Raw genomic sequence first — 115,343 nt, 5'->3', positions numbered from 1 at the left:
TGTACTCATGCAAGTTCGCATTTATCAGCCACTGACGCAAATGGAGTTAGCGGAGAAAGTGACGGTTACGCAAGGTGGTATTTCGCGTATGCTTGTACGGCTTGAGAACGAAGGGTATATCGTACGTAAGCAAGATTGGAAGACAAAAACGATTAGTCTCACAGCGAAAGCGGATGCTATTCTAGAACAAGCAATGCCTGAACAGTTAGCATTTCAAACGTCATTTTTTGATGATGTATTAAATGAAGAAGAACAAACAACACTATACACATTGATGACACGTGTTCATAAACATAGCCAAAAGAAAGAATTACCGACTGAGTAATTTTTTTTGCACAATCAATTGATTAGTCAAGTTATAAAAGGGAGGAAACACAATGTATATCATTCCTGGACATCACCATATTTCGATGATAACTAAAAATGCTCAAATCAATAATCAATTTTATCAAAAAGTACTAGGATTACGCAGAGTCAAAAAGACAGTAAATCAAGATTCCCCTACGATGTATCACCTATTTTACGGAGATTTAACAGGTAGTGCAGGAACGGAGTTGTCATTCTTTGAAATACCAAATGTAGGAAGTACAGTTCGTGGCACGAATACAATTACGCAAATCGGCTTACTTGTTCCGTCATTTGAAAGTCTAGTATTTTGGAAACAACGTTTTGAACAAATGGATGTAAAGCATGGCGAAATTACAAGTTATGCTGGCAGAGATGCTTTACATTTTGAAGATACAGAAGGTTTACGAATGATCATATTAAATAATAACGGCGAAGAGGTTCCTGAAAGATGGTCAGCATGGGAAGACTCCATTGCCCCGCAACAGCATCGTATATTAGGAATGGGAACGATCGAAATAACTGTTCGTCACTTAGAACGTTTAGCGCAAACATTAACGGACATGTTTGGTTATATAGAAGTATCTCGATCTGATGACGAAGCCATTTATCAATCCGTTGCTGGGAAGTCATTTGGTGAAATTGTCATTAAACAGCAAGAAGGACCAAGTGAGAAACCGGGAAAAGGAAGTATTCATCATTTAGCCATTCGTGTTAAGAACGAAGAAGAGTTGCGCTATTGGGATGCAGTTGTTAAAGAACGTGGCTTCCATTCATCTGGGATTGTGGATCGTTACTACTTCCAAAGCTTATATTTCCGTGAATCAAACGGTATTTTATTTGAAATTGCAACAGATGGTCCGGGATTCACCAAAGATTCAACGGTCGAAGCGCTTGGATTGGGATTAGATTTACCACCATTTTTAGAAGAACGACGTGCAGAAATAGAAGGAATACTAACACCATTGGATTAAATCAAAAGGAGAGAGTAAGCATGGAGAAATATCGTATTGATACAACTAAAGGGCTAGAATTCGGCTTATATTCGATTGGAGATTATTTAGCTAATCCACATACCGGTACAATGATTAGTCCTGAACAGCGTATTCAAGAGTTAATTGAGGCCAGTAAGCTAGCTGATCAGGCTGGACTTGATGTATTTGCTGTAGGTGAAAGTCATCAAGCACATTTTACAACACAGGCACACACGGTCATTTTAGGTGCAATTGCACAAGCCACAAAAAGCATTAAAATAGCTAGTTCAGCAACGGTGTTAAGTACATCTGATCCTGTTCGTGTGTATGAAGATTTCGCCACATTAGATTTGATCTCCAAAGGTCGTGCTGAAATTGTCGCAGGTCGAGGATCACGTATAGGGGCTTATAGTCTGCTAGGATATGATGTGCATGATTATGAAGAGTTATTTGAAGAAAAGATGGAGCTTCTGTTGAAGTTGAATAACGAGAAAACCGTAACATGGGAAGGTCAATTCCGTGCACCGTTGAACAATGCTTCCATCTTGCCGCAACCTCTCCATGGGCATATGCCAATTTGGCGTGCTGTCGGTGGTCCACCTTCTAGTGCGATTAAGGCTGGGTTTGCAGGGGTACCGATGATGCTGACAACGCTTGGAGGACCTGCTATCAATTTCAAGGGTTCCGTTGAGGCGTATCGTGAGACAGCCGCGCAACGTGGGTTTGATCCAGCAACGCTTCCTATTGCAACAACAAGCTTATTTTATACAGCAGCAAATTCACAGGATGCACTTCGTGAGTACTATCCACATATTAATTCAGGTATGCAGGCATTACGTGGTGGCGGCTATCCCAAACAACAATTTGCGCAATCTACAGACTATAGGGATGCGTTAATGATCGGTAGTCCACAACAAATGATCGAGAAAATGCTCTACCAATATGAATTGTATGGTCAACAGCGCTTTATGGCACAAATTGATTTCGGTGGCGTACCGTTCGATAAGATTGCGAAAAACATTGAGTTGATTGCAACAGAAATTATGCCTGCAATTAAGAAACATACAGCCAAGTAGAAACGGCTTCGCCGTCCTTTTTCAAGGACGGCACCCGTTTTAGCAGAAATATAAGGAAAAGAGTATTAAGTGAAACTTATACTATCTTATATTTTAAGAAATAAGGAGTGAGTAGGATGAAGATTGTTGCGATTGCAGGTTCTATTGTAGGGTCTAAAACAAGAACAGCGATAGATTATACCCTCAGAATAGTACGTGAAAAATACCCAGATGCCGAGATTACATTACTAGACCTTGCTGAGTATAAAGTGGTGTTTAGTGATGGACGGAATTATATGGAATATGAAGGGGATACGAAGGTTGTAACGGAAACCATCATGGCAGCAGATGCTATTATTATCGGCACTCCAACATTCCAAGCCTCTATTCCAGCAACTTTAAAAAATATATTCGATCTATTACCCGTCAACGCGTTCCGAGATAAAGTGGTGAGTATGATTGTTACAGCTGGAACAACGAGGCATTATCTAATGGTGGAACAACAGTTGAAGCCGATTTTAGCCTATATGAAAGCACATATTGTACCAACGTACGTATTTATCGAAGAGAAGGATTTCCACCGAAAAGAAATTATCAATGATGATGTGCTTTTCCGTATGGAGCGATTAGTTGAAGATACTGTGTTATTAGTGGAAGCATACACAGGTATTCGTAAAGCGAAAGATACAGAGTATGATTTCTAATGAGGAATAATCATATCAGATCGTCAAACAACATAAGGCAGTTAGAATCTATTTCTTAGGTTCTGGCTGCTTTTTGTTGTTTAATTCTTAAATAGTTGTTATCAAGTAATGGCGCACTTCTAGTAGTACAAAGATCAGATCCCATCGATAAGTTTATTACCCCAGGCGTAATGATCTCCGCGACGGGTAAGAAGCGGTTAGTAGCAATTTTTCTCTAAAATAAAAAAACACCTCTTATTAAAGAGGTGTTGGAAGTTGATATTAGCGCAACGTTTTCAATGCACCGCTCCAAGCGAGTACTTGATCAAGCATACCGTTAACGTTGGTAAGATGTAGATCTGCTGGTTTGAAAACAGATCCGTTCTCAAAATCAGTGAATAGTGACAAGGCTGGGTGTACACGAACGTCCGCTACGGACAATTCACCCAAGATTCCACGCAGATGTTCAGCTGCACGAGCACCACCTACAGAACCATAACTTACGATACCTGCTGCTTTATTGTTCCAAGCATCGCGAGCATAATCAAGTGCATTTTTCAAGGATGCTGATATGCTATGGTTATATTCTTGAACGATAAATACGAAGCCGTCCAAGCTAGCAAGCTTTGTATTCCAAGCTGTTGCTTGTTCTGTAGCATCACTTTCTCCTAAGAGTGGAAGCTTGAAATCTGCGATATCTACGATTTCATAATTAGCATCTCCACGTTGATCAGCGATACGTTTTACCCATTCACCAACTTGCGGACTAACACGACCTTGACGAGTACTTCCTAAGATAATTCCGATATTTAATTTTGACATTGTTGTTTCCTCCTTAGTAGTTGTACTTCCAAATATTTTTCCCCAAAAACTCATTTACCACACCACCAATACTTTATTACTTCACTTGAAGTATCTTTGTCTTGAGATAATAATATCGAAATACCTGTATATTGTCAAGTAACTATATTTATGTTAGTTATTGTCGAATAGTGGTCATTAAATTGAAGAAAGAGGAAGAATATTTTCTTCACCATTGAGTTTTAACTTAATCCTGCTTATAATATAACGATAAAAATATATGAAAAAGGTGTCTATACATGAGCATATTAAATGTTGAAGGATTAAGTCATGGCTTTGGAGATCGCGCAATCTTCAAGGATGTGGCGTTCCGTCTTCTTAAAGGCGAGCATATCGGATTATTCGGTGCGAACGGCGAAGGTAAATCTACTTTTATGAACATTGTTACAGGTAAGTTACAACCCGATGAAGGTAAGGTAGAATGGTCCAAACGGGTGCGTGTCGGCTATCTTGATCAACACGCTGTTCTGACGAAAGGGTTAACGATTCAAGATGTATTGCGAAGTGCATTCCAATACTTGTTCGACCTTGAGCAAGAGATGAACGAAATGTATGGCAGAATGGGTGATGTTACACCAGATGAACTAGAAAAACTTCTTGAAGAAGTAGGTACAATTCAAGATACGCTAACGAGTCAAGATTTCTACATGATCGATGCGAAAGTGCAAGAGACGGCACGTGGACTCGGGATCACTGACATTGGACTAGATCGCGACGTGAACGACCTCAGTGGAGGACAACGTACCAAAATTTTACTTGCGAAGTTGCTGCTAGAGAAACCAGACATTTTGCTCCTTGATGAGCCGACGAACTATCTGGATGAGCAACATATTGAATGGCTGAGACGTTATCTGCAAGAGTATGAGAATGCCTTTATTCTAATTTCACATGATATGCCATTCCTGAATAGTGTCATCAACCTGATTTATCATATGGAAAATCAAAAGCTGACTCGTTATGTTGGTGATTATGAACAATTCCAGCAGGTCTATGAAATGAGAAAACAGCAGCTTGAATCTGCATTTAACCGTCAACAACAAGAAATTTCAGAGCTGAAAGATTTCGTTGCTCGTAACAAAGCGAGTGTGGCTACCCGTAATATGGCTATGTCCAGACAAAAGAAACTCGACAAGATGGATGTCATTGAGCTTTCGAAGGACAAACCGAAGCCGCAATTTAATTTCAAGGATGGCAAAACAGCCGGAAAAGTTATTTTTGAAGCCAAAGGTCTTGTTATCGGTTATGAGGAGCCATTATCTCGTCCATTGGATTTGATCATGGAACGTGGACAAAAGATTGCGCTTGTTGGTGCTAACGGGATTGGGAAAACGACTTTGTTGCGTAGTATTCTCGGTGAAATTCCTGCATTGTCTGGTTCAATAGAGCTTGGCTATAACCAGGAGATTGGTTATTTTGAGCAAGAGATGAAAGAAGGCAATTATAATACCTGTATCGAGGAGATATGGGAAACGTTCCCGTCTCTTTCACAATATGAAGTACGTGCTGCCCTTGCGAAATGCGGGCTGACTACGAAACATATTGAGAGTAAGATCGCAGTTCTGAGTGGTGGAGAAAAAGCAAAAGTGCGTCTATGTAAACTCATTAATACGGAGACGAATATACTTGTATTAGATGAACCTACGAACCACTTGGATATAGATGCGAAGGAAGAACTTAAGCGTGCTCTTAAAGCATACAAGGGAACTATCCTGATGATTTCTCACGAACCTGAATTTTATCAAGATATTGCAACAGATATCTGGAACTGCGAATCTTGGACGACGAAAGTATTTTAAATAACAATGAACAAGCCTATGGGGTACTAACGAATATGTTAGAAGTCCATGGGCTTTTTTTATTGTTTTTCAAAAACATTAAATGGAGGGATTTGGGGGAAATATCTACGATATTAAATGAATAGTATACTAAGTTATTCTACTACGAGGGAAATCCAAATAAACAACATATATATCATAATAGGAAGTGAAATACCTATCATAAGAGCTACATAAAGCCAAGGTGATCTTACAGTATTTCTTAATTCCTGATATGACTTCTTTTTAATATGTAATAACTTAACTTGACCTAAGAAACGATTGAGCAATTTTTCGGATTCACTTTCATCTAGCGAGGATAATTCATTCCACAAATCGGTATGTATTTGTTTGATTTCTTCGTATTTCCCACTTTGTTTTAATGCAGTCACTATACACACTTCCCTTCAGCATATAAAACACCATATATTTGAAAAGGTTGTAACGAAATTGTGACACATGGTAAAATTTTCATGTTATAGTGTCATTATGCATAAAAACAAGCTAGAGCTATGCCTGTACGACATGTACACACAACGGATAACAAGGAATAATCGCAAGCGATCAGTACAAAAGAAGCATTAATAGGTCTTAAAGCAAAACTTTTACATCAACTTGAGAATCACCTATTTATCAATTGCGTATTGATAATGGAGGTAGAGGAGGTTCAGGTATTGACTGTTACAAAATACATAAAACTATTCGGAATTATTATTGGTGTAGTGGTTGTGAATATCCTAGTGCTCTCACCCGGATTTTTAGGGGTTAAGATAGGCGGCAGTCCTCTTACAACTGCGATTGGAGTTACATTGTTGTTCGCAAGTGCGCTTGTGTTGCTTTACGGGAGTTATGCCCTGTTGTTTAAGCAGCCCGTTGTTTTGCCTGTCAAACAGATCAAAACACATGAGGACTACGTGGAGGCTTTGAATCACTACCGTCGGGTAAAGACACTAGGAAATGATATTTCTCTTGCCTTAGAACAGTTGGATCGAATCACAAAGAGGAAGGATACCTTATTAATTGTCCTCAATCAGAGATTTGAACCAACTGAGTTAAGTTACAAGAAGTTTGCTTCCGTCGTTCAGGAGGTAGAAAAGCTATTTTACCTTAATGTCAGGAGTATCCTCAATAGGCTCAATGTTTTTGACGAGTCGGAGTTCCTGAGAGTCATGAGTAACAAATCAACTCGGTTTTCTCAGGAACTTCTTCAAGAAAAGACAACCATGTACAACGAGTATCTGTCTTTCTTGAAAAGTTCTCTAGACAGTAACGAGGAAATATTGTTGAAGCTAGATAAATTACTGCTAGAAATATCTCGCTTAGATAGTTTTGAGCCGGGGGATATTGAGAATATGCCTTGTATGCAGGAAATAGATTCATTGATCAAGCAAACCAAATATTATAAACAGTGAGAGGTGCAAAGTATGGCAAAGAAGAGTAAATTTTTCCTAATTTCAGGTTTTCTCGTGGTATTAGTATTCGCCCTAGTGTATTTCGGGGTGAATCTGACCTCAGATTTGGGTAAGACCAATACACAGATCACTTCGGAAGATGCAGGTAAGCAATTAAGCAAGCTTTACTCCAATATCTCAATTAATACGGAGACACCGGTAAAAGGTCAAATCGACCTTAACCCTGCTGATGTTGCTGAGTCATTGCCGGATATTTCAAAATTCCCGATAACGGTAGATAACGCGACTGATCATTTTGTAGAAATTTTCTCTTCTACAGAGAAATCGGGTACGGGTATCGATGGTTGGTTGACTGAGGTTGCGACTGAGTTCAACAAAGCTAATATCGTTGTAAACGGTGAACCAGCTTCCGTTAAGATTCGGAATATTGCTTCCGGTACAGCCGCTGATTATATTAAATCCGGTAAGTATGTACCAGACGCTTTCACACCTTCTAACGAGCTATGGGGTGAGATGGTAAATGCGAATGGTGTTAAGACTCAGGTTGTATCTAAGCGTCTCGTTGGGAATGTTCCTGGGATTGTTATAGCAAAGGCTAAGCACGATGCCCTAGTAGATAAGTACGGGTCCGTAAATGTCAAAACAGTTACCGAAGCGATTGCTAATAACGAGTTCTCTATGGGGTATACGGATCCATTCGCTAGTTCCACGGGCTTAAACTTTCTTGTAACAGCCCTCAGTACGTTCGATAGCACTAATATTTTAGGAGATAAGGCCGTTCAGGGGTTTGAAAAGTTTCAAGCCAATGTCCCTTTTATTGCATCTACAACGATACAAATGCGTGATGCGGCGAAGTCTGGAATGCTAGACGGGTTCGTATTAGAGTACCAAACCTATATAAATGCTGCAGACTTAAAGGATGCTTATGTTTTTACGCCTTTTGGTGTAAGGCATGACAGTCCGTTATATGCATTAGGTGATGTACCTCAAGATAAGTTAGACATCATAGTCAAGTTTGCTGAGTTCGTCGAGCAAGCACAATACCAGAACCTAGCGAAAGAAAAAGGCTTCAATCATCTCGATGATTATAAGTCGGAAGTTGGCGTCGTCGATGGTAGTCTTCTACCTGCGGCACAAAAGTTATGGAAAGAAAAGAAGAACGGAAGTAAACCAATTGCGGCTGTGTTCGTAACCGATGTTTCGGGTAGCATGGCAGGTGAACCCCTTAATCGCTTGAAAGAATCCTTGTTAAAGGGTCAAAAGTACCTAGGGAAAGATAACAGTATCGGCCTTGTTTCCTATTCGAGTGGTGTAACCATTAATCTCCCTATTGGGAGGTACGACACGAACCAGCAGTCCATGTTTGTTGGTGCGGTGAACAGCCTTCAGGCCACTGGAGGAACGGCTACTTTTGATGGTATCGTTGTCGCTCTGAAATTACTTCAAGATGAGTTAGTACGTAACCCGAATAGTAAGCCTATCATCTTTGTATTAAGCGATGGCGAAACGAATGAGGGTTATTCACTCAAGGACATCAAGGGATTAATTGAGACCTACAAGATTCCAATTTATACGATCGGATATAATGCCAATATTAAGGCGCTTCAAAGTATTTCGAGTATCAATGAGGCCGCTAGTATTAACGCAGATACAGATGATGTTGTCTACAAGATTGGTAACTTGTTTAACGTTCAAATGTAACGTATACCAGGGAGGGTTAACATGTCATTCACAATGGAAATACCAAGTAAAGAAGAGATTCAGGTTGCTATCGAAGAACAGGTTAAGCCCGTTCCCGAGGAAGTGGCACAACTTAAAGAAGTAGCAGAATCCAATGTCGCAACGATCATGGCACTCGATTTCGAGTCGCTTGAGAAACGGAAAGAAATACTGCAATCCATTGACACGTTCGGTATAAATACAATGAAATCATCCTCAGATAAGAATACTTTGCTTCAAGTTTCCGTTGGGAATCTTTCCAAGACGGGAGATGAGGGTGGTCAAGTAGCAAAGGGGCTATCTGAACTACACATTCAACTGAAAGATTTAGACCCGAGCGCTATAGACTTTGCTAAAAGAGGATTCCTTGGCAAGCTATTCAATCCGCTAAGAGCGTACTTTCTTAAGTATCAAAAGGCTGATGTTGTGATTGCGGATATTGTTGTTTCTTTAGATAAGGGTAAGTCTACCCTTAAGAACGACAACACCACATTGGAGATTGAGCAACAGAATCTTCGAGATTTAACTAAAAAGCTCCAAAAGGAAATTCAACTTGGTGTATTGATGGACGAATCCATCGAGTCGCAGATTGAAGCAGCCAAACTTCGTAATGAAGACCCTGATAAGATCCGTTTCATCACCGAAGAAGTATTATTCCCTCTGCGTCAGCGAGTGATGGACCTACAGCAGATGTTAGTAGTCAACCAACAGGGGATTATGGCCATCGAAGTGGTAATTAGAAACAACAAAGAACTGATTCGTGGGGTAGATAGAGCTAAGAATGTTACCATTTCGGCGTTGAAGATTTCCGTAACTGTAGCAAGTGCGCTCTACAATCAAAAGATTGTCTTGAAAAAGATCGAACTCTTAAACCAGACCACGAATGATCTAATCGCTGGCACCTCCAAAATGTTGAAAAATCAAGGCGTTGAGATCCAAAAGCAATCTCTTGAAGCTAGTATTTCGGTTGACACCATGAAACAAGCATTTACTGATGTATTGTCAGCACTGGATTCTATTAGCACCTATAAGCAGGAAGCCCTTCCTAGAATGCGTGACACAATCAATCAGTTCAAGGAATTGGCTGATAGTGGTGAGAAGCAGATTCAACGTCTGGAGAAAGGTCATAAGTTGGGACTGTAATCAGATTCTTGGGAATGCAAATTTCAAGTCTACAGTTTGGCAATTAATAGGAATAACATTAGAGAAAAGCTGCCGGATTAATCCGAGTGGCTTTTCTTTATTTCTTAATACTCGTTCTTAAGGGAGGGTTTCGACAATATATAAATTATAAATCGCATAAAAATACAAAATAGTCTTTTTTATCCTAAAATTTTCAATAAAATTTTAAATGATAAATATATTGTATCCCTTTTTTGTTGATATATTTATCCCTTTCTGAATGTTTGGTATAAATATACAATGTATTTAATTGATTCCAGCGTTACCAATCTAATAGTTTATTGTATTAAAAAGTAGATTTGGAGACGAATAGCCAAAGAGGGAGCTAAATATGAGCGGTTTTAACTTGGATCAGCCTGTGGAAACATTTTCTTTATCGCATCCTCAAAAACGAATTTGGGTGGTAGAGAAAATTCATCCAGGCACTTCTTTATATCATTTAACGGCTGTTTCTTTTAAAAAGAAAACAGTTCATTTTGATGCGTTGGAGAAAGCCATTCTTACCTATATTCGTGAACAAGATAGCACTCGTACTCGTTTTATTGAGCATCAGAACGAAGTCTATCAATATATCAGAAAATTTGAACCTTTTTCAGTGGAAATGATTGATTTTAGCGAAAGTGCGCAACCACAAGAAGCGTTCAATACTTGGTACGAACAATGTGCACAACAAACATTTGATTTTGAGAACAGCCCTTTGTTTTATTTTGCTCTTGTGAAACTGAGTATAAATGAGTCAGGATATATGTTTAAGTTCCACCATTTGATAGCGGATGGTTGGTCGATTGGGAGCATGATTAATTCAATTTGGGATTTGTATGCACATATCATTCAAACCAAAGATTTGCCGCCAATAAAGTCGAATTCTTATGTGGATTTTATTACTAGTGAGCAGAAGTATTTGGAATCAGCCCGGTTTTTGAAAAACAAAACGTTTTGGCTCGATAAATTTCGTACATTGCCTGAAAACAATTTAGAAGGATCGAGTAATGAAATAGAAGGGAAGCGAACTACCTATTGGTTGGATCCTGCATTAAGCCAAACGATAAAGACATTTGTAGGAGAAATGGGCTGTTCTCTAAATACTTTTTTTGTTTCTGTGGTTGTTCTTTATTTACATAAAGTCGAGCGTCAGAAGGATATCGTCATCGGAACACCTGTATTGAATAGATCGGGGAAGAAAGAAAAAGAAATGTTCGGCATGTTTACGTCTACGATGCCCTATCGGATACAGATAGAAGATCAAATGACGATAATAGACTTGTTGAAATATGTAAATGAAGATCTGTCGAAATGCTATTATCATCAAAAATATCCATATGACCTTCTAGTGCGAGATCTTGAGATGAAAAAGGCTAGTAGCCAAAATCTATTCGATTTTTGTGTTAATTATTATAATACGAAGCTAGTTACGGAAATTGAAGGAGATTCGATTGAAACGACAGAGCTCTATGCCGGAAGTCAATTGTATGCATTGCAAATGGTTATTAAAGATTGGGCTGCCGATGGCTCTTTAATGATCAATTGTGATTATAAGATTAGTGCATATACAAATGAGCAGATCGAGCGGATGTTCAGTAGACTCTACCATGTCATCGAATTAATCATCGCGGACCCGTTGCAGAAGATTACTGATATTTCGGTTGTGTCCTCGCTAGAAAAAGATCGCCTGTTAAATGAATGGAATGCTACTTCAGCAAACTACCCTACAAACAAACTCATTCATCAATTAATTGAGGATCAGGTAGAACGAACGCCAGACCATATCGCCATTTGCTTTGAATCTAAGCAGCTTACTTATAGGGAGCTGAACCAACAGAGTAATCGATTGGCCAGAAAGTTGAGAGAACTTGGCGTAGGTCGTAATACGATTGTTGCCATGATGGTCTCTCATTCTCCGGAAGTTATCATCGGCATATTAGCCGTTCTAAAAGCAGGAGGCGCTTATGTTCCTGTTGATCCAGATTATCCTATGGAACGAATTCAGTACATTTTGGAGGATTCTGGAGCGCATTTGTTGTTGACCAACGTGTCCGTTCCTGAAGAGAGTCTATTTAATGGTAAGATCATCGACCTAAGAGACTTAAGGCTTTATGAGGGTGATGTAACCAATTTGCAAGCAATTAATGCAACGGATGATCTTGTTTACCTCATTTACACCTCTGGTTCAACTGGGAAGCCGAAAGGTGTCATGATCGAACAACAAGGTCTTGTCAATTACATATGGTGGGCACGAAAGATGTATATTCGCGAACAGTCTGAAGCTTTTGCACTGTATTCATCGCTTTCATTCGATCTGACAGTGACATCTGTGTTCATACCACTGATCAACGGAAATCGAATTAATATTTATGCAAGTGAACAATCGGAATTTGTACTATATCGGATTTTAGAGGAGAACAACTCGCATATTATTAAATTGACGCCTTCTCATCTGACATTATTGAAGGATCTGGATCTTAAAGAGAGTGTCGTTAGACGCTTCATTGTGGGCGGAGAAGATTTAAAGGCGAGCTTAGCCCGAAGCACATATAACAGTTTTGGTGGGAACATTGAAATTTATAATGAATATGGTCCGACGGAGACCGTTGTCGGATGCATGATTTATCGGTATGACACGAATCAAGATCTTTCGGGATCGGTACCCATCGGTAAACCTGCGGATAATGTTCAACTCTATATATTGGATGAACAGTTGAACCTGCTGCCAGAAGGGGCTATAGGGGAGTTATACATTTCAGGAGATGGGGTGGCTAGAGGCTACCGCAACCGACAAGATATGACTCAGGATCGATTTTTGCCGAATCCGTTTGTAACGGATACTCGATTGTATAGAACCGGCGATTTGGTTCGCTATAACTCTAGTGGACAGATGGATTATCTAGGCCGAATAGATAATCAGGTCAAGATAAGGGGATTTCGAATTGAGCTTGGAGAAATAGAAAGCCAAATCATTGACGAAATGGGGGTGTATGATGCTGTAGTAATTGATCGAACGCAAGAAGACGGTTCGACCTATTTATGCGCTTATTATATCGCTGACCGGGAGATAAGCGAAGGCGAACTGCGAGGATCTTTACTAAGTAGGTTGCCTGGCTATATGGTACCTACATATTTTGTGAGGGTTGATCAGATCCCTTTGACGCCGAACGGGAAGGTAGATAGAACCAAGCTCCCAGAGGTTATTAAAAAAGATGTTCTTCCTGAGACCGCTGATCAACCTATCAATGTTATAGAAGAAGTGCTTATCCAAACGTACCAAACGATTCTGAATGTAAATAGAATCGGACGCAGACATAATTTCTATCACATGGGTGGCGATTCCATTAAAGCGATCCAAATTGCTGCTAAATTAAATGAAGCAGGTCTGAAAGTGAAGGTCAAAGACATACTAGCTCTTCCGGTTTTATTCGAGCTGGCAGCTGTGTTGAGTTTTCACGATAAGTCAAGTCAAATGCAGATTCAGCAAAAACCTGCAGAAGGTGACATATCAGCATTGCCCATTACTTCATGGTTTTTTGAACAAGCATTTACTAAAGAGGATCATTGGCATCAATCCGTACTTCTTAAGCTCAAGCAGCCTATGCATTTGCGAGAAGTTAAATTAATTGTAAATGAGTTAATAGCTCATCATGATTCGTTACGGATCAATTATCGACGTGAGTCAAGAACCCTATTTTATAATTCGAGTCATCTGCAGGCTCTTGATCTAGTGGAAGAGATAGATTTGACAGGCTTTACGAATAAGCAGCAACAAGAAAAAATGATCGAGCATGGATATCGGATCAAATCACAATTCAATATAGAAAATGATCCTTTGTTCCGTGCCTGCTTATTTGTGACCGATACGTTAGGTGGCAGAACACTTCTTTTAACAGCGCATCATCTCGTCATCGATGCCGTTTCATGGCGGATTTTACTGGACGATTTCACACTGCTTGCAGACCAGTTTAGACACACTGGAAAGCTCCAGCTACCACAGAAAACCCATTCTTATCAGGTATGGGCGGAGTTCCTGCAAGCGTATGGTAAGGAAGAGGGCTTGAAGGAGCTATCCTACTGGAGAAAGGTCATAGAGAACGGGAATGAATTTACGGCTATGTATAAGGACAATTCCATATCGAATAGTCTACCGTCTCAGCAGCATATGATTCATGCTCAACTGGAAGTGGAAGAGACACGGTTACTGCTCACTGAGGCCAATACAGCATATCGAACAGAGGCTAATGATTTATTAGTGCTAACGCTAGGACTTGCTGTAAGAAACCTGACGCAAAGAGAAAATATCGTTCTTGAGTTAGAAGGGCATGGGCGAGAAGAGCTAAGTGACGACATTGATCTTACGCGAACTTTAGGATGGTTTACGAGTCTATATCCTGTTCTCTTGCACCTTACTGGACACGATTATGCAGACTTGATTAAGAGTGTTAAAGAGCAGCTTCGAACGATTCCCCATAAGGGAATTGGCTATGGAATCTTACGATATATCAGCCAGTCTCTGCCACAATCGCAAGGGAGATCGGCGATTCGTTTTAATTACTTGGGCCAAATGGATAACGGATTTGACAATCATCTATTCCAATTGCTACAAGATGATTCGGGTGCGGATCATGCGCCTGAGAATAGACTCTCCTGTGCTTTGGATATTATCGCTGCTGTCATCGACGGAAGTTTACAAATTACAGTGACATACGATGCAGCTTCACACGAGATGAACGAAATTGAGAGATTTTTGACGCATTTTACAAAGACGCTTAGCGAATTGATCCATTACTGCGTTTACGATGCTAAAAAGCAATTCACGCCATCCGATTTTGACACTGCATCTTTGCTACAGTCGGAGATCGAAATGCTTTTTGAATAACAAGGAAGAGGTAGTGAATATGAAAAAAATTACAAATACGCTAGTAATTATCTTTCTCAGCCTCTTGTGCTTTACTGTCTCTTTTGTACCATACAGACAAGCTGATGCATCATCGTCTGCAGAGACGGAGAGTGAAAAAATTGATACGGTTATTCAGAAAAATATGGATCGAAGCAAAATCCCCGGGGTTTCCGTTGTTGTTGTAAAAGGTAGCGAGATCGTGTACAACAAAGCCTTTGGTTATGCGGATGTGCAGTCCAAAAAACCAGCGAGTCCAAACACACTTTATGAGCTAGGCTCCACGAGTAAAACTTATACCGCGTTAGGTATTCTTTATTTACGGGATCAGGGTCTTATTGATTTGGATGATCCGGTCACTACTTATTTACCTTGGCTCAAGCTGAACTATAAAGGAAAAGAAGCTGTCATCACCTTACGAAATCTGTTACACCACACCAGTGAAATTCCGACTAGTATTCTCGGGGAGCTCCCAGAGATTAGCGGTGAAAGAGCAATAGAAGACACGGTTCGCATTTTAGTAGACAGAGAATTGAAATATCCACCTGGAGATCGCTTTATATATTCAACCATTAATTACGATGTACTTGCATTGATTATTCAACAAGTTACTGGGCAGAGTTATGAAGAATTTATGAAAGCAAAAATCTTGAGCCCACTCGGTTTAAAACAAACGTATATCGGTCGAAACGAGGTTCCACCAGCGTTATTTTCAACAGGGTATAAGTTTTGGTTAGGCTCTACGAAGAGTTACGATGCTCCAATGTTCGGAGGCAACATACCTGCTGGTTATATCATTACAAGCAGCACGGATATGGGGCAATGGCTCAAAGTTCAATTAGGGACCGCTCAAGTCGATTCGAAATATATGCAACTGACGAAAGAATCGCAAATAGCTAACCGAACAGTTGCCCCGTTTGTAGATGGTACTTCCTATGCCATGGGTTGGAATGTGGTGCAGCAGGGCGGAGGAGAACTATTCCATGATGGAAGTAATCCTAACTATTTCTCCAGTGTCGTCATTCGCCCAGGTGAACAGTACGGAGTAGCCGTGCTGGCCAATCTGAATTCGTATACACCGCAAAAAATAAGTAGAGAAATCATGAATATCCTCATGAACACGGAAGATGTCATTATCCCTTACTCTGACAATTATCAACGTTTGGATAGAGTAAGTACGTTCATCTTGAGTTTATTCGTTCCATTGGTCGCTGTTCTGCTCTATTTGAATATCGCCTTAGTGGTGCAGACTTTACGTAAAACAAGGAGATATGCCAAGCTATCCATTAAAAATGTTATGGGATTACTACTGCTTCTACCCGTCATCGCAGGATTTTATTTATGCATTTATTATGTTCCCTACATTTATATTTTCGGATATAACTGGCAAGCTGTTAAGGTTTATGGGCCGGATACGATTATGCTAGCTACCTATGCAGTGATCGCAGCCGGAGGATTATTTTTAGTGTATTACGTACTGAACTTCATATTCCCCAAGCATGAAAAGACTTCTTATTTTAATTTGGCAATTTTAAGTATACTCAGCGGTTTCGGTAATGCGCTTGTGGTATTCACTGTAAATGATGTCGTGAGTCGAACGTCCACGCTTGGCTTTAATCGTGCAGATAACAGTACCAATATTTTGTTTATTTACTTTGTAATGGGGCTTGTACTGTATGTGGCGGGACAACGAATCATTCGACCGCAGTTAATTAAGCTTTCCAACAATATTATCTATAAGAAACGGACGGAATTGATTTCTAATATTTTACGGACGAGCTATCAGGATTTGGAAAAAATCAAGCATGAAAATATTCAATCCTGTCTCAATAATGATACGGAAATGATCAGCCGGATCGTGAATTTGATTGTTGGCGGTGTAACAAGCGCGATCACGTTAATTTTCTGCTTTATATATCTAGGTACGATGAATATTTATGGGGCCTTGGTTACATTTGGTATCGTAGTGTTGGCAGCCGGTGTCTTCTTTTTAATTGGAAAAAGTGCCAACAAACTTTGGGAGCAGACACGTGATATTCAAAATGTCTTTTTTAAATATATCACTGATCTGATGTATGGGTTTAAGGAACTCTCGCTGAATCGCAGTAAAAGACGCGCATTTCAATCAGACATTGTGGAAAGCTGCGATGAATACAGAGTGAAACGAGCTCAAGGCGATATTAAATTTGCTGGCGTTTTTATTGCAGGAGAATTAATTTTTGTATTGGTTCTCGGACTTATTGCATTCATGTTCCCCTTGATTTTTCCAGATAACTATTCGTTTATTCGCGACTACGTATTTGTATTCATTTATATGGCAGGGCCAATCATGATCCTTTTGCAAGCCATTCCTGAGTTCACAATGGTACGCATCAGTTGGAAGCGTATTGACGCGATGTCGGAGACCTTACAGTCGGTAGCTAGGAAAAGTGATGATAGCTTAGCTGCTACCAGTGAAGAGGAAGAAATTCAATTGGAATTACGCAACGTTGAGTATCATTACAAAAATGAACATGGTGAATTTTTCTTCGGACCGTTCTCAAATACGTTTAAATCAGGTGAAATTGTATTTATTACAGGGGGGAATGGTAGCGGAAAGTCAACGCTCGCTAAGTTAATGACGACGTTATATCGGCCGGATGCAGGCCAGATTTTACTCAATAGCCAAGTCATAGAAGCCGAAGAGTTAAGCGAATACTATTCTACCGTGTTTGCCGATTTCCATTTGTTTGACCGATTGTATGGTATTGATTATAAGAACAAGGAACAAGACATTCAGACGTATCTAAAACTATTAAAGTTGGATGAGAAAATAAAGATTGAGGATGGCGTACTCAAAGGGGCTCAATTGTCCACAGGCCAAAGAAAACGGTTAGCCTTGCTCATCAGTTATTTGGAGGATCGTCCGATTTGTCTGTTCGATGAATGGGCTGCAGACCAAGATCCGGAATTCCGTAAATTTTTCTACCATGATTTGCTTCCCGAAATGCGAAAACGCGGCAAGCTAGTCATTGCGATAACGCATGATGATATGTATTTTTCACTTGCAGATAAAATGATTAAATTGGATCTGGGCCATCTTGTTGACTCGGACGAATCTAAGAAAGCGTCTGAATAGCTCAATAAGGGTACTAATAGAAATACGAGAGGATGTTTGAAGATGAAAGAATTAGTTAAAGAACACATGGTTTTGAAAGGTTTCGAACCTGCTTTTCATTTACGTGAGACAGAGGTAGCTATTTTTCATTTGAAACGATTCTTCGAACAACAGTTGGCAGAACGATTACATTTAACCCATGTCTCTACACCACTGTTTGTGAAGGCGGGTACAGGTATTAACGATAATTTGAACGGTGAGGAGCAGCCGGTCACCTTCAGTGCACGAAGTATTCCCGAGGTAGCTATTGAAATTGTTCATTCCCTTGCCAAATGGAAGCGTATGGCCTTGGCCCGGTACGGTTGTGAACCACATACAGGCTTGTATACGATAATGCAAGCGATTCGCAAGGACGAAGAACTGGATAATCTGCATTCCATATATGTGGATCAGTGGGATTGGGAGCAAGTGATCCTGAAATCAGAGCGCACTATAGCTACTTTACAGCAAGTGGTTACAGACATATATGAAGTTCTAAAAGATACAGAACTATATGCAGCGACTTTACTTCCAAACTATATAACTGAGCTGCCTAAAGAGATAAGCTTTATCACATCCCAGGAACTAGAAGATCAATATCCGAACCTTTCGGGCAAGGAACGTGAGGATGTTATCGCTAAGGAAAAAGGCGCAGTATTCATAATGCAAATTGGACATGCATTGAAATCAGGCGTTAAGCACGATGGCCGTTCCCCTGATTACGATGACTGGCAATTAAACGGGGATATTATCGTGTGGAATCCTATCTTAGAGCGAGCGTTCGAAGTTTCTTCCATGGGCATTCGTGTCGATGAAACTGCGCTACTTGATCAGTTAAAGATTGCTGGTTGTGAGGAACGTGAACAGTTACTATTCCATCAGGCAGTGCTTCAAGGAAAGCTGCCTTATAGCATAGGCGGCGGTATTGGGCAGTCTCGTGTGTGCATGCTCTTGTTACGCAAGGCGCATATTGGCGAAGTTCAAGCTTCGGTATGGCCTACAGAAATGGAAAAAGAATTTTCAAGCGCAGATATACATTTTCTATAAAATCGATTGTGGTGATCTTGGCATCTACCTCAAAGGAGTCCATGTAAAATGACAATTAAAAAAATTGATAAAGAGAATGTGGAGGACATATTGTCACTTTCTCCTTTGCAGGAAGGCCTACTGTTTCACTATTTGACAGAGCCAGATAGCGAACAGTATTTTGAGCAATTAGTGCTACATCTAGAAGGTGAATGGCATGAAGCTACATTTCGCAACGTTTTGCAAAATGTGGTACAGGCTAATGAAATGCTGCGTTCCATTTTTCGCTGGGAGAAGCTCGAAAAGCCTATTCAGATCATTTTGAAGCAAGTGGAGCCTACGATTAATCTCGTGGACTTGTCTGGATACAGCGACACGATGCAGTCCATGAAAGTAGAGGAGCTCATCGCATCAGACCGGGCAGAAAAGATCGATATTAGTGTTGCTCCTTGGCGTGTCCATTTGTACCGTTTAAGTGGTAACAAATCCGTGTTGGTCTTAAGTAACCATCACCTTATATTGGATGGTTGGAGCACGGGTCTACTTTTGAAGGAATTGATAGAAGGTTACAATTCCCTGCTTTCAGGGCGCAGCTGGCAAGCGTCAACAAAGCCCAAATACAAGCAATTTATCAGGTACATTGAAGCGGACGATAAACACAAACAACAGCAATTTTGGAGTTCTTATCTAAATGGATTTGAGGTCAAAACACCTCTGCCGACAGATAAAAAAGTGAAGAGCGAATATACAAAAACCAAGCATGTGAATGTGCAAGTGCCTAAATTGCTATCCGATCGTATGCAATTGCTGGTCGCAGAAGAAGGGGTTACGGTAGCGAGCGTATTTTACACAGCTTGGGGGATCCTCCTTCAAAAGTATGGAAACATGGATGATGTATTGTTCGGCACAACGGTCTCGGGAAGAAACCCTGATATTCTAGGCATTGAACAAATGGTCGGTTTATTTATTAATACAATTCCACTCCGGTTCAAGACGAATAGTGATGAGACGATTGCTCAAATTCTGAAGCGAACCAGCAGGATGCTGAGAGACCGAGGGGAGTTCGATGCATCGCCACTTACTGAAATTAAAGCGCACAGTGAATTTAAAAGCAAAGAGAGCTTGTTCGATTCCATCGTTGTGATAGAAAACTATCCGCTTGACCAAGCCTTCAAAGGATTAGATCAGCGTCTGCGCGTTACGCATGTTAGTCTATTGGAATCGACGCATTATCCATTAGCGCTTGCTATTACAATGGATGAACCATTCAATCTACAGTTTCAATACAAAGCAGAAATGTTTGAAGAAGCAACGATTCAGCGACTTGCGGATCACTTTGTTCGAATTCTTACTAGCTGTGTAAAGAATCCACATGTTCGGACCAGCCAGATTGTAATGCTGGGTGAGAATGAAATTGAACAGCTTTGCAAGCAATACAATCAAACAGAAACGAAATATCCTGTTCACTTGTCTATCCATGAAATGTTTGAGTCTCAAGCTGAACTACATCCTGATACCGTCGCCCTTATTTGTAATCAACAAAAGATGACGTATAGGGAACTTAACGAAAAGGCAAACCGACTAGCCTGGTTTCTGAAGGCGCGAGGGATCGGCGAAGAATCCATTGTCGGCGTTATGATCGAACGTTCTTTTGAAATGATCATTGGAATTCTTGGTATTTTAAAAGCAGGGGCTGCATACGTTCCAATCGATCCCGACTATCCGAGCGAACGGATTACGTATTTGCTCAATCATTCTCGGACAAGCGTACTGCTTGTCGATGCTGTAACTGAAAGGAATTTTACTGATAACAACCAAACATCTGTGTTCAGTGTAAATGACATTATTAACGATCATTCTCTTCCTCAGCATAATGTTCATGGTGACTATCATCCAGACCGACTTATTTACGTGTTATATACATCCGGCTCAACAGGAAATCCCAAAGGTGTCATGGTCAAAATGCATGCTTTCGTGAATTTATTGCATTGGTTCACTAGAGAGTTCTGTATAGACGATCAAGATGTCATGCTTTTGATAGCACCGTCAAGTTTCGATCTCGCACAAAAAAATATGTTTTGCACGCTCATTCAGGGAGGAAAGCTCTGCTTGTTTGAGCCCGGTCTTTATGATTATAACCGTATGTCGGATCTGATTTTTAGGGAAAATGTCTCTTTGATCAACTGCGCCCCAAGTGCGGTGTATCCACTGATCGACTTTAATGAAGGAACGGATTTCTTGCGCATCGCCTCTCTACGGTTGGTCTTCCTCGGAGGAGAGCCGATTAATCTGAACAGATTGATGCCTTGGATGAAATCCGCTCGCTTTCATGCAGAGATCGCCAATACTTACGGACCTACCGAATGTACGGATATTGCTGCATTTCTTCGTCTTACGCCCGAGGAGGCAGTACATGCTCAGGGGGTTCCTATGGGTAAACCGATAGACAATACGAAGCTTTATGTATTGGATCGGGAAATGAATGTACTACCTGAAGGCAGAATCGGTGAGTTGTATATTGGAGGCGTTGGCCTTGCCAGAGGATACTTCCATGCGCCTGAGTTAACGAGCGAGCGTTTTGTGGACAACCCCTTCGATGGCGGACAAAAGCTGTATAGAACGGGAGATTTAGTACGATATCTTCCAGACGGCAACCTTGATTACATCGGACGAACCGATTATCAAGTCAAAATAAGAGGCATGCGCGTAGAATTGGCTGAAATTGAAGCGTTGCTACTCAATCATTCTGACGTCCAAGAGGTCGTAGTGATTGATTGGCAGGGAGTTAACGGCATTAAATATCTATGCGCTTACATAGTTGGAGCGACGGAACAAGCTCTAGCTTCTATAAAAGCCTATGCCGTACTTCATTTACCCGATTATATGGTGCCGACTGCTTTTATGCGAATGGAACAACTGCCATTGACACCAAATAGCAAAATAGATAAAAAAGCACTTCCCGAACCGCAGTTTTCCACTGGAGGAGATCGTGATCTTGCATGCAACGGAAGTGAAACCGAACTTCAAGTGCTTGCTATTTGGCAAAAAGTTCTTGGAGCTGAGGAAATTGGTCTGTATGACCAATTTTTCGACATAGGCGGAAATTCGATTTTACTGATTCAAATGCACAGTCAACTTGAGAAAATACTCCCAGGGAAAATAACGATTATTGAATTGTTTTCAAGTCCTACGATTGCGCAAATCGCGCAGTTTATAGAGAAGAAAGATTCGTCGACGTCATCTTTGCAGTCTCTGGAATACGTCACACTACCGGCAGTGTTTTTTAGGGAAATGCTAGAGCGGCAAGGAGCATCGGTACATTCACATCACTTTGAGGGTCGTATCCCAGAGGAGATTTGGGACATTTGCAGCGTTGAGCAAATCGAGATGCAGGACCTGATGCTCGCCCTATTTATTTACTTGTTAGCGGAGTTTAGCGAACAACAAACGATTGTGGTTCAGATTCATACAAATCAGGTGCAATTCATCCCCTTTGTGACGAAGATGGATAGTTTTGAGCATTTTTCGGCCTTGTTTCAACATGTGAGGAATCATCGACTGGGGACATTTAACGAGAGTATAGAACTGGACCATTTACGGTTGCTGGGACGAGATAAAGCTCCTTATGATGTACTGCCTTTGTATAGCAAAAAAAAGGACTTAAAAGAGCCTGCTCCTTTGAACGTGTTTGATCTTATATGGGAAGTTGACATCGACGAAATTCATCTTAATGCTGTCTATTCCTGTACATGTAACGCTAATAGATTTAATAGAGAGCAGATGAACGATCTAGTAGACGGATATTCCGAACTCATTGGATTGCTAGCTCATCAATATGAGAAATCAGGGGGGAAATCATGACAAAACTTGCCTTTCTTTTTCCGGGTCAGGGTTCTCAATATGTGGGGATGGGTAAAGCCCTGTACGAGCTTTTTCCTATTGCAAAAGAGACGTTTCAAGAAGCGAACGAAACGCTAGGTTTTGATTTGACTCACCTTATATTTGAAGGTAGTAAAGAGGACTTAACGCTGACAGCGAATGCACAACCCGCTATTTTAACAGCGAGTGTAGCAGCCTATCGCGTGATGAGGCAAACATTTGATTTACAACCAAGCATATTGACTGGACATAGTCTAGGCGAAATTACGGCATTAACCTGTGCGGAGGCGATTTCCTTTAGCGATGCCGTTGCAATTGTACGTAAAAGAGGATTGTACATGCAGGAAGCGGCCGGAGTCGATGCAGGCAAAATGGCGGCCATCAGCGGAGTTTCGATCGAAACTATCGAACAAGCATGTCGATCAGCCATGATTAATGGTGGTTCCGTGGTCATCTCCAATTACAACGCGCCAGATCAAATTGTGATTTCGGGGGATAGCGTGTCTGTAACAGAAGTAAGTGAGTTTTTAGGGAAGAATGGGGCGATCGTTGTACCACTGCGTGTAAGTGCGCCCTTCCACAGTCCACTCATGCACCCGGCTGCTGAGAAGTTGAGAGCTGAACTTTCCCAGTATACCTATAGTCCTTTGAAATTTCCGGTTATTTCTAATGTGACTGCAACAACGTACACAGATCATTCCGAGATCATTGAAACCCTATCGGCTCAGATGACCTCACCGGTTCGATGGGTTGAATCGATGAACTATCTCGTGGATCAAGGGATTGATACGGTTGTGGAGATTGGCCCGCAAGCAGTATTACGTAATTTAATGGGGAGAATCGATAAAAACGTGTTTGCATTTGCCTATGACAAGCAGGAGGATGTTGAGAAACTTAGAACTCGGTTTGCTTCTAAAGAGGCAGCGGTTCCTACTCTTTCCTCCAAATATACCGTTCTAACCCGCTGTTTAGCGATTGCCGTTTGCACTAAAAACCATAATACTAGCATTGATGCCTATGAGAAGGGGGTAGTAGTACCCTACCGTAGTATCATGCAGCTTCAGCTAGAACTGGAAAGCGTAGGAGCACAGCCAACTTTGGCACAGTGCAAAGAAGCGCTGACCATGCTTCACTCCGTTTTCGTAACAAAGCTGACCACTGTGGATGAACAGAAGGAAAGATTTGAGCAAGTTTTGATAGAAACATCGACACAATTGTTGTTGGGTGATTTCATTACGGAGCTATTGCAGTTGGAAGGGATTGAGGTTCATGGTTAAGTTTAGTGAAGTGAAATTAAACCGTTCCAGAACGCCTCTTACTAATCTGAAAGTTGAACACACACGTGAATATGCCGACAAGGATATTGCGATCATCGGAATTTCAGTAAAACTTCCAACGGCCAACCATCTTGATGAATATTGGCAACTGCTTCAACAGGGCAAAGATTGTATCGGTCCTCTTGCAGGTGATCGGGTCAAGGATGCAGATCGTATGGTGAAGGGTCTTAAGATGGACCATCAAGAAGGACACGCTTACGCAGAAGCCGCATATATCGATCATATCGACAAGTTCGATTACAGCTATTTCCGAATTTCACCAAAAGAAGCGGAACTGATGGATCCTAATCAACGTTTATTTCTCGAAACCGCTTGGCTTGCTATTGAAGACGCAGGTTACGGTGGAAGTAAGATAAAAGGCACTAGAACAGGAGTATACGTAGGTTACGGATCGGATACCGAATATAAAAGGTGGATCGCCGAAAATGACCCGTCATTGCTGTCAGTAGCTCTAGCAGGAAATACGAGACCAATCATCGCGAGCAGGTTGTCGTATTTACTCGACCTTAGGGGACCAAGCCTGATTGTCGATACAACCTGTTCTTCCTCACTTATGGCGGTTCATTTAGCTTGTCGCAGCCTCAGAGACGGTGATAGCGACATGGCTATCGCTGGAGGTGTGCAGATTCATTTATTACCCATTCGTCAAACAGCCATTGGGGTTGAAGCAGGTGACCATCGTGCAAAGACGTTTGACGAGCGTGCAGATGGCACGGGGACCGGAGAAGGTGTCGGCGCCGTTTTACTGAAACCACTGAAGCAAGCGATGAAAGACGGCGATCATATTTATGCGGTGATCAAAGGGAGCGCCATCAATCATGATGGCAGCTCAATTGGACTTACCGCTCCCAACGCCGTCGCTCAAGCAGATGTGATAATCAACGCATGGAAGGATGCACAGGTTGACCCCGAATCTATCACTTACATCGAGGCTCATGGTACGGGTACAAAACTAGGCGATCCTATTGAAATAGAAGGTATAAATAGCGCGTTTAGGCAGTTTACCAATAAGCGTAATTTTTGTGCTATAGGCTCTGTTAAAACGAATATCGGTCATTTGGACAATTCAGCAGGTATAGCGGGTTTGATCAAATCTGTGTTGGCGCTCAAACATCGTAAACTCCCGCCTAGTCTGAACTTTATTGACCCGAACCGGAAAATTGATTTCATCAATTCGCCAGTGTATGTCAATGACAAGCTTTCGACCTGGGAGACCGGCGCGGTGGTTCCTAGAAGGTGCGGAGTAAGCGCTTTTGGATTAAGCGGAACGAATTGTCATGTGATTCTAGAAGAAGCTCCGGCTAGCGATTCATTACCTCTGGATGCAGAGACGAGTAAGCAAGTCCTAACCATTTCCGCTAAAAGCTACGATGCGTTACTTGTATTGATTCAACGTTATCGGACTTGGTTACGCTCGGGTGAAAAGGCTTCTTTACGCGAAATTTGCTATACGGCGAATACGGGCCGTGGACACTACACACACCGTCTGGTCATCGTTTTTCAAAGCAGAATAGAGCTACAGGAACATTTGGACGCCTTAACTAACCATTCACTTAATGAGATAACGAGAGAAGGTATTTACTTCGGAAAGCATCAGATTGTATCGGCCAACCAACCCACTAGAAACGAAGGTGATCTAACCGAGCATGCTATTAAATCACTATCGCAGTGGATGGATCAGATGTTGGACGAACATATTCAAAAAGGCCAAACGAATGAGGCTAATCTGATAGATATTTGTCGTGCTTATACCGAAGGGGCGTCAGTTGACTGGGCCAAATTGTATCGTTATGAACAGAACAACAAAGTCAGTCTGCCAACATATCCTTTTGAGCTCACAAGATGTTGGTACGATGGATATAAGCCTATGCTCGGAGATGCGGGTAGAGGCGTATTTTCAGCGCTGATAGATAAACAAATCGTCGACTCCATAGAACTCGATATTTATACGACAGCATTGAATACAGCACAGAACTGGGTGTTAAGTGAACATCAGATCATGAATGAGAGTGTACTTGTTGGTACGGCTTACTTAGAAATGGTGCTGGAGGTATGTGCTAACAAGTTCCCAGATCAGGCGGTTGAATTCAAGGATGTATTGTTTCAAGCACCATTAATTGTGAGGGATGGGGAGACGGTTGAGGCGCAGCTCATCATCAAAAAGACAGCGAAACACTTTGAATTCTCTGTTGAGAGTCGATTGAGTGCTCCGACGAAAGGTGAGCAGCTTACCCGGCATGTTACGGGGAATTTTAACACTGTACCACAAACAAATCACTTTAACCACAATCGTGAAGTGATTATAAAGCGACTGGAATCAGGCTATATGTTACCTGACTTACAGCAATATAATGAAGATTCTGTTTTTGAGTTCGGACCGCGCTGGAATAACATTCACGCTATGTATGTTGGGGAAGAAGAGTTGTTTTCTGTGCTTCGTATGCCAGCCAAGTTTACTAGTGAACTGGGAGCTTTCACCCTCTATCCGTCTTTGATGGATAACGCGTTGACGACGATGCCGATTATTCAAAAGGCAATTAGCGTTGATTCTATAACAGATGACAGTATTTATTTACCTTTTTCCTATAAAAGTATCATCGTGTACCACGCCTTGCCATCTGAATTATACAGCTATGTTCGTTTGAAAGAACAAATTACGAAAGACACAGAAATCATTCATTATGACATTACGTTAATGGATGGTTCAGGAAAGGTCATTGTTGAGATAGAAGACTACGCTTTAAAAAAGGCGCGCAAAGCAAAACTACAAGCTGCCGATCAGTCTGAAGGACAGATGTATTATCAGATGGTTTGGATACCGCAGGAAGCATCTGTGGAACCAGAACAAGATGCAAACTTGGGAACGGTGTTGGTCATCGGAAGCTGTAATGAAGCGGGCAATAAGCTTGCTGCTGTAATTTCGGAACATGCTCAGAAACCGATCTTGACTCATTCGGTCGAAGGTGATCAACCTACAATTGAACAGCTCGCTGACCTTGTAAAAGAACACAACGTGACACGTATCGTCCATCTGACCGGGTACGGTGAACCGACACAGGTCGAAGAGAGTACTATGTTTGAGCAACAATTATATAGCGGTGTAAACAGCGTGTTTAACCTGATAAAAGAGCTGCTCTCACAGAACATTCGACATGATCTCGAAATTTCTCTTGTTGTCTCACATGCATTTCGTGTAACAGGGGATGAAGCACAGATTGTTCCTGAGCATGCGGCTTTATTCGGGCTAGGCAAAGTCATTGCTCAGGAGTATCCAAATTTCAAATGCCGACAAATTGATGCGGATACATCTACGTCACACCATCTCATTGTGCAAGAACTCATGAATTATCAGACAGCGAACGATCAGGTTGCATTCCGATCAAACCTACGATTTATTCAAGAGTTCCAAGAGCTAACGTTGACGGTCACCGAAGAAGTCGTGAAACCTGGAGGTACTTACGTGATTACCGGAGGTATAGGAGGCATTGGTCTTGAGATTGCTAAATACTTAGCAGCGAAACAACAGGTTAAGATAGCGCTCATTAGTCGCGGTGCTATGCCAGATAAGGACCTGTGGGAAGAAATCCTTGCTAAAGGGACTGAGACTAAATGGTGTAGAGCGATTGTAGCGATTCAAAAGATTGAAGCAACAGGAACGCCAGTGATTTGCGTGTCTGCTGACGTGTCCCATCGGGGCGAACTAGAACATGCGTTGGAGGATATCAGGCAACAATTCGGTGCGATTTCGGGCGTGGTTCATTCGGCAGGTGTCGCCGGTGATGGCTATATTATTAAAAAAGAGTTGGCACAATTCCATGCCGTACTTGCACCGAAAGTGGAAGGCACACGTTATCTTGACGAGCTGACGGCCGCTGATAAGCTTGACTTTTTCGCCTTATTTTCTTCCAATACGACGTTAATTGGGGTACCAGGTCAATCGGATTACACTGCGGCGAATAGTTATCTGGATGCTTATGCCGCATACCGTAATCAGAAGGGCTCACGCACTTTTGTCATCAATTGGCCAGCGTGGAAAGAAACGGGCATGGCGGCCGATTACGGGACAAATCAGGATAATTTACTAAAAGCATTGCCAACGGCACAGGCTATACAGGCTTTTGATACTATTCTGAATACGAGTGCGGAACGCGTCTTAGTTGGTGAATTGAACATTCACGGTTCGTATCAAGGATACAGCTTATCCGACGTACCCATTCATTTTAGTGACAATATTCGTAGACGTTTTGCAAAGCCACGGCAGCGTAATAAGGGTTCCGTGAAGCGAACGTCAGCTAATGAATCAGTTTTAAAAGGCAAAGAGAACGTTAATTCCTCCGATATGGAGGTTACAATAGCTGGGATTTGGCAAGAAGTACTTGGATTTGAGGAGATTAACGTATATGACAATTTCTTTGAAATTGGGGGAGATTCTATTCTCATTACACGAATATATGCACTTCTGGAACAGCAATTTCCTGGGATGGTCAGTGTAGCTGATTTATTTTCCTATACATCCATATCTTCTATAACCCAGTATATTCTACAAAATCATCAGCTGATTCAACCGGCTAAGGAAGTAGCGGCGGCGAATGAAAACATGCAAGAGGGTGTTATAGATGATAGCATTGACGAACTATTGAATGCCTTTGAGAAAGGTAGCATTAACATTGTTCAAGCAATGGAAAGTTTCAACAAATTGGGGGTATCCACATGAATAAGATCGCCCAGTCTATTTTTGAAAACATATTGTCGGGAAATATCAATAAAGCCGCTGGCGCGGAGCTCTTAAAGCTACTAAAAACGGAGCAAATTTCCTCCCCAGCAGACATTGATGTGGATGAGTTTGCAATTGTGGGCATGTCCGCTAGGCTGCCTGAAGCGAACGATCTGGAGCAATTTTGGACCAATTTGCGTAATGGGACAGATAGCATCGGTGCATTTCCAGAAGCAAGGAGACAGGATGTCGAGTGGCTGAAGCAGTTCACCTACATGAAAGACATGGATGTATCTTTTACTCCCGCGGGTTATCTGGATCGTATTGATCATTTTGACTATAAATTTTTTGGTATCTCCCCTAAGGAAGCAAGCTTGATGGATCCCAATCAGCGAATCTTTTTGGAAGTTGCTTGGAATGCATTGGAGGATGCAGGATACGGAGGGAAGCAGATTATTGGAAGTAGGACAGGCCTGTATATCGGATACAGTGGTTGGCCTATGTACGGTAATTTCGTCTCACATGTCGAGTCGGATGACTTTGAGATGTCGGTTGCGGGTAATATTACGGCAATCATTGCAAGCAGAATCCCTCATCTACTGGACTTGAAAGGTCCAAGCTTGATTGTGGATACCGCCTGCTCATCCTCATTAGTTGCTCTTCACCTTGCATGTCAAGCATTGAGAAATAATGAGTGTGAGCAGGCACTTGTCGGGGGAATACGCTTAAATCTGTTGCCTCTCGATGGCTTCATTAAATACGGCATTGAGTCGGGTGATTCCCGGGCGAAGACCTTTGACGATCATGCGGACGGTACAGCACTTAGCGAGGGTGTCACGGCTATCTTTATTAAACCTTTGAGCAAAGCGATTCGTGACGGTGATGATATTTATGCAGTCATCAAAGGAAGTGCAACTAATCAGGATGGAAACTCAATAAATATTACGGCTCCGAATGCGTTAGCCCAGGAAGATGTGATTGTAAGGGCTTGGAATAATGCGAAAGTCGATCCTACATCCATTTCTTACATTGAAGCGCATGGGACTGGCACAATTCTCGGCGATCCGATTGAAATCGATGGCATACAGAAAGCGTTTCGCCGGTTTACCGATAAGAAGCAGTTCTGTGCCATCGGTTCTGTCAAGTCTAATATTGGACACATTGATGCGGCGGCAGGGTTGGCGGGTGTAATCAAATCCGCACTGTCTTTGCACAATCGTGAACTTCCTCCTTCGCTACATTTTAATTTTCCGAATCGAAAAATTAATTTCGAGCGCTCTCCGGTCTTTGTAAACGACAGATGGACACCATGGGCTACGGAAGACTTACCCCGCCGCTGCGGTGTTAGTTCCTTCGGATTTAGCGGCACGAATTGCCACGTCGTACTCGAGGAAGCGCCCGCACCTGTAGCGCAGACTGAGAGTCAGTCAGATCAAAGCAGTCTTTTCACGTTATCGGCCAAGAGTCGGGTTACGCTTGAAGCTCTTGTCGACCAATATATCGAGTATTTCCATAAACATGACTCTATTCAGCTGAATCAGCTTTGCTATACATCTTCAATAGGACGAGGGCATTATTCTTATCGTTTGGCGATCGTCATAAGCAGCACGGATGAATTATATAAGGAACTTCTCAAGATCAAGGGCCAAAGACATGAGTATGATAATGGACCAAATCGTTATTACGGGTATCATCGCGTCATCGCGAATAAAAAAACACAGCGTGAGGAAACCGATTATCTGGATAGCGAAATCAGAGCTTTCTCAGCTAAGACGAGCGAAATGATATTACAGAATATCTCACAAGACAATGACCAATTATTGCTAGATTTAGCTCAATATTATGTGCGAGGAGCGGAGATAGATTGGGACCTATTATATACAAATCGACCGACAAACAAACTCCATCTACCAGTCTATCCTTTTGAAAAAACGAGATGTTGGCTAACGATACCTGAAGTCACATTGTCGCAAATCAACGAGCTGGACAGAGAGTCGCTACACAAGGAAAGTCAGCAGTCTCATCAATATATAGAAAAGGCAGATCACTATGTCAAGCAGGTATACGCTACACCTTGGCCGAGACTGGGCTTGTCTGGTAACAAAATTAAAAAGCTCTATACGATAGATGATGTAAGCAGCTTAATCTTTGCCATCAATGGTGAGTTAAATCGGAATCTACGACGACTTGCATCCGAATGCGATACGACGCTGTCTGCAGTTCTTTTGGCTGCGTACCAATTAGTATTAGCTAAATATGCAGGACAAGAAGATATTGTGGTTGGCGTATATGCGCCTACGAGTAAACCTATGATCGGTGATCACAGGGAAGACACGTTAACTGAAAGTGTTGCCATTCGTAATTATCCGAACGGCTATAAGACCTTTGAATATTTCCTGAAGGAAGTGACAGAACTTATTGCCTTGATAGAAGCGACGGTTCGTGTGCCGCTTTCGTTCTTGCTTGCTACTCCAGCGCAAGGAATTGTTCAGAACGAAACCCCAATGTATGAAGCGATGTTCGACATGCAGCAGTCGACCGACGAATCGATATCAGCCAATTCTGTCACCGGCAATCAGCAGACAGGGCTTGAGCTTGTGCTATTAGCCGTAGACAAAGTCGATGGTATAGAGATGAAACTATCCTGCATCACAGAATTATATCCCGCTTCGATGATCTCACGTTTTGAGAAAGATTATGAGTACATTCTGGAGCTGATTACAGATAGTAAGCACATTTTACTTCAGGATGTATCACTGTTTGCGAAAGAAATTGCCATAGAACATATCGAATTGGACGCTTTAGACCTTGCGTTTGATTAGGTGGATAGGGGGATTCGCATGAGGGAACAAAGCCTTACGATACACGAAGGTTTTGCTGCACAAGTGTTGTTGAATGAGCATCATACTGCGGTCATCTTTAACGGAACATCCATGTCGTATCGGGAGCTTAATCAGCGAGCTAACGTCGTTGCTTCATTATTGATCGACAAAGGCGCTCGTCCTGACAAGATCGTGGCGATCATGACCGAGCGTTCGTTGGAAATGATCATAGCCATTTTAGCTATATTGAAGTCGGGGGCTGCCTATATGCCGATCGATCCCAGATTACCTCGTGATCGCATCGAATACATGCTACAGGACAGCAAGGCGGAACTGCTTGTAACCCAGAGTGGTGTAACAGACAAGGAGTTCGATTATACCGGTGAAGTCATTAAAATTGATGCAACCCTGAACCATGTCGATGCCCCTGAAGTCTCTTATCCCAATCAACCGCATGACCTTTGTTACGCGATATACACTTCGGGTACGACAGGACTACCCAAAGGGGTACTTATCGAACATCGAAATGTGATGAATTTGATGCAGGGGCTACATGAGATTGTATATCAACATTATCCGAATCCCTTACGTGTAGCCTTAGTAGCTCCTTATTATTTTGACGCATCTGTACAGCAAATTTTTGCATCCCTCTTGGGAGGTCACACACTAATTATTGTTCCCGAAGAAACACGTATCGACGGGAACAAGCTTCTTGCATTCTATAACGAATACGCTGTGGTTATTTCAGACGGTACACCAGCTCATATCGCGATGCTGACGTATGCCATGAAAAGTTATCAAGTAAACCTTAGTGTTAAACAATTTATTATTGGCGGAGAGGAATTAACGCCTTTGCGTGCGGGTGAGTTTATGAACTGTTTCCTTACGCTGCCGCCGGTGGTGACCAACATCTATGGACCGACTGAATGTTGCGTCGATTCTCTAGCCTATACAATTAAACCAGAAGATGTAGGCACTGGTGTAATACCGATCGGTCGGCCTCTCTTGAATCAGAACGTGTACCTATTGCAAGAGAATAAGCAAGTACCCGCAGGATCGCCAGGAGAACTATACATTTCAGGTGCAGGGGTAGGTAGAGGCTATCTCAATTTGCCAGAATTAACGTCCAGATTCTTTGTGAATTGCCCGTTTGAGGATGACTCAATCATGTATAAGACAGGGGATTTAGCCACCACACGTCCAGACGGAAACATCGTCTATATGGGAAGATCTGATTTCCAAGTGAAGGTTAGAGGTTATCGAATTGAGATCGACGAGATTAAAGCAACTCTATCCACGCATCCATCCATACATGAGGTTGAGATTCACCCTTGGAAAGATCAACGGGAAGAAACCTATTTATGTGCCTACATCGTTTCACCCGAGAAGTGGGACGCCGCTGATTTGAAAATATATCTGGCAGAAAAGCTTCCTGCGTACATGGTTCCTTCTTATTTTGTTCCCATTGAGAAAATCCCATTGAACAGGAACGGTAAGTTGGACCGTAAGGCATTGCCGGAGCCGATAGGTAATGAACCGGAAAGAACATCATCCGGTGTGCCTCAGAATGAGACAGAAGAAATGCTCCTCGCCATATGGAAAGATGTTTTAGGTGTGCAAAATTCAGGTGTAAACGATCATTTTTTTGAATGGGGTGGGCATTCTTTAAAGGCGAATTTACTTGTATCGACGATTATGCGTCAGTTCGGTGTTGAGATTTCATTACAGGATGTGTTTGATAAACCCATCCTGAGGGATATCGCTCTTATTATTGCTCAAGCTGCTCCGTCTGACAAAACAAGCATCGAGGTAGCCCCAAATCTTGCGTATTATCCATTAACGATCGCACAAAATTGGATGTATATGCTAAGCATCAGGCATGCTGACAGTATCACGTGGAATATGCCAGGAGCTCTCGTCATCGAGGGGGCATTCGATACGGACGCTTTTTTCAAGGCAATTCAACTTGTCGTGGCGCGCCATGCGATATTGCGGACGTCGTTTGATTGGGTTCAAGGCGTTCCCGTGCAGAAGGTTTGGGAGAATGCGACGGTTCCAGTTCAGGTGAGCAAAGTGACAGATGTTGAAATCATGGATCGGATTCACCGTTTTGTTCGTCCGTTTGACATCGGAATAGCGCCACTTATTCGTACGGAAATTTTGAGAATTGATGATAGCAAGCATATTTTTCTGTTTGATGCTCATCATCTTGTGTTTGATGGAGCTTCCATCGGTATCTTCATGCAGGAAGTCGCAGATGCTTACCATGGCAAATCGTTGGATACACATCAGCTTCAGTACAAGGATTTTACGGTTTGGCAAAATGCTTATTTGACGGATGAGCGTTTGAGTGAATTGGAAGTCTACTGGCTGAATGCTTTTACAGGGCCTATTCCAATGCTTGAAATTCCTTCTGATTATGCTAGACCTCTACAGCTTAGCGGAGCTGGTGAGACCCTTTATTTTATTATCGAACCATCTTTAGCGGATAGGATCAGCCGCATGTCCGTGGAGAAGGGCAGCTCTATATATATGATATTGCTGGCTGCACTCAATGTCCTGCTATATAAATATACAGGTACAGAGGACATCGTCATTGGCTCATTAAGTGCAGGACGAGCATCGGCAGAACTTGAAAAGATGATCGGTATGTTTGTTAACACGCTACCTATGCGTAATTTTCCACAAGGAAACAAAACGTTTACTGCATTCTTACATGAAGTCAAAACCCATGCGCTACAGGCTTATACACATGAAGATTATCCCGCGGAACGCTTCGAGACCAATATCAAAATGAAAAAGCGCCCTAGCCACCGTCCATTATTTGATGTCATGTTTACTTTTTTGAATTTTGATGATCAAGAACTGAAGCTGACCGATCTGACTATCAAGCCATACCCGCTTGAATTACATCTCTCGCGTTTTGATATTGTGATGGAAGCTCATCAATCCGCTGACGGTATCGCATATCAACTGAATTACAGCACGGATTTATTTAAATCCGAAACGATAATGCAAATGAAGGACGATTATTTGGCGATACTGGCGCTACTTATGGATAATCCAGAGATTTGCTTAAAGGATATCGATTGGCGGGAAAATGATTGGAACACGGATCAATCAGAGTTGGAAACGATTGACTTCTCGTTCTAAAAATAAACAAATGACTCGGAGGTTAGAAAATGCTCGATAAATTATCGCGTAATTTATTGCTGAATAGCGGGAAGCTGGACAAAGAAAAGGACTTTTGGTTAAGTAAATTGGGCTCTGATTTCAGATTTAGTATGTTTCCTGCGGATCATCCTTACCCGGTAGTATGGAGTAGCCAGATGGATCAAAAAACAGGTGTTCTTCAAGAAGAAACCTGTAAAAAGTTGTTAACTGTTGCCAAACAGTCGGACCATGCGCTTTATATGATGTTAGTGGCAGGCGTAAAATACCTTTTATCAATCTATTTGCAGAACCCTGATGTTGTGGTAACCATGCCAGTTTTCAAGTCTAATAAAGAAACCGACTCATTGATTAATGCGGTCGTGACTTTGAGAACACAAGTGGATAGAGAAGTGCCATTTAAGCAGTTACTGGGTCAAGTTAAACAAACCGTGACGGAGGCCAATGCACATCAAAACTATCCGATTGACAAATTGGGTGAGTTGTTGAAATGGAGCACTGATCCTCAAGGTAGCCCTCATCTACATACGTGCATCATGCTAGATACGATCCACGATCAAAGACTTATTGAAGATCAACCGATAGATATGATTGTGAAGTTCGGCCAATCAGATGGGGAAATCCAAGTAACCATTTCATATAACCTTATTTTATTTGAAGAGCACACGATTGATTCGATACTGAATCATCTCATCGCGTTTCTTGGGCTTGCGATGGAGCAACCATCTTTGCCAATGGATCAGCTTCCTTTGTTAACGTTGAAGGATCAAGAAGATTTGGCTGCTCGTTTAGAATCGGCGACAGTAAGAAAAGCCATTGCCCCTGTAGGCACCGGTGCGAGTAAACTTGGTTTTCATCCGCTTATGCGACGCTTTGTTGAACAATCCTTACATAAATGGGTATTTGACACGGATATTGACGTCAATTCATGTTGGGAGCTGCATGAACATCTCATTTCAGACCTTTATGCTATGCCAGGAACTGCCTATTTGGAAATGGCTGCATTTGCAGTTAAAGCTTATTTCAAATCCGAGGCAGTCCAGTTAAGAGATATACAATTTCATACTCCCCTTATTGTTGACGAAGGCGAGACCAGAATATTAAGAGCTGTTATTCAAGAGGAGAAAGGTCAAGTCACGTTTAGCGTTATGAGCTCAACAAGCGTAGAGGGAAGACCTGTAGAGAATTGGATTCTACATGCTTCATGTTTGGCGGTGGCTGTCGCGTCAAGCCCAATACCTAAGATTCAGCTGGACTTGCTTCAACAGCAATGCAGTGCAAAAGAATTGAGGCTTAATAAGGGTCAACAAGATGCTAATACAGTTGGATTCGGACCAAGATGGCAAAGTATTCAGCATTATAGATACGGTAATGAACAAGCATTGGTGAGTATGGCTCTCGACTCTGAGTTTAGCAGTGACCTGTATCACTATCTGCTGCATCCGGCATTGCTGGATTTGGCGACGTCGTCTTATGTAGAAGACGGGCAGCTTTATATGCCATTATATTATAAAAAAGTGACGGTTTACGCACCGCTTACGGCCAAGTGCCACAGCTTCCTCAAAGTCAAAAATGATTGGAAACAAGCCAACGAATTACTTGAATATAACATTGACATCATGGATGATTCAGGCAACGTACTTGTGAAAATTGAAGATTTCACATTAAGACGAATTCATAATCTCGACAGCACACTCAAAGCGTTGTCCGGTAAGAATACGGTTTTCCACCAAATGGGCTGGGTCAATGAAGAGATTGAAACCAATGTGGAACTACCTGTTAACGGGCCAATACTTATATTTCGACTTGAAACTGGAATTGGTGCGGAAATGGTGAAGGCATGCAAGGAACGCGGTAAAGACATCATAGAAGTCGTTTGGGGAGATCGTTATAGTCAGGCAAGTGAGAATCTCTTTACGATTTCTGGAAGCAAAGATGATTACGAGAAGGTTCTCGCTGTATGTGAGGGGAGAGGGATTGCTCATATTTGGCATTTCTTAACTTCCTCTACACCTATGGATAACGATTCAGTTACCTCCTTGGAGCAAGCGCAAGATAAAGGAGTCAGGAGTCTGTTCCATCTGGCTAGAGCCATCGGTTCGCTCAAAAATGCTCGAACTATCCGGCTTGCACTGATCACCAATCAAGCCATGGAAGTAACAGGTACGGAAAATGGTTTGAGTCCGGAACACGCTTCACTGATAGGTCTAGGAAAGGTGCTTGGAGAAGAGATGCCTACACTTCGTTGCAGAGGGATCGATCTGGATGATCAATCGCCAATTGATCAATTATGGCGTGAATTGCAATCCGATAACGATGGATTATTCGTTGCCTATCGTAACTTGAAGCGTTATGTCGTCGAACTTCAAAAGCGTGATGAAGAGATCATCGGATTAAATAAAATCGATATTGCACAAAATGGCGTTTATATGATCACCGGCGGATCAGGTGGACTTGGGCTTGAAATGGCGAACTATCTGGCGCGACAGAGACAAGTGAATCTTGTGCTTATCGGACGTTCGAAATTTCCAGAACGCGATCAATGGGAGCAGATGTTAAATGGCGATGATGCTAGAATCATTGCAAAGATTCAAGCTCTGCTTGCGATTGAGCAAACAAGTTCATCGGTCATTTACTTCGATGCAGATGTCGCAGATACCATCCGTATGCAAGAAATTGTGACGAATGTCAAAGAAAGATTCGGTGCAATAACCGGAGTCATTCATGCCGCAGGTATCGCTGGAGAGGGGTTCATGGCCGGCAAGGATGCTCAAGCGTTTCAAGAAGTCATTCGTCCTAAAATAACGGGTACTTATGTGCTTGATCAGGTTACGAAAGCAGAGAATCTTGATTTCTTCGTTATGTTTTCTTCTATTAATACTTTAGCTGGAGCCGCAGGCCAGAGCGATTATACGGCGGCTAACAGTTATTTGGATGCTTATGCTGCGTATAGATCACGCAAAGGAAAGCGAACCTTGACCCTCAACTGGACAGGGTGGAAAGAAACAGGTATGGCTGTCGATTTTCACACCAAAGAGTTGTTTTTTAAAGATATCAGTACGAAAGATGCGCTTATTGCGTTTGAAAGAGCACTAAACAGCAAAGAAACGAATTTAGTGATCGGTCAACTTAATATGAATCATCCGCTGTTTGATGAGCCGCACCTGCTACCTCTTCAATTGTCTACTGATTTGCTTCAAGATATTGCAGCTGTGAAAGGTATGTCTTCACGCCATTCGAATACACAAACAGATGTTGAACATACAACTGTTACCAGCAATGCAACCAATGAAACGGAGCGTCAGCTTGCCTTGATCTGGGGCCAGATGCTTGGGTTAAATGAAATCGACATTGACGATGAGTTTACTCAACTTGGAGGTCATTCTCTTAATGCGATTACGATGACGAAAAAAATTCTTAGTGACATGCAGGTAGAAATTTCGCTTAGTGCCGTATTCCAGTATCCGACGATCAAAGAACTGGCTCAGCATCTCATTGGGTCTGAAAAAAGCGAATATACTGCGATTCAGCCGGCACCAGTGCAGCCTTGGTATCCATTATCTTCAGCGCAGAAACGATTGTTTGTTGTACACCAATTGGAGGGTAGCTCGCTGAGTTATAATATGCCGGATGTCATGTTCATTGAAGGCTCTCTGAGTCGTGCGCGATTTGAGGAAGCGTTCCGTAAACTAATTGCACGTCATGATACACTGCGGACCAGCTTCGAGATCGTGGATGACAGCCCAGTCCAACGTATTCATCCTGAAGTATCATTCACAGTTGAGTATGTCCAGGCAAGTTTGGATGAAGTCGAGGAAACAATCCGTAGTTTCGTGCGCGAATTTGATCTTCAGCTAGCACCATTGCTTAGAGTTGGGCTCATCCAAATTGACACTGATCGTCATATCCTACTGTTTGATACGCATCATATTATTTCCGATGGTGCCTCAGTCATGATCATGATGGCGGAATTTGTCAAGCTGTACAATGGGGTAGAGGACGTACCGCTTCGAATTCAGTATAAGGATTATGCGGTATGGCAGCAGCAAGAGATGAAGAGTGAGCAGATGAAAAAGCAGGAGGCATACTGGCTGGAAGCGTTCCGTACGGGGGGGCCTGTCCTTGACTTGCCGACTGATTATGCAAGACCTGCCGTGCGAAGTTTTCAGGGAGAAACCATTGAATTTGTGATCAGTAGCCAAAGGGCTGAAGGTTTGAAGCAGCTTGCTGCGCAAACTGGCTCGACTTTATTCATGGCGTTACTGGCTGTCTATAAGACATTGCTGTTCAAATACAGCGGACAAGAAGACATCGTCGTAGGAACCCCAATTGAAGGAAGATCGCAAGCGGATCTTGAACCCATGATCGGCATGTTCGTCAACACGTTGGCGATTCGAAATCAACCGTCCGCTGAGAAGTCGTTTATCGCTTTCTTGCAAGAAATGAAAGCAACTGCTTTGCAAGCCTATGAGAATCAGGACTATCCTTTCGAAGAATTGGTTAACAAGCTGAATATGAAGAGAGACTTGAGCCGCAATCCGTTATTTGACACGATGTTCATCTTGCAAAATTCGGACCAGCAAGAACTGAGTATTGATGGCTTGCGTGTAAAATCTTATCCATATAAGTATACGGAGGCGAAATTTGATCTGACGTTCAATGCTATGGACAAACCGGAAGGTATTCTGTGCAGTATAGAGTATGCCAGTGACCTCTACAATCGAAATACCATTGAACGCATGGCGAAGCACATCCAGCAGTTGATCGATGCTGTGGTGAACGATCCACAAGCACCGCTCATTGCCCTGGAGATGATTACTCCTGAAGAAGGCTTACAGATCTGCGATGATTTCAATGATACAGAGGTCGAGTACCTAAGGGAAAAGACAATTCATCAGTTGTTTGAAGAGCAAGTAGAGCGTTGGCCCAATCAGACTGCTCTTGTCTTCGAGAATGAAGGGATGACCTATCTTGAACTGAACGAAAAAGCGAATCAACTTGCTCGTAAACTCCGATCCGTTGGGGTCGAACCCGACCAATTGGTCGGAATTATGGTCGAACGTTCATTCGAGATGATGATCGCCATTCTCGGAGTGTTAAAAGCTGGTGGGGCTTACGTACCCATTGATCCTGAATATCCAGAAGACAGAATACGATATATGCTTGAGGATTCAGGTACACAGCTGTTGTTGGTTCAGCGACATGTGAAGGATAGGGTCTCTTTTGCAGGTGAAATTATAGATATGAATGAATCTCAAATGTACCATTGGGAAAATTCGAATTTGGACCCTATCGCTACATCGAATCATTTGGCTTATGTCATCTATACTTCGGGGTCAACAGGCAAACCAAAAGGTGTGATGATTGAGCATCACTCGGTGGTCAACATATTAGATCAACTCGAACAAGCCTACCCTTTGGGTAAGGACGATGCATTCTTATTAAAAACCACCTATACGTTCGACGTATCCGTATCTGAGTTGTTCGGTTGGTTTGTTGGTCAAGGGAAACTAGTCATTTTAACGCAAGGTGATGAAAAAGATCCGGCAGCCTTTTTGAAGGTGATCGATGAACAGCAAATCACTCATATTAATTTTGTACCGTCCATGCTAAACGTTTTTTTGAATGCCCTTCAGGAAGATGATTCGGAAAAACTGAAGTCCTTGAAATATATTATGGCCTGCGGGGAGGCTCTCTCAGCCAGCTTGGTAGATCTTTACCACCGCTTACCACTTCAGGCGAAGCTAGAAAACATCTATGGTCCAACTGAAGCGACCATTTATGCTACCCGTTATTCTACGGGAGTATCGACGCACTCAGCGAATGTTCCCATTGGACAACCGATGGGCAATTTACAGATGTGGATTGTAGATAGCGCTAATCATATTCAACCGATTGGTATCGCAGGAGAGTTGTGCATCTCGGGTGTCGGACTGGCTAGAGGTTACATCAATCGTGCAGAGCTGACTGCCGAGAAATTCGTTGCGCATCCTTTCTTTCATGGTGAGCGTATGTATCGGACGGGTGACCTGGTAAGATGGCTGCCTGATGGCAACATCGAATATTTGGGTCGGATCGACCATCAGGTCAAGCTGCGCGGTTACCGCATCGAACTCGGCGAAGTGGAAAGCCAATTGCTTAGCTTAATATCGCTGCAAGAAGCTGTAGTTATTGCACGGGAAGACGACAGTGGACAGAAGCAACTGTGTGCGTATTTCGTGGCTGCTCGTGAAATCACTGCTAATGAACTGCGAAATGCATTGGGGAAAGAACTGCCTAACTACATGATTCCGTCCTATTTTGTACAATTGCAGGCTATGCCTTTGACGACAAACGGTAAGCTAGACCGTAAAGCTTTGCCTGCTCCAGAAGGGAGCGTTCAGACTGGAACGGACTATGTCGCGCCTCGAACGGACACAGAAAATCAATTGGCACAACTATGGCAAGAAGTGTTGGGACTTCAACAGATTGGCGTGCATGACAATTTCTTTGATATTGGCGGACATTCCATGAGGGCCACTATGCTGGTAGCTAAAATTCATAAAGAAATGGCTATTAATTTGCCATTAAAGGTTGTGTTCCAATCTCCGACGATTGAACAAATGGCTCAAATCATCATCGATACTGAGCAAGATGAACTTGCATCCGTTCCGATCCAGTTCATGATACCTGTTCAGCCTCAGTTTAGAGATTCCCTAAGCTGTACCGAAATGGAAATTGCTTCTTTGGCGGGATGGTTGAAACGTGATTTTGAATTTATGTTTGCAAATTCATGGAATTTCGCCTACGATTCGAGCTTGTCCGATCAGGTCAGCGAATGTCTATCGACTGATCTTGTATATGATTATATCCTTCTCGAGGAATACCATGGAATGTCTTTCGAAGAAAAGAAATTGCTTACGAATAAAGAGATCCTGGCGGATATTGTAAAGGATCTGAGTCAAGGAAAACCAATACTCGTTATTCTGAAAGCCAGCGCGATCCCATGGGACGGGGGGTATCTGAACCCTAACAATGAGAGATATCATGTTGCTACGATTACTGGAATTACAGAAGATCATCAAACCTTGATTTGTACGGATAGTTGGTACAACAAATATGCAATTCGACTGTCTGTTACCGATTTCCAAAAAGCGTATTCCACACATTATTCACTTGAACTTACACGTGAGGAATCCTTATTTACGAACTGGCAGACCATTGTTCAGAAGCACGTACTGACAATCCGTAATGATGTGAATCCTTTCCAGCAAATGAGAGACTTTGCATTAGCAGTACGGAATCACACTGATTTAGTTGGGGAGTTGAGGGGTCATAAATCTTGGGCTGATGCGCCTCTGAGTAAAACTATCATCAATATCAGCATTGGAAGAATCTTATTTTCAAATATATTGAAGCTCTTGATAAAGAAAAACAACATCTGGCTCTTGGAGCAGATCATCGAGAAACTGGAGGAAGCCAGCTATCAATGGCGTTCGGTGAACAAGATCATTGCCAATGAATTCATGATTCCTTCCAAAATCAATTATTCCTCCATCTTGTCTAACAAAATTGAAGAGATCGCTTCACTTGAAGAGGCCATTTCTGAACAACTACTTGAAATATGCCGTTCATATGAAGAATTGAATACAGCCGAACGTGAGATTGCCGTGACTCAAATCATGGATGAATCTCTGGAAACGGAGCAATTTGAGTATGAGTGTCTGAACATCGAGGCGTCTTTTAATAATCAAGGCTTTGGTAAAATCGGAAGTAAACAAGCTAATCTCACTACGATGGGCACTTATTTCTTAATCGAACAAGCACCTGAAACTGTCCTTCATGTCAATGAAATTCAGTATCAATTGCCTCACATCCAAGAAGGCACGAAGGACAACATCTCTTGTTATGGTCAAACAATACCAGTACCTGAGGGGATGTATTCGGAAATATCCTTCCTTGGATGCGCTGAATGGGGCAATTATATTGAACAATGTTTCATTGAGTATGCAGACGGTAGTATAGAGGCGTTCCAAATTCGATTCACCGACTGGACTCGCCCTCCTCAATTTGGGGAAGCCATCGCCTGGACTGGACAGATTGCAGAGCGCAACGAAATCAGAACATTCATTGTAGAGGCGCGGGGAAGTATATACCAACAACGATACTCGTTAACACCGTTCAAACCAATGGTTGCCATCCGTTTACCTTATAGCCCTGGCATGCATATTTTTTCTATAACTTTAAAACGAGTTAATTAAATCTTTTGATTGACCTAAGAAAGATCTAATGCCACTGCAGTGATGTATACAAGAAGAGCGCATGCTTGTCTTTACGACAAAGCGTTGCGCTCTTTGTTTATTATTGAAGAAATTGATGTATACACAAAACAGTTGACAGTTCTAATGTAGAGAAGTAAAATTTTGGTATTTACAGGTGCATCTATTCAATATTTAATTATATTATTTTAAAACTAAAAAAAACGAATAGAATAGGGGATATATATGGAAATTTTCTCTAAATTATTGTTTTATAATTTTATGGGCTGCAGAAAATCACAGGTTTTACGAGGGCTCGATTATAGATTTCCAACTTATTTACTATTTAATAATGCCTATGAAGCCCCGACAACTGTGTATAAACAAATTGTAATTGAAGGAAAAAATGCATGGGGATACTATTGGGAGATTGAAGTTAACAATGAATTACTAGGGATAGAGGAAGAAAGTAAATGCTATAACGATTTTAAATCGGCGAAATCAGATATTATTGAGATGTTAGATAACAAGCAAGAAGTATATGTTTGGACTAAAAACAAATATATTCCCCACATGCAATTGAATGAAAGTGATCCTGAAGGTGTTCATTCTTTAACATTGACTTCTTGTATTGAGGATACATTTAAAATTATGGACTATCCCTTCGAGAGAGATTATGAATCAGAAATACTAGAACAAGCTTTCGATAGTGCGCCTAAGGATAAAAGAGTGATCACATCTTATAAATTGAATTCTTTGGTTGTACATGAAGATATTATCCGAACTATAGATTCTCAATTTCAAGAAAAAATGAATAAATGTAACGATGACTTTTCTATGTATGATTTCATATTTGATGATATGGAAGAAAAAGGTGTAATAAAACTCATTAATCAATCTATGCATATTTTTGGTGTTATCTCCCTCTCCAGACTTCTAACATCTGTATTTATGCAGTCGAATAATTACTCTGAAGGAGCTATATATGGAGCTCAGCAAATATCAAAAATGGCAGAGAGTATAAAAAATAATTTCATGAAACTAGCTATTAACCCTTCTAAATTAAATGTTGAAACTTTACAAGAAAAATTTCAAAAAATTAAACATCTGGAAATTGATTTTTTGAAGCAAATTCAACATGAAATTCAAACTGGTGAGAAGAGAGAAGTATCTTTAAATACATTAAAGAGACCCGAAAATATAACGGCACTTCATATTACTGATTCAAGTATTTGGATTACATGGGATGAAAGCGAATATGAAGAGGGATTGATAGAGTATGATATCATCGTTGATGATTTGCTTGTTGATAGTTGTACGTCAAATAATTATATTATTGGAAATTTAAGTGCTGATATGAACTATAAGATCACTATAAAATCGAGAAACAAATTCGGGAGTAGTAGTGAAGAAACGAGTATTGAAATTGCAACAATAAAATTACAAAATTACGGTAAATTATCTACTTTCAAACCTGTTTTTACTTCATCTTCTGAGAATGATGACTTCTGTGGAAAACGTGTTGTAGACGATAATCCATTAACACGTTGGAGTAGCGAGTATAATGACCAGCAATGGATATATGTTGACTTGGGTAGTGTGAAAGAGATCAATGAAATTAGAATTCATTGGGAATATGCATATGCAGCTGAGTATCAAATTATGATTTCAATAGATTCTGAAAATTGGACATTAGTTCAACATGTTCAGAATGGACAAGGTGGAATTTATATAATTAGTGATTTGAAAGAAACAACTAGATATGTGAAAGTGAATTGTTTGAAAAGGGATGGGATCTACGGATATTCAATATGGGAATTATCGGTTATAAATTATGAATCTCTTAGTCTGAAGATTTAAGTAATTCCACAGATGCTCGTGCTTGCGAAGAAACATCATGTCCACTTGTTTATTTATGACTCTATAAACAATGCCAGATACATGGTTATTTGTTTTAAGCAAGTCATAAATAACCAAATAATATTATAGGCGACTTTCATTCCTTACCCAATGAAAGTCGCCTTCTCATCATTATTTTCTTCTCACATGATTAGAAACGTAAGTTTTTGAGTGGCAAAGTTTGCTGAATTTGAGATCGTAGAATTAACGTATCAGATGAATATGGTATCTCGTAATATGGAGGTTCAATAAATGAAAAAACTTGAAATGTTAGGTGTAGTCGTGGGGGGAGGACCTAAGGGAATATCTACATTAATTCAACTCCAGCGTACATTTCCAAATAAGTTTATTGGTGTTGAATCTTGAGCGGTTGTAAGTAACTGGGATTTTCAATATGCGGGTAGCTCACCGACGAGGACAGGAATTTATTATCCCGATACGATCGCTACAAGAAGCAGATATCCCATGGAATCTACAATCATTTACTCAACAACACCCCTTGATGTCGGATGATATGTTGAGTAAGGACAATTTGCCTAAAGAAGTATTGCAAGATTACTATCGAATGTCCGCTGAGGCAGTAAATGCGAGGGTTCTATTAGGAGAAAAAGTTCAAATGATTGATATCGACCCACAGGGGTTTCTATTAACAACCAGTAATTACTCTATAAGAGCGAAATACCTGATTATTTCAACGGGTCCAGTTAATCATAAGGTATTCCCCGAATGGACTTATTCTTTACCACCAAATTTATGTCAACATTCCATTGGACATGGGTTGTTTAACAAACTTAATGGAAAGAAAATATTACTGGTAGGAGGGGGTCATGCTACACCGGATATAGCCTGCAGAATGTGGGAGTTGGGCGTAAATATAACCGTTGTAGTAAGAAAAGATGGATTAAGGGCCAATTACTTACCCTATCCAGATGATTATATAAACCCAAACAAATGGGATATTAATAGAGGTCTGTCGATTGATGAGAGACTTTCCGTATTAAGAAAGATAACGCTTGAAGGCCCCTGGGTCACCCCGAGAAGTTTAAAGGAATTTGAGGAGGCGATAGAGGTCTCACAGACTACGAATAATCGAATTGAGTATTTAACACGAACTAATGTAATGAGCTGCCGTATCGTTCAGAACAATGATTGTGAACAAGTAGAAGTCACTTTCAATAACGGTCGTTCTGAACTATTCGATAAGGTGATATGTGCAACCGGATTTAAACCTAATGCACGGGAACTTCCTTTTACCACAACGGAAATTTGGAATAATCAGGTTTCTGAGGGATTGCCACACTTAAATAATGATTATAGCTTTCAGGGGAATTCGAATATTTATTTCTCTGGACACTTTGCACAACTTGGCCCGAGAGGAATCGTTGATTCGATACTGCACTATACACAATATGCAACATTGGCTATTACTAATTCGATTGTTGAAAAGGAGACTGCGTTACATGTATCCAACTATTGATTGTCTTATGAGTGAGTTGTCAGTAGATGAACCGTGCAAATATGAAACACGTAGCTTTCGCTATTATCCGACCTGATGCTATTGAACGTGGTTTCGAAAAAGATATTTTAGATGATTTAGCTAGTTCAGGATTATTCGTTATTGGTTTTAAATATCAATTTGTTAATGAAAGACAGATGGAAGAAGTTTACCGTTACACTCAGCATCGTATGCTTGATAATCAAATGCGTCCACTATGGTGGATGACACGTGAAATGTATAGGATTTCACCTGCCCTTCTACTTCTCTTGGGGGGGAAACTCCCGGATGAATTCGAGGATTTAGCACTTTATCTAGAAAGTCTAAAAGGATCATCTAATCCAGCAATGACTCAACCGCATCACTTACGATATAAATACCAATCGATGAATGTTGTCCTTTGTACGATACACTCTTCGGATGACCATCTACAATCTCTTCGTGAATCTAGAATCTTTTTCAAGCGTGAAGAGCTATCTCAATCACTTCAGCATATTCCTGATGTCTTATCTGGAAAGAAACCAGCACCACATGTATTTATAGATCAAACTGTTAATCGATGGCACTCTAAGACGAAACGTACGGGAGCCTTTTTTCATATCATGACTATATTGCAAATGCGCATTCTATCAAATTTACTAGATTGTGAATGGTTGGAATTGCCATTCGAAGAATTGAATGATATCTGTCAACGAATGTATCAGATTACATCGCAGAAATTACCTTATGTAAAGGAGTCCGAACAGATTCATCCTCTTCTAGATCAAGAACTAGACTTGTTACTATCCATTGTCAACCAAGACAATTTTAAAACGAATTTCTCAGATTCTAATTTCCGCCGATATGCTAATGATCGAGATCTACTGGTTGAAGTTCTCAAAACATTAGCTAATTATCGAGAATATGAACGAGTTGATTTCATGGAATTTAGAGAACACTTGAGACGGAATTTAGTCGTAATGGATGATTGGGAAGCATTAGTGATGGAAACTTCATTTGTATTTCATATGATGCAATTGAATGGTTATTACATTAAATAAAAGGGGGATATTATGTTTGCGATTGTGTCAAATGAGTATGATGATTCCAAGGTTGTCTCTCTATTGTTAACGCTATTTAATTAGTGATGAGAGTATAGATCGATACGTAACCATACAAGACTCTGAGGAAGTGACTATGAATCAAGAGTTGTTTTCTGTAAAAACGGCCCATTTGGAGAGACAAACGGAAGGAAAAGTATTTGGTCGAAAGGTGACAGGGGTGTATAAGCCCTCATTGATTAAAGAGGCTGTAAGTGTTTCACACTCTATTCTACCATTGGTGAGACAGCAACCGGGATTTATTGGTGTCTTTTTATTCGTAAAGCCTACCGGAGAGAACTTTTCAATATCGGTTTGGGAAAAAGAGGATGATTCTGAATTTAATATCGAATATGGATGGTGGATGGATCAAAGTCAGAAAGTTTGATTCTATATATATGGAAAAGCCTATAACCACCAATCATTGGATGAACATCAAGGGGGTAATATTGACTCATGTTTGAACTTGATGTTGATGTTTCTCTCATACTGTCCGAGTTAAATGTGAAGTCATGCGATTTAGTATATGTTGGGGGCTCTTTTACTGCTGGATTCTTTAATGATTCGTAGGATATTGTTAACCACTCCAGTAATGGCAACTTCGAACTAGTAACGATGAAAGATATTTTGGCTTATTCGTACGAGTATAGCTATGCCTTTAGTTGAAAGAGAGAGATTGTGATACAAGAATTAGTCTTCTAAGTGTAAAGAACAGACCGGTCTTATCGAAAAAAGGTTCTATTACCTGTGTAACAGAATTCCCGAATACTGCCATGCAATATTTTCAATCCATAGGTCGAAGTGACGTAAATTTTCAACATGTTAATGGGTCAACTGAAGGGTTTGTTCCCACAATTTTTGATTGTTGTGTGGATTGTGTAGAAACGGGGCAAACTCTTCAACTTTATAATTTAAAAGAAGAGAGTGTGTTACATCTATCTAAGGTCGTTGTTTTTATCCTTGTGATTTAGCGTATAATATAGACACAAAATTAGATTATAAATTCTATTAATGGAGGTATTTTACAATGAATGAGAAGCTTTCCTATGCAATGGTTGGAGTGGATATTGATAACGCTGATGCAACAAAGAAGGATATGCAAAAAAGTTTGGAAACGACTGATTCGCGAGTTATAAATAAATCAGGGGCATTTGCAGCATTATTTGAAGCTAAATTTGAAGGAATTGACAATCCAGTACTTGTACTGAAGGCAGAAGAACCGGGCTCAAAACAGCTTTTGTCCTTCCAACACAATAAAGTCGGTAATATATGCTACGACTTAATCAATCATCTAGTAAATGACATTATTGTAATGGGAGCAAAACCAGAAGCTGTCTTGGATATTATACTGTGTGGCAAGATTCAGAAAGATATCGTGGTTGAGGTAGTAGAGGCAATCTCGAATGCTTGTCGTGCACAAGATTGTGTACTTATTGGTGGAGAAACTTCTGAGCAACCGAAGGTGTTATCAGAGGGAAGTTATATGCTAAATGCTAGTATTCTTGGGGTTGTAGATAAACATAAGATCATAGATGGTTCAAAGATTGTTGTAGGTGATGTGGTAATTGCTCTTGCATCAAATGGATTACATACAAACGGATATACCTTGGTACGAACGTTAATGGACAGATATCCTCATATATTAGAAGAAAAAGTTCAGGGCGAGTCGTTTTTAGATGCGATTTTAACTCCACATCGTTGTTACTATCAAAACTTAAAAGAGTTGTTTCCAAAGGACATCATTCATGGACTAGCTCACATTACAGGTGGAGGGATTCAAGGAAATCTTAATCGTATACTCCCTTCAGGAATAGATGCGAGAATTGACTTAGATAAAATCAAGACTCACCCTATTTTTGAAATATTAAAAAGATATGGGAATGTCGATGATGAGGAAATGCTAAAGACATTTAATATGGGAGTTGGAATTACACTTGTCTCCAGTCCAGAAAACGCGTCTCAAATTATAGAACATTTAAAGTCAACTGGTTGTGATGCTTGTATTATCGGTGAGATTGTAGATGGAGAGCAGTGTGTGGAATTTATCAATAATTTAAAATACTAATGCTGCAGTTTGGCATACCTTTTCTAGGAGTCTAGGAGTCGCTTAATAGCGCTCCTCATCAGGATTTGGAATCGTGGCTCAATGAATACCTTCGCTTCTTAATCAACCTACATTAGGTGATGACAATGCACCAGTCACATTGATTGAATTCGGTGATTATAAATGCCCTTCTTGTAAAGCGTGGAGCGAACACCTGTATCCTCAATTGATGAAGGAGTATGTAGATACCAGTAAGGTCAAATTTGCATACATCAATGTGTTATTTCACGGGGAAGAATCCGAATTAGCTTCGCTAGCCGTTGAATCGGTTTTTGATCAAGATCCCGAAGCATTTTGGAAATAGTGGGTGATAGAAGGTCTTATACACATACAATAGAACGCTGGCCAGCATTCACATCTCTATAGACCTCCTTCTATTAGTCTCTCATGTGAAAGGATGGATGTAATGAAAGTGAAGAAGTTAACGATTCTAATGCTAACTGCTATTATGCTCATCATATTCTCTACTACTGCGAGCGCTAATACTGCAATAAGTCGTATAGATACCGTGACTGGTCAAGGGGAACTGAAAATTTCCGGATATTTATATGTTAAAACCAGCAGTTCTGGTGCCATATTTGCAGATGTCTATCGTGTAGTAAACGGTACAGAACAGTATGTTACCCGTGGCTCACGTACTATTAGTGAAGGCCCCCGCACAGCTAACATTAACTTTAACTTTAGTATCAATGGATTATCACAAGACACTTACGTGGTCAGATATTCCTACGGAGGCTCACTTTCAAGCATAACGATAACTAGTGTCGGATTCTGAATTGAAACATCAATGATTTCTCTAGTAACGATACTCACCATGGTCGAGGTACGAGTTGTAGTGTGAGATCTCAAAAAGTCCACGATTGTCGATAATTGACAATCGTGGACTTTTTATTCTTTAAAAGTTCAACGAAGTGAAGCTTTATGAAATTCACAATTAAATCGATACGCGTTGACTCACTCAGGGAGTTACTTAGAACGTTACGTTAATATATGATGAAGAGTTAGGAACTAACGATTTTGTAACCAAAATGATTCTTTTCCGTATAAGATACGAACATGATTTCACGAAATAGTTACAGCATAAATTCAAATCAGTTTTTCGTTCATGGAGAATATCTTTCTCCTCTAATGGATACTGATATAACAAAAATAGAAGTTGAGGTAATGCAACGTATGAATGAGGAATTTACAGATCATGTTGATACATGGTATCGGTTAGCTGAGGAAAAGGCTACTCAGTATTTTGCGTCACTTTATAAACAGGTCATGGATAAGTCTTATGTGCCTGCCCTAACGGAAGATTTTCAATTATGGAAAAGTAAACATATTCAACATTCTTGGCTGTCTTTTTTTTCGCGGGGAAAGAGAAAGCCAAATTCGCGTGATTATCACAGGTATTTCCAATGGCTGAATTATAGAGGTAAATTGGACGATTACTTGGATCGAAGCGTTTCATATATGTATATGAGGGATTTAGGTAAAGACATGGATTCTCCTGACACGAAGACCAGGATTAAACGTCTAGTTGCCGACATCAAAAATCAATTGATTCATTCCACCGCAACAAACCGGGGAGACCAGCCAGAATACATGAGTCTGAACGGGTTGTATCGATGGGGCCAGAAGGAAGGCATTGAAACTGCAGTAATCTGGGTGATCGGCAAACTGAAGAATGTATCCTCTAATATACCGAAGGAAATGAATGCGGAGCATGCCCAGCGCAAACTGATCAAGATCATTATCGGGGTTATTCTACATGTGATGGAAGAGATGGACGAAGGAATATCGCCCGCAGAACGTTCCCGGAGACTTGATGAAGCCATCAGGTTGGGTTATTCCTATGGACTGACCTATCCTTTTATTGACGATCTTCTCGATTCAGGAGTCTTAAATGAGCAAGAGAAAGAACAATATTCCCAAATGATACGTACCGCGCTTCTCACTGGATCTGTACCAGAATTGGAAGAGTGGGTGGGAAATAACAAGGATTTGGTCTATTATGTACACTCGGAGCTCCGTGAGGCATTTGAATATATTAAGAGGCATCAGCGACCGGAAACACAGAATATATTTTTCGAGCAGTCTTATGTGTTTTTTCATTCCCAGGATATAGACCGTGTAAAGGATCTATCGAACGCGAATTACACCAACGAAGAGCTGTATCTACCCATCATCTTAAAATCCTCTTCTTCCAGATTGATTGTCCGTTCCGTCATTAGTGCTCCCATGGACGAAGGCTTTGATCATCGAACATTTTGTTATGGCATCTACAACCAGCTAGCGGATGATTTTGCGGATATGTTTGACGATATGAAAGACGAGGCTGTAACACCTTATACCTATTATTTAAAATATCATACTCAGCGAACGGATCTGATCAATCCCTTTGAATTATACTGGGCGGTCATCTCCCATTTGATCCATAACGTGTATCATTCTGATGCCAAGACTCGTGAGGTGATACTAGATCGTGCAATCAACGGTCTTAAACGTTGTAAAGAACGCATCGGTATTGAAAAATATAATGAGATTATGGAGATATTCGCCTCTGGTAATCCGGAATTCAATCGTCTCGTCCAACATATGGTTCGAAAAGCGGATGATGTAGATTTCTTCGATAAACTGCTCCGGGATCAAATGGTTATCAATCTAAAAAACAGCCGGACGGAAAAAGAAGACTTTTATGATACGATCAAAACGGTCCGCCAGCAGATCAACAGCATGTTGCATATTCCCAAACATAACGGGATCAAAACGATGGAACAGCCGCTTATTGATGCTGCAAATTACAGTCTCGAAGGGGATGGGAAGCGTATCAGGCCTATATTGACTTGGGTAATGGGAGTGAACGAATATGGACTACAAGCTTCGGAAATCGCCCCGCTTCTGAGATCATTGGAATATATGCATACCGCTTCCTTGATCTTTGATGATCTGCCATCTCAGGATAATGCTTCTACCCGTAGAGGGCGCCCAACCCTACATCAGGTGGAAAATATCGCCACTGCAGAATTAACCGGATTGTTTCTAATCCTGAGGGCCATTAAAGAACAATCTTCACTTGACCATTACAATGCCAAAACTGTGCTTGCCTTGATGCAATATTCGGCCGAAAAAACAGAAGAGATGTGTATGGGTCAAGCGATGGATTTGCAATCGAAAGGCAAAGCACTGACATTAGATCAATTGAATATGATGTGCTTTTACAAAACGGGAATAGCTTTTGAGGCTTCTCTGATTATGCCTGCCATTCTCGCTGAGGTTAAAGAGCCGGAAATTGCAGCTTTGAAGAAATACGCCTATCATGCAGGCATTGCCTTTCAGATTAAAGATGATTTGCTTGATATGGAAGGAGATCTACTCATACTCGGTAAGCCTACTGGCAAGGATGTTGAAAACAACAATTCGACTTTTGTGTCCATCCTTGGACCTGATGGTGCCAGGAAAGAAATGTGGGAACACTACTGCCTTGCCATGGAAGCATTGAAAGAGATGCCCCGAAATATCGTTTTTCTGAAACATTTATTGAATTATATGATTAATCGAGACCGTTAAAATATTTTTATGTTTTAGTAATTAATAAGGAGTTGTTCATAAATGACAATAGAAGAAATGCAAATACTAGAACGTAATGAAACGAAGCTGGTTGGTTACAGTGTAAGTGCGTCGTTAAATCAAGATATAGAAACTGGAATTGTCGGAAGATTAAGCGAAGAACTCCTTAATAATCGTCATGAAATTGCAAATCGATTAGATGATGACGGAATTTACTTGGTCCAAATTTACTCGGACGGTGAGTGGACGCCAGATCTTCCGTTCGTAAGTATTGTTGCGGTAGAAGTCAGCAATTTGGGCCTCATACCCGAGGGGTTCGTTCAACATACGATACCGTCTGGAAAATATGTGAAGGTTACTCATAAGGGACCTGAATCCCTAATCGGTGAAACTTATGATTCAATCCGTGATAAGGGTATTAGTGATTGTAGGGCTTTTGATTTCGAGTATTGGGCGGATATGGGTTCTCTTGAGCAAGAGGAAAGCATTATAGAAATTTATTTACCACTGGAGGCTTAGAGCGGAGCCAACAACAAACGTCGAAAGCAAGAATATATCTCGATACTAGCTTGAACTTACAGGAATTTGGGGATCGAATATGGAGTCTGTTTGTCAGGATATAGATAGATGAATCACCCATACATGCCCGTTTACGAAAAAGAAAGAAGTTTAAAAGCCTGAATTTTCAGGCTTTTTTTATTTTGTAAGTGTCATCGAATTGAGCAATCAAATCCTCACTGCAATAGCAGCGGTATTAACTGAAGCAGGAATGCAACTGCCAGATAAGCTCTCTACGGCTATTGACACCAGATTTGGTGAAAATAGATTTTAAATGATCATGGACGTTGTAAGCTGAATATGTAGATTCGCAGCCAATTCTTTAATCGATAATCCCCGTATTACCCCATTCAAAATATGTTACTCACGTAGAGTTAACCTGCTAGCCCGGATTGGTCTAAGCAATATGTTACTGTCGATCTGTTCCAATAATCGGAGCTTCTCTATCCAAAGGTCCGCTTTGGGATTGGTAGAGAGGAAGAGGCTAAACAACATGGATCGAGCGCCATCTTAAGTGTGGGACTAGCTCCTGGTATAACGAATCTTCTGGCTCGCGAAGCAGAGAGGCAGTTGTGTATGACCGAAGAGATCGAAATAGCTGTTATGCTCGGATTAGGCGATGCACATGGAAAGGCAGAGATCGAGTGGACGGTGAGCAGTTTAGGCGCAAGGTTCGAGTGAAGCAAAATCATCACCAAGTCGTGATGCAGAGCTTCACAGACAGAAAGACATTTCACTTTGGTTTGGAGTCGCCATGCGTAGCCCGAGGAACCAAGCGGAAGGATAAGCCTATCATGTTGCTTTTTTATTGCAGGGAAAGAATCAATCCATCGTCTCAGCGAAAGTGACAGCAGCAGTAGCGAAAATAATATATGATTCATCACTTCCGAGTAGCGTACATCATATTGAGCAGGTAATGGATTTAGCCTATATACAAAAGGAATTGGGAACGGCATTATCTTTGGACACCCGAATCACTGTCCCTCCACAACAAGGGAGTAGCATTCATTTGAACTTTTTTTATGGAAATATGAACCATTTGATCTAGTAAAACGTAATATATCATAGTTTGATAATTAAGGAGGTTTTTTAATGAAAAAAAGATTGATATGGATGCTGAGCGCTGCTATTGCACTAACACCGTTTGCCCCCACAGCGGCGCTAGCGTCTAACAGTAATGTTGCAACTTCAAATCAGGTACTGGCGAAGATCGCTTCTGAGAAAGCGGCGCTGCTAACCGAAAAGTATGGTACGATCAGCGTACAGTACGCATTGATCGACAACGGCAAGATTAAAGTGTCGGGACAGACGGGCATAAACGACAAGGCAGGGAAGATCCCTCTGACCAAAGAAACCATGTATGGTATCGGATCGACGAGCAAGGTGTTTACGACCGCTGCCGTCATGAAATTGGTAGATGCGGGGAAAATCAACCTAGATACTCCCTTAGTGCAGTACATAACTGATTTCAAGATGATAGATGAACGTTATAAGCAAATTACGCCGCGTATGCTGTTAAACCATTCTTCAGGGCTTCAAGGGTCGAGCCTGGGTAATGCTTTTCTGTTCAATGATAATGATACGTATGCACACGATAATCTACTGGAGCAATTGTCTACACAGCGTTTGAAAGCTGATCCGGGAGCATTCTCTGTTTATTGCAATGATGGATTCACGCTGGCTGAGATTCTAGTAGAAAAAGTCAGTGGTATGAAATTCACCGCATTCATTCATCAATATTTTACCGAACCGTTAGAAATGAAGCATACGAAGACATCGCAAGACGTATTAGAATCAAGTAAACTTGCTGGTCTTTATTATCCAACGTATCAAAAGCAGCTTCCAAATGAAACTGTCAACGTGATTGGAACGGGCGGAATCTATTCCACAGCTGAGGACATGGTACAATTCTCGCAAATCTTTACAGGACAGCAGGAAGGTATCCTCTCGGACAAGTCGGTACGGGCAATGGAGCAAGAGGAATACAAAAAGGGATTGTGGCCCAAAGAAGCGGATAATTCGTTTGACTTCGGGCTTGGTTGGGATAGTGTAAGGTTGTTTCCCTTTAATGATTACAGTATTAAGGGCCTCAGCAAGGGTGGAGACACAATTTTGTATCATGCTTCTCTTGTAGTGCTTCCAGAGCAGAACATGGCTGCTGCAGTTCTATCGTCAGGCGGTAGTAGCTCGACGAACGAGCTTCTGGCTAACGAACTTCTTCTACAAGCGATGAAAGAGAAGGGCGCGATCAAAGACACTAAACCGGAGAAATCATTCGGTAAGCCGGTCAAGGCTGACATGCCGAACGACATCACAAAGTTCTCAGGCTATTATGGTACTATTAATCAACAAATGAAAGTTGTTATAAAGGATGGGGAACTATCATTATCGGTGCCTAGTGTCCCGGATTATCCGGAACAGAAGTATGTATATACATCGGATGGGTCTTTTGTTAACCAAGAAGGAAGCTCGAAGGTCAGTATTGTAACTGAAAAAAATGGACGCACCTACCTGTGGAATAGAGAATATGTAACCATTCCGGGGTTGGGACAATTGGCTTTATCTCAGTACTTAGCCGAAAGGCTGGAAAATCAGACGCTATCTAAAGAGACGGAAGATATATGGGCAAAGAGAGAAGGTAAAACGTATTACCCTGTGAGTGAGAAGTTCAGTTCTCTCATGTACATGATTATTAAGCCGACAATCCAGATTACTCGTAACAAAGATCTGGAAGGTTATCTAGGGGATAAGAAAATTACAGGCCCGAATACCGCAGAGAGCCAGCATCAAATCCCTGCCATGGGAAGCCGAGATACTTCTGAGTATCGTTTTTACATAAAGGACGGTATTGAGTACCTCGAGGCAGCTGGAAGCCTGTTTGTCAGTGAGGATAAAGTATTGTCACTCTATAATGGGAAACATTCTACGGTAACTGTGCAAACGGATGGCAACGCCAGATGGTATAGCGTACCTAAAGCGGTTGTTGGTAAGAAAATGACAGTTGTGATGCCAGAACAAGGAGCATTTGCAGTATACGATGGTAAAGGAACATGCGTGAATTACTCCTTGATCAGCGGCAATAATGAAGTTGTTCTCCCTGAGAACGGAACGGTTGTATTTGCTGGAAAGGCTGGCTCTTCATTTAGTGTTTCATTGAAGAAGTAGTTCATTCGTTAGATTGTTGGTTTGATTCCAGCAAAGGCTAGGCTATTTTATAAAAAGAACACCAGTTAATTTGGGCTTGCTCAAAGTTAACCGGTGTTCTTTTTTATGGTTATGAGCTTTAAAGTCGTTAGTAGATCGTTACTGTCCACTAAGCTTCAATGACAACATCATCTTTACCCCAAATAAGGCGAATGACAGTGCCTTTTCCCAAAGCCGTATCAACGATAATTTGACCACCCATGGCTTCGATCAACCCTTTGGATACGGCCATACCAAGACCTGTTCCGTTCGGTGTCGAAGAGGTATTGGTTCCCCGGTAGTATCGCTCAAACAATCGATTTGCTGTATTTTCATCCATACCCATACCGTTGTCAGCGAATTGAATAGTATGTCCTTTACCACCTTTGTCTGGCATAACCGAGACGGTAAGTATCGTATCCGGCGGATTATGGAGCAGGGCGTTGGCTACCAAATTGTTAATGACCCTCTCCAGCCAAGGTGTATACAGATTAACTGTTATCTCGGTAGGAGAGCGCTGATACACAATGGTTTCTTTCTTGTAAAAAGGGTTGGTTGCCGCTTGCTTTAATGCTTCCTGTAACCAGTTATTGAGCTCGATCTCCTCGGAATCTGGCGGTCGGACACCGCTCTTCAACCGATAACTCATCGCAAGATCATTAATCAGCATATCCATATGTGCAGATTTCTCCAACATTGTACCTGAGAACTTACGAATCTCTTCCGCCGTCCAATCATATTGCGGTTCAGCAAGCAAGTGCGCATAGCCTTTAATCGAAACGAGAGGCGTTTTCAGATCATGGGTTATTCCAGCGATCCATTCTTCCCTCAAACTATCCGTTTGCTGACGCAATACCTGATCTCTTTGTAGGGTACTTGAGAGCTTGTCTACCGAATACATCACATCGGCAAAAATCCGGTAACGACGCTTCCATTTACCAGAACGCATCCGGCTGCGGTGAATGCCTCTATAATCTACAGGCTCTTGATATACAGCATTACCGAGCTCGTCGAGCCATGTGAGGATATGAAGCAACGGGACGCCAAACCGATGTGCCTGCCACAGTGAAAGCAACAGAAATGACAATAATATAGCTAAGAACATGACAAACATACCGATCAGTATCGTTCTTGCTTCGGTAGATAAAAACCAGTTATCGCCCAAAGGTGTGCCGTAAGCATTTGGAAGATTGAGGACCCAGGTGTTCCCAGTTTCATTAACATATAGGGAGGACAGATGGAAGCCGTATTTTTCATTGTACATCGTGCGAAGAGCAAGCTCCTGAAGGGTATAGGTGGTCGGAGCAGATGCAGGCCGATTGAAGGCAGCGAGTTCGTTGCCATTTGCATCAAGTAATTGAACGTAGCCGTCAAGATGTTTGAGTCGGGCGGTTACATCATTTGGTAACATCAGTATTCCATTAGAAGATAATGACCCCTGACTGCTTACTTGTTTTAATAACGTGCCCCTATCATTAGACACACCATATAACAACGTGAATGTTCGGCCGTCTTTCTCTTGAATCCATAGATAGAGCTTATAGGGGAAATGTTGAGCACCTGTCCAATAGGAAAAGAACTCGCCTGTCGCATATTTCTTTGGCACATCCTGAGGTGCATTGTAGGATTGCTCCACTTGACCGTTCTCGTCAAGACTTTGCAGCCATCCGCCGTTTTTCTTTACCTGTTCAAGCAAATGCGGAGCAAAACGAATTCCCTCTTCACTTAGTTCGGAGGACTCTATAAGCTGAGCTAATCCAACAGAAGCAAAATCTCGGGAGATGAGGGTATCGTTTAAGCGACCTATAATCCAAAAAAGAGTAACTGCAGCAATAAGAAGCGCGAAAGCGCCGGCGGTAGCTAGCTGAAGCGCGAATCGTATAGTTAGTTTCCGTTTGATGTTCATAATTGTTGAGGACTCGAAGTTTCCGCTTGTACAAGCTTATACCCAAGTCCTCTAACGTTTACGATAAAGATCGGGTTTGCAGGGTCAGGCTCAATTCTTTCCCTGATGCGATGAATATGAACCATGACAGTGTTGTCATCGTGCAGTGCTTCTTCCCCCCAGACGCTTTCATATAGCTCGCTTTTACTGAAAAGCCGATTAGGGTTTTTGCATAAGAAGAGCAACAACTGAAAGACTAGCGCTGGACAGGCTACCACCGTTTGCTCAACGCGAAGCATACCGGCTGTTTCATCAACCTGGAAATGTCCATAGTCATACATCGTGTTTATTTTGTCAGAAGGCTGTACTTTGGCTGCATGCTTAGCTCCTAGGTAACGCCTTAAATGCGAGCGTATGCGTGCAACAACTTCCATCGGATTAAATGGCTTGGTAATGTAATCATCGCCACCTACAGCAAATCCAGTCAGCTTATCAAAGTCAGATTCTCGTGCAGTTAGAAACAAGATTGGAGCATCCGTCGTTTGACGGAGAAATGGACAAATTTCGATTCCGCTACGTCCAGGTAAGAGGACATCTAATATGATCAAATCATAGATTTTTGCTTCGCAGGCAGCAATTGCTGCTTCACCAGTCATGACCGTATCTACATTCGAATATCCTTCCTTACGAAGGACAGTCAACATGAGTTCAAGAATGGATTGCTCGTCATCGACAAGTAAAATTGCCGCAGTGTTCATGTTCTCATTCCTTTCTTCACCATAGTCGTTCATTCCATCATATCATGATTTCTTGGGCGTGAACGAGGCGTTACCTTAACGGAAGCTTAATTGTCCCCTGTAGTCATGGATGAGAGTTAAGACATAGTTAAGTTTGCGTTATACGGGATCTAAGATTGGTTTGTTAGAATTAGGGAGTCAAAGACAAAGACAATGATATATATAAATGTGGGGGTGCTGGAGTTGAACAAAATGACTAGAAAGAACAGGCTGGATCTCATCCACTATAGCAAAATAGTACTGGCAGTTGGTGCACTGGCAGCTATCATAACGGCATGCGGAGGACGAAATACGGCAATAACAACAGAAAAACCAGCAGAAACAACGAAGGTAGAGGTGCAAACGATGAAGCCAGAGGAAGTACCTGCGGCGCTCCTTGATGGTAAGTATGCTAAGGTGTATGCCTATTTTAGTGATGAGTTTAAACAACAGTTGAGCGAAGCTGATTTTGTAAGCATGGCTCCCGATTTACTAAAGGATATTCATTCGTTTAAGCAGGCCTCGGTCATGCAGCATAATGGTGGCGATCAACGTTCATGGATAAGCGATTCAGGAACAATGGGGCTGACTACTGTTTTTGATGAAAAGGGAGCAATATTGGGACTTCAGGCCAAGGCATTGACTTCTTTTCCGGAAACGGACAATCGCTTGACCAAAATTAAATACGATTGGCCTTTGAGCGGCGAGTGGTATATTGTCTGGGGTGGAACGAATGTCCTTGTTAATTATCACTATGAACATGAAAGTCAGCGATATGCCTATGATATTGTACAGAGCAAGGACGGTTATTCCTATAAGGGAGATCCATTGAAAAATGAAAGCTATTATGCCTTCGGTCTACCCGTTCTTGCACCAGCAGACGGAACCGTGGTCTCGATCGTAAATGATATTCGGGACAATGAGCCCGTTGGCGTTATGAACGAGAAAGTACCTGCTGGTAATGAGGTTGTTATTGACCATGGTGGAGAATATAGCGTACTGGCTCATCTGAAGAAAGGCTCCGTTAAAGTTAAAGTAGGGGATAAGGTGAGTAGCGGCGAGGAAATTGGGTTGCTTGGCAATTCAGGTAATTCCAGCGAAGCGCATCTTCATTATCAGGTGTCAGACGGTGCGGAACTATTCAAGTCTCGTTCGATCAACATCAATTGGAAGGATGGAATTGCTCCTGTGCAGGGAGAGATTATAACGGGTGAATAATTCAATGAAGAAATTTATCAGCACGAAGCTCATTAATGGATGAAGTGAAACAAACGCAACAAACATCAGGAAGGGAATTCAATTATGAAAAAAGCGCTTAAATTTATACTTATATCAATAGGAGTAATCCTTATAGCAATAGGTGTTTTTCTAGCCATTGTTTATACAGTTAATATTGTCTGCAACAAAGTGGAGAACGGTAAAATAGAATCTTATGGTCAGCTTGTACCCGTAGATGGAAAAAATATGAATGTTACGATTCAAGGCAAGGGCGAAGAAACAGTTGTACTTATACCAGGTTATGGAACAGGAGCGCCAGGTATTGATTTTAAGCCACTCGTAGAAGAGCTGTCTCCATTTTACAAAGTAGTCGTGATTGAGCCTTTTGGTTATGGATTAAGTGATGTAACAGATAAAGAACGAACCATTGAAAATATTGTAGCTGAAATTCATGAATGTTTACAAAAACTTAATATTAACCGATACACTCTGATGGGTCACTCCATTGCCGGAATTTACGGACTAGAATATGTGAACAAATATGAAAACGAAGTGAGTGCATTTGTCGGGATCGATAGCAGTGTTCCAACGCAAGGCGGTACGGATGATGAGTACCCAACAGAAATCTATAAATCACTCAAAAAATCAGGTTTTTACAGATTGATAATGAAACTAACTCCTGACCAACTTATTGCACCTAAAGTAGATGATGAAACGAGAGAGCAAATTAGAATAATTTCTCTCAAGAACGCGATGAACCCCAATATTATAAGTGAAGGGGAAAATTTCCAACATAATTTTAACGCTGCCGAAAATTTTAAATTCCCTAACAATCTTCCTGTTATATTCTTTTTACAAAAAAATAATACGGATGTTGAAGGATGGATACCACTGCATGAAGAACAGATAAAGGATTCTGTGAATGGAAAATTAATGGAACTTGAAGGGGGGCATTATTTACACCATACTGAATCAAAAGAAATCGTTGAAAATTTTAGGAGTTTTATGGAAGAAGTAAAATAAGACAAGTTGATGATTTTTCAAAAGAAGACGCCAAAAATGTGCGCACTGAAAAAGGCTTCTCCACTATGAAAAAAAATTTAAGAGACGAACGGTTCACATAATATTGTGAATCGTTCGTCTCTTTTTATGTAAAGAGAAAGAAAAAATCATACTAAATTAATAAAACGTTAAGAATTGTTTCATGTCTCTGTATTAATTTTTATGATCTTAGCCCAAGTTATCAAGGTTCCCTTACATTTATAGAACCTGGGAATCCAGCTCATTGTTGTAGCACGGGAGGTATGCCTATCTCACATTCTGTGGCTGCAGCATCTTTAGCGGCGTCTATAGAAATAATATATGGATTTGATTCTCTGGATTTGCCATTGCCGCAGACGACCTCTTAATAAAAAGGGAATTAACCGATAAATTATCGGATTTTGAACAAGCGTGATCTCATAATAAACCTTATAGACAACAATATAATAAGTTCACTTCGTTCAGACTTTTATTCCAATGCTGCTCATATCCACATTGGTATACTCTTGCTACCTATGATTGATTATTTTTTTGTTGCATATTCATTTTTCAAGTAGACACTCAAAAAAAGACCGCATGTTATCATGGGCAAAAGTGACAAAAGTTTTATGTAATTCTAAGTTTATAACAAATTGATATTGTTTAAGTAAATGGTATAGCTGTACTTTTTTGTAACAATGTAAAACTATTAAAAAGGTAGAGACGAAAAAAGCCATCTTTAGGTTTGACAACTTGTATATACAGGTGTAAAATCCATACTTGTATATACAGGTTGTCAAACAAATCCCTTACGCCTTCATTGCTGAAGAGCGGCAAATTTATTATTTTCAAATGTACACGTTTACAAAACAGCTAGGAGGGACAATAAATGGTAATTGCGCCGGAAGAACAATGGTGGCGGAAATCAACAGTGTATCAGGTTTATCCCAAGAGCTTCAAAGATACTTCCGGTAACGGTACAGGGGATATCAAGGGTCTAATCGGAAAACTCGATTATCTACAAGAACTGGGGATCGATATTGTATGGCTGCAACCGATCTACGTATCTCCGCAAAATGATAACGGTTACGATGTTGCAGATTACCGTCGGATCGATCCTAATTTCGGGACGATGGAAGATTTTGAGGAACTGATGAAAGAATTGAAGAAACGCGGTATGCACCTGATGACAGATATCGTTGTCAACCATTCTTCCACGGAACATCAGTGGTTTCAGGAGGCTAAGAAATCGAAGGAAAACCCTTATCGCAACTATTATATCTGGAGAGATCCCGCTCCGGATGGTGGCGTACCTAATAATTGGCAGTCGAAGTTCGGGGGATCAGCATGGCAATTCGAGGAGACTACAGGTCAGTATTTTCTTACCCTGTTTGACAAGACACAAGCGGATCTGAACTGGGAATATGAGAAGGTTAGACAGGAAGTCGCAGATCTAATGATTTTTTGGGCGGAGAAGGGGGTCAAAGGGTTTCGGATGGATGTAATCAACCTGATCTCCAAGGATCAGAACTTTCCTGATGATGATGGAAGTATTGCTCCCGGTGACGGTCGGAAGTTCTATACAGATGGTTCACGGGTCCATGAGTATATTAAGGAGCTGTATGCGAAGGTCTTCGGACCGTACAACCTTGTAACTGTAGGTGAAATGTCTTCAACTACCCTGGAACATTGCATCCGTTATTCCAACCCGCAGGAAAAGGAGTTCTCGATGACCTTTAATTTCCATCACCTGAAGGTGGATTATAAGAATGGACAGAAGTGGGAACTGAAGCCGTATGATTTTGAAGAACTGAAAGGCTTGTTCTCCAAGTGGCAGACAGGAATGCAGCGTGCAGGCGGTTGGAATGCACTCTTCTGGAATAACCATGACCAGCCGCGTGCGTTATCTCGCTTCGCTAATGATGGAGAATACCGCTCAGAAAGCGCTAAGATGCTAGCTACAACGCTGCATGGACTACAGGGTACTCCTTATGTATACCAAGGTGAAGAGATTGGGATGCCGAATCCCGACTGGCATGATATCAGCGAATTCAATGATATTGAATCAACGAATATGTACCAGATTCTACAGGAACGAGGTCTTACCAGTGTAGAAGCACTTGCAGTCATACGAGAACGCTCACGCGATAATTCCCGGACCCCCATGCAGTGGGATGATACTGAGAATGCTGGATTTACAAATGGTAAACCTTGGCTCAAATTGGATGGAAGATACCGGGAGATTAATATTCAAAGAGAGCAGGCTAATGCTGATTCAATTCTTTCCCATTATAAAAAACTGATCCAACTGCGCAAGCAGGAGTCTGTTATAACCGAAGGTCTCTTCAAGAGACTGGATAATCAGCACCCTGAAGTTTTCGCCTATGCACGAATAACGGATGCAGAAACGCTTATTGTAGTTTCCAATTTCAGTAGTGAACAGACAGCATTTACTTTTGCAGAGGATTTCTGGATCACCCGTGCAGAAGGCAGAGATACGGAGTTACTAATCGGGAATACCCGCGAGACTCCTTCTTGGGGAAAGACGCTTGAACTGATGCCTTATGCCTCTTATATGTGGATTATCCGCTAGAACAAAACAACGAAGTGAAGGTGAGTAAATATGGCTATTAATCGGAAAGATGTAGAACAGATCGTAAAGGCTATCGGAGGAAAAGAGAATATTGAAGCCGCAACACACTGTGTGACACGGCTCCGATTTGCTCTTAACGACGAGGGCAAAGTCGATACGAAGGCGCTTGAGAATAATGATCTGGTCAAAGGCCATTTCTCTTCACAGGGCCAATTCCAGGTTATTATCGGTCCAGGCATGGTGGACAAGGTTTATGAAGAAATGATTACCATCACCGGTGGATACCGGGCTACTAAGGATGAGGTAAAGACGGCTGCCAGCAAGAAACAGAATCCGCTGCAGCGGGCAATTAAGACACTGGCAGATATTTTCATTCCGATTCTGCCGGCCATCGTTATGGCGGGTCTATTGCTGGGGATCAATAATATGCTAACGGGTCCCGGCATCTTTTTCGACAGTAAATCCCTTGTCGAAGTCTATCCGCAGTGGAAAGACTTTGCGTCTATTATTAATACGATAGCCAGTACGGCCTTTACCTTCCTGCCTGCCCTTATCGGTTGGTCGGCGGTAACACGCTTCGGCGGCAGTCCGCTGCTCGGTATCGTTCTCGGACTTATTCTCGTACACCCTGATCTCCTCAGTGCTTATGGTTATGCGGATGCCACGGTAGCAGGCACGGTTCCGGTATGGGATCTGTTTGGCTGGCATGTTAACAAGATCGGCTACCAGGGGCAGGTGCTGCCAGTTCTGGTCTCCGCCTATTTACTTGCCAGGCTGGAACGCTGGCTGAACAAAAAAGTTCCTGACTCTTTTAAGCTGCTGATTGTAGCTCCGGTAGCACTTCTAATTACTGGATTTCTAGCCTTTACGGTTATTGGTCCGATCACCTTTGTTATAGCTAATGCCATTACATCGGGGCTAGTTAGTATCTTTGGTAGCTTCCCCGCGCTAGGTGGATTAATCTATGGGGGACTATATTCGCTACTTGTTATTACAGGTATGCACCATACTTTCCTGGCCGTCGATTTCCAGCTTATCGGTTCAGAAGGCGGAACCTTCCTGTGGCCGATGCTTGCTCTGTCCAACATTGCACAAGGAGCTGCCGCACTCGGCATGATGTTTGTGGCCAAACAGGAAAAAACGAAAGGCCTGGCCGTCACTTCATCCATCTCCGCCTTCCTTGGCGTTACTGAACCCGCTATTTTCGGAGTTAACATACGCTTCAAATACCCGTTTATCTTCGGGATGATCGGTTCGGCCATTGCAGGTGTGCTACTAGCGGTGAATAATGTACTCGCGTCTTCCATTGGCGTAGGTGGTATTCCCGGATTCTTGTCCATCTTTCCGAATCAGTGGGGCGTATTCTTTGTCGGCATGGCGGTTGTGCTAGTTGTTCCATTCGGCGCTACCGTACTATTCGGAAAATTCCGCAACCGTGGAACCAATGAATTGAACAGTGAAGACAATACGATTGACGATGGCATGAGAGCCACAGAGCCGGATAGTGATAACGTAAACAACACTGGAAGTACAGTTACTCCGGTTCTCACTCAGCCCGCCTCCGATCAAGTCTCCAGTCCTGCTACAGCCGTCAATGTGGTGGAGGTACTGTTGCCTGTAAAAGGTAAGATTGTGCCATTAGAGCAAGTACCTGACCCAGCATTCGCTGAAAGACAAATGGGGAAAGGCGTTGCTATTGAGCCGTCCGAAGGGAAAGTTGTTGCACCATTTGACGCTACTGTAGCACATGTCATCAAGAGTAAACATGCCATTATTCTGGAGCATGCCTCGGGTGTACAAATTCTTATCCATATCGGAATAAATACGGTCTCGCTTAAGGGTAGCGGATTTACCGCCCATGTAGCCACTGGTGATCAAGTGAAATCGGGTCAACTACTGCTCGAATTCGACCGTGAGGCCATCTTGGCTGCGGGTTACCCGCTGATTTCTCCGATTATAGTTCCAGATGGGCAAGATGTCATAGAACGGGTAGAGGAAATCGTGAATTCGAATCCAGAAGAAGGACAATCCGCTCCTATTCTAAAGATCTATCTTCAAGGTTAATAATTATGGTAATATGAGCATGGTGATTAATATTGAATAAAAATATATATATGCATATCTATAATGACTATTCTGCCCAGATCCAGTCCGGATCGCTCTCTACAGGCCAAAAATTACCTTCGGAGAACGAACTCGCCGAAGCTTACGGAACATCAAGGGAGACAGTACGCAAGGCGCTGCATATGCTCTCTGAGAATGGATATATCCATAAGATTAAGGGTAAGGGCTCATTTGTTCTTGATACACAACGGATGAGCTTTCCCGTTTCCGGATTAGTCACATTCAAAGAAGTATCTGAGCGATTGGGACGTTCGGTACGTACAATTGTGTATGAGAACGACTGCGTACCCAGCACTGCAGAGATTGCAAGATGTTTACAACTGAAGGATCCAGGTCCGGTGTGGAAGGTGGTCCGTGCCCGCGAGATCGAAGGGGAGAAGATTATTTTGGATAAAGATTATTTTCTGACCACATATGTGCCTTCCCTATCTCTTGAAGCAGCCACCAATTCTATCTATGAATATCTGGAGCAGAAGTTGAATCTACCAATTAGCTACGCAAAAAAAGAAATCTCTGTCGAAGAAGTAACCCCTGAAGACAAGCTACTGCTTGACTTATATGATTATCAGCATATTGTTGTGGTCCGCAACTATGTGCATCTGGTGGACACGACACTGTTTCAGTATACGGAATCGCGGCATCGACTGGATAAGTTTCAGTTCGTCGACTTTGCTCGCCGAGCTCAAAACTAAATCCCACTGGAAAGCGCCTAGTGAAGTAACGAGAATGCATTGTTCTATACAATCACTAGGATATATAATTGGCTCAGTAGTGGAGACGTGACCGGGATTTCGGCTAACCCATGAAGCAAAGGCAACGTTGGGTATTTAGAAAGAAGTATGGTCGTACCCCTGTCAAGTAGACAGATGAAAAAAGATATGCAGCCAGCGCGTGCCGATACTCAATCGGTGCGCGCTGTTTGAGTTTAGCCTGAAATCGTTGAAAACTTTAGGAGCTTTATGGAAGAAGTGGAATAAGACTGAAAAAGATTCCTTCACAATGAAAAATTTCAAAAGTTGAATGATCCACAGAATATTGTAATTTCGAATCTTAATTTTTTTTGAAAAAGTAGTGAGCGAGGAAGTAGCCTTGTAACTACTGATCTAAACCCATTTGAAAAGGCTTACATAACTAACCAGTTCTAAAGCTGCTGCATCCATATATAGCTCGTCATCAAACCACCCAATAGCATACAAAAGTTTACTACGACAAACATACAGCGAAGCCACATGGGTTGATGAAACTGATATAGTGCTTTGGGTTCTCCTTTCCCTTCAATCAAGAACATAATAAGTAAAGTATGAATTACCAAATGGCCGACAACCTCCGTGAACCCAAATACCGCCGTAGTAAGCAAAAATACTCCAGTAATTATCAGCGCAGTGAATCTGTTCATGATCCCAAGGATGAGCACCCAGCCTAAAGCTAGTTCAATAAAAGCAGATATTAACACGAATTCTTGTATAGAAAAACCAAATGTTGGGATCCTATACTCGTACATTAGCGTCTGGGCAAGCCCAGGCATCGTCATTTTTTCCATGGAAAGCCAAGCTAAGGATATACCAGTAAGTGTATACAGCACCGGCAAGGCGGATAACTTCAATCTGCTGTTCACTGCGAATAAATAATATATAATTCCGAGGTAGAATAAATAATCAAGAGAATGAAATAGACCATATTGATACACTGCGTTTAGATACAAGAAAGCGATTGCAAGTCCACTCAGTGGAAGCAGTCGTCTATGAAATAATCCTAAGATAGCAACGATGAGTGATGCGTATACCCACCAAGAATCTATCATAAACGTAGGTGCCAGATACGAGCCTGTGCAGAGTTGCAACAGCAACCCTAATCCAATTCCAATCCGGAAGATCGTCAATTGATAGCAACTAAAGCGATTCAAGAAACTTAGAATTTTGCTTACAAATCTGTTCCGTTCAATCTGTTTATTGATGATCGTTGCAAACAACATGACTAATAGTGTTATACCAAGCCAGAACAAAAAACCAGGAGTAATTATCACTTTTATCGGCAAGGACATCCAGCCATCATCATCTATAAACCATTTTACATGTTCATATAAATGACCTGATATTAGAAACTGTGACATTGTCATTTAACTCCCCTTTTTTATAATTTAAATACTACAATACACAATTTTGGTATTTTAAGGTTAAAGTTATTTCTATTAATTGGGAAGGGACTAATTACATGCTCAGCGGTCCTATTTTTATTTTTTCTTAACGAAGAAGGGTGGGAGAATGAGAAGAATAGAAGTAGTGCGTTCACTAGTCTATTAAATACATATGAAATTGAGCGTGTAGAAAACGCCATTCATGCTTATGTCTGAATGCAACTTCCGATTATAGTAGGCGAAGTAGCAAATAGATCTATAGATAAACATGTTGAATAAATACGGTTGAACGCACATGTTATTTTGTAGTAAGGAGAATCAATAGTTCAAAGCCGAAAGGGTTGTCACTTGGCAGCTCTTGTTTCTTGTCCTCCGATATGTCTGTATGAAGACATCAACAACTTTAATAGGTTTATTTGCTATAAATGATTGCAATGTTTTATTATGTATAGGCATGCGTATAAAACACAGAGGTTGGTTGAGAATTTTCAACTAGGCATCTATAGAAAGTGGTTGATAAATTTCATGGAACTTGTATTTCAAAAAGTAGAGACAGAGGAAGAAGTCTCGTTATTAGCTCAATTGGCATCGGGAATTTGGCATGAATATTTTGTAAGCATTATATCAAATGAGCAAATCGACTATATGGTCGAAAAATTTCAATCCGTTCATGCGATTAATGACCAAATTAAACATCAGGGTTATGAATATTATTTTATGAATGTAAGTGGCAATAATATCGGTTATTTGGGGATAAAACAAGAAGAAGGCAAGCTATTTTTAAGCAAATTTTACATACAAAAAGAGCATCGAGGAAAAGGTTATGCAAGTCAAGCTATGGAGTTCTTGGTAGAGATATGCAAAGATCGAAGGCTAGGTATTATATGGCTTACGGTAAATCGTTATAATGATACCACTATTGCTGTTTATGAGAAAAAAGGATTTAGAACAGTACGTACTCAGGTGGCAGATATAGGAAGTGGATTTGTAATGGATGATAATATAATGGAGAAAGAAATTGTGTTGGAAGAAAAGTGACTTTGTGACCCTTAAGAGGAACAATTTCAGAATAGAGATTCGCTTGTGGTTTATTTGAGCCCCAAAAAAACGAAGGCAGCCGGAAATGATGCCTTCGTTTTTTTTATTGTGGGCAAACCAACTTAGTGTCAAGACTCGCATTTAACAGAAATACATGTTTAATAAGCATAATTTATTCCAAGGGTATAACCACTAATCCAGGTTACTTTTGTTTTGGATGATTATGAAATTGTACGAACAGAGAATGAAGATTGGTTATGAAAGTCTCTCATAAGATCATCGACTTCCAATAACAAGGTGTTCACGCACTTTAACTTTCGTCCTTCGGTTTGCACGATTAGGAAAAGCTGTAATTGGAATCAGATGGGGAACCGTTTTTTTTAAGGTTCTTAAATAAAGCTTGAAGGTGACGTTACGTCACCCATTATAATAGAAATCACGAGAGGAGGGCGAGTACTTGAAGCCCGAGGAATACCAATACTTAACAACGGGTCAACTCGCGAAGCGAACGGGGATGACTCTGAGAACGCTTCGCTATTACGACAAGATCGGTTTGCTAAAGCCGACACAATACAACGCTTCTGTCCGCCTCTACAGTAAAGAAGATGTGGCACGGCTGCAAAAGATCCAGATGCTTAAGTACATTGGGTTGTCCTTGGCGGAGATCAATCAACTCATCCTAGACCACAGCGCCCCCGAACAAGACTTGGGAAGTTCATTGAAGATGCAAAAAGAAATCATCCAATACAAAATCGCTCATATGCAGTATGTATCCAAAGCCATTGAAGAAGCGCTAGGTATGGTGGATGAACAGGGACAGGAAGTAGCTTGGGAAGATTTAGCGGACATTATCCAAACGATTCATAAGGAAAAGGACTGGAGTGAACAGTACCATAATGCGATTCGGCTGCAGGCGAGAATACGGCTGTACGATCAGTTTAGTTGGAACAGGATCGGATGGCACCGGTGGTTCTTTGAGCATCTGGGCTCACTTCCCAATCTAAAGGTACTGGAGCTCGGATGTGGTGATGCGGCCTTATGGAGTAGGAATGCGGATCTCATTCCAGAAACCTGGAGCATTACGCTTACTGATCTGTCGGCAGGCATGCTTGAGGAGGCCCGAATGAGTTTGGGTGCGCACAGCGGAAGGTTCAAATTTCTGCTTGCCGATGCCCAGGAGATTCCTTTCCACGATGACGAGTTCGATATCGTGATCGCCAATCACATGCTTTATCACGTGCTCGATATTAACCGGGCCGTATCAGAAATACACCGTGTGCTGAAGCCGGACGGCATCTTGTACGCCTCAACGATGAGCAAAAGTCATCTGCAAGAAATCGAGCAGGTAACCCAAGTTTTCGATCCGCATATTCAGGTGCTTGACCCTGTGATGGAACGCTTCCAACTAGATAATGGGATAGAAACACTACAGGCCTCGTTTACGGCGATCGAACTGATCAGGTTTGAGGATTATATGCTGATAGATGATGTGCAACCGCTCATCCAATATATTACTTCAACGCCGATGAATGCGAGGGAGATTCTTGTCGGCGCGAAGCTCGACCAATTCACAACTTATTTGCGGGCCAAGATAGCGGAAAAAGAGAGGCTCTACATCACGAAGGATTCGGGATTCTTTTTGGCCAGAAAAACGTATGAGGATAAGGAGAAATACTAATGAAACCAAAAATTGAAATGGTGAAAGAAGAGATTTTATCGAGCAATTGGTACGTCCTAAAAAAAATGACCTTCAAGTATCAAAAGCGTGATGGAAGCTGGGAGACGCAAGCTAGAGAAGCGTATGACCGCGGCAATGGTGCTGTGATTCTGTTGTATAATCGGGAAAAGCAAACGGTAACTCTTACCCGGCAATTTCGAATGCCGACTTATATGAACGGAAATGAAACCGGGATACTTATCGAGGCTTGCGCTGGGTTGCTGGATAAGGACACGCCGGAGGACTGCATTCGCCGTGAAACGGAAGAGGAAACCGGATATCGGGTAACTAACGTTCAAAAGGTTGGTGAAGCTTATATGTCCCCTGGATCGGTTACGGAAATATTATATTTCTTCGTGGCAGAATATAGTTCGCATATGCATACGGGACGGGGCGGAGGCGTAGAAAAAGAACAGGAAGAGATTGAAGTGCTAGAGCTACCCTTCGAGCAAGCGCTAAACATGGTGGAGAACGGTGAAATTCGAGATGCGAAAACGATTATGTTGCTGCAATATGCCCAGCTCCAGGGGTTGTTTCGTCCTGTTAGCAAACCTCAGCATATCCTAATAGCGGGGCCTTATCGTTCCAATACGGGAGACGATAAGGCGCTAATCGAGGCCAATATGCGGCTGATGAATGAAACGGCCCTGCGCGTATATGAGATGGGGCATATGCCAGTCCTCGGCGAGTGGTACGCCCTACCTCTAATGGAAACGGCCGGCTCCCGCCAGCTCGGAGATGAGATATTCGAGCGTATGTTTCACCCATCGGCCGTTCGGCTCTTATCCTTTTGCGACGCAGTTCTTAGAGTAGGAGGGCCCTCCAGGGGTGCCGATGAAATGGTAAGAACTGCTGAGGCTAAGGGGAAAATGGTATACGGTGATCTCGATGAAATTCCAGTGCTGGCTTAGGCAAACGTCGTGCCAACAAGAACAACCCAAGACTGGAACCATACAGTCTTGGGTTGTTTTTTCTGTTATTCACCGATGTTGATTAAGCAAATGACTTGAAGAAGAGCAATATCATACAAGAAAAGTTTATACATAAATGTTACTCTTAAAATTGTCATCATGATTAGGGAGGATAGCTAGATGCTAAATGAAATTCGAACGATTTATCTGGATTCTGATTTAAACATAGAAGCATACAGATTTAAAGGAATCATGCAAAAGTTTCCTGCTCACTTTCATGAATATTATGTGATTGGCTTTATTGAAGAAGGGCAGCGATATTTAGTGTGCAAAGGTGAAGAATACATAATTAATCCAGGGGACTTACTGTTATTCAACCCTTATGATACTCACAGTTGCGAGCAAATTGACGGCAAAACACTAGATTATCGATGCATAAATGTGACATCTGAGGTCATGAAAAAGCTAGTTTTAGAGATTAATGGTAACGACGACCTCCCATGCTTCAAACCAAGCGTTGTATACCAAAGCGATCTTGTACCCAGTTTAAAAGAACTACATTTAAAGATTTCGCAGAATGAGAGTGATTTTCAGAAGGAAGAGTTATTCTTATACTTCATGGAAGAGCTTATTCTGACACATTCTGATCTTACAATCCTACCAACAGCAGCTGAAACCTCTCTTGAAATCCAAACCGTATGTAGCTATTTGGAGGAGAATTACACAAAAACGATTACGCTTAATGATTTAAGCGCCCTAACAGGATGGAGCAAGTATCACTTACTAAGATCTTTCACGAAACAAAAGGGACTCTCTCCATACAGCTACTTGGAAACGATACGAGTAAATCATGCGAAAAGGCTTTTGGAACAAGGTGTAAAGCCCATTGAAGTAACTTTTTTAACTGGATTTAGCGATCAAAGTCATTTTACTAAATTCTTTAAAAGACAGATTGGATTAACACCAAAACAATATATGAGAATTTACCTCAACGATTAATCACTAGCCGCTGAACTGCTTAATGAGGAGGAATAAAAGAATACGATGAATAACATTATTGCATTTAGCCTGATGGCCCTTATGATGTCTATGTTACCTGGTACAGATACGGTACTTATTATGAAGAATACGCTCATCCACGGAGCAAAAGCCGGACGTTATACGATACTCGGGATGGCGACAGGTCTTATTTTCTGGACTTTTATTGTCGTTCTCGGTTTGTCAGTAGTCATTAGCCAGTCTGTATTTCTGTTCAATACAATTAAGTATTTGGGAGCTACATACTTGTTCTACTTAGGTATAAGAGCATTTTTTACTAAAAGCACACTTTCGATAGAGGATGTTCAAGCAGAAGGTAGTCAGCGATCTATCGAAAAGTTGTCGCATCATCATTGTAAGGAATCCTATCTACAAGGAGTACTCAGTAATATTCTTAACCCTAAGACGATATTGGTCTACATCACTTTCATGCCTCAATTTATTGATCTCACTGGAAATACTAATCAACAGTTGATTGCATTAGGATTAATCCTTACTGTAATCGCAGTGGGATGGTTTTTGATCTTGGTGTATCTATTAGATCATGTGAAACAATGGTTGAAAAAACCTGGATTTCAAAAAGTATTTCAGAAATCTACTGGCGTAATGCTAATAGGGTTTGGTGTGAAAACAGTCATTTAATTCCATTAAATATTTATTAGGTTAACCGATATAATGCCTCAATATGAATCCGCATAAGCTGCCCCAGCAGGGTGCTTTTGCGGGCATCCAAATATAGATTGTAAAAATAGAGACTGTTGTCGAGTCTCTATTTTTTGTGTCTACGCACTTTCTTCATCGTTTCTTAACATTTGTTATATACAATAAACCTATCAAAATGAGAGGGCAGAAATCGTTTGAAGAAAAGCATTTGGTCCATTGTATTCCTAGCAATTCTTACGATCTTTAACACCGGAAATGCATTCGCAAGTGAGTCATCATTACAGTCGGAGGTGGACCAAGTGTTGAAAATTCCATATTAATGGGTGAATCGACAAAGGAAGGATTTAATATGATTGTTGGTTGATATTCTGCTAAGATGATTAGAGCAATCAAACTTTAGTCTCTCGCTATAAATTTTGAAGGGATTATTTTGATATAACATAAAACGTAGAAGCTTTGGAGGAATATGAAGATATGACGGAAAAAGAAAAATCTCAACAAGGACTACTTTATAATGCAAATTATGATGAAGAGTTAATTGAAGAACGCTTATTCGCTAAAGGCCTTTGTTACGATTATAATCAACTCCATCCGAGGCAGTTAAACAAAAGAGAAGCAATAATAAAAACGCTGCTTGGGAAAACAAGCGATCATTTCTTAATAGAGCAGCCTTTCGTGTGTGACTATGGGTACAATATTGAAATCGGTGAGAACTTTTATAGCAATCATAATATTGTCATGTTGGATGGGGCCAAAGTCGTTTTTGGAGATAATGTATTTGTAGCGCCAAATTGCGGATTTTATACAGCTGGTCACCCCTTTGATGTGGAACAACGTAATGAGGGATTAGAAATTGTAGCACCAATAACTGTCGGAAATAACGTTTGGATTGGTGGTGGCGTGAACGTTATAGCTGGTGTGACGATCGGCGACAATACAATCATCGGTGCTGGAAGCGTTGTGACAAAGAATATTCCATCAGGCGTAATAGCTGCAGGTAATCCTTGTAGAGTACTCCGTGAAATTACGGAAGAGGACAAGACGAAGTATAGACGAAATTGACAAGAAAATAAGTAGTAATCACAGAGTATACCCGCTGTTTAATGTAGAGCAATCTTCTGCGAATTTTCACTGTTTCGCCTTGTCCAAATATATGATAACTTAGTTTTAAAAGATATACTAAAGAGAGAGATTGAGAGATTGAGAGATTTACAGAGATAGAAAAAGAAGCTGTTGAAAGAGAGAAAGGGTTGATACAAGTTGAGAAGGAAAATCTTGGTGGCTACTGTACTGGGTGCTGTTGCGTTGGGGATTGGTGTGTTTGTGTTTGTGGGAACTATCGAAAAAGATTCGGCTACAAAAATTGATGCACAAAGTATTAAGAAAATGGTGCATGAATACAGTACAGACATATTAACAGCTAAGTCCGCTTCAATCACATCGAAGCAACTCATCGTAACCGAAAATGATGAAAAATCATCAACCTATGACTTACCCGATAATGAGTTTTTTCTTTCCATTGCACCGTATGTCGATCAAACCCACCCTTGCGCAACCCACAGCTTGACTGGATGCCAAGGAGAAATGGTGGAAAAAGAGTTTAACGTAAACATCACAGACAAGGATGGCACCGTAATTGTGGATGAAACATTGAAATCCCAATCTAACGGGTTTATCGATCTCTGGCTACCTCGTGACACAACGTATAACATAACGGTCGAACATGACGGGAAAACGGCGGAGTCTGAAATATCAACGTTCGAGACCGACGATACTTGTCTCACAACAATGCAGCTTGGTTGACATTAAAGACGCTTAGGCGTCTTTTTTTTGTGGTTATAGTACTCCAATCATTAGCCTAGTATACAACTAGTTTGTTATATAGCCGCGATAAATAGACCTTAAGAAATAGCAAAAAGAGAGACCAATAAAATAAATCAATCGTTTTCCTGGGCAACTACGTCTTATCTTTGTATACATATTTAGATGACTTCTTCCCAATACCAACACGAAGATTGAGAAAGGGGAGTGGAGAGTAATGGGAAATGCATTGGAAGAGGTTAGATTGGTAGATTTTGCACTGATGGATGAAGAAGTATTTTTTGATCGACTGTACGTCGAGCACCGCAAAATGTACGCGATCGCTTTCAGTTACCTGAGGACGGAAACGGACGCGCTAGAAGTGGTGCAAGAAGCGTCATGTCGGGCATGGATGAAGCGAAAAAAGCTCAAGGACGAGCAATCCTTTACGTCCTGGGTAATCCGAATTACCATCAATTGTTGCATGGATGAACTCCGGCGTAAAAAGCGTGTGTTTCCAGCAGAAAAGTTGGAGGAGAATGTGATTCTGGAAATGACTAGCAACGATCGGATCGACTTGGAACGGGCAATGGTTCGAATGAAGCCCAAATATCGGCATGCTGTGATACTGAAATACTATCAGGATATGACAACTGTTGAAATCGCAAAAGTGCTAGAAAAACCAGAGGGGACGATCAAAACCTGGCTACGAGAAGGACTCAAGCAGCTTCGGAAATATCTGTAGAGATACGGGAGGCGAATGAAAATGATAGAAAAAGAAGAACGAATTCTTCGTCAGAATGCTGATGAAGTTAACAAGAGTGTTGAAACTTTACAAGAAGTGAAAATTTATAATGCTATGCGAAGTGGAATTATGCGTGGGAAAAAACGCGAGAAGAAGCATATCTATTCTTTCGGTATAGGTGCGGTCATTACTGTTGCGGCTACAATTCTGGTTATGTTTTCCTTCTTTAAGGAAGTGCCGATCACGGAAATGACTCAGGATGTCGTGCGGAGTTCCGTCACTAAGAATTGGAGCGATTCTGACTTATTTAGATCTATATCCATGGATGATCAATCATTCGAAAGCATACTGGACCGCAACCTCATTAAGCCTGTGTATCAGAGCGTGGAAAAAGGTTCGTTTAAAGTAGGCGTGATGGGCGCCGTCACGGATGGTCGGAAAGTATTTATCCTCTACAGTGTACACAATAAGATGGATAAACCTGCTAGTGTGGCTGATGCATCACTTGATTATGGCACGATTAAAGCACCATCTATTGGTAGTTATTTGACGCATAATACCAACCAAATCCTTCCGGGAGAAACCTCATATTTCGTATATTCAGCGAAATTACTGCCTTCGGTTTCATACCCGAAAGATGTGAAGTTCAACGTTGCATTGGCTGAGCAATCAGAAACTAATAGCAAGTACCATACCAAGTTTGATGTTTCCTTCGAGCTCGACTCCAACATGTTCAAAGACCAACAGCATGTATTGTCTGCAGAGCGTACCTTGAACGTGGACGGACAAGTAATTAAGGTGACAAAAGTCCTGTATACCCCACTGGGTACCTATGTGGATTTGGAGTATGATAAGGACAACGAGAAACAAATTTTCGAATTAATAAATCCTGTTCTGATCGCTACGAAAGGGGGGAAGACCGAAAAATTATATTACCCCACCCTAATTACATTGTTCAATTCAGAAGTATACACAGATGCTTCCAAGGTCACGCTGGTATACAAGAATATTGATTATAGCCAGCCAGACTCCATTACGTTGAAAACATTAGGAATTTCAGCTGTCGATAAGGATCAGATGAAAATTGTTGTCGATCTTAACAAGAAACAGATTATTAGTGCGCCGGGAAGTGATCTTGAACTTGTCGAGCCTGAGCCTGAGAATTATGCAGAAGAGGGGGAAATTCTATTAAGGCAGAAGATTGAGAATGAGACTGCCCAAATGTCGCTCACGTATCCTTGGTTTTCCAATACTTTCACCGATGCGCAAGGTCAAGTGCACAACAATGTAAGAGTGAATAAAACCACCTCGGGGGGGAACTTCGGCGGACAATCGTCCAAGGATAATACCGTGGTAAACGAGCTTCGTTATAGGTTTGGGGAGAATGCCAAGGATTATCCTCAGCCACTGACAATAGCGATTGCGATGTATGCAAATCCGATTATGGACACACAGTCTGTAGAGTTGTACGCGAAGGATTAGAGACTAGCCTACGGTGAAGAAGGAGAAACAAATCTCGTAAAATCGTTTCATTAATGATCAAGAACTCGAACTAAATAGTTCAAGTTCTTTTTTTTGTATATTTCCTCGAATACGTATGTTTAGGAGGTGTATGATCTAAATGTCGAATGTGATGATCGACGCCAATCTATTTAGCTTAAATAACCTCCATTGTAAATCCATTCCATTGACTCTACTCCTGTTTATCGTTTATATTACCTCTGTGCTTCAGTGCAAAAAAGCCATAAAGCTTAAACGTGAAGAAGCATGTTATGAAATTGAGAAATAATCTTACAGGGATGTGAATTTCATGTCCCATTACAACGAATAAGGGGCTCTAACATCATGGACCGACAACTTAGTTTTTCAAAAAGCATCATCCTCATCGTTTTTATTCTGACACTTTTATTTGTATCGATCTTTCTATTTAAAGCGGAACCGCATATTCCACTTCTCGCAACTACCGTTGGCACCGCCACCTTATTGCGCTTATTCGGATTATCATGGACGAAGATCGAATCCGCAATTATTAAAGGCATTCAAACGGCAATTATGCCGATTCTTATTCTCTCACTCATTGGTATTCTGATCGCCGTATGGATGATGAGCGGTACGGTACCGACAATTTTATACTATGGAATGGATTATATTGATCCGAATTATTTTGCAGTGAGCGCGTTATATGTCACGATCGTCGTCTCAATGTTCACAGGAAGCTCATTTACCACAGTAAGCACGGTCGGTGTCGCCTTGATGGGAATTGCTATATCAACGGGTATTTCTCCAACCATGGCTGCTGGAGCGATTATCTGTGGGGCTTGTTTTGGTGATAAAATGTCGCCATTATCCGATACGACGAATTTCGCTCCCGCAGTGGCTGGCATATCTTTATTTACACATATCCGGAACATGGTATACACAACACTGCCGGCTCTAGTCGTAACGACAGTCTTTTTCCTGCTCGCTCCAAAGAACAATACTTTGGATTTAACATCGTTACAAGAAATCAAGCTTGCATTGAAAGACGGCTTTCAGATTCATTGGTTAACGTTGCTATCACCACTGGCGGTTATTGCTTGCTCTATTAAGAAGATTCCGATACTACCAACCCTAGTCGTTGGTATTGTCAGCGGTCTACTAGTTACCGCCCTGATTCAGAATCAGACGGCAATCGATATCTGGTTTAGTGTGATGCAGAGCGGTTACAAGAGTACGATCGCGAACGAAACCGTTGCTTTGATCGTCAACCGCGGAGGATTACAATCTATGATGTGGTCCGTGTCTCTGATCTTGATTGCTTTATCATTAGGTGGATTGTTACAGCATTGCGGCGTAATTGAAGCCTTCTTCCATAAAATTATTCAACCACTGAAACGTGACAGCAGCATTGTTCTCATGACAGGTGCATCATCTATTGCGGTAAATGGCATGACTGGCGAACAGTATCTCTCTATCCTTTTGCCCGGTCAAATGTTCAAGGATGAGTATACCCGCAGAGGTATTCCAGCGAAGACGCTATCCCGTACACTTGAAGATTGTGGAACACTCGTTAATCCCTTAATTCCATGGGGCGTCAGCGGTGCATTCTTCGCAGTTACACTTGGTGTTCCGGTTATAGAATATGCACCCTATGCACCTTTCTTGTGGTTAAGCCCTTTGTTCACGTTTGCTTATGTCTTGATTCCAAGATTGCAGAGAAACTCGCTTGGTAAAGAATAAGTGATGATAATACAAGAGTTCAGTGAAAATAAATAGATCGAAAATTATCAAGACGGAAAATTAAGAAATACAAATAACATAAAGGGTTCTACATATTATGCATGACTAATATGTGGAACCCTTTATGTTTAAGCGTGACGCCGAGCCGAGCTCATACTATATACGAATATCGGTCTTAGATGTTTTTAAAATGATCAACTGCTACCAATAACGAGGCTTTCATGGCTATTTCCTCTTTGTGAAACGATGTATTCCCTGACGCCCATAAATATCCAGCCTCGTGTATGATATTAGCATAAATAGATACATAAAAATTCTTCTCTGGTTCTGTTAATAGGTTATCCAAACTTCTCAGCAAATATTTTTTCAACTCTATTAACATTTTTTCTTTCAAAAGCGGTGCAAGGCTTAAGTAGCTACGGCGGCATTGAATATTCGGTTGTTGATGAAAGTCACATACGGCTAAAACGAGTTGAATAATGTTGTTCTGATCGAACTTCACCACTCCTATTGTACGTTTTTCAATCACAGTAGAAGCAGAATCAATAATAATATAATCTAACAATTCGTACTTGTCATTGAAGTGCGCATAAAATGTAGCACGATTCACCTGTGCTCCATTTGTTATATCCGCTATTGATATTTTGTCGAAATCTTTATTATTCACTAAGCTAACAAAAGCATTAATCAAAGACTGCTTTGTCGGTGTCATTCGTATATTCCTTACTTTAGTCCCCATATCTTCTCCCCACCAGACTTTTTTTTATTATTGTTGCTATAGCGACATTCTTACTTTATTGTTGGTTGTTCTGTTTCATTATAGGCTATATGCTTGTTAAGACAACATATGTTGCTTTAAAATACCACAGATAAGGGGAAAAATTTAGATGAGAACTATTGCAATAATCGGTGCGGGACCTGGACTAGGATTGTCTCTAGCGAAAAAATTTGGAGAGAAAGGATTTAAGGTAGCTGCGATTTCACGTAATCCTGAGAAATTGGAAATTATCGTGAACGAATTAAAAAAGCTGAATATTGAAGTTCGGTCTTATGTTGCGGATGTTACGGATTTAACCGCATTAAAACAAGCTTTACGGGCTGCTAAAAAAGATTTTGGCAACATTGATGTACTTGAATTTAGCCCGTATGCGGGATGGAATACATTCACAAACGTCTTAGAAACAACGCCTGAGAGTGTAATGGAACAAGTAAACAGCTATTTGCTTCCTGCCGTTCTTTCAGTCAATGAGGTATTGCAAGACATGCTAAACAATGGTTCAGGAGCGCTTCTATTTACAACGGGCTTATCTTCTATGTTCCCTTTGCCTCTTGTAGGGAATGCTGGGATCGTGATGTCGGGCATTCGTAACTATGCAACAAACCTGCATAATGAGCTAAAGGAAAAAGGAATCTTTGTAGGTCATCTTTCTATAGGAACTTTTATACAAGCAGGTACAGCAGGAGATCCAGATGTCATTGCAGAAGCATGGTATAACCTATACGTTGAAAAAAATTGCTTTGAAGAAACATTCCCAAAAGGGATTGATCCCACTAAACTGTAAAATTAATGGGAAAGCGATAAGATGACCATCAAATGGCTGTCTTATCGCTTTTTTTGACCACTATAACGAGTTTCATCAGCAATATTCTTCAACTGAACCTTCCGGACTTCCCTTCCCGTTAGCTCATTGAAGTGCAACTAAAAACTCATATAAACTATTGCTGAAATATGGGCTTAAGAAATTCGTAAGGTCTGAGTAAGAGAAAAGAGAGACTTGTTCTATACAATACAAATCAGAGAGAGAACAGCGAATATGGTTTGTCACAGGGAGAGTGTTGAATGACTATTTTGAATATTGTTAGTACAGTTTCAAGAACAGGGATGCAGTCGGCATGGATGGCATGGGAAGGTTTATTTGATCAAATCACTAAGATACGTAGCGTATCTGTGACACAGTATGGCATATGTAAGCTAGTCGTTAGAAAGCATCTGGGGAACAGCATAGCTTGTGATAATGGATACTATATACATGCAGGAGATTGTGTGGGAGAACTGCATTTAGATAATCGGAAGATGTTGGAGCTGTCGCGCACGAATGGCGCGGATCGTACAGCATTAATGACGGCACGGATGCTGCGTAAATCGCTTGAACAGATCAGTTATGCGATGGAACATAATCCTGAACTTAGGGATGTAAAAGCTTTAACAGGCATCACGCTGCTTCACAGAGGGATCATTCACGGATTAGGTTTTGAACAACATCCGATTCAATCCAAGTGGATTAGAGTATGGATGACATTCTACCTGAGATTTCTACTACGGGTGCTACATCCCGTAGGTAGGCAACGGGTGAAGCAGAGCTCTTCCAAGCTGGTTCCAATGATGTTGATGATGTCTAGACAATCGTTGATACATCGTTTTCGGAAAGAAGTGCAATCATGAATCAATGGCTACCTGTCCTGTTTTTAATCGGTTCCTTTGTGTACATGATGATTCCCGTAATAATGTCACGAGTCTTTGGTCTAGGTGTATATAAGAGAGGAAGACAAGCACAACAGGCTGAGGTCGCCTTTACTTTCGATGACGGCCCTGATCCACGCTATACACCTGAATTACTGGATTTGCTGAAGCAATATGATGTGTTGGCGACGTTCTTTGTACTTGGTAGTAAAGCTGAACAATATCCGCATTTGATACGAAGAATACATGATGAGGGGCATCAAATTGGAATTCACAACTACATTCATAAATGTAACTTAATTATATTTCCGTGGAAAATAAAGCGTCAGCATATCAATCGCACGGCTGATATTATTGAGGGGATTATCGGGGAGCGACCTTCTAGTTATCGTCCGCCGTGGGGAGTATTGAATCTGGGCGATTTATTTTTGCTTCGCAAATCATACTACATTGTGCTTTGGTCCGTGATGGGTTGGGATTGGAAGCGTCAAGAGAATTCACAGAAGTTAATAGACCGACTGTTACGTAAGATCAAACCCGGCTCTATTGTACTACTACATGATAGTGGCGATACGACAGGTGCTGATGAAGATGCACCAAGGCAAATGTTGGAGGGGTTACGAATAGTTCTGCAAGAACTTAAGCCTAAGCAGTATTCTTATGTGCGGACAGATACACTATTAAAGAAAAGAGTGGCTAAAGGATATCCAATCGATCAGAACATTCACGCTACACAACACATCAAATCCCGGGTTATATGAATAATCCGGTATGATGTGTTGTTTCATGTTTAGGGATTAAGGATACCGACACCTAGGGCATATTCTGAAGCGACAAATGATCGTGAGATTATTCCTGTCACAAAAGTGATGATGAGAAGTGTTATATAGATGTGGAAAGATGCAATTATCTTTTTGAAAACCGGCCGGTTTCAAGAAGTTATCCCAGAATAGAACAGGAGCGAGGCCATTGAACTCTACTAAACCTAATAATATGAGAAAAAAATTCGCTGTAACCGCATTGGCAGTAACGTTGGGAATGGCAGCCGCAGGCAGCGGGCTTCCTTCATACGTTAGCGCCGAGACTTACGGAAAGGCTGCTGTTGCCGACACCACCTCCCCAGTTTCAAATCCCATCCTGATAGATGCGGATGGGGAGGATAATGAGTACAATCAGGCGTTTACCCACGGCGACGTGACACTCAGCTTATCCAAAGTTATATTTGACGGGAATCGCCTTGAGGTTGCTGTCCGGAAGGAGGGGGGGACTGTCGGTAAAAAAATCATTGATCTCATTGACCTAAAGCATGGACTGGATTTGTTTGCTAATGGGAAGCCGATATTATATACTCCTGGTCTGGAAGCTATATCGGGAGATAAAGGGGCAGTTTTGATCTCCTTCTCTAGAAATGACAAACCGCAGCTCCCTGATGAATTCGATATGACGCTGAAGTTGTACGCCGAGAACGTCAAGGAGCCATTCACCTTTACCGTTCCGGTGAAAAAGGCTAAAAGTCTTGTAATATTGCAGCCGGACACAACCCTAAAAAGTGGGGGTTTTAGCTATACATTGGATTATTTCCAATTGACGCCGATAACGATGGAGCTTAAGCTGCATAGTACAGGAAAAGTTCCAACAGCAGCCAAATCCAACGAGAGTTTCAGCAAGATGTTGTATGAGATTGCAGATGAAACAGGAAATGTACTCGGGGCAACCATTTGGAACGCCAACCTAAAGCAACCGCCCGGATCAAAGAGTAAAGAAGACCTGATCTTTAATGGTTCGTTTAACGCAGTGCCGAAAACAATCATCATTAGGCCGTTTTCGTACACATTCGACGCTAAAGGAAATATTCTGAAAGATAGCAAAAAAAACTGGGTCAAGACCTATCACAAGAAGCTGGAAATGAAGATTACAGTTGCTAAATAACAACCGCTCGATGAGGGGGAATTCACGCTGACGTCAGCGTGAATTCCTTTTTTATTTGAAAAGTCAGACCTATATCCCTCCCCAGGCACATCCTGTACAAGCCGCAGCGTGTGAAGCTAGTGTAAGTTATAATGTTATCAGTGTTCCTCGAAAATCCAGCAGGAACAATCATCAAAATATTCTTGTATTCTTGTCATTACACAGTGTCAAAAATACGTTCCGAATACCGTTTGTGACCAATAATAGAGTCCATTTGCCAATGTACGGACAGATACACTATTAAAGAAAAGAGTGGTTAAAGGATATCGAATCGATCAGAACATACACGCTAAACAACACATCAAATCCCTGGTTATATGAATAATCCGGTATGATGTGTTGTTTCATGTTTAAGCATTAAGGATATTGGAGGACTTTCTGAGAAAGTCGGAATAACTATGGCGAACCTATCAATACTTAAAAATGGAAAGGCGAAGGCAGTTCGCTTTTCGACTTTAGAAAAAATATGCGAAGTTCTAGATTGTCAACCAGGTGATATACTGGAGCATTCAAAAGATGCTAAATAAACGAATAACAAGATAATCATTTATATTTTTGGAGGTTGTAATGAAAAAATATCTTCTAGCTTTAATGTCATTTATTATAGGAATCGGTTGTTTGGTCACCAATGGTATCATCGGATCCGAAGTCGCTCCTGATGGAATTCTAAAGGAACCATTTTTTCTCATACCCATAGGTTACTTATTCTTAGTTATTGGTATTATTCTTGGACTCGCAGTCAGCATAGGGTCATTCTTTCGTAGCCCAAAAAATTTGTTTAATGGATGTTAGTCTTTCGTTGTGATAAGCGTGAGATTTCCTTGCGGCATTGACTCATGCTATAGCGCCGATCAAGATGATGATCTCCCATTTATAAGATAATAAAAGAAGCAGCTCAAATAGAGCTGCTTCTTTTATTATCTGCTTAAAAAACTCATTGAGGAACAATTGAATTTTGTTTAGTTCTTTTGGACTTTGGAAGGATTCGACCATTTAACCATTATAAGAGAGTTCTAACTCAATATGTTCCTCAAGGAATAATATCTACCGATCTTGTTGGCTTAGACTCTCTAATCAGTTGTTATTGTATCATCCCAACTCTATTGTTAACCTTATATTTATTTTTGGTTTACAATAAGGGGATATCAAGCTATGATTTAGCTAATACATAGATGTCGACTCTAGTAGGAAGTTAATTTGTCATCATAACAACGGAGGAAAGCAAAATGAGAACAAAAGAGATGGTGTATGCTGCATTATTCGCTGCATTCATAGGGGTATTAGGCATGATTCCACCCATTCCGCTAGGTTTTATCCCAGTACCAATCACCGCACAAACACTTGGGGTCATGCTAGCAGGAAGCTTTTTAGGAAAGAAGACAGGTGCACTTAGTTTGATTTTATTTATCGTATTAGTCGCTTTAGGTTTACCTTTATTGTCTGGTGGACGTGGAGGTCTCTCTGTATTAGTAGGACCGTCTGCTGGATATATTCTAAGCTGGCCAATCGCCGCATTCTGTATAGGATATATGACAGAAAAGGTGTGGTCCACGTTAAGAACATGGAAAATTATCGTCATTAATCTTGTATTTGGTGTTGTACTTGTTAGTGCAATCGGTGCGCCAGTCATGTCTATCATTACACATACATCGGTGTGGGCCGGACTTGTGGGTGCTACTACTTTTTTACCAGGAGATTGTATTAAAGCCATTATCGCAGCCATGATTGTTCTACAATTAAAAGCCATCAGTCCGATAGAAGAAAACGTTGCATAACTCATAGTTAATGAAATTGGGAATAGGTGTGATGAACAATGAATCTAGTAGTACCATTACTACACTATGCAACGCAGCAACCCGACAAAGTCGCTTTATCCGATGGACATGAGAGCCGTACTTATTCGGCATTGGTACAGAGGATGAAACAAATTGCACAGGGTTTACAACTGAGTGGTCTCAACCAAGAGAAGGTTGCCATTATATCTACGAATCGTATCGAATTTGTGGAGGTTTTTCTTGGAGCGATCTATGCAGGCTGTGTGCCTATTCCTATAGATCCAAAATGGAGTTCAAAGGAAGTAAACGTCATTTTAGAACAGTGTCAGCCCAAAATGATTTTTACAGAGAATGCATTCGCAAAGAATCTAGTCTTACAAGACAGAGAAATCCAACTTCTAACCTTTTCTGCTGAAGAAGCGGGTTCCTATGATAACTGGTCAGATACTTTAAATTCAGAAGCTGAAATGAATGACACCAATGAATTACTGTTTATCGGCTTTACTTCAGGCACAACAGGGACGCCAAAGGGGTATATGCGCACACATTTGTCGTGGATGAATAGCTTTAAAGCGACGAGCGAAGCTTTCCAACTGAACAACATGGAGCATATGCTAGCCCCAGGTCCATTCGTTCACTCCTTGTCGTTATTCGCCATCATGCAGAGTCTATACAGTGGTGCAACCTTTCATATCGTAAAAGATTTCAATACTAGAAAGGTTCTGAAATTGTGTAAACAGATCCCCGATATGATTTTGTTCGTCGTGCCAACGATGATTGAATCGATGATGCAAGAGGAAATCCCTTATCAGACACAAATTCAAGCGGTGATTAGCTCAGGTGGGAAGTGGACTGAGGCATCGAAGAATAAGTGCAAAGAGGTATTTGGTGGGGTAAAGCTATATGAATTTTACGGATCCTCTGAAGCAAGCTATATCAGCTATTTGGATATTCATGCCGAAAACAAACCTAATTCAGTAGGTAGGCCTTTCCATGGCGTAGAGATCTCTATTCGCGATGAACATTTTCAAGAGGTACCCACCGGTAGCATCGGGCAGTTATACATTCGAAGTGACATGATGTTTAAAGGCTATTATCAATTAGCTGAAGAAACGACAGCCGTTTTTCGAGATGGATGGCTCATCATTGGAGACCTTATGTATAAGGATCAGGATGGCTACTTATATATGGCTGGTCGATCCAAAAATATGATGGTAACAGGTGGACTTAATGTGTTTCCAGAGGAAGTTGAGTCTGTGTTACAGCAGATTCCCGAAATTGAAGAAGTGATGGTGCTTGGTGTGCCAGATACTTACTGGGGTGAACAAGTAACGGCACTCGTGAAATGGAACGGACAACAGCGCTTATCTACGGAGGAAATAAAGAATTACTGTCGCCAGCATTTAGCAAGCTACAAAGCCCCGAAGCAGATCATCTCTGTAGATCAGTTCATCTATACAAGTAGTGGGAAAATGGCTCGTCAGGCTATGAAAGACTACACGAAAAGAGTGATGATATGACAGAGGCTGTGATTGTCATGGCTAAACGTACGCCAATAGGCAAGATGGGCGGCATATTAAGTACTCTTGAGCCGGAGGCATTATTAGCACCGCTTATTCAACATATGGTAGCAGAAACGACATTACCAGAGGAATTAATCGATGATGTCATCATTGGCAATGTCGTTGGTCCCGGTGGGAATATTGCACGGGTTGCTGCTCTAGAAGCAGGACTACCAGTCACAGTCCCAGGTGTCACGGTTGATCGACAGTGCGGTTCAGGTCTAGAGGCTATCAATATAGCGGCACGATTCATTCAGAGTGGCGCAGGTGAGGTTTATTTGGCAGGTGGTGTGGAAAGCACGAGCCGTGCACCATGGAAAATGGCCAAGCCACAAACACTAATGGGTGTACCGCATCTATACACGCGTGCTCACTTCACTCCAATCTCCTACGGTGACCCGGATATGGGTATTGCAGCGGAGAATGTCGCCAAACAATACGTGATTTCAAGGGAAGAACAAGACCTGTATTCCTTAAAAAGCCATCAAAAAGCCATTCATTCTCAGCAAACAGGCCGATTTCAGCAAGAGATTGTTCCTATTCAAGTGAATGGCCAATGGATTACCGTCGATGAATGTCCAAGAGCCAATACGAGCTTGGACAAGCTGCAACAACTATCACCAATTTTTCTGGAACAGGGTACCGTAACCGCTGGCAACGCATGTCCTCTCAATGATGGGGCAGCTCTTGTTCTCATCATGTCACGTGAAAAATGTCAGGAGCTTAACCTAAAGCCTATTTTACGAGTGGTGGATGCACAAGCTGCAGGTGTAGATCCGAATTATTTAGGCATGGGCCCCGTTCCAGCTGTTCAGAAGGTGCTAAGGCGTCAGCTTCTGACGGTGGCTGATTTGAATATCGTGGAATTCAATGAGGCGTTTGCCTCGCAAGTATTGGCCTCACTGAAGGAACTCCATATTCCACAGGAAAAGGTCAATCGTGGAGGTGGTGCTCTAGCTATTGGCCATCCTTACGGTGCTTCAGGAGCCATCTTAATGACGCGCTTATGTGCTGAAATGCTGCATAAACCTTATAAACGAGGTCTTGCCACCCTAGGTATTGGTGGGGGAATAGGTCTCGCTACCTTAGTGGAGGCTATCGAATGAACAGAGCCCAACATCAGCTTCATATAACCGCTGAATGGATTACGGATTATGCTCAAAGTATCGAAGCCCCCTTGCAAGCTATACATGGTGATATAATCGCACCTGCGACAATGCCTATTATTTTCTGGAAAGCATTCGATATCCCTTGGTTGAACATGGACGTCCCCTGGATTCATGGCACGCAGCATTTTTCATACAATGCACCGATTATTGCGGGCATGATCTTAGATTGTGAATTAGCGCTAACGAAAGTAGAGAAAAAAACAGGCAGTCAGGGAGATCTGACCTTGTATACCCATACCCTTGTTTGTGCATATAACGGTGATCTCATAGTCACAGCAGAAACCGTATTAATCCGAGTAGGTGATCAAGTTGAATAAACACATAACAGCTGAAGCCATTCAGCAATATGCGGTTGTCTCTAAAGATACGTCTGCCATTCACCTGAATGTCGAAGCCGCAGTAAAAGTTGGATATAAGCGGCCTGTCGCGCATGGCATGTATATCATGGGGTTAGCACAATCATTGTATTTAACCGAGCATCCATCACAATGGATCACAACATATAGCATGAAATTTCAAAAACCACTATTAGTAGATACGGTTGCGATCTTTGACTTTGAGGTCTGTGATGGCAATATCGATGTGACGGTTGCAATAGAATCTGGCGAAGTGATTGCTTCGGGCACTTTTTCAGTGAAAGAGAGGTCTTGATGAAAAAGATAGCCTTAATTACAGGAGCGACTAGGGGGATTGGACGCAGCATCGCCCTACATCTTGGTCAATCCGGTTATCAAGTGATTGTAAATGGTACACAGCAAGCGTTAATCGACGAAGTGGTTCAGGAGATTCATCGAACAGGCGGTGAGGCGATCGGGTACTGTGCCAATGTCGCAGATCCGGTCGCGGTCGCTGCGATGGTGGATACTGTCATAGCTAAGTATGGATGTGTTGACATATTGATACATAACGCTGGCAATGTGCATGACCAACACTGTCTGCATATGACGGATGAAGCGTGGAAATCTGTGCTAGATGTACATTTGAATGGCGCCTTTTATTGCATTCAGCGAGTACTGCCTCATATGCAACAAAATGGCGGTGACATTCTTTTAATGACTTCTACAGCTGGATTAATGGGTTCTGTTGGGCAGGTGAATTACAGTGCTGCCAAAGCTGGAATGCTTGGTATCGTGTGGACGCTTGCAGCCGAACTCAAGCACAATCATATTCGAGTGAATGCCATTTCACCAGCTGCCTTAACAGATATGACTAGACCTGTAATCGAGCATATGAAGGAAAAGTACGCCAGCCGCAATGAACCATTTCCAGAATTCTGGAGAGTGGGTGAAGCAGATGATATCGCTCGCTTCGTGGTCACATTACTGGCACAGCCGGATGTAGATTTAACAGGTGAAATATTTGGTGTAAACGGTTCAAAGGTGACGAAGTGGCAGAAACCTGCACCTGCCTTTTCCGAAAATAGCGTAGAGGCATTTTTCACAACATGGCAGCATCAGAAGGGAAGTAACTAAATGCTCACATTTGATCACGTTCATTTTTACTATAAAAAGGGGCAGTCTGTCATCGAGAATATGAGCTTTACGATTGAAACAGGTGAGTCTGTGGCGATTGTCGGTGCAAATGGATGCGGCAAGTCTACGATTGCTAAGTTAATGGATGGATTGCTTCTTCCCAAGGAAGGCCGTGTGACATTTAAGAATATAGACACGTCAAGGCCTACAGATCTTGATAAGATCCATGAGCAAATAGGCTTTGTATTCCAAAATCCTGAGGACCAATTCATCACTACTACCGTTATGGATGAGGTGGTATTTGGATTGGAAAATATTCGTGTGCCAAGGGAGGAAATACTTAATCGGCTTAATTATGCAATACAAGCTGTTCAGATGGAGGATTATTTAGATTCGATGCCACACCAGCTATCAGGCGGTCAAAAGCAACGCGTAGCAATTGCGGCTATTGTGGCTATGCGCCCCGAGATCATTATTTTTGACGAGGCTACTTCCATGCTTGATCCACAGGGGAGGGAGCAAGTGCGTTCCATTATGAATGAGCTACACCGCCAGGGCATGACCATCATTCACATCACTCATCATATGCAGGAAGTGTTATCTGCAGAGCGTATTTTACTCATACATGAAGGACGGCTTGAATTTGATGGGAATCCGCTAACCTTTTTTGAAACAGCTACCGTTGCGGACTATCAATTAGAACTCCCTTTTGCGGTGCGATTATATCAAATGTTCCATCATTCAACGCCACTAACCGCAGATTGGAAGGAGATGGTTCGCTTACAATGGTCTATCAACTAAACAATATGACCGTGAACTATGCCGAGCGGGTGGCTTTGCACAATGTCAGTTGCACGATTCAAGAAGGAAAATGGATTTCCATCATAGGTCAAACGGGCGCTGGCAAGTCTACATTCGTCAAAGTGCTGAAGGGTCTGATTCCGAGCGTCGATGGAGACTATAGGATTGATCAGCAGCCCGTTCATAGAGATAGCAAAGGTCAACTAAAGGGCATTCCTGACATAGGATACGTTTTTCAATATCCGGAGCATCAATTGTTTGAAACGACCGTTTACAAGGAACTCGCCTTTGCTCCAAAGATGATGGGTTATTCATCTCAGCAGATTGCTCACGCTATTGAACTCATTTTGCCCCAGGTGGGTCTTCCCGAGGAAATTCTTCCATTGGCACCGTTCCAATTAAGTGGGGGTTATAAACGCCGCTTAGCTATCGCCTCGGTATTGATGATGGATCCGAAACTACTTATTTTAGATGAACCAACAGCTGGTCTCGACCCCGTAAGCCGCGTCGCTCTGTTGCGGTTACTAAAAAGATGGCAACAACAAGAAAATCGGACTATTCTATTCGTATCACACCAAATGAACGATGTTGCCGAATATTCGGATGAAGTTATGGTATTTGACGAAGGACACTTAATGGGACATTATGATACCAACATTTTATTTCTAGAACAGGCGCAATTGCTTGCGAAACTCGGAATGTCTCTACCAGAACCTGTGCAGCTCTTAAAGGTAGTGGAGGAATTATCCGGCCAGAACATTGAAGTTGCAAGCTGTAGGGAGCGGGATATATTTGAAAAAGTGTGGTCGATCTGGCACACAAGGAGCTGCTAAATGGCTAATACCGTACTCATGGGACAGTATTGGGAGACGAATTCGTTATTTCACCGTTTGGACCCACGGACAAAGATTGTAAGCATAATCTTCATCATGTTGAGTTTCCTAATGCTAGACACGTTCATCAGCTACGCAGTCGCAACCATCATCGTTTTAGGCATTTTGTTGCTTTCAAAAATCCCGATTTACGTTTTTGGGAGAGGGTTACAGCCTATCTTGTTTATATTGATGTTCACCTTTCTATATCATGTTGTATTCACGAAAGGAAATGTCATATGGTCCTGGTCATTCATAGAGGTAACAGTAGAGGGGCTACACAACGGGATACGTTTCGTCTGGCGAATTGTTTTACTCATCTTACTAGCCTCTATGCTAACGTTAACCACAAAACCGCTAACGTTAGCCCATGGTCTAGAAAAATTACTAGCACCGTTATCCAAATTAAACGTGCCCGTGGAGCAGTTCTCATTAATGATTGTCATTGCGATTCGGTTTATCCCGACCATCTTACAGGAGGTGGATCGTATTCTCCTGGCGCAAAAGGCTAGAGGGTATGATATTACAGCTTTAACGCTATCAAAACGAATTTTCGCTTATATTCCGATTCTTATTCCTTTACTCTTCACGATCATTCAACGGGCCGAACACCTGACTTACGCGATTGATGCGCGTGCTTATGGTAATGGGAAGGGAAGAACCTCCTTTAAGCAATTGAAATTTCAACATATCGATTATCAAGTAGGTGGAATAGTCATTATAAACACGCTGGTCCTGCTACTATTAAATATTGGGGGAGTTTAGGTGGACATTCATGGGGCTGTCGTGGACAACGAAACACGATGTGTTCATTATCATACAGAAAAAGATATTATCGCGATTAAGTTTAAATGCTGCGATCGCTATTATCCTTGCTACAAATGCCATGAGGAGCACGCAGATCACAGCATCGAACGTTGGCCGCAAGAGCAGTTTGTCGAATTGGCCATTCTTTGCGGTAGCTGTCACACGGAGTTAACGATTCAACAGTATATGCATACTACTAGCTGCCTACATTGCGGGGCAATTTTTAATGAGAGATGTACTGCACATTATCCGATATATTTTGAACAGTCTGCTATAGAAGAATAAAAGGGGTGGTGACGATGAAGTGGAGTACACGCATCACTGAATTATTGCAAATAAAGTATCCTATTATTCAAGGAGGACTTGCCTATTTAGCCTATGCAGATCTCGCTGCTGCAGTTTCGAATGCAGGTGGATTGGGTCAGATCACAGTTATGAGTCTTCCGAATGCAGATGCCCTGCACCAAGAAATTAAGCGTGCACGTACTCTATCAAACAAGCCATTTGGTGTCAATTTTGCCATTGGCATGCATGGTGTTGAATATAAGGAACGCGTCCAAATCGCAATAGATGAGCAAGTACCTATAGTGACCATTACTGGCGGGAATCCTACAGCGATTTTAGAGATGTTGCGGCCCACGGATATTAAATCATTGGTGCTCGTTTCCTCACGCAGACAGGCACAAAAAGCTGAACAACTAGGCGCATCTGCTGTGATTGTGGTTGGGCAAGAGGGTGGTGGACACTTAGGACATGACGATGTTGGAACCATGGTTCTCGTTCCTCAGGTGGTCGATGCCGTTAAAATTCCCGTCATTGCCTCAGGTGGTATTGGGGATGGTCGTGGATGGGTGGCTGCTCATGCACTTGGAGCGGAGGGCATTCAAATGGGTACGCGATTTATCGCCACTCAGGAATGTATCGACGCCTCTGCTTCCTATAAACAAGCATTGATTGATAGTTCTGAATATGATACAGCTGTGATCAAACGTTCAATCCAATCTCCTGCTAGGGTATTGCGAAGTGACTACATCGATAAAATTCTCGAAATTGAACGCGTGTTACCAACCTATGAGGCGTTACAGAATCATATTAGTGGTGATGCCAATAAGCGTTGGATTCACGATGACTTCAAAGAAGAAGGCTTCGGTTGGGCTGGGCAAGTGACAGGCATGATCCATGATATCCCATCGGTAGCCGAGTTGATCGACAGAATGGTTAAAGAGGCAGAGAGAATACGTAGAAAGTGGGGAGATGTATAAAAATGGGTCTCATTAGATGTAATTTTTGCAAATCAAAGATTAAGTTAAACCTTCATCATGAATCTTATAAAAGAGTTAATGAAAGGTTGAGCGATCTTGTTTATTTATGCGAGTCTTGTCATAAAACTACTCATGATTTACTAAATAATCAGAAATTAAACCTGTGGAATATGAATAAGAGAATGTGAAAGCGTAAAGATAGCCCACAATCTCAATATTCAATTAAAAATCCGAAGAACATATTCATTTACAAAATATGAAAACAATCGGGCACTACCTATCAGCAAATACACGATGAAGCTTTGGCAACCCGTAGCTACGCCATATTCTATGATTGTAGGAGGATCATATTTAGCATCAAATAAATATAAACCCTATACTCTTGCCGATGCTAAGAAGGTTAAAAACATGTTTTCAAATAGTCAATCACTGTATTTCACTGTTACAGCGTTTGGAAATAATATGGATTTTACAAATGGTATAAATATCGTCTTGAAACAGGGTGCAAATGTATACCAGGCTATAGACATAACTGGGATAGATCAATTACCTTCTCACACCACTTCATGACCCAATTCACCAGCGTATCAAATTAACCTTGAGGCTTATTGAAAATATCTTGTCTATCTTATACGATCATTTAAATACATCGACTCCTTTTATTATAATCAGCAGTTTATTATTTCTTGGGCAATCGCAGGAAAACTATGTATTCGACATTTATGAGTAAGTGTTGCAATAACTGTTGCTAACAGTAATACAACTAAAATAGTTAATGGGGAGTAATACGTGAACACGCTTTTTCGTGGATTTATGACTTATAGGATTCTGTGCATATAAGGTTGGATTTTCTTTGAAAATTTCTTGGAAAAAGCTCTTTACTTTGGGTTTAACTTTTGTTGTTCTATTAATCGGAATCATAGGAATCTCTGAGATGATTGATTATTCTTTGGAGAAAAGAGAAGGGCCTATTCAGGTACTACATGAAGTGAAAGAACTTACGGGAAGATTCCTATGACGAAAAATCTTCCCAATTTTACAGTCGAAGGTGAGGAAATAACGCCTTTTAAACGAAACTACCATTACACTTAAAGGAAATGGAAAGCTATGGGATGTTAAATTTAGTGAAACGAAGCACTGGTGGGAACGACAGACAAGCCCGTAAAATATCAGGATTTTAGACGCGGATACGACTCCACCCGCAAACGCATGGATTAAATGGGTATCTGTGAGTGAGCGAATAAATGATTGATCAAATGGATCGGCTTGCAACGTTCGTACTATGAACGTAATCTCCGTAACAGACTGATCGGTGACGACAGTTCATTGCTATTCAGAAGATCGGAACCTTTTCAGGTCGCGGGAAGCTCATAAATATGCTACATCAAAGCTGCAATAGTAGTTCCATCGCTTCTTTTTCTTTCCGGGCGATATGTCGCAATAGTTCGGATGCTTGTTTTAGCCAGTCCCAATGTCCCGTCCTTCCTGCTTTATCTATATAAGCAGAAACTTCGCTCCACAGTGGAGCTATTTCCATGAACGCCAAGTAGGCTCGCTCTATTTTTGAATCGCCGAAAATCTCCAAGCTTTCCTTGAGAAAGTCCCTATACAGATTGCGAAACAACGCGCCGCCTGTTCCTCCTCTTTCCATCAGTAGTGCTGTCAAACATAAGTCATGGGCCAAATTTTGGCTACGGGAAGGCCATTTGAGTATTTCGGAGCTCATTTTTTCAATCCCTTTTATTCCGATGTTGCGGATTGGCGGGTTCAAATAATGATAAGCATTGCTTGAAATGGAAGCTCGAATGATGGGAACCAGTTGTGGAAGGACGGTTGTTTTTTCGATTGCGTAGGAGAGATTTTTGGAGCTCATCGGTCCCTTTTCGTTTCTCGCCAGCACCAACGTTTCCAAGCGTGTTTTTACACGGCCACCCTGTTGGGATGTATCGGCCATATAAGCGTATTCGTCATCGTATCCGTACATGGCGACATAGTGCGCTGCGAAATGGACTTTATTGGTGAAATAATCCAAGTGATAACAATCTAACTTTAAGCCTACGGGAATACCATGATCAATGTTTTCCTTTATATTGCGCCATGCTTTCGTCACAGAAGCGGTTTCTTGCTTCGTGAGGGTTAGGTTCAAACGCGACGTAATACAGGCAGTTAACTCATCCGGTTTGACCCTGCCGCCTATAAACGGAAAATCCATTCCCTTCATATCCCAGTAGATAAACCCCAAACCTTCTCCGATTCCAAACAACATCGGCTCGGACAACCGAATGCCGGAATGAACAAGCAGATTACCTATCGCCGTCGTCTCACAGTGCTCCCCTGTAAACGGAACAAAACGGTCTATGATCATCGTGCAGTTCCTCCTTCTAGCTCACTTATCAACTGAGCGATAAATTGCAGTTCTTTCTCAATAAGACTGATCGGGTGAAGAAAAAGAGCCCGAATGTGCAGCGGTAGCTTCTTCTTTCCCCCTTGAGCTTCATATTTCCCCCCGATATGCAACGACGTTTCTTGTAAAAATTCATACCGTTTCTTTAATGCTTCGTTAGCTTCCTCTTTGTGAATAGAAGGTAAAGCAGCAATACCGAGATCGAAGCGGATGTCCCTCTCCCGTGTGGATGATAAACAATCAATGACTTCGTTACGCAGCATTTGCTTCCCGTTCTCAGTGATCGCAAACTTGACGGGTAAGGGGCCTTTTCCAAATTTATCACCAGAGCTGTCTGATTGGATCAATCGCTTCTCCTTCAACTTCTGCAAGCCGACATAAATGGAAGTGGTGCCAATCTTAGCCCATTCTCTATACCCTCTATGCTCGATTACCTTGTTGATTTCATACCCGGACATTTGTTTCGACTCCGCGATGATTTGTAGTAGCACCAATTCCACGTTAGAAAGATGTTTCATAGGTACCCTCCATTCCACTATTGTTATATTACATGTGTGTAATATAACAATAGTGGAATAAAAAGTAAAGCGGGATCGTTATATAAGAGGGGGATGCTGAATTTCTTTGAGGTGCGATTATACGTCAGTAAATGAAGCAATACAGGAATGCGAAAGGCACTTTAAACGAAAAATTATGTTGCCGAAAAAGTTACTACAAATTGCATTTACTCACGAACTGACAAGGTGCAGTAACAAAGTGGAGGGAGACGATATAAATAGCAAGCTTGAAATTGAATATTTCAATGAATTTATAAGCATTAATCATTATCAAATATGGGAAAAACCATTTGAACACAAGTATTCAGAAGTACATCTAAGAAAAGGTATTGCACTAACGGAACACTACTGAATTGAACTCAAAGGTTGTGAAGCTATGAGTAAAGATATTCAAGAAAAGCCCCATATAGCTTTAAGTACGTAAATTCACAAAGTTACTTTTTGGTTATACATTTATAACATAATTAAGAACAAATATTAAAGAATATAGAGAGAAGGCTCTTATGAAACAAAATGAATTAGCACAATTAGTGGGAGTTAGGCGGGAAACTATTGTGCATTTGGAAAATAATAAATATAATCCCTCATTAAAATTAGCTATGGATATAGCTAAGATATTTGGTACAACAGTTGAGTATTTATTTGAATTTATTGATGAAGAGGTTTAAAGAAGTTAAATCCATAAAACAATATGTCAATTACTAGAAATATTTCGACGTGTACTTGAAATATTTGCAGATAGTTTAATTACAAAAACTTAAAATCGGTAAGGTTTATTTTTTCTCAAGACGAAAACACAATTATTGGTGAAAACGATTCCGGAAATTGAATGCAGTGGGGTACAAGTTCTTGTTTTTTAAGGGTGCATGTTCTTGTCATCCGACACGTGTCCAATGACACAAAAGTGCCTACATCAGTAGTATCAGTAACAGCCTGAGAAATCAGGCTTTTTTATTTTTATGTAGGCATAATAATGTCACGTAAAATTGCATTAAGTTCCCTATATTATAGGGATTTTACATAAAGATACCTACATTGTGGCGTTACTTACTATAGGATGTAGTTGAATTTTAGTGACCGGCATGATCCATGATATCCCAACGGTAGCCGATTTGATCGACAGAATGGTTAAAGACGCAGTGAGTATTCGTAGAAAATGGGGGGCTTTATAGCTTCTATTCGTGTAGACTTAGCCTTTAGGTTCTAACTTGTTATTGCCTTTATTTGTATTCATTGCAGATTTGATTGTCTAACGGATTTCCGATTGGAGTAATTAGCAAGTATTATACTTGCATGTAGTATTCGCTATACTAGAAAAAGTGATTTAAGGAAGGGATGTAATCATGCGGAAAGTCATCGTCATTGGAGCAGGAATTCTTGGAGCATCGACTGCATACCAGTTAGCAAAAATGGGGGCAGAAGTCTTTATTGTAGACCGCAAGGATCAAGGACAGGCGACGGATGCCGCTGCTGGCATTATCTGTCCTTGGCTATCACAAAGGCGCAATCAGGCATGGTACCAGCTGGCAAAAGCAGGCGCGCGTTTTTATCCAGAGTTGATTAAGGAACTCGAAAGCGAGGGCGAGGCAGACACAGGCTATGCTCAAGTTGGTGCGCTTTGCATTCATGATGATTTGGAGAAAATCAGAATGCTGGAGGAGCGGGCATATCTACGAAAAGCGGATGCACCGGAAGTTGGTGAAATTACAAGGCATAATGAACAAGAAACACATGAGTTGTTTCCTTTGTTAGCGGAAGGTTATCATTCCGTACATATTAGCGGTGCCGCCCGTATAGATGGTCGTGCACTTCGCGATGCGTTGGTCCGATCAACACAAAGAAACGGGGCCGTCCTAATCAACGGGGATGCCACGATTAAATATCAGTCAAATCGTGTTACAGGCATAACTGTTGGGGAAGAAAGCTACTCAGCTGATAAAGTCATTGTATGTGCAGGTGCATGGGCAAATCAACTGCTGCAGCCTTTAGGCATTGACTTTAAGGTTAGTTATCAGAAAGCACAAATTATGCATTTACAGGTTGCAGATCGACAAGATACAGGTACATGGCCTGTCATCATGCCGCCTACGGATCAATACTTGCTCTCTTTTGATAATCAGAAAATCGTTATAGGAGCGACTCATGAAAATGAAATCGAAGGGTATGATACAAGGGTAACAGCAGGCGGAATGCAAGAAATATTGAATAAAGGCTTAGTGTTGGCACCTGATTTAGCAAACAGCACTCTTCAGGAAGTAAGAGTCGGCTTTCGTCCGTTTACCCCCGGGTTTCTCCCGGTGATTGGTGCTGTTCCCGGTTGGGATGATCTTATAGCGGCTAACGGACTAGGAGCGTCCGGATTGACGATGGGTCCCTTTATTGGAAGTCAGCTTGCAAAGATGGCACTAGGAATGGATCTGGATATCAATTTAAATGACTATGAAATTCGAAAAGCAATAGAATGAAAAAGAAAAACAAATCTGGGATCTGGGATGTTCTCAGATGATAGAATATTTTTCCTTTTTGAATTATTCTAATTATTTAGTAGAATTGAAGTAGTAAAAAAAGGAGGCATACAAATATATGTATCGTAAAGTGGAAGATTTTATCCTGGACTGGAATGACTCAGTTGCTGGGACAGTTAGTGTGTTTAATGCAATGTCAGATAATAAGCTAGACCAAGCCATCGTAGAGGGACATAGTACACTTGGTTGGTTAGCATGGCATTTAACAAATGCCCCTGTATTTTTATCTAAATTTGCAGGTTTTGAAATCCCCCTAGTCGGCAACCCAAAAGAAGTACCTACTTCTGTCAAGACAATTGTAGAGGCATATGAAACAATGGCTCAGGCTTTATCAAATGCTGTAAGTAACACATCAGATGAGGCATTATTAGAAGAAGTTGCTGCATTTGGTAGTACGACAACACGTAGCCAAGTTTTACGTAAAATTGTTGACCATCAGACACATCATCGTGGTCAAATGACCGTCTTATTACGTCAAGCAGGTCTACCTGTTCCTGGTGTGATGGGTCCAACAAGAGAACAGCATTAATATGAAGAACAGTGGCACAAGTCCGATTAAGGATTTGATGCCACTTTTTAGTAGCGTTGAGTTGGAAGGCGACAACTTGCTTGACAACTACTACTGTCTAATTAACCTATTAGTGATTTCAGTTTGCACCCCCACTATATTAAATCCATTAGGTAAGTGATAGTACTGGGAAGTTTAACAAGTCAAAATCAGGATTTCTTACAGAATATCCAATGATAGTGCTTCTTCAGAACTTACTAAAGAGTGAACTAGGCGATACGTTTAAAGAGCGGATTAAGCGCAGACCGATCATTGAACACAAAAACGCAGAAATGAAGAGGTTCCACGGGATGGTACAACTAAATACCGAGGTCTCTTTCGTATGCGAATACTGGTCTATCTCACCGATGTTTGTTGTGAATGTGAAAAGAATGGTTAGGTTAATAGAGCAAAAGCAGTCCATCCTCTGGCGAGGAACGAGCTGCTTTTTACTTTTTCAATCTCTTTTTCCTTCTTGGGAGTACCCATTCCCTCAAAATCGAGGCTTTTGCATGGCTCTCTATTCAGGTGCTGAAATTACAAATATGGAATTAGGTTCTCGTTTTAACGGCTAACCCACTAAACGATATCGGTCCAACAACATCGGCTCTTGTATTTGCAGTAGTGTTTTCTGCTGTAACTGTGTAAACATGGGTACCCGATCTTACATTTCTATCTTCCGCCTGGAACGTAATAGCATAATTTTGTTCAGAAGCAGCTGATTCGATACCTTGTTGTGTGTTGAAAATCTCTCTTCCATCGCGGAAGATTCTAAAGAGAATTTGCGCAATGCCAGTGATACCTCGAACACCCACGGTTGCTACCAAATCTACTCGATTAGGTTGAGAATTCACTGGAATCCGTATAGTGATTGTTGCAAGGCGAGATCTTGCTGGTGAACGTCGGATAATAACTGAGTTGGCTAAGTTGAATCTACTGCGCGGTTGGACGGCAGCTTTATCGAGAATACGTACCAAAATATCAACTCCTCTTGTTTGATACCTCCAAGATATGTTGGACAAGAAGAGAATGATTGGACTATCATTTAAGCTGCTTTGATTTGAGGAAAATACATTTAGTGATCAATGGGAAAGAGCAAATTATAGGCGGTGGTGAACAATGTAATAGGACTGTAGGTGGACACCACACCGCCCCGTTATCTCACTTATTTGAAGAGTAATGAATATAAATTATTTGATTTAATCATGATGTTACTGTAGAAAGTTCTGGTTAACAAAACAATTTGAGATGTTCCCTGCTATTATTGCCTGCTTAAAGACCATTCGAAACTGCAGAAAATTAACCACTGTTGTCGTTGGATCAATACCACGGTGGAGAAAATAAACAACAAGATGACAGCTATCTAACGAAGTCATTACTTTACTCTCAACTGGGATCGAAATGTACAAGGGCTTCTTGTTGAATGTAATAGTGGGCATTACTATTAATACAACCGAGCTCTAGGCTCAAGCACTAAATGATATGAAAAACGAGGTGTTAAGAAAATATGTTTATATTTTTGGGGATTACAATTACTTTACTGGTCATTTTTCTATGGTTTTATTTAACAGACCCTAGAAGGATAATCAATGGTTTTCTATTCAACTTATTTTTTTGTTCATTAGGTATTCTATGCATATATTTAGCTTTCAGCTCAAATAATCAGTATTTAATGATTGTTGCTGTTATACCTATTCTAATTATTTTCTTAATGTTTAGCTTTGGCCTTTTTGTGTTAATGATAGGAATGTTTCTGAATGCAAGGATTCTAACTAGAAAAGAGGGACGACGTTTTTCTAATTATTTAACTTTTGTTTTTGGCATTTGTCTTTTGTTATTGATAATAATTTATATAATCGATCCGTCTCGATTCTTATCTGATAAACTCCAGCTACTTTACACGGGAATGGTTTTTATTGTTTTTTATTTATTTGTAAACTTATCTAATTTCTTAATGGCTTATTTTCTCTATCAATTCAATAGACCAAAATACAATCAAGATTTTATTATCGTTCTTGGTAGTGGTTTGATTAATAATAAAGTTCCTCCACTTTTGGCTAGCAGAATCAATAGAGCGATTGATTTTTATTGGAAGCAAGCCTCAGTCTCATCTCCGCCTACAATCATTTTTTCTGGTGGACAAGGCCCAGATGAAAATCTTCCCGAAGCAGAGGCAATGCAAATGTATGCTGTCGAAAAGGGGATTCCTATGCAGCACACAATAAGAGAAGATCGTTCTGTAAACACTTACCAGAACATGCTCTTTTCAAAACAAATTATGGATTCATTAAAAGGTGATAAATATAAAAGTATCTTTACAACAAACAACTTTCACCTTTTCCGCGCCGGGTTATATGCGAAACAAGCAGGATTAATGAGCCAAGGAATCGGCTCAAAAACAGCTTTCTATTACTGGCCAAATGCAATGATTCGAGAATATATTGCGGTTGTTGTAATGAGTCGGAAGCGTCATAGTATAGTTGTAGGAATTATTCTAGGATTATCTATAATAATGACGGTAATTAGCTACTTATTTTTTTAAGAAAAGCGGCAGCACACCTTTGAGATTTTTCGTTTTTTTTATTCGGTATCTAGCAGGAGACGCTTAAGCAGGCAAAGTCCTCTATCCAATTCATCAACATCTTTGGCAGATGTCAGCGAAATGCGAATAAACTGAGCGGATTCATCTTTTTTGGCCAAGAACCGATCGGAATGATAAACATGGATACCGTGTGCTAAAGCATTCTGCTCAAACTGTTTGAGCTGATAAAGCTGGGACAGCGGAAGCCACCGAAAAAAACTGAGCGGATTTTCATGTGGATTAGTTATTTGAAAATATTTTTGATAGAGTTTGTTGCGTACTTTTGCCATTTCTTTCTTATCTCTAATGATCCTGTCAGCAACTCCCGTGTTAATCAATTCTGTTATAACTTCTGCATTTAAGGCAGAAGTTTTTATGTTGATATTAAAGATTCCGTAAGTGATTTTTTCAACAAACGAATTTGCATAAGCTATAAAGGCCACTCTCATCCCGGAACTTAGTGATTTAGCGATACTTAGAATATAAATAAATCTTTCTGGCACAAAATGTGAAACAGGTAAATAACCTTCTGGAGCAAGAAAAGAGTAAATGTCATCTTCTATCAAGATAAGTTCGTGTTTTTTTATAATCTCTGCTATATCCTTTCTGCGGTTCATATCCATCGTGACAGCAGTAGGGTTATTACAGGATGGAACTATATAAATTCCTTGCAGCTGATTTGTTCTGCAGGCAGCATCTAACCTTTCCGGCATCATGCCTACTTCATCTCCCTCAATCGGAATGAGCTGGATATTTAATATGTTAGCGAGCTCAATAAAATTAGGATACGTATACGTAACCACCGCAATTTTATCCCCCGGGTGGAACAGGGATATTAAAATCAGTGTAAGAGCATTTTGTCCCCCTGAAGTGATAGCGATGTTTTCAACTGGTGCATCCATGGAAAATCTCTGCATCCACTTGCTGGCTGCCATTCTGTGATAAGGCATTCCCAGCGGATGTCTGTAATCAAGTAATTGCTCCAGGTAATTATTATTGGCAATACTTTTGATAGCTTCTGCCACTAATCCGTTTGAGCAATCCAGTGGTTTTACAATGCCCATCTCTATATAATTTTGTCCCTCACTACTTTCGTTTACTCCAGCAGAAGAAATTGACCTTTGCGGACATGCTACTTTGGCAACCGCGTATGTCATTGCTAACTATTATGAAAAGAATGTAAACCAAATTACATTTCAGACAATGAGCGGGGAGCTTGTTGTGGTGAAAAAAGGGGATCTTTATGAAATGGATTTCCCTAGCAGAATGCCTGAAGAATTCACCTTAACGGAGCAAATGGTAGAAGCGCTTGGTTTAAAACCTGTAGAAACCTATCTGGGCAGAGATTTAATGTTTGTACTGGAAAAAGAAGAAGATGTTCAAAATGCATCAATTGATTTTTCCAAGCTTAAACAGCTGCCGGGCCTGGGTGTTTCCATTACGGCCAAAAGTCAAAAGTACGATTTTGCTTCTAGAAGCTTTTTTCCAAAGTTAAATGTGAATGAAGACCCCGTATGTGGTTCTGCACACTGTAACTTCATTCCTTTCTGGGCAAACCGTCTAGGCAAAAATGAAATGGTGGCGAGACAGCTTTCCAAGCGCGGTGGAACATTATACTGTGAATTAGTCGGAGATAGAGTGAAAATCAGCGGATCAGCCGTTTTATATGCCATAGCGGATCTTCAGATAAATCAATAAGGTAAGAGAGACTGCATACGATGAAATTAGAACGTACAATTGAAAAATTAGGAATTATACTTCCTAAATCCCCGTAGGTTCCGTTTATCGGTTTGCAATAGTCCGGATTTATGTGGTTAGTGGATCTTCTGCAGGAGCTACAATCGAAATGGATCTCGCTCAGAATTCCGAACAGTCCATACAAAACAGCTCCGAAGGTATTTCCCCTAGAGCTGTTTAAATAGTGAATTTTGATTTTGAAATGACAGTCCTCATGAAATAAGGCCCGGTTTCTATTGAAAATCTACAATACTGGAGTTCGTACATGAAATACAATGCATTACTTTATCATGGGGAAGCGGCTTATCAAAGTCATTATCTACGCTTACATTCAGCGTATGAAGTATTGCCGAAGGAGAAAAAGTCGTGATTCTCTCTGGAATCCGCCGAAAGCAGAACAACATAGATAGCATCTTCATGTTAATATATACTGCTGTTCTAAATGCACAGTAGCATGTATTAATTTTGGCGTTATCCAGTAAATTCTTGGACCCATTCATTGTTATAATAAGCAATACCAATACGGGTATAACTATTATTCATTATATTTGCTTTGTGGCCTGGGCTATTCATCCAATCCTTCATAACCTGGGTAGGGGTGGTTTGCCCTTTTGCGATGTTTTCTCCAGCGGAATTGAATGTGATCCCGAATTCCTTCATCATATCGAAGGGGGATCCATGTGTTGGAGAATTATGATCAAAGTAATTGTTGTTGTACATGTCCTGTGCCTTGACCATAGCCATTTTTGACAATTCTTCACTCATACTCAGGGAACTTAATCCTGCTTTGGACCTTTCTTGATTTACTATATCCAGAACCTTCTCCGCGAATTGGGATGAATCGTTTTTACCTTCCTGTGCCTGTTCTGTTGAACTTGTCGGGACTTTTTCTCTAGGATTTCCGGCCGGTGTTTGAATCAGACCCAACAAATCCGAAGGAATTCCGTTTTGTGTTTCTTTTGTTGTAATCCTCGATGTAGTTGTTGATGATGCCTGTGTTATGACAGGAGTTGGTGCAGCAGTATGAGCATGAATTGAAATTCTTGTTTGCTTAGGAGTCACTTGCTTTTGCGTCATATTGTTATTGGCCATACAGCCTGTCACCAGAAATAATACTGCTAATACGATAAACTTTACCATGAGCCAACCTCCCTGGTCCGTCAAATTAGTGAAGTTACAGAATTAAGATTTCCTGCTCGCCCTTTATTTATTCCTTATTTTCGTTTTCTCCTAGCCGCGAATAGAGACCCGACAGCACGCAGAAGATATTATTGCATTTGATGGATCATCTACAGATTCCAAACGCCCCTTTAATGAGGAGGAGTTGCTCTCTATTGTGCGGGTTACCAACCCGATATCATTGACTTCAATTGGCCAAAGTGGCTTTGTCACATCCATAGAATCGGAGGAGTTTGAACCGAATGGCTTTTACAACACAATAACTATGATTATTAAATCGATGGAAGAAAGACATATAGAAGCACATCAAGGATATTGGTAAGAGCACATGAGACAACCCGCAAGCCAATCGATTAGCCCATCTGTTGCAAGCGAAACCGTTTGTTGCGCTTGCAACTGTCATGCCGTGGGATCATCTCGTCGCATTGTCCGTTTAAAGAAGCTTGCTATAAAGCTGGATCCAAAAATAGTGAATTAAAGCATAGACACGGGTACGATGTAGCGTCCTCCTCGGCTCTAATTGGCATGCAAATGCAAGGGGCAATGACCATATTCGCCGTTAACCTCAAACGAATATTGAAACTATTGGATTAAAATATAGCCTAAGATGACCTAAAATCTAATCAATAAGATGACTTTCAATTTAATAATCAAATTGAAAGTCATCTTATTTTGAAAGCCTTTAAAAAACGTAAGTTTTACAGTGCCCTGGTTATAGCCCCGTTAAGTAGACAGTAAACAAACTTCTTCTGAATCTAATTGCTTCACTGTGTCTATAAATAGGCCTCATGAACAGCAAACCACATTTTTATTTTGGTCAGCGGGACAGTTAGTCGTTTATTTACCGGTATAAAATTTCATTGATTCTATTATTTTATAAAATCGCATATATTACTCGAATTCATCGCCAAGTTCATGGTAGATATTCGCCCTTGTCTAAATCCGGCAAAAAAAGCAAAAAGATCTTTGACAACAAACATAAAGGCAGGGCTGGTGCAACAACCAAAAAAGGATTAATCTCCCATGAATGCTACCCATATAGGGCGCGATATTCTGTGATGCACCGTGGTGGTCGGAGTCAGACTAACGGTTGGGCTCTATGGCACCATAGCTTATCGACCTTCTTCGCCAGCCGTACAAACAGTATAGACGAGGCATCCATTTTCATCCTCTGTGGTGCAGCGCTGCTCTTGCGCTGCATGTATGGCTAACGGGACACTTTAGCGTAATGACATAAAAGTGCCTACATAAGCATTATCTGTAAAGCCTGCTAAATCAGGCTTTTTTATTTTTTTGTAGGCAAAATGATGTCACGTTAAAACACACTAAGCTCCCTACATTATAGGATTTTGACATAGAGTTACCTACATTGTTTTTATGTCTGTTCTAAAAATGTTCAGAGAGCTCATTAATAGAGCATATAACTATGTTTTCAGTAATAAATTAAATCATAATTTTTGCTAAAGTTAATGTGCTTAAATGAATTGAATAAAAAAAGGCGTTTCTTTCTTCAGTAATTGAGGGGTATAGACACTGCTCATTCTTCGGGTTATTCATTTAACGACTTCGTTAAACATTTGGTAGATTTTCAAAGTGATGTCATTAGTGAGAAAACTAAAAACGGGTTAGCTCTAAATTCGTAACATCCTTGCATAACAGTTCTGAATCTCTTGGTGAGGTTAGAGGGCTATTATTTGCGTTGCTGCAATACAACTTTTAGGAGCTTAAACGTTATGTTACATCCCGTTCATATAGCTTTTTCATATTTCTAACCCTGCGAATCATTTCAGTCCTTACTTCCAGAGGTTCTAAACACTCACACTTATCACCGAAACTAAATAAAAGACTGTATCCAAAATCATCCACTATAAATGGAAAGTGGACAATAAATTGATTATCCCCATATGGGATTATGTGTTCACTGCTGCAATAATGCTGCACCCAATCTAAAATGGATTCATGAATAAGTAATTTGATTTCAGTCTGTTTCTTTGTCATTACATCTGTAAATTCAGAAATCGTTGTAGGCAGTTTTCTCGGTATGAATATTTCATCCAGCATTATCAGATTTGAAATTCGAAATAGCTTGAACAGGCGAAAGTCTTGTTTTTCAAGGCAAAATCCTTGAACATACCAATGGTTTTCTTTTAGTACGAGTTTATAAGGCTCAATTTTTCGGCTGCTGATGTTTCCTTTTCGGTCAGAATATAAAAAAGATAACAGGTTTTGTTTCTGGAACGAGATCTTAATTACGTCTAAAAATAACTGTTGATTTTCATTTCCCATCCAAGGTTTTATGTCAATGGCAATTTGATTGGATTTAAACTCTATATCACTTGCTTGTTCGGCTGGTATGAGGCTTTTTACTTTGGCAAGCGTATGGACCATTTCTTCGCTCGTTAGCATGGACGAAATGCTTCCAAGTCCCATCAAAAGCGTAGAAATGTCGGAAGTCGTAAAAAGTTTCTTGTCTACTTTGTATTCCTCCATGATATGAAATCCGCCATGAACGCCGGGAGTAGATACAATAGGAATGCCCGCCATATTGATGGCATCAATATCTCTATAAATTGTCCTCAGTGAAACCTCGAACATTTCGGAGAGGGATTTTGCGCTAATTTTTCTACGCTCTAATAAAACCATAATAATCGAGATCAGTCGGTCTACTTTCATTTCATAACAACCTTTTTTAATTCTATTTTCATATTGTTGACAGATAGTTGTCAACATTTATGTGGTATTCTAAACAAGAAAATAAACCGGTCGAAGGAGAGGAAGAGAACATGATACGAAAATATTATACTTCTCAAAACCTTAAGCTTTCTTATTTGGATAATGAACAAGAAGGCAAGCCCGTTCTGATTTGCTTGCATGGGCATTTTGGTAATGCGAGGTACTTTGCAGGATTGATGGAACAATTAAAAGATTGGCATGTATATAGCATCGACCAAAGAGGGCATGGCTGGAGTGATCATGCAGAAGCAGGACACTATGAAAGAGAAGATTATATTCAAGATGTAGTGGTGTTTATTCAAAAGGTTGCCAATGAACCTGTCGTCATTTTAGGACACTCTCTTGGCGGAATCAATGCCTACCAAATTGCCTCAAGATGCAAAGACTTGTTGGTAAAAGGCTTGATCATTGAAGATGCGGGCGCGATAGAAAAAGATAATGCTTCATTCGCATCGAAAATAGTTGATTATGCTCCAACTCTACAAGAATTAGGTGATAGCCTGAAACGATTTAGAATTTATGATGCAGAGTATTTCCTTGAAAGTGCTGTGGAAACTGAACATGGCTGGAGTTACCGATTCGATAAAAATAATTTATCTGAATCACAAAAGAGGTTAAACGGCAACTGGTGGGATGATTTCTTAAATTCGTCATGCCCGACATTACTGCTTCATGGAAAGAAATCATGGGTTGTGACTCAAGATCATATAGAAGATATGGCCGCAAAGAGAAAAAATACGAAATTCGTTGTATTTAGTAAAAGTGGTCATACTGTTAACCTCGATGAGCCCAAAAAGTATTTTGACATGGTTAATCAGTTTTTAGATGAACTAATCCTAATCAGCACTTATTAGTTTGGAGCATGGCCTTTCGGTGATTTTGTATTCGGGTGCGAATATGATGTCATCTCCGATACAACCAAAATCAAGCAATTCGGTTTTCATGATTATGAATGCCGAGGAGGAACTGTTCACCGTGTTGGATGAATTAAATAAACAGAAGCTTATTCCCTAAGCCTCTCAGGATGTCGAGACTTTCTCGACATCTATTCTTATGCCAGTAATTTAGACAAAAAAATTCCTCGAGATTATAAAAAAACATCCTGCCCCTATTGTTGAATATGCCGATTTCTAGTCGAGCACATCAATATAGAGGAAGAATGTGGGCAGATTTGGGGCTATATAATATTTTTCATTTCATTTTTCTTTAGTAACAATAGGGGTTCCAATCCCACTGCTCATTTTTTTGAATTGTAAGATCGCAAGAAGTAAAGCTATACATACAGCAGCAAGACCCAGCCAATTCAAATACAGGACTGATGTACGGCTGATGACAAGCCCTCCTAATCCAGATCCCAGTGCAAAACCAAATTGGATGAAGGAAGTATTTACACTTAGGGCAATGTCTGGATTTCGAGGTACCAGAGTAATCAGATATAGCTGCTGGGCAGGGGAAATACTCCAAGTTGCTAACATAAAGATCATTAAAACCAAGATCAATACAAAGAGATTGACACCAGCTAGAGCGAATAAAAGGAGAGTTGCTCCTTGTAACAGGAGTCCGAAACAAATTGTGAATTTCGATCCCTTTGCATCTGCCAATTGTCCGCCCACTCTTGATCCGACGAAGCTGCAAATTCCCGCCAGGAATAGAACACCGCTAATTTCGGTTATGGAAAGAGAGGATGAGGCTTGCAAGAAAGGCGTAATATAAGTGAATAATGTAGAGTAGCCGCCGATATAAAATAAAGTAATAACCAAGGCAGTCAGAATTTTTGGATCTTTTAAAATGGAGAGTTGCATCCTGAGGGTAACTGCTTCATCTTCTTTGATTGCGGGAACCTTTTTATAGATGATAAACAATGGTAGAACGCTTAATAAACCGATCCCAATAAACAAAACTCTCCATCCAAACATCTCACTAAAAAATGTGCCAATTGGAACACCCAACACTAGCGAACTGCTGAGCCCCATCAAAATAATACCGATGGCACCGCCCCTTCTTTCTTTTTCAACGAGTCGTGTTGCTACTGCCATGGCTACTACGGTAGCGATTCCTCCACTAGCCCCTTGAATAATTCGTACCCATAGTACGGCTTCGTAAGAAAGATTTACAAACATAAGTCCGTTGCTGGCAATAAACACACTGAGAGTAGCCATAAGTAGCTTCTTGCGATCCACATTGATCGTTAAAGCAATCAGAATCGGTGCGATAATGGCCGCTGCAAGAGCAAATACAGTCACCAATAGCCCAGCTTCGGAAGTAGCTACTCCCAAGTCCACGGCGATCATTTCAATGACTCCTGTAATAATGTATTCAATGGTTCCGATCAGAAAAACAGCAAGTGCCAGGACATAGATGATCAGGTTATTTTTCAATTCAAGCCACTCCTCCTCCCGTTATCTATTCATTCAAGCAAGAACATTTTTAGGCTTTTATCTATAAATACGGAATCTGGTTCATGCTGTCCGATGCCTGCGCAATGCCCCCACTTCGATTCAATCGGGAGGAAGAATGCATTTGGCATATGTTGTGCTTCATATTTGTTATCCTGGGGAGGAAAGAAAAGGTCCGTGCTTCCCGGCATGACCAGTGCCCGTACTGTAATCCTGCTTAATGCAAGTTCGAAATCGCCGTCATACGCCGGATTTGCGCTAATGTCGCCGGTGATTCCGGTACGCAGCATAGTAATCAGGTCATTGGCGTCAAAGGTCAAAAACACTTGATCCCAGTAATCCACGAGATATTCCTCCAGTGTGTGATAGCCCTCTTGCTGATAGAGCTGCTCCAGATAATAAGCCTGGGAGAAGCCCCAAGCAGCATAGACTCGACCCATGGCTGCCAATCCCCCTTTGGGCTGCTGCGTGTAAAAGCCATTCTTCCAGGCAGAATCAGCTTGAAGGGCAGCGATCATTCCTTCAAATACAACCTTTGCATGTGGGCGGGTCTTGGCAGTCCCTCCGAATGGAGCGATTCGTTCGACCATATCGGGATAACTTGCTCCCCACTGAAAGGTCTGTACGGCTCCGAGTGACCAGCCTACTACGAGGGCGATTTTCGTAATGCCAAACTTCTGTGTAACCAGTTGATGCTGCAGCCGCACATTATCATAAATCGAAACCTGCGGAAAATTAGCTTGATGATAGGTCGGGGGCGTATTGCTTGGCGAGGAGGATAATCCATTGCCCAACATATTAGGGATAATGATAAAATACTTTTCCGGGTCCAGTGCCTTACCAGGTCCGATTAACCATTCATTATCGGTATGCAGACCTGCAAACCAGGTGGGGTACACAATCACATTGTTTTTTTCTGCATTTAGCGTTCCGTAGGTTTTGTAGGCGAGAACGGCATGTGGCAGGGTGTCACCGGATTGCAGCAGAACATCCCCCAGCTCATAAATTTCATAATCTCTCATGTGAAAATCTCCTTTTCATTGCTAAATGAATTGCCTTTCTTGTCATCACTCTACGATGATGCTATTGTTAAGTCAAAGAAACGTTTCTGAATATAACGTTCATTTTTTTTGAACTAAGGGGTGGAATGTACCATGGAATTGCGCCAACTAAAGACCTTTCATACGCTTGCTTCCACACTCAACTTTAGCCGAGCTGCAGAAGTGCAAAACTATGTTCCCTCAACGGTTACGATGCAGATGAAGGCTTTGGAAGAAGAACTGGGTGTCAAGCTGGTGGACAGATTGGGTAAAAAAGTGATCCTGACCGATGCTGGGAGAAGTTTTCTGCGCTATGTAGACAACATATTGAGTGAGCTTGAAGAAGCACAGTATGCAGTCAAGCAATCTGGCGAGGTGACGGGTACGGTGGTCATAAGTGCGGATGAAACTTTGTGTACATATCGGCTGCCGGCTGTGCTGCGCCGGTTTCGCTTGCGCTATCCGGGGATTCGGCTGATGTTTCGACCGTTGGCTAATCCGAACCTCAAACAGAGCTTGCGGGAAGGGGGCGCGGACATTATTTTCATGCTGGATGAGGACAAGGGCGAGACCGGATTTTGCGGAGAAAAAATGCTGGATGAGTCCTTTTATGTATTGGCAGCGCCCGATCATCCTTTGGCTGCACGTACTACGCTAACCATTGAAGATTTTAATGGCGAGACCTTTTTGTTGACAGAGAAGGGATGTTCCTATCGCACGTTTTTTGAGCGAAGTCTTTCACAGAAGGGCATGGGGGGAATTACCGAATTGGAGTTTAACAGCGCAGAAGCCATTAAACAATGTGCGAAAATAGGAATGGGCATCGCCATATTGCCTGAAATGGCCGTGACCGCAGAAATGAATCGGGGAGAACTGGTTCCGTTGCCGTGGGATTTGACCGCCACATCGTTTGCAACCCAAATGTTTTGGCATGAAGAGAAGTGGATCTCGCCTGCAATCGAAGCTTTTTTGAACTTGACCCGAGATACATTTTTGAAAAATAGCACCCTATAAAATGTTGACCATATATGTCTTGAAAATAAAATATCTCGCATAGGAGCTAATGAAACTGAAAGGGATTGGAATTAAACAGTACGGAGACGCGAGTTGCTTACAGGAAGTAGTTGCTGCCCATCCCCGGATTGGCCAAATCGCAGACGCATCGTTTCTTCGCCAATGCACTGCAATATAGTGAGCTGTTTCCGAAGCTCGAAGCGTATGCTCGATTAGCTATGGTCGAACACGAATGGTATGACGATACGGAAGAGGAGAAAAACTGCGTGCCCGGCACCTATGCTGTATTCGGCTTGGGGCTGACAGATAAACAATATTTCCCATTAGTAGGAACATATATGAGCCTAGTAGATCAGGAGCATCAATATGTACAGCAGTCGTTCACGCTGGCGCTTATACAACATTACGGCATCGACACGACGACGCTTCCGACCTCAGATGCTTTGCTCCAGTCTATAATAATTCAGCCTTCGGATGAAGCACATAACAATATAGCCGTAGCTAATTATCACCTAGGGCAATTACAAGAGGCTTCAGATTATTTTCTTCTAAGCTCAAAAAGATCCGATTATGCAATGTACAGCCATGTTAAATGCTTGATTGAACTTGGAAGAAAAGAAGAGGCGAAAAATAAATTAGATACATTCTCTGAAAATGATGATGAGTTTGTAGGCACAGTTGAAATAGCAGAGTTATTTCTTGAATTAGGTTACTTTGAGGAATCGGTCCAATGGTTTGAACAAGGTTGGCAAACCTATTGGAAGACACCGGACTGGGTAAGTCGTTACGTGTATGCTTTATTTAAAATAAATAACCCAAATCGCGTTCGTGATATCATTAAAGAAGTAATTCAGCAACTACTTGATGAAAAAAATGAATATGAAATTATGTACGAGCAGATTTCATCTGGCTATACTCCCTCTATGAAATATAACACTTCAATGAGTACAAGTTGTTACTTGTTCGGATGCAAACGACATAATCATCCTGAGTACAAAGAATGAGATCCACTCTAACAAGATGAAATCTGACCTTATTGTATTAGAATATAATGGCGAACTCTTATTATATAGAGAGAGACATGGTCGAACTAACGGGACACAACAGCATATGAATATAGTCACATTTAAATTGAGTAGGAGTTTTAATACTGAGCTTGTAGTTATACACATAGAGGAGCGTCTTAGTATGCCAAAATACGTTGAAATTGGTTACCCGATTTATGAAGGAATGCCTGTATATCCAGGATTGCCAGAAGTGAAAATAGAGCCTAGAGAGCGTTTGGACAAAGGGGATGACTGGAATGGAAGTGTGTTAAGCATTTATCTTCATGCCGGTACCCATGTGGATGCCCCGTGGCATCATTTGAATAACGGTAAGGGAATAGATGCTGTTCCAATTGAAGACTTCATCTACCGAAAGCCACTATTAATCAATTGTCCGCTTGGCCCGAACGGCTTTATCACCATCGAAAAGCTAGAGGAATATGAAGACCTGTATGAAGCGGATATTCTGATCTTTAATACGAGCAATTGGAAACACCGGGAAACAGATTTCGAGAAATACGCCAATAATTTCCCAGCTGTCTCCCCAGAAGCTGCCGAATACATTCGTACGAAGTTGCCAAACTGCAAAGCGGTGGCCATTGATACCTTGAGCATCGAAAATTTGACAGAAGCAAAAGGAAATGGATATTTTGTCCACCATGCCTTCTTAGACCACGAAAAGTATGAAGAGCCGACAATGCTTATTTATGAAGACATTAATCCAGCGCCATTGGTCGGAAAAAAGCTCATTTCTGCCTTCACAGCACCACTCCGCATTAAGAACCACGATGCATCTGTCGTTAATGTGATCGTTGAAATTGAAGAATAAAGGCCATTCTTGACTTGCAAAGAAATAAACTAAGGAAAACCCGTTGTATTATCCTCAAAAAAGTGAAGGGGCAGCATAGCCTTATGAAACTAGGACATATAATGATTTTCGTCAATGACATGACAAAGGCGAGATGGTTTTATTCTGAATTGCTGGGTTTGCAAACACTGTTAGAGCAAGAAAATAAGCTTGTATTTGCCATTGACGGCTGTCAGCTTATAGCTTTTAAGTGTGAAAAAACAAAAGAAATTGGAGATTATTCAAACGAGGCTAGAACAGTCTTGGTGTTTGAGGTCGTATCTGTTGAGCAAACTTATAAGGAAATGAAGGAAAAGGGTATTCAATTTTTGCATGATAAACCTACTCAAGGGCGATATGCTGCTTTCGTTGATCCGTTTGGTAACGTGCATGAAATCGCTGAATCATTCGATTGAGAGTCGTTCGGCAAAATGACCCCGTAACTTCGGGAGAAGGGGTGCCCCGGTAACTTTGTTACAAACAATGTGGTGAAACATATTACAAAGGTATTGCACTAACGGAGAACTTTAGTTGAATGATGCACATTGATGAGCAGGCGCTACGTGATATGCTCCCATCATAGTA

General features: G+C 41.3%; 86 protein-coding genes and 4 pseudogenes (1 of these 90 running past the window's edge). 76 read left to right on the top strand and 14 right to left on the bottom strand.

All coding sequences use genetic code 11. The features are described 5' to 3' along the window. From PGLA_RS04975 to PGLA_RS04960, 4 genes are all read left to right on the top strand, one after another. Positions 1–325: the 3' portion of a MarR family winged helix-turn-helix transcriptional regulator gene (locus PGLA_RS04975; RefSeq protein WP_068529631.1), read on the top strand. It extends 119 nt beyond the left edge of the window; 325 of the gene's 444 nt are visible here — the last part of the coding sequence; its start codon lies off the left edge, out of view; its stop codon occupies positions 323–325. Between the two features lie 52 nt (positions 326–377). After that, entirely contained in the window at positions 378–1,319 is a 942-nt protein-coding gene (locus tag PGLA_RS04970) for a ring-cleaving dioxygenase (RefSeq protein ID WP_068529629.1), read from the top strand. 20 nt (positions 1,320–1,339) lie between these two features. Further along, complete coding sequence (locus PGLA_RS04965; RefSeq protein ID WP_068529627.1) at positions 1,340–2,395, top strand: LLM class flavin-dependent oxidoreductase; 1,056 nt, start codon at positions 1,340–1,342, stop codon at positions 2,393–2,395. A 116-nt stretch (positions 2,396–2,511) separates the two neighbouring features. Further along, entirely contained in the window at positions 2,512–3,078 is a 567-nt protein-coding gene (locus PGLA_RS04960) for an NADPH-dependent FMN reductase (protein ID WP_068529625.1), read from the top strand. 261 nt (positions 3,079–3,339) lie between these two features. Here the strand turns inward: PGLA_RS04960 and PGLA_RS04955 are convergent, their stop codons facing one another. Continuing rightward, positions 3,340–3,879: an NADPH-dependent FMN reductase gene (locus PGLA_RS04955; RefSeq protein ID WP_068529623.1), complete on the bottom strand. Its 540-nt coding sequence runs from the start codon at positions 3,877–3,879 to the stop codon at positions 3,340–3,342. Positions 3,880–4,157: 278 nt separating this feature from the next. Here PGLA_RS04955 and PGLA_RS04950 point away from each other — a divergent pair, with 278 nt between their 5' ends. Continuing rightward, a complete protein-coding gene (locus PGLA_RS04950) occupies positions 4,158–5,714 on the top strand; it encodes an ABC-F family ATP-binding cassette domain-containing protein (RefSeq protein WP_068529620.1) in 1,557 nt (518 codons plus the stop codon). A gap of 134 nt (positions 5,715–5,848) precedes the next feature. Here PGLA_RS04950 and PGLA_RS04945 read toward each other — a convergent pair whose 3' ends face one another. Then, complete coding sequence (locus PGLA_RS04945) at positions 5,849–6,124, bottom strand: hypothetical protein (protein ID WP_068529617.1); 276 nt, start codon at positions 6,122–6,124, stop codon at positions 5,849–5,851. A 282-nt stretch (positions 6,125–6,406) separates the two neighbouring features. Here PGLA_RS04945 and PGLA_RS04940 point away from each other — a divergent pair, with 282 nt between their 5' ends. From PGLA_RS04940 to PGLA_RS04830, 25 genes and pseudogenes are all read left to right on the top strand, one after another. Beyond that, positions 6,407–7,144, top strand: coding sequence for a hypothetical protein (locus tag PGLA_RS04940; protein WP_145939484.1), 738 nt, complete (start codon positions 6,407–6,409; stop codon positions 7,142–7,144). Between the two features lie 12 nt (positions 7,145–7,156). Continuing rightward, complete coding sequence (locus tag PGLA_RS04935) at positions 7,157–8,845, top strand: vWA domain-containing protein (protein ID WP_068529612.1); 1,689 nt, start codon at positions 7,157–7,159, stop codon at positions 8,843–8,845. 21 nt (positions 8,846–8,866) lie between these two features. Further along, positions 8,867–10,006, top strand: coding sequence for a toxic anion resistance protein (locus tag PGLA_RS04930; RefSeq protein WP_068529609.1), 1,140 nt, complete (start codon positions 8,867–8,869; stop codon positions 10,004–10,006). A gap of 370 nt (positions 10,007–10,376) precedes the next feature. Further along, positions 10,377–14,909 carry a non-ribosomal peptide synthetase gene (locus PGLA_RS04925; protein WP_068529606.1) on the top strand — a complete coding sequence of 1,511 codons (4,533 nt, stop codon included), beginning with the start codon at positions 10,377–10,379 and terminating at the stop codon, positions 14,907–14,909. Between the two features lie 19 nt (positions 14,910–14,928). After that, on the top strand, positions 14,929–18,045 hold the full coding sequence (locus tag PGLA_RS04920; RefSeq protein ID WP_068529813.1) for a cyclic peptide export ABC transporter: 3,117 nt from the start codon (positions 14,929–14,931) through the stop codon (positions 18,043–18,045). Between the two features lie 66 nt (positions 18,046–18,111). Further along, positions 18,112–19,110, top strand: a complete 999-nt coding sequence (gene asnA / locus PGLA_RS04915) for an aspartate--ammonia ligase (protein ID WP_245699728.1) — start codon at positions 18,112–18,114, stop codon at positions 19,108–19,110. A gap of 48 nt (positions 19,111–19,158) precedes the next feature. Next, positions 19,159–22,950: a non-ribosomal peptide synthetase gene (locus PGLA_RS04910; protein ID WP_068529599.1), complete on the top strand. Its 3,792-nt coding sequence runs from the start codon at positions 19,159–19,161 to the stop codon at positions 22,948–22,950. Next, positions 22,947–24,245: an ACP S-malonyltransferase gene (gene fabD / locus PGLA_RS04905; protein ID WP_068529596.1), complete on the top strand. Its 1,299-nt coding sequence runs from the start codon at positions 22,947–22,949 to the stop codon at positions 24,243–24,245. Before PGLA_RS04910 ends, fabD begins: the two co-directional genes overlap by 4 nt. Then, entirely contained in the window at positions 24,238–29,019 is a 4,782-nt protein-coding gene (locus tag PGLA_RS04900; protein WP_068529593.1) for an SDR family oxidoreductase, read from the top strand. The genes fabD and PGLA_RS04900 overlap by 8 nt, the downstream gene beginning before the upstream one ends. Beyond that, positions 29,016–31,841: a type I polyketide synthase gene (locus PGLA_RS04895; protein WP_068529591.1), complete on the top strand. Its 2,826-nt coding sequence runs from the start codon at positions 29,016–29,018 to the stop codon at positions 31,839–31,841. The genes PGLA_RS04900 and PGLA_RS04895 overlap by 4 nt, the downstream gene beginning before the upstream one ends. Positions 31,842–31,859: 18 nt before the next feature. Further along, a complete protein-coding gene (locus PGLA_RS04890; RefSeq protein WP_068529589.1) occupies positions 31,860–34,994 on the top strand; it encodes a non-ribosomal peptide synthetase in 3,135 nt (1,044 codons plus the stop codon). A gap of 29 nt (positions 34,995–35,023) precedes the next feature. Next, a complete protein-coding gene (locus PGLA_RS04885; RefSeq protein WP_068529586.1) occupies positions 35,024–43,252 on the top strand; it encodes a non-ribosomal peptide synthetase in 8,229 nt (2,742 codons plus the stop codon). 243 nt (positions 43,253–43,495) lie between these two features. Then, positions 43,496–45,109 (top strand): discoidin domain-containing protein, encoded by a 1,614-nt coding sequence (locus tag PGLA_RS04880; protein ID WP_068529583.1) that lies wholly within the window; start codon positions 43,496–43,498, stop codon positions 45,107–45,109. Positions 45,110–45,542: 433 nt separating this feature from the next. After that, a complete protein-coding gene (locus tag PGLA_RS04875) occupies positions 45,543–46,625 on the top strand; it encodes an NAD(P)-binding domain-containing protein (RefSeq protein ID WP_068529580.1) in 1,083 nt (360 codons plus the stop codon). Between the two features lie 26 nt (positions 46,626–46,651). Beyond that, positions 46,652–47,683 (top strand): nucleoside-diphosphate kinase, encoded by a 1,032-nt coding sequence (locus tag PGLA_RS04870; protein WP_068529578.1) that lies wholly within the window; start codon positions 46,652–46,654, stop codon positions 47,681–47,683. A 136-nt stretch (positions 47,684–47,819) separates the two neighbouring features. Next, positions 47,820–48,110, top strand: a complete 291-nt coding sequence (locus PGLA_RS04865) for an antibiotic biosynthesis monooxygenase family protein (protein WP_068529574.1) — start codon at positions 47,820–47,822, stop codon at positions 48,108–48,110. Between the two features lie 274 nt (positions 48,111–48,384). After that, complete coding sequence (locus PGLA_RS29660; RefSeq protein ID WP_084410746.1) at positions 48,385–48,693, top strand: hypothetical protein; 309 nt, start codon at positions 48,385–48,387, stop codon at positions 48,691–48,693. Positions 48,694–48,749: 56 nt separating this feature from the next. Beyond that, on the top strand, positions 48,750–49,787 hold the full coding sequence (gene purM / locus PGLA_RS04860; RefSeq protein WP_068529572.1) for a phosphoribosylformylglycinamidine cyclo-ligase: 1,038 nt from the start codon (positions 48,750–48,752) through the stop codon (positions 49,785–49,787). Positions 49,788–49,884: 97 nt separating this feature from the next. Then, positions 49,885–50,124, top strand: a pseudogene (locus PGLA_RS04855) (thioredoxin domain-containing protein); the annotation flags it as partial. Positions 50,125–50,232: 108 nt separating this feature from the next. Beyond that, entirely contained in the window at positions 50,233–50,601 is a 369-nt protein-coding gene (locus PGLA_RS04850; RefSeq protein WP_068529567.1) for a hypothetical protein, read from the top strand. A gap of 389 nt (positions 50,602–50,990) precedes the next feature. Beyond that, positions 50,991–53,381, top strand: a complete 2,391-nt coding sequence (locus tag PGLA_RS04845; protein ID WP_068529805.1) for a polyprenyl synthetase family protein — start codon at positions 50,991–50,993, stop codon at positions 53,379–53,381. A 42-nt stretch (positions 53,382–53,423) separates the two neighbouring features. Beyond that, positions 53,424–53,900: a GyrI-like domain-containing protein gene (locus PGLA_RS04840; protein WP_068529563.1), complete on the top strand. Its 477-nt coding sequence runs from the start codon at positions 53,424–53,426 to the stop codon at positions 53,898–53,900. 555 nt (positions 53,901–54,455) lie between these two features. Next, positions 54,456–54,620, top strand: coding sequence for a hypothetical protein (locus PGLA_RS27875; RefSeq protein ID WP_161487845.1), 165 nt, complete (start codon positions 54,456–54,458; stop codon positions 54,618–54,620). Positions 54,621–54,747: 127 nt separating this feature from the next. Beyond that, a complete protein-coding gene (locus PGLA_RS04835; protein WP_068529559.1) occupies positions 54,748–54,987 on the top strand; it encodes a hypothetical protein in 240 nt (79 codons plus the stop codon). A 44-nt stretch (positions 54,988–55,031) separates the two neighbouring features. Beyond that, on the top strand, positions 55,032–57,104 hold the full coding sequence (locus PGLA_RS04830; RefSeq protein ID WP_068529556.1) for a serine hydrolase domain-containing protein: 2,073 nt from the start codon (positions 55,032–55,034) through the stop codon (positions 57,102–57,104). A 148-nt stretch (positions 57,105–57,252) separates the two neighbouring features. Here PGLA_RS04830 and PGLA_RS04825 read toward each other — a convergent pair whose 3' ends face one another. After that, positions 57,253–59,028: a sensor histidine kinase gene (locus PGLA_RS04825; RefSeq protein ID WP_068529554.1), complete on the bottom strand. Its 1,776-nt coding sequence runs from the start codon at positions 59,026–59,028 to the stop codon at positions 57,253–57,255. After that, positions 59,025–59,765 (bottom strand): response regulator transcription factor, encoded by a 741-nt coding sequence (locus PGLA_RS04820; RefSeq protein WP_068529804.1) that lies wholly within the window; start codon positions 59,763–59,765, stop codon positions 59,025–59,027. The genes PGLA_RS04825 and PGLA_RS04820 overlap by 4 nt, the downstream gene beginning before the upstream one ends. A 231-nt stretch (positions 59,766–59,996) precedes the next feature. On the opposite strand from PGLA_RS04820, the gene PGLA_RS04815 reads away from it, so the two are divergent. The 5 genes from PGLA_RS04815 (at position 59,997) to treR (ending at position 67,430) form a co-directional block, all read left to right on the top strand. Further along, entirely contained in the window at positions 59,997–61,001 is a 1,005-nt protein-coding gene (locus PGLA_RS04815; protein ID WP_068529550.1) for a peptidoglycan DD-metalloendopeptidase family protein, read from the top strand. 84 nt (positions 61,002–61,085) lie between these two features. After that, positions 61,086–62,024: an alpha/beta hydrolase gene (locus PGLA_RS04810; RefSeq protein ID WP_068529547.1), complete on the top strand. Its 939-nt coding sequence runs from the start codon at positions 61,086–61,088 to the stop codon at positions 62,022–62,024. Between the two features lie 886 nt (positions 62,025–62,910). Continuing rightward, positions 62,911–64,614: an alpha,alpha-phosphotrehalase gene (gene treC, locus PGLA_RS04805; protein ID WP_068529544.1), complete on the top strand. Its 1,704-nt coding sequence runs from the start codon at positions 62,911–62,913 to the stop codon at positions 64,612–64,614. A 30-nt stretch (positions 64,615–64,644) separates the two neighbouring features. After that, positions 64,645–66,678 (top strand): PTS system trehalose-specific EIIBC component, encoded by a 2,034-nt coding sequence (treP, locus tag PGLA_RS04800; protein WP_068529541.1) that lies wholly within the window; start codon positions 64,645–64,647, stop codon positions 66,676–66,678. Positions 66,679–66,710: 32 nt separating this feature from the next. Next, the gene (treR, locus tag PGLA_RS04795; protein WP_068529538.1) at positions 66,711–67,430 is read left to right on the top strand and encodes a trehalose operon repressor; all 720 of its coding nucleotides are present in this window, start codon (positions 66,711–66,713) and stop codon (positions 67,428–67,430) included. 449 nt (positions 67,431–67,879) lie between these two features. On the opposite strand, the gene PGLA_RS04790 is transcribed toward treR, so the two are convergent. Then, positions 67,880–68,848: a hypothetical protein gene (locus PGLA_RS04790; RefSeq protein ID WP_342671680.1), complete on the bottom strand. Its 969-nt coding sequence runs from the start codon at positions 68,846–68,848 to the stop codon at positions 67,880–67,882. Between the two features lie 549 nt (positions 68,849–69,397). Between PGLA_RS04790 and PGLA_RS04785 the strand changes: the two genes are divergently transcribed. The 11 genes from PGLA_RS04785 (at position 69,398) to nhaC (ending at position 80,003) form a co-directional block, all read left to right on the top strand. Continuing rightward, a complete protein-coding gene (locus PGLA_RS04785; RefSeq protein ID WP_068529530.1) occupies positions 69,398–69,910 on the top strand; it encodes a GNAT family N-acetyltransferase in 513 nt (170 codons plus the stop codon). Positions 69,911–70,367: 457 nt separating this feature from the next. After that, positions 70,368–71,588 carry a MerR family transcriptional regulator gene (locus PGLA_RS04780; RefSeq protein ID WP_245699722.1) on the top strand — a complete coding sequence of 407 codons (1,221 nt, stop codon included), beginning with the start codon at positions 70,368–70,370 and terminating at the stop codon, positions 71,586–71,588. After that, positions 71,588–72,538 carry a GDP-mannose pyrophosphatase NudK gene (nudK, locus tag PGLA_RS04775; protein WP_068529527.1) on the top strand — a complete coding sequence of 317 codons (951 nt, stop codon included), beginning with the start codon at positions 71,588–71,590 and terminating at the stop codon, positions 72,536–72,538. The genes PGLA_RS04780 and nudK overlap by 1 nt, the downstream gene beginning before the upstream one ends. Positions 72,539–72,718: 180 nt before the next feature. Next, positions 72,719–73,537, top strand: coding sequence for an AraC family ligand binding domain-containing protein (locus tag PGLA_RS04770; RefSeq protein ID WP_068529524.1), 819 nt, complete (start codon positions 72,719–72,721; stop codon positions 73,535–73,537). Between the two features lie 45 nt (positions 73,538–73,582). After that, the gene (locus PGLA_RS04765; RefSeq protein ID WP_068529522.1) at positions 73,583–74,218 is read left to right on the top strand and encodes a LysE family translocator; all 636 of its coding nucleotides are present in this window, start codon (positions 73,583–73,585) and stop codon (positions 74,216–74,218) included. A gap of 495 nt (positions 74,219–74,713) precedes the next feature. Continuing rightward, entirely contained in the window at positions 74,714–75,301 is a 588-nt protein-coding gene (locus tag PGLA_RS04760; protein ID WP_068529519.1) for a sugar O-acetyltransferase, read from the top strand. Positions 75,302–75,499: 198 nt separating this feature from the next. After that, entirely contained in the window at positions 75,500–76,042 is a 543-nt protein-coding gene (locus PGLA_RS04755) for a CueP family metal-binding protein (RefSeq protein ID WP_068529516.1), read from the top strand. Between the two features lie 235 nt (positions 76,043–76,277). Next, a complete protein-coding gene (locus PGLA_RS04750) occupies positions 76,278–76,784 on the top strand; it encodes an RNA polymerase sigma factor (RefSeq protein ID WP_068529513.1) in 507 nt (168 codons plus the stop codon). A 21-nt stretch (positions 76,785–76,805) separates the two neighbouring features. Next, positions 76,806–78,266: a DUF4179 domain-containing protein gene (locus PGLA_RS04745; protein ID WP_068529510.1), complete on the top strand. Its 1,461-nt coding sequence runs from the start codon at positions 76,806–76,808 to the stop codon at positions 78,264–78,266. A gap of 139 nt (positions 78,267–78,405) precedes the next feature. Next, positions 78,406–78,573 (top strand): hypothetical protein, encoded by a 168-nt coding sequence (locus PGLA_RS27870; protein ID WP_161487844.1) that lies wholly within the window; start codon positions 78,406–78,408, stop codon positions 78,571–78,573. Positions 78,574–78,629: 56 nt separating this feature from the next. Further along, positions 78,630–80,003 (top strand): Na+/H+ antiporter NhaC, encoded by a 1,374-nt coding sequence (nhaC, locus tag PGLA_RS04740; protein ID WP_068529507.1) that lies wholly within the window; start codon positions 78,630–78,632, stop codon positions 80,001–80,003. 175 nt (positions 80,004–80,178) lie between these two features. Here the strand turns inward: nhaC and PGLA_RS04735 are convergent, their stop codons facing one another. After that, a complete protein-coding gene (locus PGLA_RS04735) occupies positions 80,179–80,742 on the bottom strand; it encodes a TetR family transcriptional regulator (RefSeq protein WP_068529504.1) in 564 nt (187 codons plus the stop codon). A gap of 148 nt (positions 80,743–80,890) precedes the next feature. On the opposite strand from PGLA_RS04735, the gene PGLA_RS04730 reads away from it, so the two are divergent. The 19 genes and pseudogenes from PGLA_RS04730 to PGLA_RS27865 all read left to right on the top strand — a co-directional run bounded on the left by PGLA_RS04730 (position 80,891) and on the right by PGLA_RS27865 (position 95,170). Then, complete coding sequence (locus PGLA_RS04730) at positions 80,891–81,565, top strand: SDR family NAD(P)-dependent oxidoreductase (RefSeq protein ID WP_068529501.1); 675 nt, start codon at positions 80,891–80,893, stop codon at positions 81,563–81,565. A 278-nt stretch (positions 81,566–81,843) separates the two neighbouring features. Continuing rightward, positions 81,844–82,446, top strand: a complete 603-nt coding sequence (locus PGLA_RS04725; RefSeq protein WP_068529499.1) for a YkoP family protein — start codon at positions 81,844–81,846, stop codon at positions 82,444–82,446. Then, the gene (locus tag PGLA_RS04720) at positions 82,443–83,225 is read left to right on the top strand and encodes a polysaccharide deacetylase family protein (RefSeq protein ID WP_068529495.1); all 783 of its coding nucleotides are present in this window, start codon (positions 82,443–82,445) and stop codon (positions 83,223–83,225) included. Before PGLA_RS04725 ends, PGLA_RS04720 begins: the two co-directional genes overlap by 4 nt. Before the next feature lie 232 nt (positions 83,226–83,457). Next, positions 83,458–84,393 carry a DUF5643 domain-containing protein gene (locus tag PGLA_RS04715; RefSeq protein WP_211269500.1) on the top strand — a complete coding sequence of 312 codons (936 nt, stop codon included), beginning with the start codon at positions 83,458–83,460 and terminating at the stop codon, positions 84,391–84,393. Between the two features lie 413 nt (positions 84,394–84,806). Then, positions 84,807–84,959 (top strand): annotated as a pseudogene (locus tag PGLA_RS26530) (helix-turn-helix domain-containing protein); the annotation flags it as partial. Between the two features lie 40 nt (positions 84,960–84,999). Continuing rightward, entirely contained in the window at positions 85,000–85,224 is a 225-nt protein-coding gene (locus tag PGLA_RS04710; protein WP_068529488.1) for a DUF3955 domain-containing protein, read from the top strand. A 434-nt stretch (positions 85,225–85,658) separates the two neighbouring features. After that, positions 85,659–86,207, top strand: coding sequence for a biotin transporter BioY (locus PGLA_RS04705; RefSeq protein WP_068529485.1), 549 nt, complete (start codon positions 85,659–85,661; stop codon positions 86,205–86,207). A gap of 38 nt (positions 86,208–86,245) precedes the next feature. Then, positions 86,246–87,727: an AMP-binding protein gene (locus tag PGLA_RS04700; RefSeq protein ID WP_068529482.1), complete on the top strand. Its 1,482-nt coding sequence runs from the start codon at positions 86,246–86,248 to the stop codon at positions 87,725–87,727. Next, entirely contained in the window at positions 87,724–88,875 is a 1,152-nt protein-coding gene (locus tag PGLA_RS04695; RefSeq protein ID WP_068529479.1) for a thiolase family protein, read from the top strand. Before PGLA_RS04700 ends, PGLA_RS04695 begins: the two co-directional genes overlap by 4 nt. Next, the gene (locus tag PGLA_RS04690) at positions 88,872–89,255 is read left to right on the top strand and encodes an FAS1-like dehydratase domain-containing protein (protein ID WP_068529476.1); all 384 of its coding nucleotides are present in this window, start codon (positions 88,872–88,874) and stop codon (positions 89,253–89,255) included. Before PGLA_RS04695 ends, PGLA_RS04690 begins: the two co-directional genes overlap by 4 nt. Next, positions 89,248–89,589 carry a MaoC family dehydratase gene (locus PGLA_RS04685; protein WP_068529473.1) on the top strand — a complete coding sequence of 114 codons (342 nt, stop codon included), beginning with the start codon at positions 89,248–89,250 and terminating at the stop codon, positions 89,587–89,589. Before PGLA_RS04690 ends, PGLA_RS04685 begins: the two co-directional genes overlap by 8 nt. After that, on the top strand, positions 89,589–90,410 hold the full coding sequence (locus PGLA_RS04680; RefSeq protein WP_068529470.1) for an SDR family NAD(P)-dependent oxidoreductase: 822 nt from the start codon (positions 89,589–89,591) through the stop codon (positions 90,408–90,410). Before PGLA_RS04685 ends, PGLA_RS04680 begins: the two co-directional genes overlap by 1 nt. Continuing rightward, complete coding sequence (locus PGLA_RS04675; protein WP_068529467.1) at positions 90,411–91,211, top strand: ATP-binding cassette domain-containing protein; 801 nt, start codon at positions 90,411–90,413, stop codon at positions 91,209–91,211. Continuing rightward, positions 91,196–92,044, top strand: a complete 849-nt coding sequence (locus PGLA_RS04670) for an ATP-binding cassette domain-containing protein (protein ID WP_068529464.1) — start codon at positions 91,196–91,198, stop codon at positions 92,042–92,044. The genes PGLA_RS04675 and PGLA_RS04670 overlap by 16 nt, the downstream gene beginning before the upstream one ends. Then, complete coding sequence (locus tag PGLA_RS04665) at positions 92,045–92,848, top strand: energy-coupling factor transporter transmembrane component T family protein (RefSeq protein WP_068529461.1); 804 nt, start codon at positions 92,045–92,047, stop codon at positions 92,846–92,848. After that, positions 92,849–93,175 carry a CHY zinc finger protein gene (locus PGLA_RS04660; RefSeq protein WP_068529456.1) on the top strand — a complete coding sequence of 109 codons (327 nt, stop codon included), beginning with the start codon at positions 92,849–92,851 and terminating at the stop codon, positions 93,173–93,175. A 14-nt stretch (positions 93,176–93,189) separates the two neighbouring features. Beyond that, positions 93,190–94,152 carry an NAD(P)H-dependent flavin oxidoreductase gene (locus PGLA_RS04655; RefSeq protein WP_068529452.1) on the top strand — a complete coding sequence of 321 codons (963 nt, stop codon included), beginning with the start codon at positions 93,190–93,192 and terminating at the stop codon, positions 94,150–94,152. Positions 94,153–94,446: 294 nt separating this feature from the next. Further along, positions 94,447–94,722: a hypothetical protein gene (locus tag PGLA_RS27300; protein WP_145939482.1), complete on the top strand. Its 276-nt coding sequence runs from the start codon at positions 94,447–94,449 to the stop codon at positions 94,720–94,722. Between the two features lie 283 nt (positions 94,723–95,005). Beyond that, a complete protein-coding gene (locus PGLA_RS27865) occupies positions 95,006–95,170 on the top strand; it encodes a hypothetical protein (RefSeq protein WP_161487843.1) in 165 nt (54 codons plus the stop codon). 366 nt (positions 95,171–95,536) lie between these two features. On the opposite strand, the gene PGLA_RS04645 is transcribed toward PGLA_RS27865, so the two are convergent. Together PGLA_RS04645 and PGLA_RS04640 are read right to left on the bottom strand one after the other, a co-directional pair. Further along, positions 95,537–96,517 (bottom strand): BtrH N-terminal domain-containing protein, encoded by a 981-nt coding sequence (locus PGLA_RS04645; RefSeq protein ID WP_068529445.1) that lies wholly within the window; start codon positions 96,515–96,517, stop codon positions 95,537–95,539. Beyond that, the gene (locus PGLA_RS04640; protein ID WP_068529442.1) at positions 96,514–97,074 is read right to left on the bottom strand and encodes a PadR family transcriptional regulator; all 561 of its coding nucleotides are present in this window, start codon (positions 97,072–97,074) and stop codon (positions 96,514–96,516) included. Before PGLA_RS04640 ends, PGLA_RS04645 begins: the two co-directional genes overlap by 4 nt. A gap of 515 nt (positions 97,075–97,589) precedes the next feature. On the opposite strand from PGLA_RS04640, the gene PGLA_RS04630 reads away from it, so the two are divergent. From PGLA_RS04630 to PGLA_RS29655, 4 genes and pseudogenes are all read left to right on the top strand, one after another. Continuing rightward, positions 97,590–97,781 (top strand): helix-turn-helix transcriptional regulator, encoded by a 192-nt coding sequence (locus PGLA_RS04630; protein WP_281197259.1) that lies wholly within the window; start codon positions 97,590–97,592, stop codon positions 97,779–97,781. A 675-nt stretch (positions 97,782–98,456) separates the two neighbouring features. Next, complete coding sequence (locus PGLA_RS04625; protein ID WP_068529432.1) at positions 98,457–99,578, top strand: NAD(P)/FAD-dependent oxidoreductase; 1,122 nt, start codon at positions 98,457–98,459, stop codon at positions 99,576–99,578. Between the two features lie 118 nt (positions 99,579–99,696). Next, on the top strand, positions 99,697–100,167 hold the full coding sequence (locus tag PGLA_RS04620; RefSeq protein WP_068529429.1) for a DinB family protein: 471 nt from the start codon (positions 99,697–99,699) through the stop codon (positions 100,165–100,167). 260 nt (positions 100,168–100,427) lie between these two features. Beyond that, positions 100,428–100,589: pseudogene (locus PGLA_RS29655) on the top strand (transposase); the annotation flags it as partial. A 147-nt stretch (positions 100,590–100,736) separates the two neighbouring features. On the opposite strand, the gene PGLA_RS04610 reads toward PGLA_RS29655, so the two are convergent. Then, a complete protein-coding gene (locus PGLA_RS04610) occupies positions 100,737–101,162 on the bottom strand; it encodes an exosporium protein C (protein WP_068529422.1) in 426 nt (141 codons plus the stop codon). Positions 101,163–101,692: 530 nt separating this feature from the next. Here PGLA_RS04610 and PGLA_RS04605 point away from each other — a divergent pair. After that, a complete protein-coding gene (locus tag PGLA_RS04605; protein WP_068529419.1) occupies positions 101,693–102,727 on the top strand; it encodes a YdcF family protein in 1,035 nt (344 codons plus the stop codon). Positions 102,728–102,765: 38 nt separating this feature from the next. Here PGLA_RS04605 and PGLA_RS04600 read toward each other — a convergent pair whose 3' ends face one another. Continuing rightward, positions 102,766–103,830 (bottom strand): aminotransferase-like domain-containing protein, encoded by a 1,065-nt coding sequence (locus PGLA_RS04600; RefSeq protein ID WP_245699721.1) that lies wholly within the window; start codon positions 103,828–103,830, stop codon positions 102,766–102,768. 31 nt (positions 103,831–103,861) lie between these two features. Between PGLA_RS04600 and PGLA_RS04595 the strand changes: the two are divergent. Continuing rightward, positions 103,862–104,464 (top strand): annotated as a pseudogene (locus PGLA_RS04595) (PhzF family phenazine biosynthesis protein); the annotation flags it as partial. Between the two features lie 510 nt (positions 104,465–104,974). Here PGLA_RS04595 and PGLA_RS04590 read toward each other — a convergent pair. Then, positions 104,975–105,643 (bottom strand): CAP domain-containing protein, encoded by a 669-nt coding sequence (locus PGLA_RS04590; RefSeq protein WP_068529416.1) that lies wholly within the window; start codon positions 105,641–105,643, stop codon positions 104,975–104,977. 1,770 nt (positions 105,644–107,413) lie between these two features. Continuing rightward, entirely contained in the window at positions 107,414–108,355 is a 942-nt protein-coding gene (locus PGLA_RS04585; protein ID WP_068529799.1) for a helix-turn-helix transcriptional regulator, read from the bottom strand. 110 nt (positions 108,356–108,465) lie between these two features. On the opposite strand from PGLA_RS04585, the gene PGLA_RS04580 reads away from it, so the two are divergent. Beyond that, positions 108,466–109,269: an alpha/beta fold hydrolase gene (locus tag PGLA_RS04580; protein ID WP_161487841.1), complete on the top strand. Its 804-nt coding sequence runs from the start codon at positions 108,466–108,468 to the stop codon at positions 109,267–109,269. A 342-nt stretch (positions 109,270–109,611) separates the two neighbouring features. Here the strand turns inward: PGLA_RS04580 and PGLA_RS04575 are convergent, their stop codons facing one another. Both PGLA_RS04575 and PGLA_RS04570 read right to left on the bottom strand, forming a co-directional pair. Continuing rightward, a complete protein-coding gene (locus PGLA_RS04575; protein WP_068529409.1) occupies positions 109,612–110,793 on the bottom strand; it encodes an MFS transporter in 1,182 nt (393 codons plus the stop codon). 29 nt (positions 110,794–110,822) lie between these two features. Then, positions 110,823–111,833, bottom strand: a complete 1,011-nt coding sequence (locus PGLA_RS04570) for an alpha/beta fold hydrolase (protein WP_068529406.1) — start codon at positions 111,831–111,833, stop codon at positions 110,823–110,825. Between the two features lie 132 nt (positions 111,834–111,965). Here PGLA_RS04570 and PGLA_RS04565 point away from each other — a divergent pair, with 132 nt between their 5' ends. The 4 genes from PGLA_RS04565 (at position 111,966) to PGLA_RS04550 (ending at position 115,174) form a co-directional block, all read left to right on the top strand. Continuing rightward, positions 111,966–112,865, top strand: a complete 900-nt coding sequence (locus tag PGLA_RS04565; protein ID WP_068529403.1) for a LysR family transcriptional regulator — start codon at positions 111,966–111,968, stop codon at positions 112,863–112,865. Positions 112,866–112,993: 128 nt separating this feature from the next. Then, the gene (locus PGLA_RS29345) at positions 112,994–113,869 is read left to right on the top strand and encodes a DUF6138 family protein (protein WP_425415339.1); all 876 of its coding nucleotides are present in this window, start codon (positions 112,994–112,996) and stop codon (positions 113,867–113,869) included. A 184-nt stretch (positions 113,870–114,053) separates the two neighbouring features. Then, a complete protein-coding gene (locus PGLA_RS04555) occupies positions 114,054–114,740 on the top strand; it encodes a cyclase family protein (RefSeq protein WP_068529401.1) in 687 nt (228 codons plus the stop codon). Positions 114,741–114,823: 83 nt separating this feature from the next. Further along, positions 114,824–115,174, top strand: coding sequence for a VOC family protein (locus PGLA_RS04550; RefSeq protein ID WP_068529398.1), 351 nt, complete (start codon positions 114,824–114,826; stop codon positions 115,172–115,174). The last annotated feature ends 169 nt before the right edge of the window (positions 115,175–115,343 follow it).

The sequence above is a fragment of the Paenibacillus glacialis genome, assembly GCF_001637205.1.
GTDB lineage: Bacteria > Bacillota > Bacilli > Paenibacillales > Paenibacillaceae > Paenibacillus_AQ > Paenibacillus_AQ glacialis.
The sequence above is the reverse complement of the archived record's forward strand: the minus strand, read 5'-3'. Positions and strand labels throughout refer to the sequence as shown.

Bases quoted from the DNA above. Each gene is read 5' to 3' on its own strand.
- PGLA_RS04970 (WP_068529629.1), top strand. From the start codon at position 378: ATGTATATCATTCCTGGACATCACCATATTTCGATGATAACTAAAAAT.
- PGLA_RS04965 (WP_068529627.1), top strand. From the start codon at position 1,340: ATGGAGAAATATCGTATTGATACAACTAAAGGGCTAGAATTCGGCTTA.
- PGLA_RS04960 (WP_068529625.1), top strand. From the start codon at position 2,512: ATGAAGATTGTTGCGATTGCAGGTTCTATTGTAGGGTCTAAAACAAGA.
- PGLA_RS04955 (WP_068529623.1), bottom strand. From the start codon at position 3,879: ATGTCAAAATTAAATATCGGAATTATCTTAGGAAGTACTCGTCAAGGT.
- PGLA_RS04950 (WP_068529620.1), top strand. From the start codon at position 4,158: ATGAGCATATTAAATGTTGAAGGATTAAGTCATGGCTTTGGAGATCGC.
- PGLA_RS04935 (WP_068529612.1), top strand. From the start codon at position 7,157: ATGGCAAAGAAGAGTAAATTTTTCCTAATTTCAGGTTTTCTCGTGGTA.
- PGLA_RS04930 (WP_068529609.1), top strand. From the start codon at position 8,867: ATGTCATTCACAATGGAAATACCAAGTAAAGAAGAGATTCAGGTTGCT.
- PGLA_RS04925 (WP_068529606.1), top strand. From the start codon at position 10,377: ATGAGCGGTTTTAACTTGGATCAGCCTGTGGAAACATTTTCTTTATCG.
- PGLA_RS04920 (WP_068529813.1), top strand. From the start codon at position 14,929: ATGAAAAAAATTACAAATACGCTAGTAATTATCTTTCTCAGCCTCTTG.
- asnA (WP_245699728.1), top strand. From the start codon at position 18,112: ATGGTTTTGAAAGGTTTCGAACCTGCTTTTCATTTACGTGAGACAGAG.
- PGLA_RS04910 (WP_068529599.1), top strand. From the start codon at position 19,159: ATGACAATTAAAAAAATTGATAAAGAGAATGTGGAGGACATATTGTCA.
- fabD (WP_068529596.1), top strand. From the start codon at position 22,947: ATGACAAAACTTGCCTTTCTTTTTCCGGGTCAGGGTTCTCAATATGTG.
- PGLA_RS04900 (WP_068529593.1), top strand. From the start codon at position 24,238: ATGGTTAAGTTTAGTGAAGTGAAATTAAACCGTTCCAGAACGCCTCTT.
- PGLA_RS04895 (WP_068529591.1), top strand. From the start codon at position 29,016: ATGAATAAGATCGCCCAGTCTATTTTTGAAAACATATTGTCGGGAAAT.
- PGLA_RS04890 (WP_068529589.1), top strand. From the start codon at position 31,860: ATGAGGGAACAAAGCCTTACGATACACGAAGGTTTTGCTGCACAAGTG.
- PGLA_RS04885 (WP_068529586.1), top strand. From the start codon at position 35,024: ATGCTCGATAAATTATCGCGTAATTTATTGCTGAATAGCGGGAAGCTG.
- PGLA_RS04880 (WP_068529583.1), top strand. From the start codon at position 43,496: ATGGAAATTTTCTCTAAATTATTGTTTTATAATTTTATGGGCTGCAGA.
- PGLA_RS04875 (WP_068529580.1), top strand. From the start codon at position 45,543: ATGCGGGTAGCTCACCGACGAGGACAGGAATTTATTATCCCGATACGA.
- PGLA_RS04870 (WP_068529578.1), top strand. From the start codon at position 46,652: ATGAACCGTGCAAATATGAAACACGTAGCTTTCGCTATTATCCGACCT.
- PGLA_RS04865 (WP_068529574.1), top strand. From the start codon at position 47,820: ATGAATCAAGAGTTGTTTTCTGTAAAAACGGCCCATTTGGAGAGACAA.
- purM (WP_068529572.1), top strand. From the start codon at position 48,750: ATGAATGAGAAGCTTTCCTATGCAATGGTTGGAGTGGATATTGATAAC.
- PGLA_RS04850 (WP_068529567.1), top strand. From the start codon at position 50,233: ATGAAAGTGAAGAAGTTAACGATTCTAATGCTAACTGCTATTATGCTC.
- PGLA_RS04845 (WP_068529805.1), top strand. From the start codon at position 50,991: ATGCAACGTATGAATGAGGAATTTACAGATCATGTTGATACATGGTAT.
- PGLA_RS04840 (WP_068529563.1), top strand. From the start codon at position 53,424: ATGACAATAGAAGAAATGCAAATACTAGAACGTAATGAAACGAAGCTG.
- PGLA_RS04830 (WP_068529556.1), top strand. From the start codon at position 55,032: ATGAAAAAAAGATTGATATGGATGCTGAGCGCTGCTATTGCACTAACA.
- PGLA_RS04825 (WP_068529554.1), bottom strand. From the start codon at position 59,028: ATGAACATCAAACGGAAACTAACTATACGATTCGCGCTTCAGCTAGCT.
- PGLA_RS04820 (WP_068529804.1), bottom strand. From the start codon at position 59,765: ATGAACACTGCGGCAATTTTACTTGTCGATGACGAGCAATCCATTCTT.
- PGLA_RS04815 (WP_068529550.1), top strand. From the start codon at position 59,997: ATGACTAGAAAGAACAGGCTGGATCTCATCCACTATAGCAAAATAGTA.
- PGLA_RS04810 (WP_068529547.1), top strand. From the start codon at position 61,086: ATGAAAAAAGCGCTTAAATTTATACTTATATCAATAGGAGTAATCCTT.
- treC (WP_068529544.1), top strand. From the start codon at position 62,911: ATGGTAATTGCGCCGGAAGAACAATGGTGGCGGAAATCAACAGTGTAT.
- treP (WP_068529541.1), top strand. From the start codon at position 64,645: ATGGCTATTAATCGGAAAGATGTAGAACAGATCGTAAAGGCTATCGGA.
- PGLA_RS04790 (WP_342671680.1), bottom strand. From the start codon at position 68,848: ATGTCACAGTTTCTAATATCAGGTCATTTATATGAACATGTAAAATGG.
- PGLA_RS04785 (WP_068529530.1), top strand. From the start codon at position 69,398: ATGGAACTTGTATTTCAAAAAGTAGAGACAGAGGAAGAAGTCTCGTTA.
- nudK (WP_068529527.1), top strand. From the start codon at position 71,588: ATGAAACCAAAAATTGAAATGGTGAAAGAAGAGATTTTATCGAGCAAT.
- PGLA_RS04770 (WP_068529524.1), top strand. From the start codon at position 72,719: ATGCTAAATGAAATTCGAACGATTTATCTGGATTCTGATTTAAACATA.
- PGLA_RS04765 (WP_068529522.1), top strand. From the start codon at position 73,583: ATGAATAACATTATTGCATTTAGCCTGATGGCCCTTATGATGTCTATG.
- PGLA_RS04760 (WP_068529519.1), top strand. From the start codon at position 74,714: ATGACGGAAAAAGAAAAATCTCAACAAGGACTACTTTATAATGCAAAT.
- PGLA_RS04750 (WP_068529513.1), top strand. From the start codon at position 76,278: ATGGGAAATGCATTGGAAGAGGTTAGATTGGTAGATTTTGCACTGATG.
- PGLA_RS04745 (WP_068529510.1), top strand. From the start codon at position 76,806: ATGATAGAAAAAGAAGAACGAATTCTTCGTCAGAATGCTGATGAAGTT.
- PGLA_RS27870 (WP_161487844.1), top strand. From the start codon at position 78,406: ATGTCGAATGTGATGATCGACGCCAATCTATTTAGCTTAAATAACCTC.
- nhaC (WP_068529507.1), top strand. From the start codon at position 78,630: ATGGACCGACAACTTAGTTTTTCAAAAAGCATCATCCTCATCGTTTTT.
- PGLA_RS04735 (WP_068529504.1), bottom strand. From the start codon at position 80,742: ATGGGGACTAAAGTAAGGAATATACGAATGACACCGACAAAGCAGTCT.
- PGLA_RS04730 (WP_068529501.1), top strand. From the start codon at position 80,891: ATGAGAACTATTGCAATAATCGGTGCGGGACCTGGACTAGGATTGTCT.
- PGLA_RS04725 (WP_068529499.1), top strand. From the start codon at position 81,844: ATGACTATTTTGAATATTGTTAGTACAGTTTCAAGAACAGGGATGCAG.
- PGLA_RS04720 (WP_068529495.1), top strand. From the start codon at position 82,443: ATGAATCAATGGCTACCTGTCCTGTTTTTAATCGGTTCCTTTGTGTAC.
- PGLA_RS04715 (WP_211269500.1), top strand. From the start codon at position 83,458: ATGAGAAAAAAATTCGCTGTAACCGCATTGGCAGTAACGTTGGGAATG.
- PGLA_RS04710 (WP_068529488.1), top strand. From the start codon at position 85,000: ATGAAAAAATATCTTCTAGCTTTAATGTCATTTATTATAGGAATCGGT.
- PGLA_RS04705 (WP_068529485.1), top strand. From the start codon at position 85,659: ATGAGAACAAAAGAGATGGTGTATGCTGCATTATTCGCTGCATTCATA.
- PGLA_RS04700 (WP_068529482.1), top strand. From the start codon at position 86,246: ATGAATCTAGTAGTACCATTACTACACTATGCAACGCAGCAACCCGAC.
- PGLA_RS04695 (WP_068529479.1), top strand. From the start codon at position 87,724: ATGACAGAGGCTGTGATTGTCATGGCTAAACGTACGCCAATAGGCAAG.
- PGLA_RS04690 (WP_068529476.1), top strand. From the start codon at position 88,872: ATGAACAGAGCCCAACATCAGCTTCATATAACCGCTGAATGGATTACG.
- PGLA_RS04680 (WP_068529470.1), top strand. From the start codon at position 89,589: ATGAAAAAGATAGCCTTAATTACAGGAGCGACTAGGGGGATTGGACGC.
- PGLA_RS04675 (WP_068529467.1), top strand. From the start codon at position 90,411: ATGCTCACATTTGATCACGTTCATTTTTACTATAAAAAGGGGCAGTCT.
- PGLA_RS04670 (WP_068529464.1), top strand. From the start codon at position 91,196: ATGGTCTATCAACTAAACAATATGACCGTGAACTATGCCGAGCGGGTG.
- PGLA_RS04665 (WP_068529461.1), top strand. From the start codon at position 92,045: ATGGCTAATACCGTACTCATGGGACAGTATTGGGAGACGAATTCGTTA.
- PGLA_RS04655 (WP_068529452.1), top strand. From the start codon at position 93,190: ATGAAGTGGAGTACACGCATCACTGAATTATTGCAAATAAAGTATCCT.
- PGLA_RS27300 (WP_145939482.1), top strand. From the start codon at position 94,447: ATGAAGCTTTGGCAACCCGTAGCTACGCCATATTCTATGATTGTAGGA.
- PGLA_RS04645 (WP_068529445.1), bottom strand. From the start codon at position 96,517: ATGATCATAGACCGTTTTGTTCCGTTTACAGGGGAGCACTGTGAGACG.
- PGLA_RS04640 (WP_068529442.1), bottom strand. From the start codon at position 97,074: ATGAAACATCTTTCTAACGTGGAATTGGTGCTACTACAAATCATCGCG.
- PGLA_RS04625 (WP_068529432.1), top strand. From the start codon at position 98,457: ATGCGGAAAGTCATCGTCATTGGAGCAGGAATTCTTGGAGCATCGACT.
- PGLA_RS04620 (WP_068529429.1), top strand. From the start codon at position 99,697: ATGTATCGTAAAGTGGAAGATTTTATCCTGGACTGGAATGACTCAGTT.
- PGLA_RS04605 (WP_068529419.1), top strand. From the start codon at position 101,693: ATGTTTATATTTTTGGGGATTACAATTACTTTACTGGTCATTTTTCTA.
- PGLA_RS04600 (WP_245699721.1), bottom strand. From the start codon at position 103,830: ATGGGCATTGTAAAACCACTGGATTGCTCAAACGGATTAGTGGCAGAA.
- PGLA_RS04590 (WP_068529416.1), bottom strand. From the start codon at position 105,643: ATGGTAAAGTTTATCGTATTAGCAGTATTATTTCTGGTGACAGGCTGT.
- PGLA_RS04585 (WP_068529799.1), bottom strand. From the start codon at position 108,355: ATGAAAGTAGACCGACTGATCTCGATTATTATGGTTTTATTAGAGCGT.
- PGLA_RS04580 (WP_161487841.1), top strand. From the start codon at position 108,466: ATGATACGAAAATATTATACTTCTCAAAACCTTAAGCTTTCTTATTTG.
- PGLA_RS04570 (WP_068529406.1), bottom strand. From the start codon at position 111,833: ATGAGAGATTATGAAATTTATGAGCTGGGGGATGTTCTGCTGCAATCC.
- PGLA_RS04565 (WP_068529403.1), top strand. From the start codon at position 111,966: ATGGAATTGCGCCAACTAAAGACCTTTCATACGCTTGCTTCCACACTC.
- PGLA_RS04555 (WP_068529401.1), top strand. From the start codon at position 114,054: ATGCCAAAATACGTTGAAATTGGTTACCCGATTTATGAAGGAATGCCT.
- PGLA_RS04550 (WP_068529398.1), top strand. From the start codon at position 114,824: ATGAAACTAGGACATATAATGATTTTCGTCAATGACATGACAAAGGCG.